Origin of the sequence: Methylobacterium sp. GC_Met_2 (genome assembly GCF_026540795.1) — a bacterium.
In the GTDB taxonomy this organism is placed as follows: Bacteria; Pseudomonadota; Alphaproteobacteria; order Rhizobiales; family Beijerinckiaceae; genus Methylobacterium.
The window spans coordinates 1-108,042 of sequence record NZ_JALNUM010000006.1; the positions used below are offsets into that span (position 1 = coordinate 1).

Consider the following 108,042-nt stretch of genomic DNA (forward strand, 5'->3'; position numbering starts at 1 on the left):
GGTGCGGTCGCACAGGCGGGCGAGGCCGTTGTCGTGGGTGACCAGCACCAGCGTCGCGCCGCGGTCGCGCTTCAGCCGGAATAGCAGGTCGACGATCTGCCGGCCGGTGGCCTCGTCGAGGTTTCCGGTGGGCTCGTCGGCGACCAGGATCGCCGGATCGGGGGCGACCGCTCGGGCGATGGCGACGCGCTGCTGCTCGCCGCCCGAGAGTTGCGCGGGGTAATGGTGCAGCCGGTGGCCGAGGCCGACCGCCTCCAGCTCGGCGCGGGCCCGCTCCAGGGCGCCGGGCCGGTCGGCGAGTTCCAGCGGCAGCGCCACGTTCTCAAGCGCCGTCATGGTCGGCACGAGGTGGAAGGCCTGGAACACGATCCCGATCCGCCGGCCCCGGAACCGGGCGAGCGCATCCTCGTCGAGGCGGACGAGGTCGGTCTCCTCGATGACGACGCCACCGGAATCCGGCCGCTCCAACCCGGCCATGACCATCAGCAGCGTCGACTTGCCCGAGCCGGACGGGCCGACGAGCCCCACCGCCTCGCCGCGGCCGACATGCAGCGAGATCCCCCGCAGGACATGAACCCGGGCGGCGCCGCGGCCGAGGCTGAGATCGATGTCGGACAGCGCGATCGCGGGGGCCTGTCCCATCTTGTCTTGGCTCATCGGGCGGCCGATCTGTGGGCGATGACGAGCATGGCGCGCGAGGTCCTGTCTTGGTTTCGATCTTGGCTGCACGGGCCGTGGTTGCACCGCGATATGGGTCGCACATTGGGGCCGCGCCATGATGGCGGCGCTGTGTTCCGGCGCACGGCCCTGTTTGCCGCAGCGCTAACGCTCCTGATGGTCCCTTTCATGACAGCGCTGCAGGCCGCTCCGGGCGGCCCGATCAAGCTCGTTGCGCTGGGCGACAGCCTCACCGCGGGCTACAAGCTCCCGGCCGACGCCGCCTTCCCCACCGTGCTGGAGCGGCTGCTGAAGGCCAGGGGCGTGGACGCGACGGTGGCCAATGCCGGCGTCTCCGGCGACACCGCCACGGGCGGGCTCGACCGGGTCGACTGGTCGGTGCCGGACGGGACCGACGGGGTGATCCTCGAACTCGGCGCCAACGACATGCTGCGCGGCACCGACCCGACGGTGACCGAGGGCGCGCTGTCGGCGATCGTCGCGCGGCTGAAGGCGCGGGGCATCCCGGTCCTGCTCGCCGGCATGCAGGCGGCCCCCAATCTCGGGCCGGACTACAAGGCGCGGTTCGACGCGATCTACCCGACGCTCGCCAAGCGCTACGACCTGATGCTCTATCCGTTCTTCCTCGACGGGATCATCGGCGACCGGGCACAGCACCTCGACGACATGCTGCACCCGAACCGCCAGGGCGTGGAGACCATCGCTTCCCGCATGCTGCCGACGGTCGAGACGTTTCTAGGAGGCCTCCGGCAGGGGGCGTCGCGGTAGTGCCGCGCCTGTTCACCGGGCTGGCCGTGCCGCCGGAGATCGCGGACACGCTGAAGGTGTTTCAAGGCGGATTGTCCGGCGCGCGCTGGATCGAGCCCGGCGACTTCCACGTGACCCTTCGCTTCATCGGCGACGTCGAGGCGCCCGAGGCCGACGAGGTGGTCGAAGCGTTGTCCGAGATGCGGGCGCGCCCCGCCCTGACGGTGACGCTCGATGGTCTCGGGATCTTCGGCGGCGACAAGCCGCGGGCGCTCTACGTCTCGGTGGTGCCGGAGGCGGGTCTGATGGATCTGCAGGCCGAGCAGGAGCGGCTGGTCCGCCGGGCCGGACTCGCGCCGGAGCGGCGGAAATTCACCCCGCACATCACGCTGGCCCGCCTGCGCCGCGACGCCACGCCGGAGGCCGCCGCGATGTACCTGTCGCAAGCGCCGACCTTCGCGCCGCTGACGTTCGATGTCGACCGGGTGACGCTGTTCTCGGCGAAGGCATCGACCGGGGGTGGGCCGTACGTGGCGGAGGCGGCGCTTTCGTTCGTGTAGTTCGCGGTCCGGATTAGCCGCGCGGCTTCCCTCCCCCGCAAAGGGGGGAGAAAGACGCGCGCCTCCAGTGCCTCTACAGCCGCCGCAGCGCCACGCTCTCGATCCGGTGGCTCGCGCCCTTGGTCAGGATCAGGCTCGCCCGCTGGCGCGTCGGCAAAATGTTCTCGCGCAGGTTCGGCAGGTTGATCGTGGTCCAAAGCCGGTCGGCGATGTCGAGCGCCTCGGTCTCGGGGATCCCGGCGTATTTCCGGAAGTAGGAGCGCGGGTCGCGGAACGCGGTCTGCCGCAGCTTCATGAAGCGCGTGACGTACCAGCGATGCAGGTCGTCCTCGTGGCCGTCGAGATAGATCGAGAAGTCGAAGAAATCGGACACGAACGGGATCGCGGTCCCGTCCCGCGGCAGGCGGGCGGGCTGGAGCACGTTCAGGCCCTCGACGATCAGGATGTCGGGGCTCTCCACCACCCGCTCCTCCCCGGGCACCCGGTCGTAGACGAGGTGCGAGTAGAGCGGCGCGGTCACCCGCTTGTGGCCGGCCTTCACGTCGTGGAGGAAGCGCAGCAACGCGGCGGTGTCGTAGCTCTCAGGGAATCCCTTGCGTTCCATCAGCCCGTTGGCGGCGAGCTCGGCGTTGGGCAGCAGGAACCCGTCGGTGGTGACGAGATCGACCTTCGGGGTGTTGGGCCAGCGCGCCAGCAGGGCGGTCAGGATGCGGGCGGTGGTCGACTTGCCCACCGCCACCGAGCCGGCCAACCCGATGATGTAGGGCGCTTTGGTCTCGCGCTCGGCCAGCAGGAAGCGCTGGGTCGCCTTGAACAGCCCCTGCGTCGCCGCGACGTAGAGGGCCAGCAGCCGCGACAGCGGCAGGTAGATCGCCACCACCTCCTCGACCGAGATCGGGTCGTTGATCGATTGCAGCCGCTCGATATCCTCCGGCTTGAGGGTGAGCGGCGTGTCGGCGCGCAACTGCGCCCATTCCTCGCGGCTGAAGCGGCGATAGGGCGAGAGCCCGGCCGACGCTTCGAGGATCGCCTCGACCGAGCCCGGCAGCGCGGCCGCGTTCACGTGGGCGGCCTCGCGGCCTTCTCGGCGATGCCGCTCTGGGCGGTGCGGCGTTCCAGTTCCGCCATCACGGCATCGAGTTCGACCTCGCCGGCGCGCAGCAGCACCACGAGGTGGTAGAGCACGTCGGCGGCCTCGTTCCTCAGGCCGGTCTTGTCGCCCTGCACGGCCGCGATCGCCGCCTCCACGGCCTCCTCACCAAGCTTCTTGGCCGCCTTGGCGGGGCCCTCGGACAGGAGCTTGGCCGTGTAGGAGGTGGCCGGATCGGTTCCGGCCCGGCTCGCCACCAGGGCGGCGAGATCGGCGAGCGTGTAGGCGGTCATGAAGCGATCTGCATGTTACGACGGCCCCTTATAGGGAGCAGGACCGGAATTCGGCAGGAAACTGCGTCACGGCCGCCGCGCGGGCAAGCCGCGCGGGTGAAGCTGGGCGGGGATTGTCCGGTGCGCCGCCCTTTCCCCAGGCGCACGCAGCGTGAACGGAATGCGACCCGGGATCCAGCAGAAGACGGCGCGAAGCGTCCAACTGAACCAACCTGTGCCGCTTGCGCGGCCTTCCCTATGCTGGGTCCCGGATCGCCTGCCACTGCGTTCCAGGCGTCCGGGACAGAGCGGCGTCTCATGGGCCCCACCGCCGCGCCGCCTACTCGTTCGGCAGGTGCCGGGCCAACGCCTCCAGCACCGCCATGCGCACGGCGACGCCCATCTCGACCTGCTCGCGGATCAGCGACTGCGCCCCGTCGGCGATCTCCGAAGAAATCTCGACACCCCGGTTCATCGGGCCCGGATGCATCACGAGCGCGTCGGGCTTGGCGAGCGCCAGCTTCTCGCCGTCGAGGCCGAAATACCGAAAATACTCCTTCACGGAGGGCACGAACGAGCCGTTCATGCGCTCGCGCTGGAGGCGCAGCATCATCACGATGTCGCAGCCGTCGAGACCTTTGCGCATATCCGTGAAGGTCTCGACGCCGAAGCGCTCGATTCCCGCGGGCAGCAGCGTCGAGGGCGCGATCAGGCGGACCCGCGCGCCCATCGCCTGCAGCAGGATGATGTTGGAGCGCGCCACCCGCGAGTGCAGGACGTCGCCGCAGATCGCCACCTGCAGGCCCTCGATCCGGCCCTTGTTGCGGCGGATGGTGAGCGCATCGAGCAGCGCCTGGGTCGGGTGCTCGTGGGCGCCGTCGCCGGCATTGACCACCGCGCAATCGACCTTGCGGGCGAGCAGATGCACGGCGCCGGCCGATTCGTGGCGAACCACGATGATGTCGGGCCGCATGGCGTTCAGCGTCGCCGCGGTGTCGATCAGGGTCTCGCCCTTCTTCACCGAGGACGAGGCCACCGACATGTTCATCACGTCGGCGCCGAGCCGCTTGCCGGCGAGCTCGAAGGACGATTGCGTCCGGGTCGAGGGCTCGAAGAACAGGTTGATCTGCGTGCGGCCCCGCAGGGTCGTGCGCTTCTTCTCCACCTGCCGCGAGATCTCGACGGCGGCATCGGCCGCGTCGAGCAGCGCTTCGATGTCGGGCCGGGTCAGCCCCTCGATGCCGAGGAGGTGCCGGTGCGGGAAGGGCGCGAGGCTCGTCATGATGAGGCCCGGGTGTAGGTGCGGCGCGGCCGGTGGGCAAGGCTGCTGCTCTCCCTCCCCTGCCGAGGCTTGCGGATTCACACATCGGGTTTGGGATCATCGTGCGGTTGTCAAATGGGGCGGCCCGGCTGGCTCATGCGCCCTCCCTCCCCCCTTTGCGGGGGAGGGTGGCCCCTGCGTCAGCAGGGGTCAGGAGAGGGGAGCGCGGTGTCCGGAGAGGATGCGACCGGCATGAAGTTCACGACCGCTTCTGAAGCCGGGTTCCCCCCTCGCGGGACTTCGTCCCGACCCGACTCCCCTCCGGGGGCCACCCTCCCCCGCAAAGGGGGGAGGGAGAGGCGCGGAGCCGCCTTCCCCATTCCAAGAGAGACGTGTGGATCCGTTAGCGCAGAGGGGGGCGGGAGGACGCGCGGGGATTCAGGCTGGGTGGTGCTCCGAATCGGCCCAGCCGCTTGGGAGGGGAAAAGCCTGCGGCCTTTTTTCCGGCGGATGGTAACCGAACGCCCCTGCCCCACGTATCCGCCCGAACGGCCGGGACGCATATCCTTCCCGGCCCCGCACCGCCTCCCCGGGATCCGAACGCTTGGCCGCCTCCCCTGCCCTCGAAGCCCCCGAGACCGTCGACCGGCAGGGGCGCCGCTGGTTCTACCGCCACCCGCTGGTGATCCGGCTGGCGCACTGGATCAACGCCGCGGTGCTGCTCGTGCTGCTGATGAGCGGCCTGCAGATCTTCAACGCCCACCCGGCCCTCTACTGGGGCGCGGTCTCGACCTTCGACACGCCGGCCCTCGCCATCACCAGCGATCAGGGACGCGACGGCACCAACCGCGGCGTCGTGACGGTCGGCGCCCACACCCTCGACACCACCGGCGTGCTCGGCCTGTCGGAAGAAGGCGGCACCGAGGTCGAGCGCGCCTTCCCGGCCTGGGCGACCCTGCCGGCCAACCAGGACCTCGCCACGGGGCGGCGCTGGCACTTCCTGTTCGCATGGCTGCTGGTGATCAACGGCGCGGTCTACCTCCTGTACGGGCTGGTCTCCGGCCAGCTTCGCCGACGTCTGATCCCGGACGGCGACCAGATCCGCCATCTCGGCGGCTCCGTGAAGGAGCACCTCCTCCTGCGCTTCCCCGAGGGCACGGAGGCCAAGCGCTACAATGCGATCCAGAAGCTGACCTATCTCGTGCTGGTGCTGGGCCTGCTGCCCGCCATGGTGCTCGCCGGTCTCGCCATGTCGCCCGGGATGGACGCCGCCTGGCCCTGGCTCACGGAGCTGTTCGGCGGCCGGCAATCGGCCCGCAGCATCCACTTCATCGCGGCCGGGCTGATCGTGCTGTTCGTGGTGGTCCACGTGGTGCTCGTGATCGTCTCCGGGCTCGTCAACAACATGCGCGGCATGATCACCGGCTGGTTCAGCCTCGGCCGTGATCGGGAGAGCGTGCGATGATCCTCCACCGCCGCAAGCTCCTCACTGCGGGCGCGGGCCTGATGGGCACCGCCTTGCTCGGCGGCTGCGACCGATTTGCCGGGACCGGGACGGGGCAGCGCACCCTTAAGGTCGGCGAGGACGCCAATGAATACGTCCAGCGTTTGCTGATGTCGCCGACGACGCTGGCCCGGGAATTCCCGGCTTCGATGATCTCGCCCTGGTTCAAGCCGAACGGCACGATCGACCCGCCGGACCGCACCTACCGGGCGATGGCGGCGCAGAACTTCTCGGACTTCAAGCTCTCGGTCGACGGGCTCGTCCAGACGCCGCTCTCGCTCAGCCTCGCGGACCTGCGTGCCCTGCCCGCGCGCACCCAGATCACCCGTCACGATTGCGTGGAGGGCTGGAGCTGCATCGGGCAATGGAGCGGCGTGCCGCTCGCCGAGGTGCTGAAGAAGGCCGGGCTGAAGCCGCAGGCGCGCTACGCGGTGTTCCACTGCGCCGACACCCTGGAGGTCGAAGCGGGCCCCAAGGGCGGGGGCAAGGGCCGCGGTCAGGGGGCGTCCCTGTGGCGCCCGACCCATCCCGGGGCGGTGCGCGAGGCTTATGTCCAGCTCGCCGCCGCCGACGATTGGGGCGGCCCGGCCACCGCCACCGATGCGCCGAAAGACGATTGGGGTCAAGGCGATGCGGCCCCGGAGCCAGAGCCGATCGGGACGCCGATCCGCTACTATGAGAGCATCGACCTCTATGACGCCTTCAATCCGCAGACGATCCTGGCCTACGACCTCAACGGCAAGCCGCTTCCGGTCTCGAACGGCGCGCCCCTGCGCCTGCGGGTGGAACGCCAGCTCGGCTACAAGCAGGCCAAGTACGTGATGCGGGTGGAGATGGTGGAGTCGCTGGCCGGCATCGGCCAGGGTAGCGGCGGCTACTGGGAGGATCGCGGCTACGAATGGTACGCGGGGATCTGAGCGCTTAGCGAGATTTCAACGTACGCTCGCGCTCGATCGCCTCCGTCAGGACGGTGTTGATGCGGGCTTGCCAACCCGGACCCTGGGCGCGGAAATATGTCACGATCTCCGGCAGGAGATGGATTGCGACCATCGCGTCGGACCTGCCGGTCGACCCACGCCGTACGAATCGGTCGCCGACATAAAAATCGGCGCGCGCGAGCATCGCGTCCGTCAACTCGGGGATCTCGTCGTACTCCTCCTGCGTGATCGTGTGTGCGTCCACCTTGGCCAGGTCGCTCTTGATCGTAGCCTCAGCGGATGAGCGGTGCGTAGCGCTTCTGCTCTCTGACATTGGCCTTCCTGATCGAGAAAACGTGACGGTCCCGCCCGCGCGGAGTCCAGATTATGTTCGTCATGCGACCGGCCAGGAAGCCGACGGTGACGATACGGCATTCGCCGTAGTCCTGGCGGGTATCTTCGAACGTGAACACCGGACCTTCGAACACAACGGCTGCGTCCTCGAAATCGAGTCCCCGTTCCGCCAGCGTCCGATCGCGCTTCGCGGGATCGTAAGTGATCGCCATCGCACACGAGTCATATAGGCCTCGTGCGCGGCCTACGCCGACTCCCTCGGGTGAAGCTTGCGTCACCCCCGCCATTTGACAACCCGCCGCCCGTGACCCACTTGTCCCCGGCGCGCGGCCCCGGCCCGACGGCGGGCATCTGTCCCACGCGAATCTCGAACAGAATTCGTCCGTCGCGCCCAGGCTCCGTCAGGGGCAGAGGTCTGTATGAAAGTCGTCGTCGTCGAGTCGCCGGCCAAAGCGAAGACAATCAATAAGTATCTCGGCCGCGACTATGAAGTGATCGCCTCCTTCGGGCATATCCGCGACCTGCCGGCCAAGGACGGTTCGGTCGATCCCGAACAGGATTTCAAGATGATCTGGGAGCTGGCCGACCGTGGCGCCAGCCGGGTCAGCGAGATCGCCAAGGCCGTCAAGGGCGCCGACAAGCTGATCCTGGCGACCGACCCGGATCGCGAGGGCGAGGCGATCTCCTGGCACGTGCTGGAGGCGCTGAACGCCCGCAAGGTGCTCAAGGGCATCCCGGTCGAGCGCGTGACCTTCAACGCCATCACCAAATCCTCGGTCGAGCAGGCGATGCGCAAGCCGCGCGAGATCGACCAGGCCCTGGTCGATGCCTACCTGGCGCGCCGGGCGCTCGATTACCTCGTGGGCTTCAACCTCTCGCCGGTCCTGTGGCGTAAGTTGCCGGGCGCCCGCTCGGCGGGGCGCGTGCAGTCGGTGGCGCTCCGCCTCGTGGTCGAGCGCGAGATGGAGATCGAGCGGTTCAAGCCGCGCGAGTACTGGACGCTCATCGCCACGCTGACGACCGCCGACGGCGCCACCTTCGAGGCCCGGCTCGTGGGCGCCGACGGCAAGCGCATCCAGCGCCTGGATGTCGGCACGGGCGAGGAGGCGGCCGCCTTCAAGCGCGATCTCGAACTCGCGACCTTCCAGGTGGCGAGCGTCGAGGCCAAGCCCGCCAAGCGCCATCCGCAGCCGCCCTTCACGACCTCGACCCTCCAGCAGGAAGCCTCGCGAAAACTCGGGATGGCGCCGGCCCAGACGATGCGGGTCGCCCAGCGCCTCTACGAGGGCGTCGATGTCGGCGGCGAGACGGTCGGCATCATCACCTATATGCGGACCGACGGCGTCGACATGGCGCCGGAGGCGATCCAGGACGCCCGCCGGGTGATCGGCAAGGAGTTCGGCGACCGCTACGTGCCGGACGTGCCGCGCAAGTACACTGTCAAGGCCAAGAACGCCCAGGAGGCCCACGAGGCGGTGCGGCCGACCGATATGGGCCGCCTGCCGAAGGCCGTCGCGCGCCACCTCGAGCCCGAGCAGGCCAAGCTCTACGACCTGATCTGGACCCGCACCATGGCGAGCCAGATGGAATCGGCCGAATTGGAGCGCACCACCGTCGATGTCACCGCGAAGGTCGGGCCGCGCCAGATCGATCTGCGCGCCACCGGCCAGGTTGTGAAGTTCGACGGCTTCCTGGCGCTCTACCAAGAGGGCAAGGACGACGAGGAGGACGAGGAGAGCCGCCGCCTGCCGCCCATGAAGGCCGGCGATCCGCTCAAGCGCGAGCGGATCAGCTCGACCCAGCACTTCACCGAGCCGCCGCCGCGCTATTCCGAGGCGAGCCTCGTGAAGCGCATGGAGGAACTCGGCATCGGCCGCCCGTCCACCTATGCGGCCGTGCTCCAGACCCTGCGGGATCGCGAATACGTCAAAATCGAAAAGAAGCGGCTGCAGCCGGAGGATAAGGGCCGGCTCGTCACGGGCTTCCTGGAGAGCTTCTTCCGGCGCTACGTCGAGTACGATTTCACCGCCAGCCTGGAGGAGCAGCTCGACCGGGTCTCCAATGCCGAGATCGACTGGCGGGCGGTCCTGCGCGACTTCTGGCGCGACTTCTCCGCCGCGATCGGCGAGACCAAGGAGTTGCGCGTCACCGACGTGCTGGAGGCCCTGAACGGCCTGCTGGGCCCACATATCTTCCCCGACAAGGGCGACGGCTCGAACCCGCGCACCTGCCCGACCTGCGGGGCCGGCCAGCTGTCGCTGAAGCTCGGCAAGTTCGGCGCCTTCATCGGCTGCTCGAATTACCCGGAGTGCAAATACACCCGTCAGCTCTCGGCCACGGGGGTCGATGGCGACGGGGACGGCTCGTCCGCCGAGGGCGGCCAGCCGGGCGTGCGGGTGCTGGGCAACGATCCCGTCACCGGTCTGCCGGTGACGCTGCGCGACGGGCGGTTCGGTCCGTTCGTCCAGCTCGGCGAGGCCTCCACCGAGAAGGACGCCGCGAAGCCGAAGCGCTCGTCGCTGCCGAAGGGGGCCAGCCCCTCCTCGGTCGATCTGGAGAAGGCGCTGGCCCTGCTGTCGCTCCCCCGCGAGGTGGCGCGCCATCCCGAGACCGGCGAGCCGATCCTGGCCAATCTCGGCCGGTTCGGGCCCTACGTGCAGCACGGGAAGACCTACGCCAATCTCGGCAAGGACGACGACGTGCTGGAGATCGGCGGCAACCGCGCCATCGACCTGATCGTCGCCAAGGAGCAGGGCGGCGGACGCGGGCGCCCGGCCGCCGATCCGGGCCGGCCCATCGGCAAGAACGAGACCAGCGGACGCGACCTCGTGGTCAAGGCCGGCAAATACGGCCCCTACGTCACGGATGGCGAGGTCAACGCCACGCTGCCGAAGACGATGGCCGCCGAGGCGCTGACGCTCGACGAGGCGATCGCGCTGGTGAATGCCAAGCGCGCCGCGGGCGGCGGCAAGCCGGTCAAGCGCGGCGGCGCGCGGAAGACCACGGCCAAGCCCACGGCAAAAACGTCGTCCCGTGCGGCCAGCGGCGACAAGACGACGGCCAAGAAGGCACCCGCGAAAAAGCCGGCCGCTAAAAAGGCGCCGGCGAAGAAGACGGGGGCTGGCTGAACGCACCTTGGGGTGGAGGAGACGGTGATCCCATCCACCTCCTCATCCTCAGGACTCCGCTGCGCTCGGGCAGTTCTGGATGAGGCGGAGGGTTGGACGTCGAACGGAATTCGCTCCGGTTCACGCCTGCCGGGAGCACGTCACGGATCCTGTCCGGCTCAGACCAGATAGGTGATCGTCGCCGCGACCGCGGTCGCGAAGGTCGCCAGCGCGATCGTGGTGGCGTTGACCAGGGCGCGCGCAGTCGGAATGCCGGCCGCATCGTCGTCACATCCGAAGGCGGCGCCGGCCGCATGCTCGAAGCGAATCAGCGTCAGGCGACGGGCCTCGATCGCGGCGTCACTCATGGACTGAGCCTCCCAGGACTGCAGCCCGCTGGCCACGGTCAAGTTTTATCTTCGCCAATAACGTCGCGCGTTCGGAACCGTTCCGGCGGAGATCTACTGTGATCCGGCGGTTGCGTCGCGAGAAAGCTTTAACCCATTGTTGTGCAACACTGCGATGACGCGCGGCCGAAAGGTCCCGTACGGGCGCGCCGAACAGCCCCTCGCTCGCGGCGGCGCAGCATGCGATGATAGCGCCGCGTCGCCAGAGCGAAACGCTCCAGGCGAATGGCTTTGATGTTTCCGTTTTGTTCCGCTATGTTGCGGGGATGAAGGCGCATGCTCCACGACCCCAGATCCGTCTGCGCGATTCCGAGCCGGCCGACGCGCCGCGCCCGCGGAGGCCGCGCGTGAGCGATCCGGCACGCGACATGTTCGGGCCGGGCGGGAAGGGCTCGGCCGCCCGTTCGCCCGAGCCGCGGCGGCGCCTGGAGGCCACGGCCTCGGTCACAGCGCTCGCGGCCGCCGAGCCCGAGGCCGGCTACACCGCCTCCGACATCGAGGTGCTGGAAGGCCTGGAGCCGGTCCGGCGCCGGCCCGGCATGTATATCGGCGGCACCGACGAGCGGGCGCTGCACCACCTCTTCGCCGAGGTGATCGACAATTCCATGGACGAGGCGGTGGCGGGCCATGCCAGCTTCATCGAGGTCGAGCTGGAGGAATCCGGCTCCCTCGTGGTGACCGATAACGGCCGCGGCATCCCGGTCGACCCGCACCCGAAATTCCCCGGCAAGTCGGCGCTGGAGGTCATCATGACCACGCTGCACGCCGGCGGTAAGTTCGACTCGAAGGTCTACGAGACCTCGGGCGGCCTGCACGGCGTCGGTATCTCGGTGGTGAACGCGCTCTCCGACCTGCTCGAGGTCGAGGTCGCCCGCAACCAGACCCTCTACCGCCAGACGTTTTCACGCGGTCATGCGCAGGGGGCCTTGGAGCTGGTCGGCCGGGTTCAGAACCGGCGCGGCACGCGGGTTCGCTTCCATCCCGACGCCGAGATCTTCGGCTCGCTGAAGTTCGACCCGCGCCGCCTGTTCAAGATGGCGCGCTCGAAGGCCTACCTGTTCGGCGGCGTCGAGATCCGCTGGCGCTGCGCCCCCGCCCTGCTGGAAGGGCTGGCGGACGTGCCGGCGGAGGCGGTGCACCGCTTCCCCGACGGGTTGCGCGACTATCTCGCCCGGGACATCGAGGGCAAGGAACTCGTCACCGAGGCGATGTTCTCCGGCAAGATCACCAAGCCGGGCTCGCACGGGTCGCTCGAATGGGCGGTGGCCTGGATGGTCACCGAGGACGGGTTCTCGCACTCCTACTGCAACACGATCCCGACCCCCGAGGGCGGCACCCACGAGGCCGGCCTGCGGGTCGCCCTGCTGCGCGGCCTGCGCGAGCACGCCGAGCGGGTGAACCAGGCCAAGCGCATGACGGCGGTCACCACCGACGACGTCATGGCGACCTGCGCGTCGATGCTCTCGGTGTTCATCCGGGAGCCGGAGTTCCAGGGGCAAACCAAGGACAAGCTCGCCACCGTGGAGGCGCAGCGCATCGTCGAGACGGCGGTGCGCGATGCCTTCGACCATTGGCTGGCCGCCTCCCCGGCCCAGGCCAACAAGGTCCTGGATTGGGTGATCGACCGCGCCGAGGAGCGCCTGCGCCGCCGCCAGGAGAAGGAGGTCGCCCGCAAGAGTGCCACCCGCAAGCTGCGCCTGCCCGGCAAGCTCGCCGATTGCTCGGCGGCCGGCACCGCGGGCTCGGAGATCTTCATCGTCGAGGGTGATTCGGCCGGCGGTTCGGCCAAGCAGGCCCGCGACCGGGCGACCCAGGCGATCCTCCCCTTGCGCGGCAAGATCCTGAACGTCGCCTCGGCGAGCCGGGACAAGCTCGGCGCCAACCAGCTGATCTCGGATCTGACCCTGGCGCTCGGCTGCGGCACCGGGACGGCCTTCCGCGAGGCGGATCTCCGCTACGACAAGGTGATCATCATGACGGATGCCGACGTGGACGGCGCCCACATCGCTTCGCTGCTGATCACATTCTTCTACCGCCAGATGCCGAAGCTGATCGACCGCGGCCACCTCTACCTCGCGATCCCGCCGCTCTACCGGCTGCAGCAGGGCTCGAAGGTGGCGTATGCGCGCGACGACGCCGACCGGGAGCGGATCACCAAGACGGTGTTCAAGGGTGGCAAGGTCGAGATCGGGCGGTTCAAGGGCCTGGGCGAGATGATGCCGGCCCAGCTCAAGGAGACCACCATGGATCCGAAGAAGCGCACCCTGTTGCGCGTGGCGATCCTGGACGAGGCTCGGGAATCGACTGGCGACACGGTCGAGCGCCTGATGGGCAACAAGCCCGAGGCGCGGTTCGCCTTCATCAGCGAGCGCGCCGCCTTCGCCGAGGGCGCGGATCTCGATATCTGAGGCCCCTGCTCCGGCCGCCGCATCGCGTGATGCGGCGGTGTAAGGCAATGAGAAGCCTGCCCGCGCGCGTTGCCATCGGTCGCGACTCGATACGCGCGTTGCGACGCGCGCTCTTGCGCCGAGCCCATGTCCGCTTCGTCGGGGTGCGCTTCAGCCTACTGCGCGGCGATCGCCTTCGCGGGATCGAAGGGCTGGGCGGCGGAGATCGCGTCCTTGCTCATGTTGAGGACCGCCGAGAACCGGTCGCCGCCCGGCCGCAGCACCAGGGCGCCGGGCTCCACCGCGATGTGCTTGCTGCCGATGCCGAGGAAGCCGCCGACATCGAGCACGACTGCCTTCAGGGTGCCGCCATCGGCGATCAGCAAATTGTCGATCTTGCCGACGCTGTCGCCCGCGGCGTTGCGCACCTCTACCCCGATCATCGTCGTGGTCAGGAACGCGACAGGCTTCAATCCCTGACGCTTCGCCGCATCCTGGGCATTGGCCGCCTCCATCAAGCGGCCGGCTCCGGTGCCGCCGCCGGTCGATGTCCCCGGCCCCGTTCCCGGCAGGACCGTGCCGTTGCCGATCACGCTCGTGTCCTGGGCATGAGCCGGGGCGGCGGCGAGGAAGGCCGCCAGCGACAGGAGAAGACAAGGGTTCCGCATGGCTGATCGCTCCGCTGCGCCCTGGTCCAGCGGGCGACGCGGGCACAATCGTTCGGTCCCGGCCCGGTTCCGGCCCGCCATGTCGCACCCGCCCCTCTCGTTCGGGGTCCACAGAACGAAAAAGGGCCCGGCCTTGCGGCCGGACCCGTTCGCGACGGAGCCGGGAAACCCGGCCCCGTGCGCGAAGCTCAGTACGAGCCGAACTTGTAGTTCATGCCGGCGCGGATGACGGCGAACTCGGTCTTGGCGGCGCCACCGTTGAGGTAGACGGTGCCGTTCGGGGGCAGGACGCCGGGGAGGTAGACGCCGGAGGCGGCGTTCTTCTGGCGGTCGAGGTTCACGTACAGGCCTTCGACCTTGAACGTCACGGCCGAGGACTTGAAGAAGTTCAGGAACGAGTCGGTGGGCAGCGCGTACTCGACACCGCCGCCGACCGCGTAGCCGGTGCGGAAGCTGTCGCGGAACCGACGGCCAGCGAAGTTCTGGTCGTCCTGGCCCGAGCCGTAGGCGTAACCGCCGGTGCCGTACACGAGGGTCCGGTCGAAGGCGTAGCCGATGCGGCCACGCGCCGTGCCGAAGTAGTCGAGGCCATTGCCGCTGGTGGCGACGTAGGCGCGCGGGCTGGTGAAGGCGTAGCCCGGATTGCCGAGGCCGGTGTAGTTCTGCGTGCCGTTGGCGCGGCGGGCGAAGTCGACATACTGGGCGTCAGCCTCGAAGCCGATCACCACGCCGGAGCCTGGCGTGAACTGGTAGTTGTAGCCGACCTGCGCGCCGCCGGTGAAGCCGTCGTTGCTCGGCCGCTTGTTCACGCTGATGACGCCAGCGGTGTCCTCCGATCCGACGACCGAGCCGGCCGGCAGGTTGTAGTTCGTGGTGCGGCGGCTGTTGGCGTCGATGCCGTAGCCGGCGTTTCCACCGAAGTAGAACCCCGTCCAGGTGAAGACCGGCACGGGCGCGAAAGCGGGCGGCGGGGCCGCGCGGCGCGGCAGGTCGGCCGCGGAAACTGCTGCGGCGGTGCCGACAAGCACAGTCGACGCAAGGAGAAGCTTCTTCATAGTTCCAAAGGTCCTGGGTTGACGGGAGCCGGCAGTCTTCTAAGCGCTCCGGTGCGCAAGGTCTGTCGCTTTACTGCAACAAGCATCGGCAGACTAGATGCTTCCTATCAACGAATCATAAAGACTTCGACCCGCTGTAATCCTTCATGAGAGCGATGTGGACGTAATAAGTGCGTTTGATAGTCTGATAATTGATTTGTAGATAGCGATATAAACTGAAGTTCAAGTTGCGATTAGATGATCGTTGAGGGAAAATACAATCGAAAGCGTCAACTCAGGAAGCTTCGGGTGCGGAAACGGCACTGCCCCGTTTTGGATCTGTCCGGCGGCGCGGCGCGTAAAGTCCGGGTTAACCCTGTCATCCGATGAGTCCTGGTCGAAGACCGGGCGCGCGCTCGGCAGAGTGAGTCGCTCATGCCCGTCCGCCACGATCAGGCTCCGAAATCCTTCGGCCGGCGGCGGCCGGTCGATGCGCCAGGCCCGGAACGCACCAAGTCGGATACATCGGCGAGCCTGCTCGGCCGGACGCTGCTCGTGTCGACGGTGGTCGGATTCCTGGCCGTCCTCGGCACCACGCAGCTGGCCCGGTGGATCGCGGCCGGCGATGCGCCCGCCCGGATCGTCCATGCGGCCGGTCCGGTGCCGGTCGAGCCCGAGACCACCGGCGCGATCACCGCTGCCGGGGCAGCGCGCGGCACGCATCTCGACCCCTGCCGCCTGGCCGACCCGGCGCCGCTCAGACCATGATCCGCTGTGCGTGGCGGCGCAGGGTCGCGCATTGCGAGATTGACAAGTCGCGCCAACCCCCTAACTGACTCCCAGCATGCGCCCCGCGGCCCCGGGAGCGTACCAGCGCCCCGCGCGAGCCATCCCCAGCCGTTGCCGCGACGGTGTCCTTCGCGCCGGCCGGGCGCGCAACGGTTCCTGAACGCAGATGCCTTTTTCCGACCTGGGACTGAGTGAGAAAGTCCTGAATGCCGTCGAAGCGGCGGGATATACCGAGCCGACGCCGATCCAGGCCGAGGCTATCCCCCACGTGCTGGCGCGCCGCGACGTCCTCGGCATCGCCCAGACCGGGACCGGCAAGACCGCCGCCTTCACGCTGCCGATGCTGACGCTGCTGGAGAACGGCCGCGCCCGGGCGCGGATGCCGCGCACGCTCGTCCTCGAGCCGACCCGCGAGTTGGCCGCCCAGGTGGTCGAGAATTTCGACCGCTACGGCACCAACCACAAGCTCAACGTGGCGTTGATCATCGGCGGCGTCTCCTTCGCCGATCAGGACGCCAAGCTGATGCGCGGCACGGATGTGCTGATCGCGACGCCCGGCCGCCTGCTCGACCATTTCGAGCGCGGCAAGCTGCTGCTCACCGGTGTCGAGCTCCTCGTGATCGACGAGGCCGACCGGATGCTCGACATGGGGTTCATCCCCGATATCGAGCGCATCGTGAAGATGGTGCCGTTCACCCGGCAGACCCTGTTCTTCTCCGCGACCATGCCGCCGGAGATCGAGCGGCTGGCCGACATGTTCCTGCACAACCCGCAGCGGGTCGAGGTGGCGCGGGCGGCCTCCACGGCCACCACGATCACGCAGCGCCTCGTTGCCACCGGCTCCGAGGGCCATTCCAAGCGCGAGCGGCTGCGGGACCTGATCCGCGGCGAGGCCGAACTCAAGAACGGGATCATCTTCTGCAACCGGAAGCGCGATGTCGCCCTGCTGCAGAAATCCCTGGTGAGCCACGGCTTCGACGCCGCGGCGCTCCACGGCGACATGGATCAGCGCGCCCGCACCACCGCGCTCGACGCCTTCCGGAACGGCGAGACCGCCCTGCTGGTTGCCAGCGACGTGGCGGCCCGCGGGCTCGACATTCCGGCTGTCAGCCACGTCTTCAACTTCGACGTGCCGCACCACCCGGAGGACTACGTCCACCGGATCGGCCGTACCGGGCGCGCGGGCCGGAGCGGCACGGCCTACACGCTTGCGTCGCCGGAGGATGCGCGCTCGCTCGGGGCTATCGAGACGTTGATCGGCCAGCCGATCCCGTGGTTCGACGGCGATCTGACCTCGGTGGCCGATTCCTCCGGCGAGACCAGCACCCGCCATCGTGGCCGCTCCGGCGAAGGCCGCCGGGGGGGGCGCTCGGCCAAGGGCACTGCCTCGGGCGCTGCCTCAGGCGGTGGTCGCAGCGCCGAGGCCGGGGAGCGCCCGAAGGCGCGCGGCGGGCGCGGCGGATCGTCTGCTGCTCCTCGGGCCGAGGGCCGGCCCGTATCCACTGCTCCGCGGGCCGAGAGCCGGCCCGCGTCCGGCGCCCCGCGGGCCCAGAGCCGGCCCGCGCCGGAGCCGCGCCGCGAGGAGCGGGCGCGGGACGAGCGCGGGCGCCGGGGCGAGGCGGAGGGCGACACCCCCGTCGGCCTGGGTTCGCACGTGCCCGCCTTCCTGCTTCGTCCAGTCATGGCGAAGAAAGATAAATAACGAGACTATTCCGGCTTAACGTCCCATCTACCCACCTGCCGTAGATTGGTTTTCAGGCCCCGAGCGCTGAAGCGCCGGTGGTCTGGGGAGCGGCAGGACCGGAATGAGCCAGGAGACCCATTCGGATCGTGATCGCAGCTTCGCGCTGGCGAAGCGGGCGCACGATCTGATTCGCGACTACGGCCCCTCCGCGACCCCCCGCGCCTACGCGGTCTGGTACACCTACGTCGCGGCGGAAATTCCGCTGCTCAGCGACGCGGTGAAGCGCCTCACCACGCAGAACGGCGGCCTCACCGAGGCCGATATCGACGACCTGCACGACACGTATCTCGACGGGCGGCGCCTTGCGACCGCGGCTGGCGACATCAGCGGCGTGGTCCTGAGCGAGATCGCCGCCGTCACCGATATCCTCGATCTCTCCCTCGGCTCCACCGCCCAGTTCGGCGAATCCCTGCGCGGGCTGGCCCAGGACCTCGCCCAGGGCCTGCCGAGCGGCGCGCGGCTGGGCGAGATCGTCGCGACGCTCGCCTCCACGACCCGCGAGGTCGCGGTGAACAACCGGGTGCTCGAAGCGCGCATGCGCGAGACCCGCAGCGAGATCGAGACCCTGCGCGAGAAGTTGGAGGCGACCCGCCTCGAAAGCCTGACCGACACGCTGACCGGCCTCTCGAACCGCAAGTCGTTCGAGGAGGCCTTGAAAGCGGCCATGGACGCGGCGCGCCTACGGGCCGGCCCGATGAGCCTGATCATCCTCGACATCGACTTCTTCAAGCGGTTCAACGACCAGTACGGCCACCTGACGGGTGATCAGGTGCTCCGGCTCGTGGCGATCGTGATGCGCGAGAAGGCCGGCAAAACCGCGCAGCTCGCCCGGTTCGGCGGCGAGGAGTTCGGCATCGTCCTGCCCGGGGCGGACCGCAGCGCCGCGCGGCAGGTGGCCGAGACGGTCCGCGCCAGCGTGATGGGGCGGGAACTCGTGAAGCGCTCGACGGGGGAATCGCTCGGCAAGGTCACGGTGTCGCTCGGCGTGGCGGTTTTGCGCCCGGGCGATACGCCGGCCTCGCTGATGGAGCGGGCCGACCTGTGCATGTTCGCGGCCAAGCGCGGCGGCCGCAACCGCGCCGTGGACGACACCGCCGAGGCCCTGACGCAGGTGGCGTAACGGGTTTCGAAAGGGCGAGCCCTTTCGCGGGTGCAGGGCAGAGCCCTGCGAAACGGCTCTTCCACCCCCCTCGAAGGAGGTGGAAGAGCCGTTCGTCGGGGTTTCACCCCGACACCCCACCAAAGGACTCGTCCTTTGGAAACCCGGGACTTCAGACCGGAGCGGGGATCCGGTCGGCCGAGACCGGCGTGATCGCCACGGACTCGCCGCAGCCGCAGGCCGAGGTCTGGTTCGGGTTGTTGAACACGAACTGCGACGCGAGCTTGTTGGTGGTGAAATCCATCTCGGTGCCGAGCAGGAACAGCACCGCCTTCGGATCCACGAACACCCGGACGCCGCGATCCTCGACCACGTCCTCGCCGGGCTTGACGGCTTCCGCATACTCCATCGTGTACGACATGCCGGCGCAGCCGCCGTTGCGCACGCCGACCCGCAGGCCGGCGATCGGCCGGTCGGCATCCGCCATGATCGCCTTGATCCGATCGGCGGCCCGATCGGTCAGCGAGAGAACCTTGAACCCAGTCGACATCGTCACCCTCCCGCCGATCCGGGTTCAAGGCCCGGGGGCGCGCATTCTGACGGCTACAAGATAAGCATTGGGCGGCCCTCGGTCCACCGCGCCCGGGTCACACCCGCCCGGCATTCGGCGCGTCAGGCGGTGAGCTGCGCGAAGGTCGCGAGATCGACGTTGCCGCCGCTGATCACCACGCCGACCCGCTTGTCCTTGATATCCACGAGCCCGTGCAGCACCGCCGCCGCGGCGAGGCAGCCGGTCGGCTCGACCACGATCTTCATCCGGCTCGCGAAGAACCGCATGGTCTCGACGAGCTGCGCGTCCGAGACCGTGACGATGTCGGCCACGTGGCTCTGGATGATCCCGAAGGTGAGCGCGCCGAGCGCCGTCGATTGCGCCCCGTCGGCGATGGTGCGGGGCACCGGGATCGTCACGATATTGCCATCCCGGAACGAACGCTGCCCGTCATCGCCGGCCTCGGGCTCGACGCCGATCACCCGGCAGCCCGGGGACAGTTCCGCCGCGGCGAGCGCGCAGCCCGCGAGCTGGCCGCCGCCGCCGAGGCAGGCCACCAGCACGTCGAGCGGGCCCACGGTCTCGATCAGCTCCTGCGCCAGCGTCCCCTGCCCGGCGATGACGTCGGGATGGTTGAACGGCGGGATCAGCGTCAGGCCCCGGGGCTCCGCGATCGACCGGCCGAGCGCCTCGCGGTCCTGGCTGTAGCGGTCGTACAGGATCACCTCGGCGCCGTAGCCGCGTGTGCCCGCGATCTTCGCCGCCGGGGCGTCTTCCGGCATGATGATCGTGGCCGGGGCGCCGAGCAGGCGGCAGGCCAGGGCGACCGCCTGGGCGTGGTTGCCCGACGAGAAGGTGATCACCCCGCGGGCGCGCTCCGCCTCGGACAGGGCGCTGATGGCGTTGTAGGCCCCGCGGAACTTGAAGGCCCCGGCCCGCTGCAGGTTCTCGGCCTTGAAGAACAGTTTTGCGCCGGTCCGCGCGTCGGCGGTGCGGGAGGTGAGCACCGGCGTGCGGTGCGCGGCCCCCGCGATCCGCTCGGCCGCGCGCGCCACGTCGGCATAGGTGGGCAGGCCGGAGGCCGCCGCGCCGTGTTCGCCCTGCATCGGATCCCGACTCGCTCCCGCTTCGTGTGGGGTGAGTCATACGGGCGATCGGGCCCGCGCGCATCCCGGTCCCATGCACAGCCGGAAGCGGAGCCATTCGCCGGCTCAGGGCTTGTCCCGGCGGGATCAATCTTGGCAGCAGCGCTGGGGGGCGGCATCGCATGCGGATGGGATCGAACGGACGGCGCGGCACGGGCTCTGACCGGCTGGCCGGAGGGGCGCCCGGTGAGCGGCTGGGTACGCGCGCAAAAGCCGGGCGACGGGGCCCATGAGGTCACGTTCCGAGGCCGCGGGCTGGCCCTGCGCGCCGGCGGACGGCTGATTCTTCTGGTGTGTCCGCTCTGCTCACAGCGGAACGCGCAGCGGGGGGCCGAGCGGGGGATTTGTGAGTGGTGCGCGTATGTACCCTTGCCGGAGGAGGCGGAGCCGGTGGAGGTGGGGCGGGGGTGACTGCTAAACTTCCTTCTACAGATTTGTAGCTTCGTCAAAATGAAGCGCGTGCAATCCGATGAAGAGATCGAACGACTGATCGATGAGTCGATGAGCTTCTACATGAAGCATTATGATTTGAAATTCTGGCGTATTGCTCCTGATGAGCCGAAAATCATCCTAGGTCGGGCAAATGAAAATCGATGCCGGTTTTGCAGAAAGACGGCGCCTGAAGTGAAGTTTAAAAATATTGCTCACGCAATCCCGGAAGCGCTCGGCAATAATACGATCTTCACGAGATACGAGAGCGATGATTGTAATCAGCTGTTCGGTAATACGATAGAAAACGATTTTGGAAATTGGTTTTTGCCTAGGAAGGTATTTGCTGGTCTTAGGGGCAAAAACAAGTATCCGACATTCAAGAGCCGGGATAAGAAGTCTAGAATAGATTGGAGCTACCAGGGAATGCATGTTGATCATCAGGAAGATAGTGATTTTTTTGTTGTCGATGAAATAAATAAGACACTTCAATTCGATATGGATGTTCCTTCTTATGTTCCAAGCAATGTTTGGAAAACATTCATCAAGATGGGGATTAGTTTAGTCGAAGATGAAAAATATCGATATTTTGGTGATGCAGTGGCTTGATTGATGGGGTCACTGCGACCAGAGGAGATTGTTCGGACGTGGCCCATCCAGTCCTACACGATGCCAGGACCAAGTAGGGCTTCGAGTATAATCGTTGCAATGCTTTATCGAAACAACGATTATTTGAAACTGCCTTATGCGATGCTGGTAGTGCATTACGGCATGCAGTCTTTTCAGATAAATATACCTTCGGCTACGAAAGATTTTGCGGTAGAGATAGACGGCTTGGAGATGCCTATCTTGCCGCTGTTTAGCGCGGAGGAAGTCAAGAAATATGGTATTCCGCAACTAAAAGAACTAGATTTGTCAGGCGATCAATTGGTCAGAGGCGAAAAATTGATATTCAAAGGGACGTATGGCGACCGTGGGGATTTGTAATTCACAGCTCGGTTGGGCGCTGCTTCCGAATATACAATCGGCATATAAATTCTTATTCGCACTACGGTAGCGGAATAAGAAAGCATACCTCGGAACGCTCGCCGATGAGCATTCCGAGGCCTTGATCTAATTGAGCCTGCGAAATCGGATAACTCAGCCTACGTATGGATCACCTTCCCATACGCATCCAGCACGCTCTCGTGCATCATCTCGCTGAGCGTCGGGTGCGGGAACACCGTGTGCATCAGCTCCTCCTCGGTGCTCTCCAGGTTCATCGCCACGTCTCTATTCGTGAGCGGTGTCAGGCACATAGCCGACTTGGGCTTGGTCCACACCATCTGACCTGAGACTGACCTACGGACCCCTTCGGAACTCGCTGGCACAATCTGGGCACAGTGAGACCGACTTTCATGGCAACCATCAGAAAGCGGAACGACAGGTGGCACGTTCAGGTCAGGCGTAAGGGCTCCCCTGCCCTCACCCGGTCGTTCTTGACGAAGGCTGATGCTCAAGCCTGGGCGCGACACATTGAGGCAGAGGCAGACCGGAGGGGCCTCCCCGCAAGCCGCAGGGTCCTCGATGACGTGACCGTGGGTGACCTCCTAGTCCGCTACCGGGATGAGGTGTCACCGACCAAGCGGGGCGCCTTCAGGGAGGCCATGGCGATTCGGGTGCTGCTGAGACACCCACTCTCCAAGACGCCTCTTAGTGCCCTCACGGTCGCCAAAGTGGCCCACCACCGAGACACACGACTCAAGGTCATCAAGCCTGGCAGTGTGAACCGGGAACTTGCCATCTATCGACATGCCCTGGAGGTCGCACGGCATACCTGGGGCTATCCGATCCCTGAGAACCCATTCACGTTGGTGAAGAAGCCCAAGGTGTTCAACGCCCGGTCTCGTCGTCTGGAGCCTGGGGAATGGGAGAAGCTGCGAGCCGCCTGTCAGAAGTCCAGGAACCCACACGTCCTCGATATGGTGGAGTTTGGCTTGGAGACGGCCATGAGGCGCGGAGAGGTGCTGAAGGTTCGCTGGGGAGACCTCGATGAGGCGAAGCGCACCCTCCACATCCCGCTGACCAAGAACGGTCACGCTCGGACCATCCCTCTGACCTCCAGAGCCTTGAGCATTCTAACGGCCCGAAAGCCTGAGACCCCAACCGGCCAGGAGCTTGTGTTCCCGACCACGGAGGATGCCGTGAAGATGGCCTGGAGGCGCATTATGGGACGCGTGGACCTACCGAACTTCCGGTACCACGACCTCAGGCACGAGGCTGTCACTCGGTTCTTTGAGATGGGCCTGAGCATCCCCGAGGTGGCTCTCATCAGTGGGCATCGAGATACCCGGATGCTCATGCGGTATACCCACCTGAAGCCCGAAGCGGTGGTGATGAAGCTACCCTAACTAGGTCTCACCGGTCTTCCTCGACGGGCGGCTGAAGTGGTCCAGGGAGCGCGTAATGGCCCAGAGCTTACGCCCAAGGTGCTCCCTTGTTTCTCGCAGATGCTTCGCGGTAGTCGGTTGATTGGGCTTGGCGGTTTGCGGCATAGGGGCGCGCTTTGAGGACGGTTCACACCATAGGTTACGAGGGGTGTCGCCTTGAGGCTTTCATCCACACACTCCTAGAGAACGATATCGACCACATCATTGACGTCCGCGACAGACCTATCTCCAGGAAGCCAGGCTTCTCCAAGAATGGCCTTCGGGCTGCTCTGGCAGAGGCAGGCATTGCTTACACCCACTTGCAATCTCTGGGAGACCCAAAGCCGGGCCGCGATGCTATGCGGCAGGGTAGATACCACGATTTCTTACGGATCTACACAGATCATCTTGGGAGTGGATCTGCGCAACTTGGTCTGAACGAGGCGGTCGGGATTGCAAAGCGGTCAAACTCAGCTTTGATGTGCTTCGAGAGAGACCACAAGACCTGTCATCGCTCTCTTGTGGCAGACTGTATGGCAACGCTAGAACCGTTCTCCGCAATCCACCTTCAGGTTGCGATGCCGGTCCAGGGTGGTGCGAATGCTCCAGCAGCAGGAGTTAGCGCGGGCGGGTGAAGCACAGGCTGTCGTACTCGTTAAGGCTCTGCCTCAAGCCGGGGGCACCTATGGCGAGACCGTCTGTGTCGCGGCAATTGATGAGTACGGAAAGTGGCTAAGGCTCTATCCCGTCACCTTCAGGCAGTTAGCAGACGCTAGACAGTTTGGACGCTGGGACCGAATACGTTTCAAGTGGCGCCTTCCCGAGGCGGCCAAAGACCGGCGCTCCGAGTCCAGGCGGGTTGATCCGCAGAGCATCGAGATAACTGGCAAACTCAAAGAGCGTGAACGGGAACGCTTCCTCGGCAAAGCCATCGTGACCAGCACCAAGCGGGAGTATGAGGAGGGCCGCAGCCTTGCTCTCATCCGCCCTGAGAACCCGGTGTTCTTCTGGAAGAGGCGGTCACAGGCTGACCTCGACAAGGTTCGGCAGGACTATGAACGCCTTCAGTCTACCTCAGACCTGTTTGGTGGTCAGCAGGTAGTCCCGAGAGAGCCTGCACCATACGAGTTCTATTACAGGTATCGAGATGATGACGGGGAGCATGAGCCCCGCTGTCACGACTGGGAAATTGAAGCCACGTTCCTCAGGCGACGTTATGAACTTGGGGAGCAAGGTGCTCTGGACTGGATGATGGCTAAGTTTGGCCAAGAGTACCCTACCAAGGGCATGGTGTTGGCTATGGGCACCCACTCTCAGCGCAACTGGCAGTGGATGATTATTGGCGTCGTACGGCTTGACCCCATCAGGCAGGCTGCTCTGTTCTGACGCATTTTGTTGACGTGAGTGATACCCCACTAAGCAGTTGGTGACTCTAAGAACGCTCAGGCGGATGAAGCGGGCAGACGAAAGCAATGGCTGATAAGAGGTACCAAGTTTTCATTAGCTCTACATTCACGGATCTCAAGGAAGAGCGCCAAAAGGTGATGCAGTCAGTCATGGAGATGGACTGTATGCCTGCAGGTATGGAGCTATTCCCGGCTTTAGATCAAGAGCAGCTTGATTTCATCAAGACCGTCATAGACGATTCAGATTACTATATTATTATTTTGGGAGGTCGCTATGGGAGTATGAACGCCGAGGGCATAGGTTATACTGAGGCTGAATACGACTATGCCGTGTCTAAAGATATCAAGGTAATTGCTCTGGTTCACGCCGATCCAGGTGCTTTGCCCGCAGTGAAGTCTGAACTTAAGGAGGAAACCAGGGTCAAACTTGAGGCGTTTCGCACCAAACTACTGACGGGCAGGCTTGCACGGCACTGGGAGAAGGCCGAGGAGTTGCCTGGGCTGGTGGCTCTAAGCCTCAGTAAGACCATACGTACCTACCCAGCAATCGGATGGGTGCGGGGAGATCAGGCGGCCTCTGCAGCGAGTCTTCAAAGAATCAGTGAGTTAACGATTGAGAACGCCTCGCTTAAAGAGCAACTGAGAGAACTCAGGGCGCTCGCCCAGCCGCCAGTACCTGCGAATTTGTCGAGGGGAGCGGATAAATTTACTGTGACAGGAACTCACTCAGAGCACCATTCGCGGGTTTCGAGAACGTACAAGTTCGCACATACGCTGAGTTGGGATGATTTGTTCAATATGGTCGGTTTCAAAATCCAAAAACCAGGAACCCAGGAATACGTCAAAATCATTCTAGAAGGCCGGCTTGCAAAGCAGTATGGCCACTCAAGCTGTAGCATAAACGACCATGACTTCGAAACCATTCAAGCTCAGTTCGTTGCGTTGCGGCTTATCAAGACTACCGTCGCGCAATCGTTGAAGGGTACTACTCACATTTGGTGGGAAGTTACCGCTTATGGCCTTCAGTATCTCCACGAGGGTCGTTTAGTCCGGTCTGCCACCGACGGAACTGATCCCGGGCAAGATTCTGCTCTGCCTCCACTCGATGGTGCCCAGGCCGAATGACACATTACGCTAAGGGCGCCCTTTGAGCATCCAGCCGACCCTATGTGCCAAGGCATAGCCCTTCGGGGTGAGCAGGTACTGAACCTGCCTACGGCTCTCAGGGTGCGGCCGAGAGGACACCAGATGCAACGGGGTGTCCCGGACCCTGCTGTGCCCCCCGATTTCCATGAGCGTCCTGGAGGCCACCGGCTGGATGGTCCCTAGCATTTGAGCGTAGTCGGATGGCCCCAGGCCGGGGCTCAGGGCGACCGCCAGGAAGGTATCGATGTAGCTTGAAGGCAATCCCGGCTCCAAAGCTCGAAAGGCCCCTACGGCGTCCCTGAGGCGCATGAGGCTGGTTAGGGGAAGTCCATCATTTCCGGTAAGTTCGCCGCTCATACGCGCTCCTATTGATCTCGGATTAGCTTGCGTCAGTAACAAGAAAAGGCCCCGAAGGGCCTGGGTCGTTTTTAGTAGTCCAGGTGAACCTCAAGGGTCAGTATGTGGTCCATGATGTCTTCGGCGTCATCGTCTTCGCTCACCGACAAGTAGTCAGCCTCCCACTTGCCTGCGGGTGCGCTCTCCAGTCTCTCTCGGCCCTGGGGTGTCAGAGCGGCGAACGCGTAGTGATCCGTCGAGGGCCCTGGGTGGCGTGGGTGCCCCTTATTAAAGAACACTATGTCGTAGTGCAGCGCGTGCAACATCATCTCAGCCCTTGACCGTCGTATGTATCTTGCGGTCACGCTTACGCCTATCTCACGGCCATTTGCTGTCCACAAGTGTTATTCGGCTGTATGAGCAGCATAAATACATTCCGATTGCCATGGGATACCAATCGCGATCTGTAGATAGGCCTGCGGACCCTCCGGACTCAGCGGAGTCCCACGAAAGACACCACACGGTAACCTTGAACAACGACGAGAGGCTTTACCGGGAATTTGAAAGTGGGTGGGCGGTCACTGATCTGAGTTCGTAGGGCGAGAGAGGACCCGCCGGAGTCCTAGGCCTCCCTTCAGTTCTCCCCGGCTCAACCTGGGAGCCAACAAGGTCAGACCTATAGATACAGCTAGACAAGCAAGCACTGACCTACCATGTGCATACAATCCGGCCGCACCTTGGGGGACATTGGTCGCCAGTCAGTTGAGCCCTGCTGCTTTCAGGAACACACTACCCAACATAGCGAAGCAGAAGCCAACAGGGATGATGGCAAATATGGTCAGTGGGTTACCCCATGCCTTGTCACTGAGGGACATGAGGATTGCAGCTACCGTCAGTCCGAAAAACCATAGCATGTGCGTGGTCCTGTGCTTGGTATTATCGCCAATACAATACCACTTCGACTCCCGCATTTCCACGAATCATTGCTGATTGAACAGTCGATTGACTGAATTTATCTGGCTCGTTCTTGTCAATTGCCTCTTGTCCGGCCTGACTCGCGGTGTTACGTTTTGCTTATCGAACGTAGAACAATCTGTAACGGCAGGGCTCGACATGGCTGAGGGAAGGTTCATCGCCTACTACCGAGTCAGCACGGCTCGACAGGGGCGGAGCGGCCTGGGACTCGAAGCTCAGCGGGAAGCCGTCCGCAGTTACCTCAACGGTGGCGCCTGGTCCCTGGTGGCTGAGGTGACCGAGGTAGAGTCTGGGAAGCGGAATGACCGCCCCAAGCTCGCTGAGGCCCTTCGGCTGTGTCGCTTGCACAAGGCCACGCTCATCATCGCCAAACTGGATCGGCTGGCCCGTAACGTCGCCTTCGTGTCCTCTCTCATGGATAGCGGGGTGGAGTTCACGGCTGTTGATTTCCCACAGGCCAACCGGCTCACGGTTCACATCCTGGCGGCTGTCGCTGAGCATGAGGCGAAGGCTATCTCTGAGAGAACCAGGAGCGCGCTGGCGAGGAAGCGGGAGTGGTACGACAAGCTGGATGAGGCGGCGAAGGATGCGCTCATAGCGGCTGGCAAGCGTACGCGGCTTGGTGGGGACGGAAGTTACCTGGCGACCGCAAGCGAGCGGGGGCGGCTGGAAGGGTTGAGGGTCCGCCAGGCGAAGGCCACGAGTCGGGCTCAGGACCTTGCTGGCATCATTGCGGCGATCCGGGCGGAAGGTGCTGTTTCGCTCCGAGACATCGCGGAAGGTCTCAACCAGCGAGGCATACCGACTGCCAAGGGAGGGGCGTGGGCGGCCGTACAGGTATCCCGGGTACTGGCGAAGCTCGACAACGACGACACCGCTCAGCGGGATTCCTAGGAGGCCTACGGGCCATTCTCCGAGGCATGCCGGGCGCACCCGCCAGACACATGGATGCGTCAAGGGTGTATTTCTCGCAATCTTTTTCGGGGTGAGGGGATCTTCAGTCCTCTTACGAACCGTCCCGTCAGCAGCGCACGGTCAACGACATAGCATACCCTCCGAGTTGCTGAGGGGTTGGACTGCGGGGTTGGGCGTTGATGTTGTCAAAACTGCCTTGGTGTGGGAGCAAATAGAGGCCGTGGGTTGCCCGGGTACTCCGGAGTAGTCCTGTGCGGCTCAACACAATGCAGTTGCCATTCGATGCCAGTACCACCACCAGGCTCGCCACCATTCGACTTCGCTTCGGCCCTCGCTAAGCTGAGACAAGGAGGTCTCGGGACACTTCTCAGCACCATAGGGCTGGGCCAAGGCTCCTCATCTTCGCCACCACCAACACAGCCACCAGGGGCACCAATGCGGCTTCCTGGCGAACCTGACTTCATGGGGCGCCTCCCGTCCCAACCGGGGTACGTCGGGTTCTCTGGACGGCTTTTGGGCGAAGACGGTCTGATCACCCTCCACGGGGGACAGGGGTACAGGCCTCCGGACATGATCCAGGACGCTGACGGGCTCCTGATGAGCAACCCGATGGCAAAGGCCTTCAAGGCACGTCAGGCGGCCGGGGATGACGCTCAGCGACAGGCACAGTCGGATGAGACGGATGCCCTTGTGGAGGAGCTTGGGAAGGTCAAGGCGCGCAAAGACCAGGCCTGGGACCAAGAGTCTGCCTCACGGTCGGCTTACGCTGCTCAGCAATCAGAGGCCGAGAGCCAGGCCATCATGGCGCAGCGGTCACGCAAGTCCACACCGGCTCGGAGTGGTTTCCTGCGGTCAGGCCGAAGCGGGCGCGGGCCAGGTCGCTAAGCGGCCGCGCGGCCAACCTTGGCGCTTCGGGGGCCTCAATAATCAAGACGCCTTCTATCTCTGAAACGAAGTGCGGGCATGGGCCGATCCCCGGGTACCGCTGTGTTCTCGGGGTTTCCTTACGTGGGGGCCTTATGGATATACTACAGGACCCCTTTGGACATAGAGACTAGCAGTCCTCCTATGATGGTATGATAAGGGATATATCATTGATAGAGAACCATGAGGATCAAGAGACCACCCGGGGGACCAATAGGCCCGAAGCTGTGCGTCCTAAGAAGGATGATCCTTGGATAGATGAGTTCCTGTGCGCCCTACCCGGTGCCCTCCTGGCTGTCGTTGATGACGTGATTGCCAGGGTGTCTGAGGTCGAACAGAGAGACAGGAGGCGTAAGGATGATGTTGAGAGGCGCTACAGGCTCCTGGTAGAGGTTGTGGTAGCCAATCTGGCGAAATCCTACCTGACTCACCGTAAGCCGAAGCCCATTGTCGTCTGTAGGGACCACAAAGAGCCGCTCACCATCTACAACAACCACGACCTCCTCAGACGAACTCTCGGCAAGACTCTGGACATCCTACAGAGCGCCGGATTGCTAATTCAGACTGAAGGCTCCTCGACCAAGGGCCTCCGGTCCACCATGCGCATCGCACCGAGCCTTGTGCAGCTTGTCGAGGATCATGGTGTGGACCTGTCATGCTTCGGTAGGTTGGACGGTGAGCCCCTGCTGATTGTGTCCACCAAACTGGATCGTGGCTACCACCAGGAGCCCAAGTCCAAGCTCAGAGACTATGAGCCAACCCCCGAGACCGAGGCCTTGTCCGATCAGGTTGCCCGCATCAACGACCATCTCGTCAAAGCTGACATCCAGTTCCTCCCGGATGGCTTCGGGCCTGTGAACACCCTGGATCGAAGGCTGACACGGCGCTTCAAGTTGCTTCCACGGCAGGAACTACGATTCGACCAGGTGGGAAGGCTCTACGGCGGCTTCTGGATGAACCTGAAGAAGTACCGCAGGGGCAACATCAGGATCGATGGGGAACCGATAGCCGACCTGGATTTCGTGTCGCTCCATCCTCGGCTTGCGTATCGTGGCTTAGGCCTGGAGTGGCCTGATGGTGATCTGTACGACCTCACGGGCTACCTGGACGGCTACAGGCGAGGCAATCCAGACCACCGAGACGCCGTGAAGCAGGGTCTGTGTTCAATCCTGAATGGTGGTCGTGGTGGAGCGGCCCCGGGCCAGCCAAGCCATCTGGATGACCTACCCAGAGGAACGACCGCCAAGAAGCTCCGGGAGGCGCTGTGTCAGAAGCATCCGGGGTTGGTGTCGATTATCGAGCCCAAAGAGCGGTCCAAGGAAATCCTGGGGTACAGCCTCATGTTCACCGAGAGCCGCATCCTTCTGTCGACCCTTGAGCAACTGATGACCTTGAACGTGGTGGCCCTGCCCAGTCACGACGGCCTCTTTGTGGCTCAGAGCAACGCCAGGCTCGCTCAGGAGGTCATGGAGGCGGTTTCTATGGTGTTGGTGGGTATCGCCCTGCCGGTGAAGCTGAAGGACATCCTGGGGGCTCCTGAAGCCATCCAAAAGGCTGCTTAAGATGCATGCCGAGCCGTAATTGTTGAAAAAAGTATGCCATTGGCGAAACGGAGCACTATTGATTTGAGAGGTCGATAGCTGAGCGGGTGGCACAGATCTTCGCAGCTTTCACGGATATGCTCTAGGATTTGCTAGGAAGGCCCAGGGCGGCTGCGAGGAAACGCGAGTAGCAGGTAGCGGCTTAACGCTAGTAGCTGTCCTGCAGCCTCCTAGCGCGGCTATGAGTTGTAAAGACTTTCTGAATGAACGCGGTGCTTACTATGGTGTGGCCGATGCTCACAAGGAACCGGAATGGCACGCCGTAAAACACCGGAGAGAACGGAAACCGATGTTCTGCTAAGTTCAAGGCGGCGTTGTTGTATATGTTATGGGCTGGATCGAGACGTTTCCATGAAGTCTGGTCAAATTGCGCACTTAGACCGTAATAATGCTAACAGTCAGCCGGGTAATCTCGCCTTTATGTGTCTTGAGCATCATGACCAATACGACAGCAGCACAAGCCAGAGGAAGGGTTTTACAATACAAGAAGTTAAGGTATTTCGGGATGAGTTGATTTCCGCGCTTGGCGCTGCCTTGTCTCAAAAGGTTCATTTTGGTTTCTTAGAACTGCCACCCGAAGATCCGAAAGCTGGGCAATATATTCGGGTTGGAACTGGGGAAGATAGTGCCGAGATTATCTTAACGCCATTGCCAGATAGCGCGTATGGCGAGGTCCGATATTTTGTGACCGGCTTTGCGATATGGGGGCCAGAACGGCAGTATGGTCCAAATACGGGCGAGTGTGAGTACATGATGGCGCTTCGGAGTCCCGAGTATGCAGTCTATTATGGGGACAACGGGCACACGATGGCCTTCAGGTTCGCGGAAGACATTGTGATTGTAGAAGAGGAAAATTGGCTTGGTATTTATGGCATGAACGTTACTTTCGCCGGAACATATAAGCGCGTGAGATGAATTGACTCTGAGCTATGCGTATTGTATTTGCCGTTCTAATCTCTGTGATGTTGCTTGGCGGTTCTGCGTCAGCCGAGAAATTGGTTGCTGTATGCACCGATATCGGTGGCTACCGGGTGGATGACACGAATGGTCAGCTTGTTGGGAGGTTGGATAAGCTCACTGATGTCTCGTGGTCATACACTGGAGACGACGACACATCGGAGGGCTTGCTGATCCTCCAGAGTTCCAAGTCTGCTGGGGGCCGTGTGGTGACCGAGAAGGCCTATGTGAAACGGATGCTGACGGGTCACTGGAGCTTCGTGAGCGTGCTTGATGACGCCACCTGGGTTCACACGATCTATCCACGATCAGGCAAGCTACTAGTCACCCAGAACACCAGCACGGCTATGTCAGAACTCTCAGGCAAGATGCTGACGGGCGTCTGTAAGGTGACGGTCCGATAGCGGTACGCCACGGCGCTCACGGCTTGCGGCTGCTATTCCGTCCCAATGGCTCGGATCGTGGTGTGAAGCGCCTCAGAGCCTTCCAGAAGGCCACCAGGGAGAAACCTGCCAACCAAGACCCTAGGATTGCCATGTGAGCCCCGCGCCAGAACGGAGGCCAATCCAGCAGGTAGCGGAGCCTGTGGGACGATGGTGTCCAGGAGGGATCTGCGTAGGTCGGGGCGGACCACAGCATCAGCGAACCCACAGCCAGCAGGAAGAGACCTCCTCCAGCGGCCTTCAGGCGGTCCCTCAGTGTCGGTGGGAAGTCGTCAGGCTCCAGCAGTGGCATGGCGCATCATAGCGCTTTGAGGGACCACTGAGGCCAGTATGTGTGCTCCAGTCAGGATGCTCGCTGGCACAATCTGGGCACAGTGAGAGCCGGCTTCCGGCCCTCCCCTGGCTGTCCCGTGGCTTGACCCAAGGTCCGATAGCCACCTAGGCTCCTTCGGCTAACAGCTTGTTTTGAAGGAGCTTTCGGTCAGCTTCAGGTCTTACGAATGGATCACCTTCCCATACGCATCCAGCACGCTCTCGTGCATCATCTCGCTGAGCGTCGGGTGCGGGAACACCGTGTGCATCAGCTCCTCCTCGGTGCTCTCCAGGTTCATCGCCACCACGTAGCCCTGGATCAGCTCGGTCACCTCGGCGCCGACCATGTGGGCGCCGAGCAGCTGGCCGGTCTTGGCGTCGAACACGGTCTTGATCAGCCCGTCCGGCTCGCCGAGCGCGATCGCCTTGCCGTTGCCCGCGAAGGGGAAGCGTCCGACCTTCACGGCAAAACCCTGCTCCTTGGCCTTGGCCTCGGTCAGCCCGACGCTGGCGATCTGCGGCTGGCAATAGGTGCAGCCCGGGATCTTGGCCTTGTCCATCGGGTGGGTGGGCAGGCCCTTGATGGTCTCGATGCAGAGGACGCCCTCGTGCTCGGCCTTGTGGGCGAGCATCGGCGGGCCGGCGACGTCGCCGATGGCGTAGAGGCCGGGTACGTTGGTGCGGCCGAGCCCGTCGGTCGCCACGATCCCGCGGTCGATCGTCACTCCGAGCTTTTCGAGGCCGATGCTCTCGATGTTGCCGACCACGCCCACCGCCGAGATCAGCTTTTCCGCGGTGATCTGCTGGGACTTGCCGTCGCCGCCCTCGATGGTCGCCGTGACCGAGTTGGCGCCCTTCTCGACCTTCGTGACCTTGGCGCCGGTGAGGATCTTGATGCCCTGCTTCTCGAAGCGCTTGCGGGCGAGGCCTGCGATCTCGGCATCCTCCACGGGCAGGATCTGCGGCAGCAGCTCCACCACGGTCACCTCGGCGCCCATGGTGCGGTAGAACGAGGCGAACTCGATGCCGATGGCGCCCGAGCCCATCACCAGCAGGCTCTTGGGCATCGCCTCGGGCACCATGGCCTCGTAGTAGGTCCAGATCAGCTTCTTGTCGGGCTCGATCCCGGGGATCGCCCGGGGCCGCGCGCCGGTCGCCACGATGATGTGCTTGGCCTGGTAGGTGCCGGCGCCCTTGGCGCCCTTCGGTGCCTCGGCGCGCTTGGTCTCCGTCACGGTGACCTGGCCGGGCTGGTTGCCCTTGGCGGCGCTGTCGACCGCCGCCTCGCCCCAGATCACGTCGACCTTGTTCTTCTTGAGCAGCATGCCGACGCCGCCGTTGAGCCGGCCCGAGACGCCGCGGGAGCGCTTGACGATGGCGGCCGTGTCGAACCCGACCTTCTCCGCGGTCAGGCCGTAATCACCGGCGTGCTGGAAATAATGATAAATCTCGGCCGAGCGGAGCAGCGCCTTGGTGGGGATGCAGCCCCAGTTCAGGCAGATGCCGCCGAGATGCTCACGGTCGACCACGGCGGTCTTGAACCCGAGCTGTGCCGCCCGGATCGCCGTGACGTAGCCGCCGGGCCCGGCGCCGATGATGAGGACGTCGTAGGTGTCGGACATCGTGTCTCAGCTCTCCGCTGTGTGGCGCGCGCCCGCACCGTCGTTGAGGCGGCGATCAGGACGAGGTCTCCAGCGCGCTCAGCCGCTGCTCCATGGCCTTGATCGTCTTCTTGATCGATTGCAGATCCGCCTTCGCCTGCGTGCCGAGGCCGGTCTCGTAGGCGACGTAGATCTCCAGTTCTTCGAGCTTCTCGGTATGACCTGCCAGGGTCGTCCTGATCGCTGCGACATCGCGCTTCACCTCGGCGATGTCGCTCTGCATCCGTTGAAGGACCGGCAGGACCAGATCGGTGACTTCGGACACGCGACTCTCCATTGACCGCTCACACGATCATAGCAGAGTCCCCCCTCACACCAGCATGCCCATCGGGTTCTCGATCAGCCCCTTGAAGGCCGAGACCAGCTCCGCGCCGAGCGCCCCGTCGAGCACCCGGTGGTCGCACGACAGGGTGGCGGTCATCACCTGCGCGACGGCCGGGGCCCCGTCCCGCACGACGATGCGCTTCTCGCCCGCGCCCACCGCCAGGATGCTCGATTGCGGCGGGTTGATCACCGCGGTGAAGTGCTTGATCCCGAACATGCCGAGGTTCGACACCGAGGTGACGCCGCCCTGGTACTCCTCGGGCTTCAGCTTCTTGGCGCGGGCGCGGGCGGCAAAGTCCTTCATTTCCTTGGAGATGGTGGACAGCGTCTTCTCATTGGCCCGGCGGATCACCGGGGTGAACAGCCCGCCGTCGATCGCCACCGCGACGCCGACCTCGGCGTTCTTGAAGCGCAGGATCCGGTCCTCGGCCCAGACCGCGTTGGCGGCCGGAACGCGGGTCAGCGCGAGACCCATCGCCTTGATGACGAAGTCGTTCACCGAGAGCTTGAAGGCGGGCTTGCCGTCCTTGTCCTTGCCGGCGGAGGCGTTCAGCGTCTCGCGCAGCGTCATCAGCGCGTCGAGCTCGCAATCCACCGTCAGGTAGAAGTGCGGGGCGACCTGCATCGCCTCGGTGAGGCGCTTGGCGATGGTCTTGCGCATGCCGTCGAGCGGCACGTCCTCGTAGGAATCCTTGGCGAAGAAGCCCTTGACCTGATCGGTCGTGAGCCCGGCCGGCGCGCCACCCGCGGGCGCGGCCTTCGGGGCGGGAGCTGCCGCCTTCGGCGCCTCGGCGGCGGCCTGGGGTGCGGGAGCCTTGGTGGCGCCGGAGGCCTTGGTGGCCTGGACGTCGCGGGCGATGATGCGGCCATGCGGACCGCTGCCCTGGACGGCACCGAGTTCCACGCCCTCCTGCTTGGCGATCCGGCGGGCCAGCGGCGAAGCGAAGACCCGCCCGCCGGAACCCACCTGCGGCGTCCCGCTCGGCTGCGCACCCTCCGGCGCGGCGTTGATCCGCTCGTACGACATGTGGCCGCCGCCGGGCGTGGTGTTCTGGTCGGCCGCCGACGCGTCGGCCTGGGGCTCCGGTTTGGCCGCCCCGTTGGAGGCCGTCTTCGGCGCACCGCCGGCCTGGACGCTCGCCGGGTCCTCGCCCTCGGCGGCGATGATGGCGATCAGGTCGTTCACCGGCACGTCGGCCGTGCCCTCGGGCACGAGGATCTTGGCGAGCACGCCCTCGTCGATCGCCTCCACCTCCATGGTGGCCTTGTCGGTCTCGATCTCGGCCAGCACGTCGCCGGACTTGATCGCGTCACCCTCTTTCTTCAGCCACTTGGCGAGGTTGCCCTTCTCCATGGTGGGCGAGAGCGCGGGCATCAGCACGTTGATCGGCATGGCATCAGGTCTCGGGCAAGGCCGGGGCGGCCGGATCGTCGAAGGGCGGATTGTCGAAGGGGAACAGGTCGTCGAAGGGGAACGGAACGGCGTCGAAGGGCGGCAGGGCCACGGTCTCGCCGCGCTGGATCGTGGCAAGGAGCACCCAGCGGCCCTTCTCAAGCGCGAAGCCTTCCAGCACGCCCTCGCCCGGATCGAGCAGCCAGAGGTGGCCGATCCCGGCCTCGCCGTAGATGCTGCGTTTGCGGCCACGGTCGAGGCGGATCGTGGACGGCGAAAGGATCTCGCAGATCCAATCCGGAGGCGTTTCGATGTAGGCATCCTCGGGTTCGGTCGGCATCCGCTCGCGGCGCCAGCCCGCGAGATCGGGCACGACCACCTGGGATCCCAGATGAAGTTCAGGCTCGATGATGAAGACCCATCCACCAGGGCCGCCACGGCCGCGTGCGAATGGCCGATCCAGCTCTCCCGACAGGCGGGCCGCGGCAATGCCATGCCGCGGCCTCGGCCGCGGATGCGTCTCCAGCACACCGTCGATGATCTCGGCGACGCGATGCTCGGGGACCGCTTCGAGATCCGCGTAGGTCGCTTGCCGGACGGCCGCCTCAGCCATGGTCGCGTGCCATCGCTAGTTGAGGCCGCCGGGGTCGAGCCCCTCGGCCTCCCACCCGGCGCGGATGCGCTCGATCGCCTCCTCCTCCGATAGGTCGGTCTCCAGCGCGTAGGCGCGGGCGGCCTGCCGGGCGAGGTCGGCCAGCAGCCGGCCCCAGGTCGCCGGATCGTCGAAGGAGCGGCGGAGCGCGACGCTCACCGCGCCATCGACCACGGCGGCGCGCAGCACCTCGACGCCGCCCTGTTCCCGGGCGTCGGGCGGGATCGCGAGTTCGGCGAAGTCGCTGCTGGTATCCTGGCTCATGGCGCGCCGGCTGTTCCTCGACCCCCTGCCGGGACGGGGCGGGACCAGGCCCGCCCACGCACCGGTCACTTGTAGCAGACGCTCTTGGCCGCCTCGACGACCTCGGCCACGTTCGGCAGGGCCAGCTTCTCGAGGTTGGCCGCGTAGGGCATCGGCACGTCCTTGCCGGTGATGCGCAGGACCGGGGCGTCGAGGTAGTCGAAGGCATCGACCATCAGGCGGGCGACGATCTCGGCGCCGATGCCCGATTGCGGGAACCCCTCCTCCACGGTGATGCAGCGGCCGGTCTTCTTGACCGACCGGACCACCGTCTCGGAATCCATCGGACGGATCGTGCGCAGGTCGATCACCTCGGCCTCGATCCCCTGCTCGGCCAGCACCTGCGCGGCCTTGAGCGCGTAGGTCATGCCTATGGCGAACGACACGATGGTCACGTCCGTGCCGGGGCGGTGGATCCGCGCCTTGCCGATCGGCAGCACGAAATCGTCGAGCTGCGGCACCGGGAAGGACTGGCCGTACAGGATCTCGTTCTCGAGGAAGATCACCGGATTCGGATCGCGGATCGCGGCCTTGAGCAGGCCCTTGGCGTCAGACGCCGTGTAGGGCGCGATCACCTTCAGGCCCGGCACGTTGGAGTACCACGCGGAATAATCGTGGCTGTGCTGGGCGCCGACCCGGGCGGCCGCGCCGTTGGGGCCGCGGAACACGATCGGGCAGCCGAGCTGGCCGCCCGACATGTAGAGCGTCTTCGCCGCCGAGTTGATGATGTGGTCGATCGCCTGCATGGCGAAGTTGAAGGTCATGAACTCGATGATGGGCTTCAACCCGGCCAGCGCCGCGCCGACGCCGATGCCCGCGAAGCCGTGCTCGGTGATCGGGGTGTCGACCACCCGCTTGGCGCCGAATTCCTGCAGCAACCCTTGCGTGATCTTGTAGGCGCCCTGGTACTCGGCGACCTCCTCGCCCATCACGAACACGTCGCCGTCGCGGCGCATCTCCTCCGCCATGGCGTCGCGCAGGGCCTCGCGCACGGTGGTGGTGACCATCGGCGTGCCGGCCGGGAATTCCTCCATCACCGGCGCGTCGGCCTTGTTGGTGATGATTGCCGGTGCCGCCGGCGCCCGCGGGGCGTCGTCGCCGGTCTTCGACGCCGGGGCGGCCGTGTCGGCCATGCCTTCGGCCTGCATGTCGGGGGTCGGGGCCGGATGGCCGCCGGCGCCGTTGGGCTTCGGCGCGCCGCCCGACTGGACGCTCGCCGGATCCTCGCCCTCGGCCGCGATGACGGCGATCGGCGTGTTGACCGCGACGCCCTCGGTACCCTCCGCGATCAGGATCTTGGCGAGGACGCCCTCGTCGATCGCTTCCACCTCCATGGTGGCCTTGTCGGTCTCGATCTCGGCCAGCACGTCGCCGGACTTGATCGGATCGCCCTCCTTCTTCAGCCACTTGGCGAGCTTGCCCTCCTCCATGGTGGGCGAGAGGGCGGGCATCAGGATGTCGGTCGCCATGCTCAGCTCTGCGGTCGTCTTTTCGGTCGGGGCGGCCAGGGTTTCAGGATCGCGCTAGGCGTGCGCATCCAACAAGATATCGGTCCAGAGCTCGGACGGATCGGGCTCGGGATCGTTGGTGGCGAACTCGGCCGAGGCGTTGACGATCTCGCGGACCTTGGCGTCGGTCGCCTTCAGATCGGCCTCCGGCACCCCGTGCAATTCGAGCAGGCGCTTGCGCACCATCTCGATCGGGTCGTGCTCGTCGCGCATCTTCGAGACCTCGTCCTTGGTCCGGTACTTGGCCGGATCGGACATGGAATGGCCGCGATAGCGGTAGGTCTGCATCTCCAGGATGTACGGGCCCTGGCCGGTGCGGGCGTGCTCGATCGCCCGTGTGGCGGCCTCGCGGACCGTGCGGACGTCCATGCCGTCGACCTGCTCGCCGGGGATGCCGAAGGAGAGGCCGCGCTTCGAGAAGTCGGTCTGCGCCGAGGCCCGGGCCACCGAGGTGCCCATGGCGTAGCGGTTGTTCTCGATCACGTAGACCACAGGCAGCTTCCACAGGGCCGCCATGTTGAAGCTCTCGTAGACCTGGCCCTGGTTGGCGGCGCCGTCGCCCATGTAGGTCAGGCTGACCTTGCCGTTCTCCCGGTAATGGTCGGCGAAGGCCAGCCCGGTGCCGAGCGAGACCTGGGCACCGACGATGCCATGGCCGCCGAAGAACTGCTTCTCGCGGCTGAACATGTGCATCGAGCCGCCCTTGCCGCGGCTGTAGCCGCCGCGGCGGCCGGTCAGCTCGGCCATGACGCCCTTCGGGTCCATGCCGCAGGCCAGCATGTGGCCATGGTCGCGGTAGCCGGTGATGACCTGGTCGCCGTCGACCGAGGCCATCTGCATGCCGATCACCACGGCTTCCTGGCCGATATACAGATGGCAGAAGCCGCCGATCAGGCCCATGCCGTAGAGCTGGCCGGCCTTCTCCTCGAAGCGCCGGATCAGCAGCATCTCGTGATAGGCGTGGAGATCTTCATCGCGCGTGAACTGCGGCATGTTGGGCGCCGCCGGCTTATGCGACTCGGCGGCCTGAGGACTTCCGGCCTGAGGGCTCGCAGCCTGCGATGACCCGGACGAGGCGTCCTTTGCGGGCTCCTTGGCGGCATCCATCGGCGCTCTCCCCGTGATTCCACGCGACTTCGTGGGGGTGTAGGACAGCGCCGGTTGGAAAGCGAGGGTCGCCGCTCTGACAGGAAGCCGTTGTTGTCAGAAGGCTTTCGGGACTGCATCGCATCGGGGGGCGAACGTCCTGAAACCGCTCGCGCGTATCCTGAGGCCTATGCTCGGAGCCCAGCCCAAACGCCGATCCTGTCAAAGCAAGCATTTTCTGCTTGAATCTCGATCAGGCAAGCGCATTATGCTTGCATGAACTCTCGGCACCGCAAGACGCTGACGCGGGTGTTCACCGACCCGGTGTCGGGGACGATCGAGTGGAACGCGGTTGAAGCGTTGCTGGTCGCCGCGGGCTGCGTGGTCGTCGAGGGATCCGGTTCACGCGTGCGGTTCGCGTTCGGCCCCGAGGGCGAGCACGTCGAGACGTTCCACAGGCCGCATCCCGAGAAGGAAGCCAAGCGCTACCAGATCAGGGCGGCGCGGGCGTTCCTGACGAAGATCGGGGTGGTCCTGACCGAGGCGCCGGACGCGAGCGAGGAAGGATCGGGCAGATGAGCAACGTGCTTCGATACAAGGGCTACGCCGCCCGGGTCGAGTTCGACGCCGACGATCACGTCTTCGTTGGCACCATCGCTGGCATCAGCGATGGCGTGGGCTTTCATGCCGACACTGTTACCGCTCTGGAGGCGGCCTTCCGCGAGGCGGTCGAGGACTATGTCGAGACCTGCGCCAAGGTCGGCAAGGCGCCCCAGCGCCCCTATTCCGGCAGCTTGCAGTTCCGCGTCTCGCCGGAGCTTCATGCCAACGTGGCCCGCGCCGCGGAACTGTCGGGCAAGAGCCTCAATCAGTGGGGTGAGGAGGTTCTTCGAAGGGCCGCCGACGCGGACGCCCCCTGATCACAGCGCACGCGACCGCGATGGTCACGCGGGTCGCGGAGGCTGGTCATCACGGCGTGATGATGACGACGTCGTTGGCGTGGACCCGCCCGAGCACGATCCGCGCGCGCTCTTCCAGGAGGTCGCGGTCGATCTGATCGCTCTTGAGGAGCGCCACCCGGTGCTCCCAGGTGGCCCGCTCGGCCTTCACGGCGTTGAGTTCCTGGGTGAGCTGGTAGGCGCGGATCTTGAGGACCTTCTTGGCCTCTAGGCCGCGGTTGCCGCTCTCGGCCTGCCACACGAAATAACCGACCACGAGTGCCGACAGGGTCCAGAGACCCAGCGGCAACACAACCATTCTGACTCGGCGGCGCACGACCATGGCGTGACCCTCGCGCGGAAAGGTTAACGGATCACGTCGATCACGCACGCGACCGGCACGAACAGAGGGCGAGCCTGAGAGATGGACCTGACGCATCTGAGGCGCTGGATCGCCGAACACGCCACGGCGACCGACGACCACGACACCCTGCTCTCCGGCTTCTGCGAGGCGCTGGTCGAGGCCGGCATCCCGGTCTGGCGGGTCAGCGTCATGGCGCCGGCCCTGGACCCGATGCTGCGTGGCGTCAGCCTCAACTGGCACGCGGGCGAGGGGATGTCGTTCGTGGCCAATGCCCACGGTGCCGACGAGGAGAGCGACTGGCTGCTGAGCCCGGTCTACGCCCTGGTGGAGACCGGCGAGACGTTCGGCCGCTGGCGCCTCGACGCCCCCGAGCTGGAGGCGGACTTTCCGGTCCTGAAGGCGCTGGGGGCGCAGGGCGGGGTCGACTACGTCCTGCACATCGTCGCGTTCGCCCCCGGCACGGCGCTCCAGGGCATCGCGGTCTCGTTCTGCACCCGCGAGGCTGCCGGCTTCACCGACGCGCACCTGTCGGCCATCGCGGACGTGCTGCCGTTCCTGACCCTGGCGATCGCCAAGATGGGCTTGGCCCACACCTTCCGCGAGGTGTCGGCCACCTATCTCGGCCGCTCCACCGCCGAGCGCGTCCTCGACGGCCAGATCCGGCGGGGCGAGGGACGCGCCGTGCCGGCCGCCATCCTGCTGACCGACCTGCGCGGCTTCACGGCCTTGGCCGACCGGGTGGATCCGGCCGACATGGTCGCGTGGCTCAACGAGCATTTCGACGCCCTCGGCGACCCGGTGGAACAGCACGGGGGCGAGATCCTGAAATTCTTAGGCGACGGGTTCCTGGCGATCTTTCCGGTGCCGGATGCCGGCACCCTCCCCTGCCCGGTCTGCGGCGGCGCCCTCGATGCCGCGACCGAGGGACTCGCGGCCAATGCGGCGCTCAATGTCCGCCGCCGCGCGGCCGGGCTGCCCGAACTCCCGGCCGAGTGCGTCGTGCATTTCGGGACGGTGATCTACGGCAATGTCGGCACCGCGCGGCGGCTCGACTTCACGATCATCGGACGGGCGGTCAACGAGGCCAGCCGGATCGAGAGCCAATGCGCGGCGCTCGGCCACGAACTTCTGGTGTCGGATGCCTTTGCCGAGCGGTGCGCGCGGCGCTTGGAGCCGGTCGGCACGATCGAGTTGCGGGGCCTGTCGCGGCCGATGCGGGTCTGGAGCGTGCCGGGGGAGCCCTAGGCGGGACCGGATTTTCCGGTGCAGGATGGGCCTTCCGCGCCTTTCCCTCCCCCCTCTGCGGGGGAGGGTGGCCCCTGCGTGAGCAGGGGTCGGGAGAGGGGAACCCGGCTTCCGGATTGGGTGGAGCAGGTTTGAAGGCGACAGCGTCGTCCTGTGCCGTTGCTCCCCTCTCCCGGCCTCCTTCGGGGGCCACCCTCCCCCGCAGAGGGGGGAGGGAGCGCGCGTCGCGGCGACGGGGTGTCTTGCCGGTGCCGTCGCAGACGTCCCAGCCCGGCCCCTACCCCGCGGAAGGAACCCAGAACCGATCCGCCGGATTCAGCGCCGCGCCAGCTGCTTCAGCGCTGACGGGCCGGCGTAAAGCGCCTGCGGGCCGAGGCCCTCCTCGATGCGGATCAGCTGGTTGTACTTGGCCAGTCTGTCCGAGCGGGCGAGCGAGCCGGTCTTGATCTGCCCGCAATTGGTGGCGACCGCGAGGTCGGCGATGGTCGAATCCTCGGTCTCGCCCGAGCGGTGCGACATCACCGCAGTGTAGCCGGCCCGCTGGGCCATATCGACCGCCGCCAGGGTCTCGGTGAGCGTGCCGATCTGGTTGACCTTGATCAGGATCGAGTTCGCCGTACCCTCCGCGATGCCGCGCGACAGGCGCTCGACATTGGTGACGAACAGGTCGTCGCCCACGAGCTGGCACCGGTCACCGATCTTCTCGGTCAGCAGCTTCCAGCCGGCCCAGTCGTCCTCCGACATGCCGTCCTCGATCGAGACGATCGGGTAGGCGTCGACCAGCTGGGCGAGGTAGTCGACCTGCGCCTCGATGGTCCGGCTCGTGCCCTCGCCCTCGTACGCGTAGGCGCCGTTCTTGAAGAACTCGGTGGCGGCGCAGTCGAGGGCGAGCGCCATGTCCTGGCCGGGCTTGAAGCCGGCGGCGCTGATCGCGTCCATCACGAAATCGAGGGCGGCCTCAGCGGACGGAAGATTCGGGGCGAAACCGCCCTCATCGCCGACATTGGTGTTGTGGCCGGCCTTCTTCAGCTTGCTCTTGAGGGTGTGGAACACCTCGGAGCCCATGCGCACGGCCTCGGCGAGCGAATCGGCGCCCACCGGCAGGATCATGAATTCCTGGAAGTCGATCGGGTTGTCGGCATGCGCGCCGCCGTTGATGATGTTCATCATCGGCACCGGCAGAACCCGGCCCTGCACGCCGCCGACGTAGCGGTAGAGCGGCAGGCCGGAGGCCTCGGCCGCGGCCTTCGCCACCGCCAGGGACACGCCCAGGATCGCGTTCGCGCCGAGCCGCGCCTTGTTGGGCGTGCCGTCGAGCTCGATCATCGCCTCGTCGATCGCGACCTGCTCCTCGGCCTCCATGCCGCCGATCGCGTCGAGGATCTCGGTCTGTGCCGCCTCGACCGCCTTCAGCACGCCCTTGCCGAGGAAGCGGTTCGTGTCGCCGTCGCGCAGCTCCACCGCCTCGTGGGCGCCCGTGGAGGCGCCCGAGGGGACCGCGGCGCGACCGAACGAGCCGTCCTCCAGGATGACGTCGACCTCGACCGTGGGATTACCGCGGCTGTCGAGAATCTCGCGGGCGCTGATATTGGTGATCGCGGTCATGGAACGTCCTCTCGCGGGGCCGCTTGTCGGCGGCGGCAGCCCCGATTCGGGGTGCGGCGCATCGCGGCGGCTTATCCGTCAAGCCGCGTTCGGCGGCAAGCACCGCCGTAGGCCAGGCCTGTGCACGTGTCGTGACAGGCGTCCCAAACGGGAGAGCGCCCGGTAGCGGGATCCCAAAGGGCTAGCCCTTTGGCCGGGGTTTGGGGGCAGAGCCCCCATGGACCAGGGCTCTGCCCCGGACCCGCAAAAGGGCTCAGCCCTTTTGAATCCAGAACTCTCCGGATCTATACCGCTGCCATGACCGCACCAGAGACGCTCCAACTCGGCCAGCCGACGCCGTTCCCGACCTCCCCCGAGGAGGCACGGCTCGACCGGGTCCCGAATCCGCACATGGATACCGACTACGTAGCCCGCTTCACCGCGCCCGAATTCACCTCGATCTGCCCCGTCACCGGCCAGCCGGACTTCGCCATCCTGGTGATCGATTACGTGCCGGGGGACTGGCTGGTGGAGTCGAAGTCGCTGAAGCTCTACCTCGGCGCGTTCCGCAACCACGGCGCGTTCCACGAGGACTGCACGGTGGCGATCGGCAAGCGGCTGCGCGACCTCTTGGAGCCGCGCTACCTGCGCATCGGCGGGTTCTGGTATCCCCGCGGCGGCATCCCGATCGACGTGTTCTGGCAGACGGGCGATGTGCCCAAGAACGCCTGGCTGCCCGATCCCGGAGTCCCGCCCTATCGCGGCCGGTGATGGGCCGCGGACCCCGCCAAACGAAAAGGGCGACCGGCTCGCGCCGGTCGCCCCTTCCCCGACGGTTGCCCGATCTCAGTAGCCGTAGCCGTAGTAGCCGTAGCCCGGGGCCGCGTAGCCGCCGCCGTAGACGGGCGCGTAGCCGTAGCCATAGGACGGGGCGTAGCCGTAGCCGCCGCCGTAGTAGCTGTCACGGGCCGCGCCGGCGGCGATCGCACCAGCCGCGAGGCCGGCGATGCCGAGGCCGATGGCGGCGCCAGTGCCGATGCCGCGACGGCCGCCGCGGTAGTAGCCGCCGTGACCGTAGCCGCCGTAGCCGCCATGGTAGCCGTAGGGACGTGCCTCGGCGCTGGACGTGGCGGCAACGCTGCCGAGGGCCAGAGCGGCGGCGGTGGCGATGATACCGATCTTGCGCATGATGTTCCTTCTCGATCCTCGATCGAACCTGCCCAATAACGTAGCCACAGCGGGACAGTTCCAAGTTCTCACAGGTCTTGGCGTGCGGCTCCGCACACAGTCGGTTTTATGAACCGCGGTTCATCATGCGCGATGCCTCGGCCGTACGGCGCTGCTCGCCGTTCCGAAGAGCGTCCGATCCGAAACCTTGCGAAAATATTCCGATGCGCGCGCATCTCCGCCCAAGCGGGTCGCCAATCCGCGACGGCAGAGACCGGCTCAGCGCGAAGCACGCCGAGATCGCCTCCGCCCGGTGCGGCCCGTATGATGGCAGACTTGGAGGACTGACCGCATGGATGCCCTGACTCTGATCCGCGAGACCTTCGCGCCGCTGTCCCGCAAGCGGATCCTCGACATCGGGTGTGGCGGCGGAACGCTTGCGAAGCGCCTGAGCGAGGACGGTGCTGCGGTGACCGGCATCGACCCGGGCGATGCGGCGCTTGCGCAGGCCCGGGCCGCCGTCCCGGAGGCGCAGTTCGAGGCCGCCTCGGGCGAAGCCCTGCCCTTCCCCGATGCCAGTTTCGACGGGGCCGTCCTGCTCAACGCCCTGCACCACGTGCCCGACCCCGCCGCCGCCCTCGTCGAGGCGGCGCGCGTGCTCGTCCCGGGCGGGTCGCTCGTGGTGGTGGAACCGCTCGCGGCGGGTAGCTTCTTCGATGCCCTTCAGCCCATCGAGGACGAAACTACGGTGCGCGCGTCCGCGCAGGATGCGATCGCGGCAGCCCTGTCCCGGGGCACGTTCGCGTGCCGTCGCGACGTCACGGTCGAGCGGCGGGAGAGTTTCGCGTCCCTCGACGCCTTCCTGACGCGGGTCTGCGCCGTGGACCCCGCCCGTGCGGCGACGGTCGAGGCCCGGCGCCCCGTCGTGGAGGCGGCGTTCGAGACGGCGGCCGAACGCGAGGCGGATGGCCGCTACGGCCTCGTCCAACCCCTGCGGATCCAGGTGCTGGCGCGTCCCTGATCGGGGTTTCGAAAGGGCGAGCCCTTTCGCGGGTCCAGGGCGGAGCCTTGGGACTCAGGGAGCCTTGGGACTCAGGGAGCCTTGGGACTCAGGGAGCCTTGGGACTCAGGGAGCCTTGGAACTCAGTCAGGGCTTTGCCCTGACGACCCACCAAAGGGCTCGCCCTTTGGGATCCCCGTCTACGCGGCGCGGGCCTTGGCCAGCTTATCGAAGGCTATGAGTTCGGCGAGCAGCGCCGGCATGTCCTTCAGCGCGACCATGTTGGGGCCATCGGAGGGCGCCCGGTCGGGGTCGGGATGGGTCTCGATGAACACCCCCGCCACCCCCACCGCCACGGCGGCCCGGGCCAGCACGGCGACGAATTCGCGCTGGCCGCCGGAACTCGCGCCCTGGCCGCCCGGCTGCTGCACGGAATGGGTCGCGTCGAACACCACCGGCGCGCCGCCCGTCACCTGCGCCATGATCGGCAGGCTGCGCATGTCCGAGACCAGGGTGTTGTAGCCGAACGAGGCGCCCCGCTCGGTGACGATGACATTGGGATTGCCGGCCTCCGTCACCTTGGCGGCCACGTGCTTCATGTCCCAGGGCGCGAGGAACTGGCCCTTCTTGATGTTGACCGCCCGGCCGGTCGCGGCCGCCGCCAGGAGCAGGTCGGTCTGGCGGCACAGGAAGGCCGGGATCTGGAGCACGTCCACCGCCTCGGCGGCCCGGGCGCAGTGCTCGGCCGCGTGCACGTCGGTCAGCACCGGCAGGCCCAGGGATTCGCGGATCTCTGCGAAGACCGGCAGCGCCTCGTCCAGGCCGACGCCGCGGGCGGCGCTGCCCGAGGTGCGGTTGGCCTTGTCGAACGAGGTCTTGAACACGAGTCCGATCCCGGCGCGCGCCGTCATCTCCTTGAGGGCTGCGGCGATCTCCAGGGCCTGGTTTCGCCCCTCCAACTGGCACGGGCCTGCGATCAGCGCGAGCGGCAAGTGGTTGGCGAAGCGCGTTTGGCCCACCTGGACGATGGGACCGGGGTGTTCGGGATTCGACATGGGTGCGGTCTAGCCCGCACGGCGGATCCGCGAAAGCCCGGTGCGGGGCGCGACACGGCAGACCGTGAGATCCTCCCGGAGGCCATCGGTCCGCGGGCCGGTCTCGCACAGCATCACCACGCGACCGGAGCTGCCGCGGCGCGGGGCGTTGGCCAGGAGGCTGGCCTGATGCAGGTTGAGCGCCAGCACCTCGGCGGCGGCGGGATCCGCCCCAGCGAGGGCCCGGGCCGCACGGCCGACCAGAATGAAATAGGCCTGGGACGGCTCCCGATCCCGGGAGGCCACGGTGATCCGCGCGGGCGCCCGGCAATCGAGGCTCATCCGCTCCGCGTCCTCTGCGCGGAACACCGCGTAGGGGCCGGCCCGGCCGGCGAGTGAAACGCCGGTGTCGTGGATCACCCGGGCGGCCAGGCGATCGCACGCATCCGCGGCAAGGACCGGAGCTGTGCTGAGGCCGGTCAGGATAGCAAGCGTTAAGATCGTTTTCGTGGTCCGTGTCATTGACTCGTTCCTAATCCTTTGCAAAAGCTCGTCATAGGCTTGGCCGCAAGAAGGACAAAATATACCGCGTTATGATTTGCTTGAATCGATCTTATCCGTCGATACATGCAGAATAATATTGGGTTGTCCTGAATACGGCCTCTGTATTTTGTTTTGGATGACTTCATCCGAGGTGGATAGTTCTTATCTGGTGCTGTTTATCAGCGATTCCTCCGGGCAGCGGCCTGGGCGGGACAGGCGGAATGCCACGCTGATCGATGAGTATAGGCCTGAAAGGTTCCGGAAATCCGCGGCGGACCGATCGCTCGGACGCGTATGTAGAGGAGTTGATCGTGGAAAATGAGCTTGGCATCGTCTTCAGGACGGTTTTGAGTGTCCGAGAGACGCTCGAAGGATCGATCGCGGAGATCAAGAGCCTCGTCGGTCCGGGCCAGGAGGCTCACGCCGAAGCGATCGACTTCCTCACCTTCGCGGCCCGGCGTGCGGCGCTCTCCAGCGCGCCGCTCCTGCAGGATCTCTGGGTCCTGTTCGAACTCGGAGAGAAGCGGAACGGCTATTTCGTCGAGTTCGGTGCCGCGGACGATCGGGGTGCCAGCACCACGCGCCTGCTCGAGAAACTCTATGGCTGGCAGGGGGCCATCGCGGAACCGGCACGCAGCCGGCACGAGAAGCTGCGCGCCGACCGGACCTGCTACGTCACGAACAAGTTCGTCTACACCGACGATGGCTTGAAGATCCTGTTCAACGACCCGGACAGTGCCGAGGATGCGTCGGCCGGAACCGCTCCGGGGACGGGCACGCGGCGGAGTGGAAGAAGGTACGAGGTCGAGACCGTCACGCTGCGCAGTCTTCTGCAGGCGGCGAATGCGCCGCGCACGATCGACTTCCTGAGCATCAACGCCGAGGAGGATACGCTCGACCTTCTGGAGGGCTTCGATTTTGCCGAACACGATGTGACGCTGCTCAGCGTCGCGCATACCGATCCGCAGCAGAACGAAGCGCTCGCCGAACTTATGACCCGGAACGGGTACGAGCGCCGGTTCGCGTCGTTCTCCATGTCCGACGCCTGGTACACCAAGCGCGATCAGGCTGCCGTGGCGCAGCCGGCCGCGGCTTGAGGTTGCTCCGCGCTGTCCGGGCCCGGTGGCTGACGGACCGGGCCCGCATCATGGACAGCGCCCTTCGAATGCCCGATCTGTGCCGGCGACGCGGCGCCTGACGCCGCTGGCACACGAGGCGGCCATGCTCCGACCCATCCTCGCCGCCGCGCTCCTCGCGCTGGCCTCCCCCGGCGCGGCGACGGCGGATCGTGTCGCCACCCCGGCCTTTGGACCGGAGCTGGAAGGGTTCGACTATCCCTTCCCGGTCAAGCGCTTCACCTTCCCATCGCAGCGCCAGACGCTCCAGATGGCCTATCTCGACGTGCCGGCCGAGACGCCGAACGGCCGCACCGCCGTGCTGCTCCACGGCAAGAACTTCTGCGCCGCCACCTGGGAGAGCCAGATCCGCGCGCTCAGCGCGGCCGGCTACCGGGTGATCGCGCCCGATCAGATCGGCTTCTGCAAATCGAGCAAGCCCGCCGCCTACCAGTTCACCTTCCGGCAACTCGCCGAAAATACGCACGCGCTGCTGGCGCAGCTCGGGGTCGAGCGCCCCATTCTGGTCGGCCACTCGACGGGCGGCATGCTGGCCGCCCATTACGCCCTGCTCTACCCGAAGGCGGTGGAGCGGCTCGTGCTGGTCAATCCCGTCGGCTTGGAGGACTGGAACGCCAAGGGCCTGCCGCCGATCTCCGTGGCGCAGTGGTATCAGCGGGAGCTGAAGACCTCGGCGGAATCGATCCGCGCCTACGAGACCGCGACCTACTACGCGGGTCAGTGGGAGCCCCGCTACGAGCCCTGGGTGACGATGCTGGCCGGACTCAACACCGGGCCCGGCGAGGAGGCGGTCGCTTGGGACTCGGCGCTCGTCTACGACATGATCGTCACCGAGCCGGTGGTCTACCGGTTCCCGCAAATCGCGGTGCCGACGCTGCTGATGATCGGCCAGAAGGACAACACGGCGATCGGCAAGGACCTCGCTCCGCCGGAGGTGCGGGCGAGTCTCGGCCACTATCCCGAATTGGGCCGGGCGGCCGCGCAGGCGATCCCGGGTGCGCGGCTCGTCGAGTTCCCGGATCTCGGCCACGCGCCGCAGATGTCCGACCCGGAGGGCTTCAACAAGGCGCTGATCGAGGGGATCGGGGCGCGGTGAGCGCGGATGGTCGCTGCCGCGGGCGGCAGATGTACACTTCTTAGTCTGACGCCGACGTCGTGAGCGATGGGCACTTTTCCCCTACCCCTTGCGGGCAGAGGTTAGGGGTGGGTGTGGTGCAGAAGGCACCCAATCGCTCGATCCTGCACCACCCCCACCTCCGGCTCCTCCCCACAAGGGGGAGGAGAGCTCCTCTGTGAGAAGCGGCCCGCTCGACTATCAAAAATACGACTTCAGCACACCCCGGCGGCGCACGTCGAGGGTCGCGCAGTGGAACGAGCCGCCGAACGGCCCGTAGCTCAGGAACGGCGCCGGGATCGGATCGAAGCCCCAATCCTTGAGCGCCTTGATCAGCGTCGGCTGGCTCTGGTCGACGACGATCTTCTTCTCGGTGATCGCGAGCACGTTGATCGAGGTCCAGGGCGAGCACATCGAGATCTTGCTCATGAAGCCCTCGACCGGGTCGGGGCGCGGGGCGATCAGCACGTCCCACTTCTTGAGCACGGCCGGCAGCTTCTCGACGTCGACGTAGTCGGGGTTCACCAGCACCTTGCCGGGGGCCAGCGGCATGAACGACGAGTCGATGTGCATCGGCTGCGGGCAGCGGCTCTCGATCTCGTGGATGCGGAAGCCCGGGCCGAGGTGGCGGCGCAGCCACTCGATGCCCATCAGGTTGGTCACGTTCGAGCGGGTGACGAACAGGTCCCGGCCGCAGCGGACGAAGTCGGCGGCGTCGAAGACCGGCTCGAACTCGTTGACCGTGAACTGCATGGGCTCGCCGGCCTTCAGGTTCGGCACCCGGTAATCGTAGTTGTAGAGGTCGTCGGTCAGCTGCGGACGCGGTGCCGAGGTCCAACGGGCGCCCGCGCGGAAATACTCCTTGAACAGCGACCGGTAGGCGTCGCCCTCGAAGTAGCGCGAGCGCCAGCACATCGGGCTCTCGATGATCTCGTCGCCGATGACGAGGTACGGGTCACGCGGGCAGGCCACGCAGAAGCCCCGGGAGGACCAGCGCGGCGCCTTGAACTTCTTGGAGAAGTCCACCGTGTCGGGGCGGCGGACCTTCACGCCCTCGCCGGCCAGGATGGTGATGAAGTTGTCGAGCTCGGCCTGGGCGAGCTTCTTCATGAACCCCGGATACTTCCAGCCGCTCGCAAGCCGGTAGAACGGCTGCGCGGCGCGCGGCAGATTGAAGATTACCGTCAGGTGATGGGTCGGGATCGTGGCGCCGTCGAGCGAGCCGACGATCACCTCCTCCAGCGGATCCCACTCGTTCCACGCCATCACGGGCGCGTGCGGGGCCGGCACGCCCGGCGCCGCTCCACCACCCGCATAATGGCCGGCATGCGTGTCGTCGCTCACGGCCTCGAGGGCCGTGATCGGTGATTCGCGCTCCATGACGTGTGCCCCTTCTGCGACGTGCCGCGGCCTTCTACGCAGGCGCTTCAGCGCCGCCGCCGCTTTGGCCCCCGGTGTGTTAAACGGGTGATAGACAGCGCTCATCCGTGCTGCAACGTGGCAGAAACGTTCTCGGCCCGTCGGACCTATTTCTGCCGCGACCGTGGCCGATTTCCCGCATCAAGCCTTTTGCGAGCTTGAAAGACGACAATGAAGCGCCTGACGACCTTGGCCTCGATCGCCGGTCTCTGCACGGTCGTCGGCCTGTTCATGTCCTCCGGTCTTGAGGATGTTTCGGCCGCCGTCGTCTCTGCCGGCTGGGGTACCGCCCTGGTGGTGCTGGCCCGCATCGTGGCCGTCGCCTGGGCGGGGCTCGGCTGGCACGTCGTGTTCCCCAGGGGCACCGCCAAGCTCGTCGATTGCGTGTCGCTGCGCTTCGTGCGCGAGGGTATCAATACGCTGCTGCCGGTGGCCACCGTCGGCGGCGATTTCGTCGGCGCGCGCCTCCTGTCGAAGCGCGGCGTGCCGGGCGCGCTCGCGGGGGCGAGCATGTTCGTCGACCTGATGACCCAGGCGCTGACGCAGCTCCTGTTCACCGTGCTCGGCCTCGCCCTGCTGATCGTGATCTGCGGCGACGGGCCGATCGCGCGGACGGTTGCGGGCGGTCTCGCCCTTGCGGTGCCGGCGCTCGGGGCCTTCTACCTGATCCAGCGCCGGGCGGGGCACCGCCTGATCCAGGGCCTTCTCAGCCGCTTCGCATCGGGCCGCGAGTGGCGCGCCTTCGGGGCGATCGACCAGCTCTACGACAGCCTGCGCCGCCTCTACGCCAATCATGGCCGCTTCGCCGCCGCGCTGGGCGTCCACCTGATCGGTTGGGTGATCGGGACGCTCGAAGTCTACGTCTGCCTGCACTTCATGGGCTACCCGATCGACTTTGCGCAGGCTCTGATGATCGAGAGCTTGGCCCAGGCAGTGCGCGGCGCGGCCTTCGCGGTGCCCGGCGCCCTGGGGGCCCAGGAGGGTGGCCTGATCGCCCTGTGCGGCCTGTTCAACATCCCGGCCGAGGCGGCGCTGGCCCTCTCGCTGGTCAAGCGCTTCGCCGATCTCGGGGTCGGCCTTCCGAGCCTGCTGCTCTGGCACCGGATCGAGACCAAGCTGCGCGCGGAAGCGCCGGAGGACGAGGAGCGCGAGGCGGAGGTGGACACCGCACGCAGCGCCAAGCGGGTGCCGCAGGCCGCGACGCTCGGGCCGTTCTACAGCTACGCCCCGCCCCGCATGGGCGCGCGGCTCGGCGAGGGCGAGGAGTTGAAGAAGTGCGCCTGACCCGACGGCTCGCGGCCGCCCTGATCGCCGTTCCCCTGCTCGTTCCGGTTCCGGCCTGGGCCGCGGATGATCCCGCCGTTCAGACGGTGCGCGACCTCTACGCTGCCTTCACGGCCGCCCTGAAGGACGGCCCGGCCCCCCTGCCCGTGCGCGTCGAAGCCGTGGGTCCGGCGATGGATAAGGCCTTCGATTTCCCCGCCATGGCGCGCATCGCCGTCGGTTCGAAATGGTCGAGCTTCACCCCGGAACAGCAGGAAGCGATCACCGACGCGTTCAAGCGCAGCTTGACCGTCACCTACGCCAACCGCCTCGCCCGCGCGGCCGGCGGCAAGTTCGACGTGACCCCGCAGGTCGAGGAGCGCGGCGCCCAGCGGGTGGTGGCGACCCGGGTGACTGCGGCGGACGGCGACGATTCCGCGGTCGACTTCGTCGTGAATGCCAATAACCGTATCCAGGACGTCCTGCTCAACGGCGACGTGAGCGAGATCGCGGCGCAGCGGACCGCTTTGTCGGCGCCGCTGAAGTCAGGCGGCGCGGACGGCGCCGTGAAGTTCCTGCGCCAGCGGGCCGACGGCATGCTCGCCGCCAAGCCCACGCCGTGAACGCCGCCGAGAGTGCCGCCATGAACCGGCCGTTCGCGGCCATCGCTGCCTGAGGCGGCGGGACGATCGCACGGACCCGATCGGATGGATGTTACCGCCCTGACGTTGAACGCCCTCTCGTGGCTCGCGCTGCTCTGCCTGATCCTGGCGGCGGCGGGCTGCCTCTACGGGCTGGCGGCCGCCTTCTGCGCCGGCCGTTACGCGGCCCGACCCGTCCCCGCCCTGACGCTCGGCGCCCCCCGGCCCTCCGTGACGGTGCTCAAGCCCCTGTGCGGGCTGGAGCCATCGCTCTACGGGAATCTCGAGAGTGTCCTGCGCCAGGATTATGCCGGCCCGGTCCAGATCGTGTTCGGCGTCCAGAAGGCCACCGATCCTGCGATCGGCGTGGTGGAGCAACTGAAACAGGCTTATCCGGCGGCGCGCATCGACCTCGTGATCGACACCCGCCAGCACGGCTCGAACCGCAAGGTCTCGAACCTCATCAACATGTCCGAGCGGATTGCCCACGATGTGGTGGTATTGGCCGACAGCGACATGGTGGTCGGTCCCGACTATCTGGAGCGCCTGGTCGCCGAGCTGTCGCAGGACGGGGTCACCGGAGTCACCTGCCTCTACCACGGGGTGCCGGCCTTCCGGGGCCTCTACGACCGGCTCTCGACGCTGGCGATCGACACCCACTTCCTGCCCAACGTCGTGATGGGCCTGAGCCTCGGGCTGGCCAAGCCCTGCTTCGGCTCCACGGTCGCCTTCACCCGGGCGAGCCTGGAGGCGGTGGGCGGCTTCCGCACCTTCCGCAACGACCTCGCCGACGATTACGCGATCGGCGCGGCGCTGCGCGGCCTCGGCGGCCGGGTGTCGATCCCGAGCTTCACCATCGGCCATACCAGCGTGGATACCGATCTCGGCGGCCTGTGGCGGCACGAACTGCGCTGGAACCGCACCATCCGCACCGTCGATCCGGCGGGCTATGCCGGCTCGATCGTCACCCACGCCTTCCCGCTCGCCGTCCTGGGCGCCCTGCTGTCCGGCGGAAGCCCGGTCGCCATCGCGGTGGCGGTCCTGGCTCTGGCGAGCCGCATCCTCCTCTGCCGGCAGCTGGAGCGGGCCTTCAACCTCGCCCCGCATCCCTACGGACTGTTGCCGATTCGCGACAGCCTGTCCTTCCTGAACTTCGCCTGGGCCTTCGTGTCGGGGGCGGTGACATGGAAAGGTCATGATTATCACGTGGTTGCGGATGGCACCCTGATCCCCGACGCGGAGCTCGGCAGCGACGCCGGCGCGCCGCTCCGCTGAAACGCACCCAATTCTTCTCCGCCCCCTCCCCCGCATTGCCCTGAGGCCTTGAACCCCATGCGCACGCTCTTCCTCCAGGCCCCCACCTTTGACGGTTTCGACGGCGGTGCCGGCTCCCGTTACCAGGCCAAGCGCGAGATCAAGTCGTTCTGGTACCCGACCTGGCTGGCCCAGCCGGCCGCCCTGGTGCCGAACTCGAAGCTGATCGACGCGCCGCCGCACAACATCAAACTCCCCGAGATCGTGGCGCAGGCCAACGATTTCGACCTCGTCGTGCTCCACACCTCGGTGCCGTCGTTCAAGTCCGACGTGAAGACGATCGAGGCGCTCAAGGCCGCCAACCCGAAGCTGATCGCCGGCCTGATCGGCGCCAAGGTCGCGGTCGACGCCGCCGGCGCCATGGCCCAGGCCCCGGTGGTCGATTTCTGCGCCCGCAACGAGTTCGACTTCACCGTCAAGGAAGTCGCCGACGGCGTGCCGATGGCGCAGATCAAGGGTCTGTCCTATCGCGATGCCAACGGTGTCGTGGTCCACAACGAGGACCGCGAGATCATGACCGACATGGACCAGCTGCCCTTCGTCACCAGCGTCTACAAGCGCGACCTGGAGATGGAGAAGTACTTCATCGGCTACCTGAAGCACCCCTACATCTCGTTCTACTCGGGCCGGGGCTGCAAGAGCCGCTGCACCTTCTGCCTCTGGCCGCAGACGGTCGGCGGCCACACCTACCGCACCCGCTCGGTCGCCCACGTGATCGAGGAGATCAAGTACTGCCTGAAGGAGTTCCCCCAGACCAAGGAGTTCTTCTTCGACGACGACACCTTCACCGACAACCTGCCGCGCGCCGAGGAGATCGCCCGCGAGCTCGGCAAGCTCGGCGTCACGTGGTCGTGCAACGCCAAGGCGAACGTGCCGCGTGAGACCCTGAAGGTTCTCAAGGAGAACGGCCTGCGCCTGCTGCTGGTCGGCTACGAGTCCGGCAATCAGACCATCCTGCACAACATCAAGAAGGGCATGCGGGTCGAGGTCGCCGAGAAGTTCACCCAGGATTGCCACGACCTGGGCATCGCCATCCACGGCACGTTCATCCTCGGCCTGCCGGGCGAGACCCGGGAGACGATCCAGGAGACGATCGCCTTCGCCAAGCGGATCAACCCGCACACGATCCAGGTCTCGCTGGCGGCGCCCTACCCGGGCACCTTCCTGTACAAGCAGGCGGTGGAGAACGGCTGGCTCGACATCGAGAACGCCGAACTGGTCGACGAGAACGGCGTGCAGGTCGCGCCGCTGCACTACCCGCACCTCTCGCATACCGAGATCTTCACGTCGGTGGAGGAGTTCTACAAGAAGTTCTACTTCCGGGCGCCGAAGATCGCCTCCATCGTGGGCGAGATGGTGCGCTCGCCCGACATGATGAAGCGCCGCCTGCGCGAGGGCGTCGAGTTCTACCGCTTCCTCAAGGAGCGCCAGGGCACCGCGAAAGCGGCGTAAGTCAGGGGTCCGGGGCCCGCGGCCCCGGCGGGGAGCGGGGCAGAGCCCCGCCCCTCTTCCCAGGGCTCCGCCCTGGACCCGAGAGGGCTTGCCCTCTCGACACCCATGACCGAGGTAACCGTGAAGCGTCTGGTCGTCACCGCGGATGATTTCGGGCTGAGCCCTGAGGTCAACGAGGCCGTCGAGCAGGCCCATCGCGACGGGATCCTCACGGCGGCGAGCCTGATGGTCTCGGCGCCGGCCGCCGCCGATGCGGTGGCGCGGGCGAAGCGGATGCCGTCCCTGCGGGTCGGGCTGCACCTCGTCCTCGTGGAGGCGTGGCCGACCCTACCGGCCGCCGAGCTGCCTGACCTGACCGATGCGGCCGGCCTGATGCGGGCCGACATGGCCAAGCTCGGCCTCGACTTCGCCCGCAGGCCCGCGGCCCGGCGCCAGCTCGCCGCCGAGATCAGGGCGCAGTTCGAGGCCTATCGCGCGACCGGCCTGCCGCTGGACCACGTCAACGCCCACAAGCATTTCCACGTCCACCCGCTGATCGCGGGTGCGGTGCTGCGCATCGGCCGCGCCTTCGGGATGCGTGCCCTGCGGGTGCCCCGGGAGCCGCGGGAGATCCTGCGCCGCGCCGAGCCCGGCGCCCGCCCCCGCCCGGCCCTCGACATCGCGCCCTGGGCGGCTTTGCTCGCCGTCCGCGCCCGGCAGGCCGGCCTGCTGATCCCGGACCGGACCTTCGGGCTCGCATGGTCCGGCGCCATGACGCCGGCCCGTGTGGCGGCTCTCTTGCGGCATCTCCCGGATGGGCTGACCGAACTCTACACGCATCCGGCTACGGCGGGTGGATTTCCGGGCGAGGCGCCGGGTTACCGGTACACGCAGGAACGTGACGCGCTGATAGCGCCAGCGTCGATCGCGGCCGTCGAGGCGTTTGGGACTGTTACGGGCGGGTTCTCGGATTTCGCGTAGCGTTTCAGCTTAAATTCGCGCCGCAAGCGGATGATCGTGCAGAGCGCCGTCGACCGTAACCAAAAGACAGCCCTCGACCTGACATTGCGCGAGCAACATGCGATCGAACGGATCCTTCGTCGGCGGGAGTGGCTCAACAGAAACGAGGGCGTGAGCTTGCGTGATGGGCACGATCCCGATCTCCAAAGCTTGCAACGCCGAAGGCAGCAGAGCCAATGACATCCTTGGATTGAGCTTACCAAGGCGTGTCTTGATCGCGATCTCCCAAAGGCTCGCTACGCTTGCATAGGGATCGCTGTCGTCTTGGCTCAGCAACCGGGCAATCTTCGGACTCCGTAAATGCAAGCGTCGACCGATCACGGCGAGCAGAATATGCGTGTCGAGTAGGAATTTCATGGCTCGGGCAGCGGCCGAATCAGAAAATCCTCCGGCAATGAATCGTCAAAGTCATCGGGTATGGACGGAAACGGATCTGTGATCCCGTGGGCGCGCAGGAACGCTTCGCCCGCCTCCAGGTTGAGCCCACCCTTCCGGCGATGCGGTACAAGGTCGAGCACCGGTCGACCGTTGCGCGTCACGACGATGGTCTCACCGCCTTCGACACGCGCAGCCAGTTCCGCGAGGGTCGGGGCTGCTTCTTCCAGAGCGATCGTCGTCATGCCAAGAGGTTAGGATGCGCGGCGCGCGATGGGAAGATCCGGCTTGGTCCCTATGACGATCGCGGACGTCGATCCCACCAGTGAGCCCGCCCGCGCCTGCCTCTCCGCCTACTACGCCGAACTGGCGACCCGCTTCGTCGGCGGCTTCGACGTCGCCCTGTCCTGCGATCCGGAGGCCGCCGCCATGATGCGGCCCCGCGGCACCTTCCTGCTCGCCGTCGCGGGCGGCCTCCCGGTCGGCTGCGTCGGCTTGAAGGGCAACGGCGGCCCGGTGGCGGAGATCAAGCGGCTCTGGATCGACCCTGGCGCCCGGGGCCTCGGCCTCGCCCAGCGTCTGATGCAGGCGGCCGAGACAGCGGCTCGCGACCTCGGCATCCGGACGCTGCGTCTCGACACCAACAGCGCCCTTCCCGAAGCGCTCGCGCTCTACCGGAAGGCGGGCTGGGTCGAGATCGACCGCTTCAACGACGACCCCTACCTGGACCACTTCTTCGAGAAGACCCTCTAACCGAGGCCTACTTGGCCGGCACCGGATCCTTCAACCCGGTGCTCTTCCGCAACGCCGCGCCGGCGGCCTTCTCGGCCTCGGGGCGATCCTCATCGGGCTGAGCCGGCGGTTCGCCCAGCGTTGCCGGCACCACGAAGAAAGCTGCCACCAGGGTGAAGAACAGCGACAGCGCGAGCAGCTTGCCCATGCTCGCCGTGCCCGGATGGCTCGACAGGACCAGCGACCCGAAGGCGCTGCCGGTGGTCAGCGCCGAGAAGAAGATCGCCCGGGTCAGGCTGGAAGCGAGCATGTCGGTCACGCCGGCCCGCCACGCGATCACGTAGTAGATGTGGAACGCCACGCCGACCGCCAGCATCAGCGGCAGCGCGATGATGTTGGCGAAGTTGAGTGGCATGCCGACGATGCGCATCGCCATCAGCGTCCAGAGGGTCGCGATCACCAGCGGACCCAGCGTCATCGCCACGTCCCACGGCTTGCGCAGCGCGACCGACAGGATGACGAAGATCAGCACGAGGGCCGTCACCGCTGCCTGCACGAAGGCGCCCAGGATCGTGTAGCTCGACTGAGTCGTGGCCACCGGCGCGCCTGTGGCGTGCGGGGCGACCTTCAGAACCTCATCCGAGAAGCGGCGCAGCACGGCGTCGTCGTTCGAATCGCCCTTCGGATGGACCTCGATGCGCGCGCGCCCATCGGCTGCCACCCAGTCGGCCTTCAACTGCGGCGGCAGGTTGTCCAGGGTGATTTTTTCCGGGTGCAGCAGGTCGCGCAGGTGTGCCAGCAGCGGCCCGAGATCCTTGGTCAGCGCCACGGAGGCCGCCTCGCGCTGCGTCACCGGGCCGGAGGCGAGCTTGTCGAGGGTGCCGGCGAGCTCCTTGGCGGCCTGCGCCCCCGTCTGGTCCCCCTTGGCATCGTTCGAGATCCCGTTCAGCGCCGTGGCGGCATCCTTGAGCGCCTTGACGTTATCGGCATCGGTAGGCGGTGGCGGCCGACGTCCAGGGTTGAGCACCGGATCGAGAAGCTGCGCCGTGTCGGCGATCTGCGCGAGCTTCTTGTCCTGGTCGCGCGGCACGAAGGTGTCGATGCTGTTGACCGAGGCCGTGACCGGCAGCCCCATCAGCGTCTTCGACAGGCCCGGGACGGCTTCGACGCTCGGTGCCAGCACGTCGATGAAGTTCGGGCTGGTCTCGGGGTTCTTGATCAGATCGAGATAGGTCGCGATCGACTGCGTCTTCGCGCTGCGCAGGTGCATCGGGTTGGAATCGAACGGCAGGTGCCAGAGCAGCGGCGCGCCCGCGAGCGTGATCAGGCCGACCGCGATCAGGATCGGCTTGCGATGCTCGATGATCCAGGGATCGACGCCGACCAGCCAGTCGGTCTGCACCGCGGCCTTCTCGGCCTTCGGATTGAACACGGCGATCAGGGCCGGGAGCAGCGTCAGGGCGAACAGGTAGGCCACGATCATGCCGACGCCGGCGATGAGGCCCAGTTCGGAGACACCGCGGAAGGCCGTCGGCAGGAAGGCGAAGAAACCGGCCAGCAGCGAGATGGCCGCCAGCGTCAGCGACCAGCCGACGCCGCGGGCTGCGGCCCGGAGCGCGGCGCCGATCTCGGGCTGCTCGAAGCGGTCGGCCCGGTAGCGCACGGCGAACTGGATGCCGAAATCGATGCCGAGCCCCACGAACAGCGCCGCGAAGGCCACCGAGATCGGGTTGAGCTCGCCGACCATCGCCAATCCGAGGCCCGCGGTGACGATCAGACCCGCAAAGGTCGTGATCAGCACGGCCGAAACCAGGGGGGCGGAGCGCAGGGCGAGCCAGATGAACAGGACGATCGCGCCGACCGTGACGCTGTAATTGACGCCCGCATCCTCCGAGAGCGTCGCGAATTCCTCGTCGGCCACCGCCACCGTGCCGGTCAGCCGCATGCGCAGGCCGTGCTCGGAATCGATCCTGAGATCCTGGGCGACGTTCCGGATCAGCTTGGTCGCCTGGTAGCCGGGCTCCAGGGCGTTGAAGTCCAGCACCGGCTGGATGACCACGAACTTCATCTTGTCGGTGACGCTGCTCTGTCCGTTGGAGAGCAGCTCCTGCCACGACATCCGCGCCGGCTGCCCGGCCAGCACCTTCTTCAGGGTGGCATCGATCTGCCCCATGGGCTTCTCGAGATCCTCGAGCTTGGCGTCTCCGGTCTTCACGCCGCGGGCGCCCAGCGTCAGAACCCGCATCACGCCGCGCAGCGACGGGTCGGCGGCGAGCGGGCCGAGCAGCCCCTGCTGCTGGGTCAGCGATTCGAGGGTCTTGTCGAGATCCGCCTGCGACATCAGCAGCAAGCCGTTCTTGTCGAAGAACGGGCCGCCATCCGGCCGATAGACCGTCTCGATCAGATTCTTATGAGCGGTCAGCGCCTTGGCGAGGTTGGCAGCCGCCTCCTCGGTCTCCTCGGGCGTCTGCCCGTCGATGACCGCCACGATGGTGTTCGACCGCTGCGGGAAGGCCTGCTCGAAATTGATCTCGTCCTGGCGCCAGGGCTCCTTCGGATCGATCAGGCGCTCGACATCGGTGTTGATCCGGAACAGATGCGCCGCGACTCCGGCGCTCGCGACCGTGACGAACGCCACCAGGGCGATCACGATCCACCGATACCGTACCGAGAACGCGACGAGACTTTCGATCACGAGCACCCTGCCTGTTCGCCCCGGACACGCACACGGCGCGGCCGACACATACCATCGAACATATCGAACGCCTCGGGATCCCGGAGACCGGCTCCGGCAGGGCTCAGTGCCCGCGTGCCGATCGCCCCGCAATCCGTTCGGATGCGGACCGGGGTCGAGGAAGGCCGCGTGGTCCGCCCCGGACGCACGACACGCGTCCACGCGCCGATCGCGGCCGAAATGGATCGCGGCGCCGCCATCCACCAGAGGCCACGGCTCGGGCCACGGCTTGCATCGCTGCCCCGAGGTTCAGTAAAGAGGGTGGTGCCAGATTGCAACGCGGCCGAGCCGGTCCGGCCGCCGGGGAGGATATGTGCGCTGGCGCACGGCGTCAGTTGCATCGCGGCCGGAATTCCGGATGTCCGGTCGCATTGCCGACGCAATGCACGTGCTGTCCTCAACGTCTGAATGTCCCCGCCCACGCGGTCGCCCTAGGCGGCTCATGTGGCACCGTTACGTCAGGCGCGGAATAAGATGTCATCGTGCCGCCGAAACAGGGCCGATTGAGATTAGTTCCAAGCTAGATCGCTGGAAATCGCGTTTTTTTTCGTGTTAAGCACCCCGATGCCTCCGGGGCCGACGAAGTGAAGGAGCCGCTATCTTGGGTATCCCCCTCCGGTACGTCGCGAAGATCGGCGGCTATATCCTGAAACAGCACCTGACGGGTCGCAAACGCTACCCGCTCGTGATGATGATGGAGCCGCTGTTCCGCTGCAATCTCGCTTGCGCCGGCTGCGGGAAGATCGATTACCCGGACGAGATCCTGAACAAGCGGCTGCCGGTCGCTGACGCGCTCGAGTCGGTACGCGAGTGCGGCGCCCCCGTGGTGGTGATCGCCGGCGGCGAGCCGCTCCTGCACAAGGATCTGCCGCAGATCGTCGAGGGCATCATCGCCCAGAAGAAGTTCGCGATCGTGTGCACGAACGCGCTGCTCCTTGAAAAGAAGATCAAGGAGTACAAGCCCAGCCCGTACTTCACGTGGTCGATCCATCTGGACGGCGACAAGGAGATGCACGACCAGTCGGTGTGCCAGCGCGGCGTCTACGACAAGGCGGTGGCGGCGATCGCGAAGGCCAAGGAGATGGGCTTCCGCGTCACCATCAACTGCACCTTCTTCAACAATTCCCAGCCGGAGAAGATCGCTGACTTCTTCGACAGCGTGACCCGCATGGGCATCGACGGCATCACCGTCTCCCCGGGCTACGCCTACGAGCGCGCGCCGGACCAGAAGCACTTCCTGAACCGCAAGGCGACCAAGGATCTGTTCCGCGGCGTGTTCCGGCACGGCAAGGAGAAGGGCCGCGAGAAGTGGACCTTCCAGCAGTCGGGCCTGTTCCTCGACTTCCTGGCCGGCAACCAGACCTACCATTGCACCCCGTGGGGCAACCCGACCCGCACCGTGTTCGGCTGGCAGAAGCCCTGCTACCTGCTCGGCGAGGGCTACGCGGCGACCTTCAAGGAGCTGATGGAGGAGACCGACTGGGATTCCTACGGCACGGGCAACTACGAAAAGTGCGCCGACTGCATGGTCCATTCGGGCTACGAGGCCTCTTCGGTGGTCGATTCGGTCCGCAAGCCATGGAAGCCGCTGGTGCATGCGATTCGCGGCATCAAGACCGATGGCGCGATGGCCCCCGAGGTCAGCCTGGAGAACCAGCGCCCCGCCGAGTTCGTGTTCTCGCGCAACGTCGCGCAGAAGTTGTCCGAGATCAAAGCGGCCGGCGTCGACACCAAGCAGGAAGCCCGCAAGCGCACTGCCGCCTGATCGGCCCGGCACGGACGGAATTCGAACCCGCGGCCGAGAGGCCGCGGGTTCTACTTTTTCGGGGTGTCGGGCCGAGTTTGCGGTATGCTCTTAGCTGACGCGCCCCACCTTTCCCGGACAGGTGGAGCGCCAGCGGAACCTGATTCGGGACCTAGCGCAGGAAGCGCAGCGCAAGCGGCCCGCGTTGATCCAGGCGGACGCTTCGCGACGTCTTGTGCTGGGTCCCGGGTCTCGCATTCGGCTTACGCTGCCTGCGCCCGGGAAAGGGTCCGGGGCGTGGGCTGACCGGAGCTTGGAAGCCATCAGCTGCCGCGCAGCGCTTCCAGAACTTTGCCGCCGGGGCGGCCGGTCGGGGTCATGCCGAGGCGGCGCTCCACGTCCTTGATCGCGTCGCGGGTCTTCTGGCCGACCTTGCCGTCCGGCTCGCCGACATCGTAGCCGCGGGCAGCCAGCCGGGTCTGGAGATCGCGCCGCTCGGCCCGGGACAGGGGCGGATCGTCGGTCGGCCACGCCGCCTGGACACCCGCCTTCCCGCGCAGCCGGTCCGACAGAACCGCGATGGCGAGGCCGTAGGATTCGGCGGCGTTGTACGAGTAGATCGCGTCGAAGTTCCTGGTGACCAGGAAGGCCGGACCATCGATCCCGGCCGGCGCGATGATCCCGGCGGGCCCCTCCCCCGAGAGCGGGCGGCCGTCCATGCGGGTCACGCCCAGCGAGGCCCAATGGGCGACCGGTTTCTTGTTCTTGCGCCCGGCGGACGCGACGCTGAAGCCGCGCGGCAGCTTCACCTCGTAGCCCCAGACCTGCCCGTTCTGCCACTTGGCGACGTGCAAGAAGTTCGCCGTGGACGCGACCGCGTCGGCCACCGAATCGACCACGTCGCGCCGCCCGTCGCCGTCACCGTCGACAGCGAGGCGGTGATAGGTGGTCGGCATGAACTGGGTCTGGCCGAAGGCCCCCGCCCAGGAGCCGGTGAGCCGTTCCGGCGCGATGTCGCCGCGCTCGATGATCCGCAGCGTGGCAATCAATTCGCCGCGGAAGAAGTCGCGGCGGCGGTTGCCGGAGCAGGCGAGGGTCGCGAGCGACTGGACCAGCGGCATCTTGCCGAGGTTCTTGCCGAAGTTCGACTCGACCCCCCAGACCGCCGCGATCGTGTAGCGATCGACGCCGTAGCGCGCCTCGGCCTGCGCCAGGGCGGCCGCGTTCTGGCGCATCGCCGCCCGCCCGTCCTCGACACGCTCGTCATCGACCAGGGCCGCCATGTAGTCCCAGATCGGCGTCTTGAATTCGGGCTGCGCCTGGGACAGCTCGATCACCTTGTCGTCGTAGCTGATGCCGCTGGTGGCCGACCGGAAGGTCTGGGCGGACACGCCGGCGGCTGCCGCCTGGGTCTGGATGCCGGCGAGGCAACCGTCGAAATCCGCCCGCGCCGGCTGGCTCACGGAGAGGAGACCGAACCCGAGCGCGAGGCCCGGCCCGAAGCACTGATGGCGCATCCTGGCGTTCCCGTATGTCGCCCCTGGTGTAGCGGCCGAATCAGGCAGCACCAGGGTTAACCGCGCGTTAGCGCAGCTCACGTTGGGCGGACACGCGACCGGGCCGTTTCGGTCCGCACGCGGGATGCACAGGAAAGTCTTGATGCACGTCTCCAGCGCCGGAAGACGCGTGTCCACAGTCCCGGGCATCGATCCTTGAACAGGTGGCGTCGTCGATCGGCGCAGAGTCCCGGCCCGCACCGCGCAGCAGAGGCGGCACGATCCCGAGACATTGATTTGAGCGCCCGCGCCACGGCAGCGTTTCCAATTAAAACGAATCTGATTTTTTTGGACTTGGAAATTTTGTTCATTTATAGATGCGAACTTCGTATCTGGGCAACCGAATCATATCTTCAAATCCGGACATTAGTGATGTCGATCGTCAAAAAAATCATCGCCTGCTTCGCGATATTGATCTTTATTACAGTAATTGGTAGCGCTTTCAACTATAGAAAGCTGTCATTTATCGAAAAATCGATTGAATGGTCGGAGCACACCTACGACGTTCTGAGCGTGAACGCGCTCCTGCTCTCCAGCATGATCGATCGCGAGACCGGTGTGCGGGGCTACCTGATATCGGGCGACCGCAAGTTCCTCGAACCGGTGGAGAAGGGCGCCCAGGCCTTCGCGGCGGCCGCGCAGCGCCAGCGGACCCTGACGGCCGACAACGCGGCCCAGCAGGCGCGTGTCGGACGCATCGAGGACCTGGCGCGCCGCTGGCAGGCGGAGGTCGCGGATCCGGAGATCGGTCTGATGGGGCAGGCGGCCACGCAGGCGGAGGCGCGGGCCCGTGCGGCTGCCGGCGGCGGCAAGACCTTCATGGACGGCATCCGGGCCGAGGTCGCGGAGAGCGACGCGACGGAGCGCGCTCTGCTGAAGACGCGTCAGGCCGATGCGGCCGAGGCGTTCTCGGTCTCCTACCTGTCGATGGTGATCATCTTCCTGGTCCTGCTCGGCAGCGCCGTCGGCAGCGCGTACGCGCTGACCCGCCTGATCGCCATCCCGACGCGCCGGATGACCGACGTGATGGGCGACCTGGCCAACGACAAGCTCGACGTCGCGGTGCCGAGTCGCGACCGCACCGACGAGATCGGCCGCATGGCGGCGGCGGTCGAGGTGTTCAAGCAGGCGCTGATCGCCAAGCGGGCAGCCGATGCGGCGGCCGCACAGGAGAGCGAGGCCAAGGCACGCCGCGTCGCGCATCTCGACGCGACGCTCAAGGGCTTCGAGTCGCAGGTTTCGGGGCTGACGCAGGCGCTGGCCGGCGCCGCCACGGAACTCGAGGCGACGGCCCAGTCGATGACCGGGGTCGCCGAGGAGACCGACGTGCAGGCCCTTGCGGTCGCGAGCGCGGCCGAGCAGGCCTCGACGAACGTCAACACGGTCGCGGCGGCGACGGAGGAGCTGTCGAGCTCGATCCGTGAGATCAACGGCCAAGTCTCCCGCGCGGCCGCGGCCGCCGGCGCGGCGGCGCGTGAGGCCGTCCAGACCGACGGCGCGGTCAAGAGCCTGGCCGAGACCGCGGAGAAGATCGGCAGCGTGATCGCCCTGATCTCCAACATCGCCAGCCAGACGAACCTGCTGGCGCTCAACGCCACGATCGAGGCGGCGCGGGCCGGCGATGCGGGCCGCGGCTTCGCGGTGGTGGCCACCGAGGTCAAGGAACTCGCCGCCCAGACCACCCGCGCCACCGGCGAGATCGGTGCGCAGATCGCCGAGATCCAGGCGGCGACCGGCGACGCGGTCCGGGCGATCCAGTCGATCGCCCGGACGGTGGCCGAGATCGCCACCAGCTCGACCGCGATCGCCGCCGCGATGGAGCAGCAGGGCGCCGCCACCCAGGAGATCGCGCGCAACGTTCAGGAGGCCGCTTCGGGGACGGGTCAGGTCACCAGCAACATCGGCGAGGTCAAGCGCGCCGCCGGCGAGACGGGCTCGGCGGCCTCCCAGGTGCTCGGCGCGGCGCGGGGGCTCTCGCAGTACTCGAACGACCTGGGCCGCGCGGTCGCGACCTTCCTGGCCGATGTGAAGGCGGCGTGACAACGGTTTCGAACGGTCGAGCCCCAGCCTTTTCAAGGTGTTTTGGCCGGCGGCAAAGGCCGCCATCATCGGCCCTAACGTACTGAAAGAGCTGCGTCTTTTCCCATTCCCCTTGTGGGGAGGGGCCAGGGGTGGTGCAGGATGGAGCGCCCCGGTGCAGTCTGCGCCACCCCCACCCGGGATCTGCAAATCCCAAACGCCTCCCTACAAGCTTGAGCGATCCCGGGTAAGCCTGGGGAGGAGCGCGCGCTTGGCCTCTGTCCCCATGCGCCCACAAACACCTTAAAAGGGCTGGGCCGAGCCCTTTGGGATCTCTTCAAGGATACAGTTCAAGGGCCGGGCCTCGCCAGAGAACGGTGAGGCCCGTGGCTCATCCGCTCAGGCCCATTCCCGCTGTGCGAGCTTCTGCTCGTAGGCGTCGATCGCCGAGGCGCGTTCCAGGGTCAGGCCGATCTCGTCGAGTCCGTTCAGGAGGTTGTGCTTGCGTCCGGCTTCGATCTCGAAATGCAGGCTGCCGCCATCCGGCCCCCGGATGGTCTGCGCGTCCAGGTCGATCGACAGGGTGGCGTTGGCGCCGCGCTCGGCGTCCTCGAACAGCTTTTCCAGATCCTCCGGGGCGACGGTGATCGCCAGGATGCCGTTCTTGGCGCAGTTGTTGAAGAAGATGTCGGCGAAGCTCGTGGAGATCACGCAGCGGATGCCGAAATCGGCCAGCGCCCAGGGCGCGTGCTCCCGGGACGAGCCGCAGCCGAAATTGTCGCCCACGACCAGGATCTTGGCGTTCCGGTAGGCCGGCTGGTTCAGCACGAAATCCGGGTTCTCCGAACCGTCCTCGCGGAAGCGCATCTCGGCGAACAGGCTCTTGCCGAGCCCGGTCCGCTTGATCGTCTTCAGGTATTTGGCCGGGATGATCCGGTCGGTGTCGACGTTGATCGTCCGCATGGGCGCCGCGACGCCCTCCAGGGTCGTGAATTTGTCCATCGTCTGCACGCTCGCGCGATGTGGCTGTCGGCCGAGGGTTTATCAGCGCCGCGTGCCCGCCGGAAGCGTCAGGCCAGACTCGCTGCGTCGGCCCGTGACAGGGTGCCGTCGTGCAGCGCCGAGGCCACCAGGGCGCCGGCGATCCCGGCTTCGCGCAACGCCCGCAGGTCGTCCGGCCCGCGCACGCCGCCCGCCGCATAGAGGCGGCGATCCGGGGCCCGCGCCTGCAGGGCCCCGAGCGCCGCGAGGTCGGGGCCGCTGCCGGCGCCGACCTGGGCCAGCGTCATGGCGATCACCTCGGGCGGCCAGAGCGACGGGTCGTCGTGGAGGGCGGCGGGGCCAAGGCGCTCAGCGCCACGCGTGTCGAGGGAGAGCACCGCGCGGTCTCCGAATCGCGCCGGCAGGCCGGCATCCGCCTGGCTCTCGCTGCCGATCACCGGCCGGCCGAGGCCGGTCGTCAGGAAGTCCGCGACGCCTTCCGGATCGGCGAAGCCCGCATCCACCCACAGGGCGACGCCCGGGCAGGCGCGGGCGATCGCCGTCAGCGCCACCAGATCCGGCGGCGCGTGGTCGATGATCGCGTCGAGATCCGCCACGTAGAGGATCTTGGCCGGCCAGGCGTCACACAGGCCGCGCGCCACCGCGTCGGGCGCAGACCCCTTTGCCAACGGCGTCTCGATCGGGGCATAGGAGGAGCGCTCGCCCCGGCGCGCCCGCACCACGCGGCCGCCCCGGAGATCGAGCACCGGGATCACCGCGAAGCCGGGGCGCCCGAATCCGTGGTCCATCGAGGCGTTCATCGCGGTCCCATGCTCTCACCATCCCTGAAGACGATCGGGTGGGACCTCGGCGGGGTTCACGTCAAGGCCGCGCTGGTGGAGGCCGGGCGCGTGGTCGCGGCCGTCCAGGTACCCTGCCCCCTCTGGCAGGGGCTGCCGGCCCTCGATCAGGCCCTCGCGCGGCTTCCGGACTGGGCCCGGACGGAGGCCCGGCACGCGGTCACCATGACGGGCGAATTGACCGACTGCTTCGCCGATCGGCGGGCCGGCGTGGCCGCGCTCGCAGGCTGGGCCGCGGCGCATCTCGATGGACCCGCGCGGATCTATGCCGGCCGCTCCGGCTTCGTCGCCCCGGAGGCGGCCGCGGAGGTTGCCGCCGCGGTGGCCTCGGCCAATTGGCACGCCACCGCGGCGCTCGCCGGCCGGATCGCCCCGGACGCGCTGCTGGTCGATATCGGTTCGACCACCACCGACCTGATCCCGATCGTGGGGGGGCGGCCGGCAGCGGCGGGCTACAGCGATTCCGAGCGGCTGGAGACGGGGGAACTCGTCTACACGGGCGTGGTCCGCACGCCGGTGATCGCGCTCGCCGACCACGCGCCCTTTGCCGGCCGGCGCACCCGGCTGATGACCGAGACCTTCGCCCATATGGCGGACGCCTACCGGATCCTCGGCCTGCTCCCCGAGGGGGCCGACCAGCAGACGAGCGGCGACCGCAAGGGCAAGTCGGTCGCCGAGAGCGGGACCCGGCTCGCCCGGATTGTCGGGCGCGACCGGGCGGAGGCCCCGGGCTCGGCCTGGGTGTCGCTGGCCGGGTATTTCGCCGAGGCGCAGCTGCGCCTGCTGCACGACGCGGCCGCGATTGTGCTCGGCCGGCCGGATTGTTCCGAGACGGCCCCCCTGATCACCTGCGGGGCCGGGGCCTTCCTGGGGGAGCGCCTCGCGGACCGGCTCGGCCGCAGAGCCGTGCCGCTGGTGGATCTTCTGGACGACCGGATCGCCGGCCCGCGCGACTGGATCTCGACCTGTGGGCCGGCGGTGGCGGTCGGCCTCATCGCCGCGGAGGAAACAGTCGCATGAGCGCCATCAAGATCCTGGCTCGGATCCTCACCGCCCGGGTCGGGCCGCATATCGAGCTGGCCGTGGAGACGGAGACCGGCGAGGTTCTGAAGGTGCTCGCCACCGAGGAGCAGATCGACCGGCTGGTCGATGAGCTGGACGACATCCTCAACTCGCCCGCCGGGCCGGAGGATGACGGCCCGCCCGCGGCGGCCTGAGCCGGCCCGAGACCGGTCATGAGCCTGATCGCCGCCAAGATCGCCATCACCCCGACGCTGATGTGGGCGGTCTCGGCGGCGGCGCGCCGTTGGGGCAGCCTCGTCGGCGGCGTCCTCTCGGGGCTGCCGCTGACCTCAGCGCCGATCTCGATCTACCTCACGGTCGAGCAGGGCGAGCGCTTCGCCGCCGAGGCGGCCATCGGCTCGGTGGAGGGGTTGGGGGCGGTGACGCTCTGCTACCTCGCCTACGCCCTCTGCGCCCCGCGGATGGGCGCCGTCGCGTCCATCGGCCTCGCCCTGGCGGCTTTCGTCCTGGGCGGCTCCGTGCTGCACGGGCTCGTCCGGCCCGGCCTGTGGCTCGCCACGGCGATCGACCTCCCGGCGATGGCGCTCGTCGTCGCCCTGTGCCGGCGGCGCGCCGCGTCCGGTGTTTCGGCCCGCCGGCCGCCGCGCTGGGACATGCCGGCCCGGCTGGCGGCGGCCACGACGCTGGTCCTGCTGGTCTCGACCCTGGCGCCCCTGCTCGGACCGGGACTGAGCGGCGTCCTGGCGCCGATCCCGATCATCTCCTGGCCGCTCATCGTCTTCGCCCGGCTGCAAGATGGGGTTGGTGCCTCGCTCGACGTGGTGCGCGGCAGCGCCCAGGGGGCGTTCGGCGTCTTGGCCTTCTATATCGTCGTCCACGCGACGCTCGGGGCGATGGATCCGGTGCTGGCCTACACCCTGTCGATCGCGGTGTCGGCCGCCTGCGTTCTGCCGTGGCTGCTCGCGCACCGGAATCTGCGGGCGGCGTGATCGCGCGCAAACAAGAGGCCCGCCCCGATGCATCGGAACGGGCCTCGATCCAAGACGTGCGGTGGAGGGCCAGCCGTGAAGACCGACCCTGCCGCGATCACTCGGCGGCGGCAGGCGCTGCGGCCGGGGCTTCCTTGGTCTTGTAGCGGTCGGTGCGCTCGACGATACGGGCCGACTTCCCGCGCCGGTCGCGCAGGTAGTACAGCTTGGCGCGGCGCACCTTGCCGCGGCGGACCACCTTGATCGAATCGATCATCGGGGAATGCACCGGGAAGACGCGCTCCACGCCCTCGCCGTACGAGATCTTGCGGACCGTGAAGCTCTCGTTGAGGCCGCCGCCCTGGCGACCGATGCAGACGCCTTCGTAGGCCTGGACGCGGGTGCGCTCGCCTTCCTTCACGCGGACGTTGACGATGAGCGTGTCGCCCGGCTCGAAATCCGGAATGGTCTTGGCCAGGCGCGCGACTTCCTCGCGCTCCAGCTGCTCGATGATGTTCATGGCATAGCTCCAGCCGTCGCGCCGTGACGCCCCTCATGGGCGGCCGGCACCAGGATTTCGGCGATCCTGTTGTGAGTTGGCCGGCTCTCTACAGGATCGTCCCCGGCTTGTCGATTGCCGTTGCGAAGCCCACGCGGGATGGCCGTCAGGCCGGCACGGCGCCGGCCTCGGGCAGCACGCAGTTCGACAGGAACGTCGCGAGGTCGTCGGTGATGTGATCGATATGCGGCTCGCGCACCGCCTCCTGCTCGAACGCCTCTCGATAGGGATCGATGATCTTGGGCACCACCAGGACGGTCGCCATGCCGAGGTCGTGCGGCACTGCGAGGTTGCGGGCGATGTCCTCGAACAACGCGGCGCGGGTCGGTTCGACGTCATGCGCCTTCAGGAAGCGCTCGTAGGTCGAGCGCTCGGGCTTTGGTACGAAATCGGCCGCCGCGATGTCGAACACGTCCTCGAAATGATCGAGTATGCCGAGCTTGGCCGCCACGTTCTCGGCGTGCCGGCGCGAGCCGTTCGTCAGGATCAGCTTGCGCCCCGGCAGCCGCTCGATCGCGTCGCCGAGATCCTTGTCGAGCTTGATCATCGAGTGATCGATGTCGTGCGCGAAATCGAGGAAGTCGTGCGGATCGACCCCGTCCTCGACCATCAGCGCCTTCAGCGTCGTGCCGTAGCGATGATAGAAGTACTTCTGCAGGGCGCGGGCCGAGATCCCGTCGAGCCCGTAGAGCCCCATCACGTAGAGCGTGATTCGCTCATCGACCTGCGGCCAGACCCGGGCGTCGCTCGGGTAGAGCGTGTTGTCGAGGTCGAACACCCAGGTGTCGACATCGCTGAACCCGCGCGCGCCGGGCGTGGTGAACTGAGCCTTGTCGGGGTGATGCACCGTATCCCTTTGGATTCGTCCCCTGGAAGGCAAGTCTGGACCGTTGCGGTCAAGCTCGCAACCCTGGCCGATTCGGGCCGCTCGGGAGCAGGACAATGCGCGTGCGGGACGGAGGTTGCCGCCCCGCACGATTCCCTGCCGCGGCCGGTGCTCAGCCCCGCCGGATCAGCGTGCCGGCACCGTAATCGGTGAACAGCTCCAGCAGCACCGCGTGGTTGACCTTGCCGTCGAGGATGACGACCGCCTCCACGCCGCGCTCGATCGCGTACATGCAGGTCTCGATCTTGGGGATCATCCCGCCGGTGATGGTGCCGTCGGCGATCAGGCGGCGGCAATCCTCCACGGTGAGTTCCGGGATCAGCTTCTTGTCCTTGTCGAGGACACCCGGAACGTCTGTGAGGAGCAGCAGCCGCTTGGCCCGGAGCGCCCCCGCGATGGCACCCGCGAACGTGTCGGCGTTGACGTTGTAGGTCTGCCCATCCGCCCCGTAGGCGACCGGCGCGAGCACGGGAATCAGCTCGGCCTTGAGCACCGCGTCGAGGACGCCGCGCTCGACATGGTCCGGCTCGCCGACGAGGCCGAGGTCGATGGTCTGCTCCAGATGGCTTTCCGGATCGACCACGGTCTTCATCGCCCGCTTGGCCCGGACCATGTTGCCGTCCTTGCCGCACAGGCCGATGGCCCGCCCGCCCTCGGCCGAGATCCAGCCGACGATCTGCTTGTTGATCAGGCCGGCCAGGACCATCTCGACCACCTCGACGGTGGCCTCGTCGGTCACGCGCAGGCCGTTGCGGAACTCGGACTGGATGCCGAGCCGGTCGAGCATCTTGCCGATCTGCGGCCCGCCGCCGTGGACGACGATCGGCTTCAGCCCGGATTGCTCGAGAAGGACGATGTCCTCGGCGAAATCCTCGGCCGCGGACCGGTCGCCCATGGCGTGGCCGCCATACTTGATGACCACGATCTCTTGGTCGTAGCGCTGCATGTGGGGCAGCGCCTGGGCCAGGACCTCGGCGCGCACGTGGACGTTGGGGAGTTCGGTCATCGCGGTCCTTCGCCGATCCTTCGCCGATACTTGGGTCAGGGCCTGAGGGCGGGATTGCGCCTGCGCCCGTCGGGCGGTGGCGCTTCTACAGGAAGGCATCGGCACTGCGAAGCCGCTCCTGCGCCAATGCGAGCAAGAAAGCGCGATGCGCGGCGATGCGGCCCGAAAACCGCGGCGCCGGCGCAGGACCGATTCGCCGCCGCGGCCGGACCGTCAAAAAACAGTCACCCTTCCCGTGTGTTGCAATCGGGCGACAGGCTGGAGACGATCCAGGCTGGGCCGGGTTGCACCCCCGTGATGCCCGGACCATGCTGCATTGCAGCAAGTCGGGGCCGAGCTGCCGAGAGGACCGGATGCGGATCGCGATGATTGGGGCCGGGTATGTCGGCCTGGTATCCGGGGCCTGCCTGGCGGATTTCGGCCACGGCGTGGTCTGCATCGACCGCGACCCGGACAAGATCGCGAGCCTGAACGCCGGCCGCATGCCGATCTATGAGCCGGGGCTCGACGCGCTGGTGGCCGAGAACGTCCGCCAGGGCCGGCTCGCCTTCCGCTCGATCATGCGCGAGGCCGTGGCCGAGGCCGACGCGGTGTTCATCGCGGTCGGCACCCCGTCACGCCGCGGCGACGGCTTCGCCGACCTCAGCTTCGTGTTCGACGCGGCCCGTGAGATCGCCGGCGCGCTCTCGGGGTTCACCGTCGTGGTCACCAAGTCCACGGTCCCGGTCGGAACCGGCGACGAGGTCGAGCGCATCATCCGCGAGGCCAACCCGTCGGCGGACTTCGCCGTCGCCTCCAACCCCGAGTTCCTGCGCGAGGGCGCGGCCATCTCGGACTTCAAGCGCCCCGACCGCATCGTGGTCGGCACCGAGGAGGCCCGGGCCGAGGCGGTGATGCGCGAGGTCTACCGCCCGCTCTATCTCAACGCCGCGCCGATCCTCGTGACCAGTCGCCGCACCGCCGAGCTGATCAAGTACGCCGCCAACGCGTTCCTGGCTGCCAAGATCACCTTCATCAACGAGATCGCCGACCTGTGCGAGGAGGTCGGCGCCGACGTGCAGCAGGTCGCCCGGGGCATCGGGCTGGACAACCGGATCGGCACCAAGTTCCTGCATGCCGGCCCGGGCTATGGCGGCTCGTGCTTCCCCAAGGACACCCTGGCGCTGGTCAAGACCGCCCAGGACGCCGGCACGCCGTTACGGCTGGTCGAGACCGTGGTGGCGGTCAACGACCAGAGGAAGCGCGCCATGGCGCGCAAGATCATCAGAGCGTGCGGCGGTTCGGTGCGGGGAAAGACGGTGGCGCTCCTCGGCCTGACCTTCAAGCCCGACACGGACGACATGCGCGACGCGCCGTCGCTGGCGATCGCGGCGGGCCTTCAGGATGCGGGCGCGACGGTGCGCGCCTACGATCCGGAGGGCATGGCGCATGCGCGGGTGCTGATGCCGGCTGTGGATTACGCCGAGAACGCCTATGCCTGCGCGGAGGGCGCGGATGCCCTGGTGATCGTCACCGAATGGAACGCCTTCCGGGCGCTCGATCTCGACCGGCTGCGCGAGGCCATGGCGTCCGGCGGATCGGCGCCCGTCCTGGTCGATCTGCGCAATATCTATGATCCCGAGAGCGCCGCACGCCACGGCTTTAGCTATTGCGGCGTCGGGCGAAACGGGGCGGGCGCTGTGGTGGACCCGTCCTGACCTCGCGATGATCCGAAGATCACTTCGGAAGATCTTCTAGCGGCCGCGGCGCGCTGCCGTCAGACGGGCTGCCGAAGGCGGGGCGAAACTGTGGCTTTCTGATGATCGTTTCAGCGTCTCCGCGGACGGTCGACCGGTCCAAACTTGGCATTCTGACCGCCGGGATTGGATAAGACGCTGATGAATACATGTCACAGCCTTGGGCAATTTCGCCGCACGGGGATGACCTCGCGTCCGGGCTGGTTGGACACCGCAATGGTGCCACAGTAAGGGGTGAGAGGGTACTCACTCGTCGCGAGCCGAGCCGACTTCCGATAACGAGCGTGTGCGAACCGAACGTGACACAACGTACAGATATTGCGATTGTCGGACGCGCATGCCGACTGCCCGGGGCCCCCAGTGTGGACGGGCTGTGGTCACTCCTCTCCGAGGGGCGCTGCGCCGTCAGCAAGGTGCCGGCCGACCGGTTCTCCCTGGAGCGGTTCGCGCATCCCCGCGCCCATGAGCGTGGCAAGAGCTACACTTGGTCGGCGGGCGTCATCGACGACGTATGGTCGTTCGACCCGGCGGTGTTCGGCATCTCGCCCCGCGAGGCCGAGCAGATGGATCCGCAGCAGCGCATGCTGCTGGAGCTGACCTGGGAAGCCCTCGAGGATGCGGGCCTGCGCCCGTCGAGCGTGGCCGGCAGCCATATCGGCGTGTTCGTCGGCGCCTCCTCGCTCGATTACGGCAACCTGCGCATCCTCGACGCGGCCTCGGGCGACGCCTACGCGGCCACCGGCAACACGCTGTCGATCATCTCGAACCGCATCTCCTACATCTTCGACCTGAAGGGTCCGAGCTTCACGGTCGACACGGCCTGTTCGTCCTCGCTCGTCGCCTTCGACAACGCCGTGCAGGCGATCCGGTCGGGCCGCGTCGACACGGCCGTCGTCGCCGGCGTCAACGTGCTGGCGAGCCCGTTCAACTTCATCTGCTTCTCCACCGCGCAGATGCTCTCGCGCACCGGCCTGTGCCAGGCGTTCTCCAAGAACGCCGACGGCTACGTGCGCTCGGAGGGCGGCGTGGTGTTCGTGCTGCAATCGGCCGAGGCCGCGCGGCGCAACGGCGCCACGGTCCGCGCCGTGGTGTCGGCCTCGGGGATCAACTCCGACGGGCGCACCACCGGCATCTCGCTCCCCTCGGGCTACGCTCAGGGCGCCCTGCTGGAGAAGGTCTACCGCGAGGCCGAGATCGGGCTCGACGACCTCGCCTTCATGGAAGCGCACGGCACCGGTACCCCGGTGGGCGACCCGATCGAGGCCTCGGCCATCGGCTCGAAGCTCGGCCGCGGCCGGCGGGCGCCGCTGCCGATCGGCTCGATCAAGACCAACATCGGCCACACCGAGCCGGTCTCGGGCCTCGCCGGCCTGATGAAGGCGACGCTTGCGCTGGAGCACGATCTCGTGCCGCCGTCGCTGCATGCGGCGGAGCTGAATCCCGACATCCCGTTCGACGAGTTGAACCTGCGCGTCGTGCAGGAGGCCATGCCGATCAGCCGCGGTTCGCGCGAGCGCTTCGCGGGCGTGAACTCCTTCGGCTTCGGCGGCACCAACGCCCACGTGGTCATCACCGACGCGCCGGCCTGGGCGACGCATGTGGACGCCACCGTGCAGCCAAAGGCCCAGGTGCTGTTGCTCTCGGCACAGACCCGGGCCGCCCTGAACGAGCTCGCCCTGGACTACGCCGAGCGTCTCGAGGCCGAGCCGGCTCAGGTGCCGAAAGTGGCGGCCGCCGTCGCGCATCGCCGCGAGCGCATGCCGGCCCGCCTCGCCATCGCGCTGGACGGCAAGACCGACGTGGCCGCGGCGCTCCGCGCCATCGGCGAGGGCGAGGACACCCAGGACGCCTTCACCGGCACCGCGGTCGACCGCGTCGCCGAGGTGGCCTTCATCTATTCGGGCAACGGCAGCCAGTGGGCCGGCATGGGCCGCGAGGCCTACGAGGAGAACGCGAGCTTCCGCGCGACCTTCGACCGGATCGACACCCTGTTCCAGGTCTATTCGGACTGGTCGCTGAAGGACGCGCTCTACGCCGACGATCTCGACGAGCGCCTCGCGTTGACCAGCGTGTCGCAGCCGCTGATCTTCGCGATCGAGAGTGCCTCCACGGCCGCCCTCAAGGCCAAGGGCCTGATCCCGTCCTACGTGCTGGGCCACAGCGTCGGCGAGATCGCCGCCGCCGAGGCTGCCGGGATCCTCAGCCTGGAGGATGCGGTCCGGGTCATCTACTACCGCAGCCACCATCAGGAGACGACGCACGGCCAGGGCACCATGGCGGTGCTGCTGATGCCGGCCGAGGAGGTCGAGACCTTCCTCAAGGATTTCCCGACCCTCGACATCGCCGCCTACAACAGCCCGAAGGCCGTGACGGTCGCCGGGCCGGTGGCCGATATCGAGGCCGCCCTGAAGGCCCTGTCGCGCAAGCGCCGGCGCGGGCGCAAGCTCGACCTCGCCTACGCCTTCCACGGCCGGCTGATGGACCCGACCGAGAAGCCGCTGCTGCGCGACCTCGCCGGGCTGAAGGCCAAGGCCGGCACCACCGCGATGGTCTCCACTGTCACCGGTGAGGTGCTGGACGGTTCCCATTTCGGCGCCGGCTACTGGTGGCGCAACATCCGCGAGCCGGTCCGCTTCTCCGAGGCCGTGCAGGACGCCACCCGCCGCGGCGCCCGCGTGTTCGTCGAGGTCGGCCCGCGCGCGACCCTGATGTCCCATGTCGGCGACGCGGTCGAGCCGCTCGGCATCGAGACCGCCACGGTCGGCGTGATGCACCGCAAGGCGTCGGGCGGCGATCCGATCGCCAAGGCGGTCAGTGCCGCCCTGGTCCAGGGTGCGCAGGTCGACGAGTCCCTGCTGTTCGGCGACGCGCCGAAGGGCGACGTGCGCCTGCCGACCTATCCCTGGCAGCGCCGGCCGTTCCGCCTCGCCGACACCACCGAGGGCGTCGGCGCGATGAGCGCCCGCCCCTACCACCCGCTGATCGGCTCCCGCACGACCTTCGACGGTCTGGAATGGAACGGCTTCGTCGATCCCGCGACCGTGCCCGAACTGGAGGACCACAAGGTCGACGGCCAGGTGATCATGCCGGGCGCCGGCTTCGTCGAGATGGCGCTCGCCTGCGTTCGCGAAGCGATGCGCGACGACGAGGTCGTGCTCGCCGACTTCGAGATCGTGGCGCCGATGGTGTTTGCCGAGGAGGCGCTGCGCGAGGTCGCGGTGCGCCTGTCGGGCTCCGGCAACGGCATCCAGGTGCTGAGCCGCCCGCGCCTGACCCAGACGCCCTGGCAGCTCCACGCCCAGGCCAAGATCGTCGAGGGCACCTTCTCGGCGCCGAAGGTCCCGGACCTGAACGGTTTCAGCTTCGACACGGCCGGCGAGCACGTGCTCTCCGGCGACGCGCTCTACGCCAAGGCCCTGGCTTCCGGCCTCGCCTTCGGCCCGAGCTTCCAGCAGGTCGCCATGAGCGCCCGGCTGGACGACGCCACCATCGTGTCCGACCTGCTGCCGGCCGAGCCCGACACCCGCTACGGGCTGGTGCCGAACCGGCTCGACGCCTGCTTCCACGGGCTGATCCTGCTCTTCGCCGACCTGCTCGGCGAGAATGGCGGCAAGGCCTACATCCCGGTGCGCTTCGGCGAGGTCCGGCTGGTGACCCCGGGCGCCGTGATCGCCCGCTCGATCATCCGGACCCGCCGGTGCAACGAGCGTTCGATCCTGGCCGACTTCACCCTGCTCGATACCGAGGGTGGGATCGTCGCCACGATCCGCGAGGGCCGGTTCCAGGCCCTCCGCGCCAAGACCGGCGGTGACCTCTCGGCCTTCGCGATCTCGCAGGTGCCGGAACTCGCCACCGAGCCGACGGCGATCCCGATGGAGCGCCGCCCGAGCGTGGCCGCCCGGCTGCGGCCGCTGACCGCCGAATCGAAGGGCCCGGCCGATGCCGCCCTGTCGCCGGGGCACCTCCTGCTGGAGGGCTGGGCGACGTCGCTGGCCTACCGCCTCGCCGCCGGGCTGGCGCAGGGCGAGACCGTCTCGGCCCAGGACCCGCGCGTGCCCGAGGCCCTGCGCCCCTGGCTGCTGAACGCCCTTTACGCCCTGGAGAGCAGCGGGCTCGCCGAGCGCGCCGGCCAGAACTGGACGTTGGGCGACGGCTCCGCGCTGCCGGCCCCCGACGAGATCATGCGCTGGATCGCGGGCGACCATCCGGATCTCTCGGCCGAGCTGGTGCTGATCGCCGATGTCGGCGCCCTTGTGGACCGTCTGCTCGCCGGTAAGCTCACCGACGCGCCGGCCCTGCCGCAGGGAGCGATCGACGCCTTCGTGCTTCGCTCGGCCACCGCGCGCCACGGCGCCGACGTGGTTGCAGGCCTGATCGAGCGCAGCCGGAGCCAGCTCCCCAAGGAGCGGGCGCTGCGCGTGCTCCAAGTCGGGTTCGGCCCACTCTCGGCCCAGACCGCGACCTTCGCGGCCGCGGCCGAGGCTCGGCTCACCGTGTTCGAGACCGACCGCAGGCTGGCCGAGCGTGCCCGCCTGTCGCTGGGCCGCGCCGCTGCCGTGATCGAGGCGGCTGACGAACTTGCGCCCGGCAGCTTCGACCTGATCCTGGCGGCCGGCAGCCTGCATCGTGGTGACCGGGCCCTGCCGGGCCAGCTCGCCGGGGCGCTCGCCACCGGCGGCCTGCTGGTGGCGGTGGAGCCGGGATCGTCCCTGTTCCGCGACCTCGTGTTCGGCCTGACCTCAGGCTGGTTCGAGGAGGCGGTCGGCGGCCTGCCGGTCGGCCGGCTGGAGGATATCGAGGGCTGGCAGCGCACGTTGAGCGCCCACGGCCTCGTCAAGGTCGAGGTCGAGCGGTCGACCTCCGCCAACGGCGACGACTTGCTCCTGACCGCCGAGGCCCCGGTACGCCCGGGCCCGGCCCCGGCCCAGAGCTTCGCCTTCATCATCGGCTCCGACGACGAGTTCGCGGCCGAAACCGCCTCCTCCCTGGCGACCCTGTTGGTCGCGGGCGGCGTGCATGTCTCGATCATTCTCGACTCCGAGACCTCGCTGATGGAGCTGGAGCGGGAGACCCCCGACACGGTGGTGTTCCTGGCCGGCGCCTTCACCCGCGGCGGCGAGGCGTCCGAGCGCCTGCGCGACCGCTGCCTCAGCCTGAAGCGCTGCACCGAGCACCTTGGCGCGCGCCAGACCCGGTTGTGGGTCGTGGCGCCGGGCGCCACCCGTGATCGCGGCGGCCAGACCACCAACATCGAGGCCGGCGTGTGGGCCTTCTCCCGCACGCTCGCCAACGAGGCCCCAAACCTTGACGTTCGCCGCATCGACCTCTCCCCCGAGATGTCGTCGAAGCGTGCCTCCGAGCGCCTGCGTGACCTCATCCTCTCCGGCACTCCGGAGACCGAGATCGTGCTGGACGACGAGCAGACCCAGGTCGTGCGCTTCCATGCCGGCAAGCCGCAGCACCGGGATCCGGCGGATCTGATCCCGGCCGAGGCCGCGCGCCTGGAGCGTAGCAACACCGGTGGTCTCAGCGAGATGGTCTGGGGTCCGGCCGAGCGCCGCGCACCCGGCAAGGGCGAGATGGAGATCGCGGTCGAGGCCACCGGCCTCAACTTCCGCGACGTGCTCTGGGCGCTCTCGATGCTCCCCGAGGAGATCCTGGAGGACGGCTTCGCCGGTCCGCGACTCGGCCTTGAATGCGCTGGCCGCGTCACCGCGGTCGGCCCGGGCGTGAAGGGCTTCAAGGTCGGCGATCCGGTCGTCGCCTTCGCCCAGTCGGGCTTCGCCACCCACATCGTGGTGCCGGACCTCGTGGTCGCGCCGATGCCGCCGGGCCTCGACCCGATGGCGGCTGCCACCGTGCCGGTGGCGTTCCTCACCGCCTATTACGGACTCGTTTCCTGCGCCCGGATGCGGCGCGGCGAATGGGTTCTGGTCCATGGTGGCGCTGGCGGCGTCGGCTTGGCGGCGCTCCAGATCGCCAAGCTGAAGGGTGCGCGGGTCATCGCCACGGCCGGCTCCCGCGAGAAGCGGGCGTTGGTCAAGGCGCTGGGCGCCGAGCATGTGCTGGATTCCCGCTCCCTCGCCTTCGTGGACGAGATCCGGGCGATCACCGGAGACGGCGTCGACATCGTGCTGAACAGCCTGTTCGGCGAGGCGATGGAGCGCTCGCTCAACGCGCTGCGGCCGTTCGGCCGCTTCGTCGAGCTGGGCAAGCGCGATTACGTCGCCAACACCCATATCGGCCTGCGCCCGTTCCGGCGGAACCTTAGCTATTTCGGCGTCGATCTCGATCAGGTGATCCAGCACCAGGGCGATGACGGCGCGCGGATGTTCCGCGAGGTCATGGCCCTGTTCAACGACGGCGGCTTGAAGCCCCTGCCCTATCAGCCCTTTACGGCGGCCGAGACTTCGGACGCGTTCCGGCTGATGCAGCAGTCCGGCCATATCGGGAAGATCGTGATCAGCCCGCCCAAGGCCGGCACGATCATGAAGGATACGGCTAAGCCGTTCGTGGTCTCGGAGACGGGCGTCCACCTGCTCACCGGCGGCCTCGGAGGCTTCGGCCTGGAGGCGGCGCGCTGGCTGATCGACCGGGGTGCGAAACACCTCGTGCTCGCCGGCCGCAAGGGCGCGGCCACCGACGAGGCCAAGGCGATCGTCGCCGAACTCACGGCACGGGGCGTGACCGTCGAGGCCAAGGCCGTCGACATCACCAGCCGTGCCTCGGTGGATCGCCTGATCGCCGGGATCGAGCAGGGCGGCAAAAAGCTCGCGGGCGTGCTCCACGCCGCGGCGGTGCTTCAGGACGGCCTGATCGCCAATATCGACGCGGCTGCGCTCGACGCCGTGATCGGTCCGAAGGTGGTGGGCGCTCAACACTTGGACGCCGCGACCCGCGACCGGAGCCTCGACTACTTCGTCCTGTTCTCCTCGGCGACGACCTTCATCGGCAATCCCGGTCAGGGCTCGTACGTGGCCGCCAACGGCTTCATGGAGGGCCTCGCCCGCCAGCGCCGCCGTCGCGGCCTGCCCGCTCTGGCGGTGGCCTGGGGTGCGATCGGCGATGTCGGCATGCTCGCCCGCAACAAGGCGGTCATGGAAGGCCTCGCCGGCCGCGTCGGCGTCACGCCGATGGAGGCCCGCCGCTGTCTCGACCTGATGGCCGAGGCACTGGGGCACCAGGGTGCGTCCCCCGACGAGGCGGTCATCGCCATCGCGGCGATGCACTGGGGCAAGGCGCGCGAGCGTCTGGCCACCATGCGCTCGCCGAGCTACGCCGAACTGGGCTCCGACCAGCAGGCCGAGGCCGGCGGTGTCCAGGCGATCAACATCGGGGCGCTGCTCAAGGGCGGCGACCTCGACTCGGTCCGCAAGACCGTGTCGGACGCGATCGTCGAGGACATCGCCCGGATCCTGCGCCTGCCGAAGGACGACATCAGCCGCGTGCGCCAGCTCTCGGAGATCGGCCTCGACTCGCTGATGGGTGTCGAGCTCGGCGCCAGCCTGCAGGAGCGCTTCGCCCTCGATGCGCCGCCCGCGGGCCTGTCCTCGGGCATGACCGTCAACGAGCTGTCGGAGTCCTTAATTCAGGCGGTTTCCGCGCCCATGGACGAGGCGGCCGGTGTCGCGATGAGCCTCGTCTCGAAGCATATCGGTGGTGAGATCGATGCGGCGATGATGGCGCCGCTCCGGGAACTCATCGAGCAGACGTCCAGCCCGATCAAAGAGACCAACACATGACCGATACGGCACGGCCTGACGGCGGGCGCGCGGCGCTCGCCGGCTTCGTGACGAACCGCCTCGGGCGCGCGACGCCGCGCCCGGCACCCGCCAAGGCGGCCTCCCCGGCCGGGCGGTCGGCCGCGCAGAATTTCGAGAACCTGCCGGGCTACCGCGAATTGCAGCTCCAGCGTCAGGCGGCGCAGCTGATCGGCCTGGGCAACCCGTTCTTCCGCGTCCACGACGCCAAGGCCGGCGCGACCACCCGGATCGACCAGAAGAGCTTCACCAACTTCTCGTCGTACGACTACCTCGGCCTGAACGGTCACCCGCGGGTGAGCAACGCGGCGCGCGAGGCGATCGACGCCTACGGCACCTCCGCGTCGGCGAGCCGTGTGGTGGCCGGCGAGCGGCCGGGTCATATCAGCCTGGAGCAGGCGCTGGCCAAGCACTACCACACCGAGGGTTGCGTCGTGATGGTGAGCGGGCACGCCACCAACGTGACGACCATCGGCGCCCTGCTCGAAGCCGGCGACGTGATCTTCCACGATGCGCTGTCCCACAACAGCATCGTCACCGGCGCGCAGCTCTCGGGCGCCCAGCGGCGCTCCTTCGCGCACAACGATCTCGACGCCCTGGAAACCCTGCTCCAGTCGACCCGCCACGAGCACCGCCGGGCGCTGATCGTGGTCGAGGGCCTGTACAGCATGGATGGCGATGCGCCGGACCTCGCCGGCCTGATCACCCTCAAGAAGCGCTACGATGCGTGGCTGATGGTCGACGAGGCCCACGGCCTCGGCGTCACCGGCCGGACTGGCGCGGGCCTGTTCGAGCATTGCGGTGTCGACCCCAAGGAGGTCGACATCTGGATGGGCACGCTGTCGAAGACGCTCTCGACCTGCGGCGGCTATATCTGCGCCCCGATCGCGCTGATCGAGTACCTGAAGCACTCGGCCGGCGGCTTCGTCTACAGCGTCGGCATGTCGCCGCCGCTCGCCGCTGCCGCCGAGGCGGCGCTTGCGGTGATGCATGCCGAGCCGGAACGGGTCGAGCGCCTGCGCCAGAACGGAAATCTGTTCCTGGCGACCGCCAAGAAGCTCGGCCTCGACACCGGCTTCAGCCTGGGTCTCGCGGTGGTGCCGATCATCGTGGGCGACTCGCTGAAGGCTGTGACCCTGTCGGACCGTCTGTTCCGGCGCGGCATCAACGTGCAGCCGATCATCCACCCGGCGGTGCCGGAGCGGGCCTCGCGCCTGCGCTTCTTCCTGACCTCCGAGCATACTGCCGACCAGATCCGCGACACCGTGAACGCGGTGGCCGAGGAGATGACGGCGATCGACAAGGGCGGCTCGCTGATCGAGCAGCTGCTGGCCAAGCGGGCCTGAATGCGTCCGGGGCCGCGCGCCCCGGATCGCGATCGGTCTTCGCTGAAAACGAGAAGGGGGCGCGGAGATCATCCGCGCCCCCTTCTCGTTCGGGATCTGTCGGACTGATCGCCGGCCCGGAGGCCGGCGCCTTGCCTACTTCGTGTAGGCGTAGGCCGTGGCCACGGAGGCGATCGGGCCGGTGACGCCGCTGAAGGCGGTCAGCACCTTCGACAGCTCGGTGAACGGCGCGTTCGAGACGTAGACGAGGTCGCGGTTGCGCATCCGGAACGCCTGGGACACGAACAGGCTGTTGGGGTCGCGCATGTCGATCCGGTAGACCACCGGGACCAGCGGCGTGCCGAGCAGCTTCGAGCCCGGGTTGAGCCGCCGCACCACGCTGGCCGGCTCGAACCGGAAGATGAACGTCCCGGACGGGTCGGCGGCGAAGTCCGACAGGCCACGCGCCTTGGCCAGCGCCTGCGCCAGCGTGATCCCATCGGCCTGGAACGGCAGCTCGGTGGCTTGTCCCAGCGCACCCACCGCCAGGAAGGTCTGCGGGTCGCGTACGAGCGTGAGCACGTCGTTGGGCCGCAGGTAGATGTTTTCCTTGGGGTTCGACACCACCGTGGTCAGCGGCACGGTCGCGGTCACCGGCCCGCGGGAGAGCCGCACGAAGGTCTCCGAGACCGGCGAGCGGTTGCCGCCCGCGGCCGCGATGACGTCGAGGATGCGGTCCCCGTGGCCCGAGAGCGGCAGGCGGGCGCCGGCCGCGCCCTCGCCGGTGATGGTCACGGCCTGGCTGATCGGGCGGGTGACCGACACGAGCACCTGCGGCTGGATGGCCTTGCCGGCGAGCTCGCTCTCGATCAGCGTCTGGACATCCTGGGGCCGGCGGCCGTCGACCTTGATGCGGCCGGCGTAGGGCACCGAGATGGCGCCGTCGCGCCCGACCGGCTGTTCGGGGATGAGGGCGGACTTGGACCCGGCCGAGAAGCGGTCGGCGACCAGCGGACCGGAGAACAGGCCGCCGGACCCGGCTTCCCAGATCGAGACCGAGACCATGTCGCCGATGCCGATGACAGGCTCGGCGGAGGGGCGGTGATCGCCGAAGGAGGCGAGCAGGCTGTCGAGCGGACGACCGCGCAGGGCCTCGACGACGGCGGGGTTGACGTCGATGATCTCGTAGCGGGCCAGCAGGCCGCCATCGGCGGTGGCCACCTCCGAGCCCGCCTGAATCGCGCTCGCCGTCGGACCCGCCGCAGGCAGGTACGTGCATCCGCCAACGGATCCGGCCGCCAGGGCGGCCATCAGGGCGGTGCGCGCCGTCTTACGCAGCATCACAGAGTCTTCTCCAGCCGATCCCGCGCCATCGCTGGCCCGGACCGGGACATCCAGTTAGATCGCCAAACGCTGCGATCGCTTTAACGGCCGTGCGATCGCCCTCGCGGAGCGCTGCATCATCCGCCGCCAATGCGTCACCAGCGTGGCACCGCCACGCTTCGCGCCGGCAAGCTTGACCATATCACGTCGCGGCGGCGCTGTCCGCAGGCGCGGTGGCAATGGCACCGCGCAGTTCCCGGCCCAGGGCGTCGGCCGTGATGTCGAGCCGCCGCGGGGGGGGCACCGGCCGTCCGAACCGGAACAGGGCATAGTCCGTCGTCCGGCCGCCGAAACCAGGTGTGCAGGCGGGGAGCGAGGGGGCGTGATCGCCGAACACGCAGAGCGTCATGGTCTGGCCCCGCTCGCCGGCCAGCCGTTCGAGCCCGGCGAGGACCGCCTCCACCATCTGCCCGGTATGGACCACGTGGTGCATGTACTGCGCCTGCGGATCGTCGATCCCGGGGAGTCGACCGGGCTTCCACGGGCCATGGTTCTCCATGGTCACGCAGAACAGGAACAGGGGCGTGCGCCGCGCCCCGACCTCCGCCAGCAGGCGCTCGCCCAGCGCCACGTCCCCGACATACGGCCCGACCCGCTCGGCCCCGGCGAAGGCCTCCTCCATCACGAGGTCGCTGAAGCCGAAGGTTTCCATCACCTGCGCCCGGCGGAAGAAATCCCGGTGGAACGGGTGCAGGAACAGGGTGGCGTAGCCGCGGCCGCGGGCCAGCCGGGCGAGGCTCGTGGGCTCGTCGCCGCTGCGTGACGTGTAGGGGTCGTAGCGACCGAAACCGAGGGTTTCGGAGGGCCGCCCGGTGAGCACGGCGTGCTCGCTGCGCATCGTGTAGGCGCCGTGTGCCGGAACCTGGAGGCGGCCGTACTGCGCGGCCCGGCTGCGGAACAGCGCCATCGCCGGCAGGGACGGGCCGCCCAGGCGCTCCGGATCGATGAACGATTCGAGCTGGATCACCACCACCACGTCGTCCCCCGGTCCGGGGGACAGCACAGGCGGCTCGGGCACCGGCTCGCTGCCCGCGAAGTCCCGGGCGGTGTAGCCCAGCAGGCTCGCCGGCAGGCCGACCCGAGCCACGTCGCCTTCAAGGTCGGGGCGCGGAAACCAGCGCGTGACCAGCCGGGCGAGCGGCGGGCGCGGCGCGGCCCAGGCCAGCAGACCGAGCAGCAGCGGCAGGCCGAGGAGCGCCAGGATCCGCGGGAGAGCGGCGGCCGGCAGCACGCTCGGCTCGGTCCGATACCAGAGCGCGGTCGCGCCCAGGGTCACAAGGACGGGGATGCTCACGCGCGGATGCCACAGGGGCGGGATGTAGTAGAGCTGCGGGTGGCGCGGTACCTGCGGCAGCAGGGCGAAATCGCTGAACAGCAGCGGCTCGCCGATCACCGAGCGCTTGGCCCGGCTGACGAAGATCAGCGCCGTCACCGAGATCACCAGGGTCAGCCCGGCCAGCCAGGGCCGCCAAGAGAATGCGAACCAGAACAACAGGATCAGCAGATAGCCCAGCAGCCGCAAGGCGAGGTCGCGGGGGGCGAGGCTTGCCCGGGTGATCGAATCGCCCGCGACCACCTCCAGGACAAGGCAGAGAGCGAGTGCGAGGCCGGTGGCGGTGAGGAACGTCGTCAAGACTCGAAACACTCGGCGTGGGACAGGTTCAGCACTGCCGGGGAAAAGTGTGCGGAAGCAGCGTGTTGTGGGCGGTTCCTAAACCCGCAGCGAAGGAGCCGGCCCGGTGGCGTGTTTCTGAGTGTCGACATGAGCCGCACGCGCTATCACTTTGATTTCGCTGGCATGTTGCGCCTTAGGGTCTTGGCCTGTCGCAGGTTTTTGTCGGAAAACCGGCGGCCACGTTTGCGAAACCTGCTCAATGCGGACCGGCCTCGCGGCCGACGCCCCGGCGGCTGCGCAGCGCCCGCACGATCGGATTGAGCAGGCCGTAGCGTGCGCGCATCGCCCAATGGGCGGCGCGGCCGATCGAAAGGGCGCTGCGTGGGGCCGCGTCCCGGGCCGCGCTCAGGCGGTCGAGGAGCTGTTCCGGGCTGCACGGCTTCATCGCTACGGGGTCGAGGTAGCGCGGATAGAGGATCATCGCCCCCGCCACCAACGCGTCGAGGTCGAGCCTGCGGCCGCGATCGGCCCCGGGTGCCAGATCCTCCGACAGACCCCAGCCCGCGTAGAACGGCCGGCCATGGGTCGCCACGGTCAGGCCGCGGATCAGCGCCTCGAACCCGGCGAGCGATGTCATGGTCTCGACGTGATGCACCCGGTCCAAGAGATCGACGATGCTGATGCCGGCGACGATCCGGTCGGCGAGCGTCAGCGCCTCCGCCTGCGGGATGATGCCGGGGCGGAAACCCGCCTCGACGTCGGGATGCGGCTTGTAGAGCAGGAACGCGTCCGGGTTGCGCCGCCGCGCCGCCTCCAGCAGCGCCCGGTTCGAGCGGACCAGCGGGGAGCCGTGCCGCACCGAGGCGTCGTCCTCAACCTGGCCCGGCACAAGCACGATCTTGCGCCCGGCGGGCCAGTCGAGGGCGGTCGCGTCGAGTCCGACATTGTACTTGCTGAGCCGGCGCGCCACGACCTCCTCGCGCAGGCGCTTCGCCCGGGCGACGAGGTCAGGCGTGAACTCGGATTCCGCCAGCAGGCGCTGCAGCCGGCTCTCCCGGCGCGGGTCGTAGTAGATGCCGAGATCGTCGACCACGATCGAGGCGCCGGGCTGCAAGCTCGCGCCGAGGCCGACCGAGCGCAGGAACCCGTCTTCCACCCGGGCGAGCGGCAGGCCGGCCTCCGCGCAGGCGGCCTCCAGCTGGCCCGGCGCCCGGGTTGCCCAGGCGAGCAAGCGACCCTGGTGGCGCTGGCCTGCCGCGACCGCGGCCTCGGTGGTCATGGTGTGGACCGGGCGCCCCGCGGGTCCGGCCCCGAGCACGTCGAGGGCCGGCCGCTTCCAGCGCGACATCCCGACATAGACGACTCGCCGGTCGTTCTCGGCGAAGCGCGCCTCCAGCCACGCCACCCGCTCGGCGCAGGATGCGCGGTCGACCGGCATCCGGGTCCAGGGATCGAGGTAGTGAACGCCGCCCTCCCCGCCGAGCGGCCGTCCGTCGAGGCTGATCCGCAGGGATGCGAAGCCGCGCTCCGGATCGTCGTAGGGACTGAGGATCGGTCCGGGCGCGACCACGAGGCGGCGGCGGCCGGTCAGCCTCAGCAGCCGGTCGGCCGCGCGCCCCGCCCCCCAGACCGCGCCGACGTCGCCGAGGCGCGCCTGCCCGAAGGCGAAGCCCGTCGCGGCCTCGATCTCCGCCCGGAGGAGGCGGATCGTCCGGCCGGTCGCGTAGAGCGACAGGGTCGGTTCAGGGGGCATGGCTATTGGGGCATCTCTGGTTGTCGGGCTCCGCGCGGTCGGGACGTTCGCCCGCCTGTAGCGCATTTTCGCATGGATGGCGCGGGGCTCGCAGGTGTGGGATTTCGGGGACAACCCCGACGGTCCGGCACAAGCGCCATACCCCTGGAGGGATTTGGACATACCGTCGCCGCGATTGGTCGCTCAATCCGAGTGAGAGCCGCAAAAGCGCGACCGTTGCAGACGGGCCACGCGGGTGCGGAAAAGCCGTGCTGCAGCGCCCCCTCGGATTGCGGGGCCGCCGAGGCTCGTGCCACCTCACGGTAACGTGCCGGCCCGTTGGGCCAGTCTCAGGGTCAAGGAAGAAGCGCCGCGGAATGCAACAACCCGCCTCCGACGCCCTCCGCGACCGCCCGGCGACCTTCCTCTTCCTGCAGGGCATCGCCACGCCGTTCTTTTCCGATCTCGGGACGGCGTTGCGCGCACGGGGCCATCAGGTCCGGCGCATCAATCTCTGCCCCGGCGACTGGCTGTTCTGGAACGGCGCGGCCGACAATTACCGCGGTCGCCGGGAGGCCTGGGGGATCTATCTCGAGGCCTACCTGACCCGCGAGGGCATCACCGATATCGTGCTGTTCGGCGATTGTCGGCCGTTCCACAAGGCCGCGCGGATGATCGCCGAGGATCGCGGCCTGCGGGTGCACGTGTTCGAGGAGGGCTACATCCGCCCGAACTGGATCACCTGCGAGCTCGGCGGCGTGAACGGCTTCTCGTCCCTGCCCCGCACCGCCGACGAGATCCGTGCGCTGGCCCGGCGCCTGCCGCAGCCCGGCCGGGCGATGCCCTCCACGGGCGACATGGCGCGCCGGAGCGTCTGGGACGTCGGTTACAACCTCGCCAACATCCTGTTCCCCTACCTCTATCCGCATTTCCGCAGCCACCGGCCGACCCACATCGCGGCCGAGTATGCCGGCTGGATCAAGAAGTTCGCCCGGCGCGCCCATACACGCCGCGAGGCGGCGCGCTGCGACGAGATCTACCGCGCGGTCGGCTGCGACTACTTCCTGCTGCCGCTCCAGCTCGACAGCGATTACCAGATCCGGGTCCATTCGCCGTTCCTCGGCGTCGAGGGCTTCATGGACCGGGTGATCAAGTCCTTCGCGGACGCCTCGGCGGCGCCGACCCGGCTCCTCGTGAAGCTGCACCCGCTGGACAGCGGCCTGATCAACTGGCGCAAGTTCGCCCGCGCCTCGGCCCGGCGCCACGGCGTGAGCGACCGGCTCGACTTCATCGACGGCGGCGATCTGCCGGCCCTGATCAAGGGGGCCCGCGGTGTGGTCATCGTCAACTCGACGGTCGGGATGCTGTCCCTGGAGATGGGCTGCCCGACCCATGCGGTCGGCACCGCGATCTACAACATGGCCGGCCTGACCCATCAGGGCGACCTCGACGGCTTCTGGACGAACCCGACCCCGCCCGACATGGGCCTGATGGCCGATTTCCGCCGGGTCGTCCTGCACCGGACACAGGTCAACGGCGGCTTCTTCTCCAAGGAGGCGATCGACCGGTCGGTGGCCGGCTCGGTGCCGCGCATGGAGGCTGCCCTGCCCGATTCAATGCTGGCGGCCGCGCGGGCGATCCGCGAAGGGACGATGCGCGATGGGGAACTCGCGCCGGTCTACTGAGGGCTTACGCCCGAGGGCTTTCCTGGCCTGTGAGTCCCGCCGACCCTTGATCTTTCCACACGGGCCGGCGTAACCCGCCGCATGCTTCGCATCCTGATTACCGGCGCGTCGAGTGGTATCGGCGCGGCGCTGGCGCGCCATTACGCGCAGACCGGCGCGAGCCTTATCCTCGTTGCACGCAACGCCGAGCGCCTCGAACGAGTCGCCGGGGATTGCCGCGCCAAGGGGGCCGTCGTCGAGGTCGCCCGCCTGGATACCCGCGACCGAGCGGCAGCGATCGCGCTGGTTCACCGGGTGGATGCAGCCCAGCCCCTCGACCTCGTGATCGCCAATGCCGCGGTGAATGGCGGCAATCAGCGGGGCGAGGTCGAGACCGAGGAGACGGCGTTCGAGACCGCCGACATCAACTACACGGGCTCGCTCAACGTGGTGCTGCCCAGCCTGACCCTGATGCTCCAGCGTGGTCGCGGCCAGATCGCGCTGATGTCGTCGCTGGCGGCCTATGCGCCGTTGCAGGATGCACCGGCCTATAGCGGCGCCAAGGCTGCGCTGGTGGCGCACGGGCTGGCGCTCCGCCAGAAGGTCGGGCCGCGCGGCGTCAAGGTCAACGTCGTGGCGCCGGGCTACGTGAAGACCCCGATGGGCGGCGAGCTGAAGGGCTGGCGCCCGCTGGAAATGAGCGCCGACGAAGCGGCCGTGCACATCGCCAAGGGCATCGCGAAAGATCGCGACGTGATCGCCTTCCCGTTCGTCCTCGCGGCCCTGGCGCGGACCGTTCTGCTCCTCCCGGAAGGCATTCGCCGCGCCAGCCTGTACGCGTTCCGGTTTCAAAGGCGGGAGCGGCGCTGATGGCCCGGCCCCGGATCGCGCTGTTCGTCCTGGAGGCGCTGCCCAACGCCCGCGTGGTGCGCCGGTTCGTCGCCGATCATCGGGCCGACATCGTCTTCGTGGGCCTATCCAATGCCGAGCGGCCGTCGAGCGGCGGTCTGACCGGGCAGATTCGGCGGCACCTCGCGCGCTCGGGCGCCGGCATACTGCCTTATCTCGCGGTCAATTTCGGGCTGCCGGACCTGCTGCGTCCGCTCGCGCCACTGACCCAGGCGGCGACCGGCAGCGGCGATACGCCGGAGGCGACGCCGCTCAAGACCCTCTGTCGCCGCCTCGGCATCCCGACCCTCACGGTCGACGACGTCAACGGCCCCGAGGTCGCGCAGAGGCTGCGCGCGGCGGCGCCCGACCTGATCCTGACCTACCATTTCGACCAGATCCTGAAGCCGGAGACGATCGGGCTGGCGCGGCTCGGGGGCATCAACGGCCATCCCGGCCTGCTGCCGCGCCATCGCGGCCCGGTGCCGACGATCCACGCCCTGGCGGACTCACCCGGTAGCTTCGGCATGACCCTGCACCGGCTCGCCGCAGCGATCGATACCGGCGCGATCCTGTCCCAGGAGGCGGTGCCTCTGCCCGCTGGCACCACCGCCACCCGGGCGGCCGTGGCCCTCCACGCCCACGGCCGGGGGATGCTGGACAGGCTGCTCGACGAGGTCGCGCGCACAGGCACCCTGCCGGAGGGGCGGAGCTTCGAAGTCCTGCCCTATTGCCCGTTCCCGGATCGCGCGATGCTGGCCTCCCTGCGCCGCCGGGGCCTGCGGCTCACCGACGGCCGGGATTTGCGGGAGGCGGTGAGCCTGTCCGGGCGGGCCGCTTAACCGCAGGTTAAGCCTGTTTGGCAAGGGTTCGTCCGGCTCAGTTCCACCCGCCGATGAGGCCCCGCCCATGCCGGATACCAGCGCCCTCCACGCGGCGTCCGACGTTCTGGCCGCGGGTCGGCAGGTCCAGGGCGGCCGGATTCGGGCGATCTCCGAGAACCTCGCCAACGCCGATTCGGTGTCCGAGACGCCGGGCGGCGCGCCCTACACCCGCAAGATCGCGGTGTTCGCCCCCGTGGTCGCCGACAACCCGCGCGATCCGGTGGGTCGCATCGTGCGCGACACCGGCGCGTTCCGCACGCGCTACGACCCGTCGAACGTCGTCGCCGACCGCCGCGGCTACGTCCAGCTGCCGAACGTCAATGCCGCCACCGAGTCGGCCGACCTGCAGAAAGTGGTCCGGAACTACGAGGCCAATCTCAGCGCCTCGGGCATCCTCGACAGGCTGAGCCGCGCGACGCTCGATCTCCTCAGCTGATCCGGGCGTGGCGCTTTCCGTAGCCGACGTAGAGGGCGAGCCCGATCGCCAGCCAGAGCGCGAGGCGGATCCAGGTCTCGGCCGGCAGCGAAGCCATCAGCACCAGGCAGGACAGGATGCCCAGCCCCGCTGTGAGAGGCGCCGCCGGCACACGGAACGGGCGCGCCCGGTCGGGATCGGTCCGGCGCAGGATCAGCACCGTCGTGCAGACGAGGCAGAACGCCAGCAGCGTGCCGATACTGACGATCTCGCCCAGGATGTCGATCGGCACGAGCCCGGCCAAAGCGGCCGTGAACAGGCCGATCACCGTCTGGCTGGCCGCGGGCGCCCGCGTCACCGGATGGACCCGGCAGAAGACCTCCGGGAGCAACCCGTCGCGGGCCATGGCGAAGAAGATCCGGCCCTGCCCGTAGAGGGCGGTCAGCGCCGAGGTGGTCAGGCCGATCAGGGCGCCGATCTTGATCACGATCGCAAAGCCCGAGAGCCCGATGGCGTCGACCGCCTTTGCGACGGGATCGGCGACGTCGAGGTCGCGGTACGGGACGAGGCCGGTGAGCACGGCGGCCATCGCCACGTACAGCACCGTGGTGATCAGGAGCGAGCCGATCAGCCCGACAGGCGCGTCGCGCTGCGGCGCCTTGCACTCGCCCGCGGCGGTGGCCACCGTCTCGAAGCCCACGAAGGCGAAGAACACCACCGCGGCGCCGCGGAAAACGCCGCTCCAGCCATAGGCGCCGAAGGTCCCGGCATTGTCCGGTATGAAGGGGTGCCAGAGTTCCGGACGGAGGTGGACGGCGCCGACGCCGACGAAGGCCAGGATGATCGCGATCTTGCACGCCACCAAGAGCCCGTTCACCAGCGCGGTTTCCCGGGTGGCGCGGGTCAGCAGAGCCGTGAGCAGCAGCACGATGCCGACGGCCGGCAGGTTGACGATCCCGCCTTCGCCCGGCGCCCCCGCGAGCGCCGCCGGCAGCCGCAGGCCGAAATCAGCCGCGAGCGACTGCGCGTAACCCGACCATCCCACCGCCACCGTGGCGGCCGCGACGGCGAATTCCAGCACGAGGTCCCAGCCGATGATCCAGGCGGGAAGCCGGCCCAGGCTCTCGCGGGTGTAGGTGTAGGTAGAGCCGGCCTCCGGGATCATCGCCGCCAGCTCGGCGTAGCACAGGCCGACGAACCCGCAGGCAATCCCGCCTACCACGAAGGATAAGCTGAGCGCCGGCCCGGCATATTGCGCGGCGGCCGTCCCGGTGAGCACGAAGATGCCCGCCCCGATCGTGGCGCCGAGCCCGATGGCGATGAGGCCGGGAGCGGTCAGGCTCCGGGCGAGGATGCGGTCCTGCCCGGGTGCCGCCACGCCACCCCTGGTCGCCGCCGATTCCGCCATCCCACGCCTTCTCCCTGATCGCCCGACATTCCGCAGGGCAAAAGGCGCGCCGCGGGGCCTGTGCCAGACGCGCGGCCCCACTTTCGAACAGACTGGATCACCGTCTGCGTCCCGCGTCGAGGCCCCTATTTGGGAGGCTCCCGGCGCAGGCTCAGGGTCGGCGCCGGCACCGCCTCGGGTGCCGGCGCCCCGGCGATCAGCCGCGTATCGGTCCGGAAGAGCCGGGCGACCACGCCGGCGAAGCGGATGAAGGCGCGGCCCTGCGGGGTGATCACGTAGCCGTCCGCGGTCGGGGCCACGTTGCCCGAGGCTTTCTGCTCGGAGAGCCGCCGCTCCATCTGGCGGAACGTGCCGAGGTAGACCGCGTCGAACACAGCCCGGGCGCGGTCCGCGTCGAAGCTCTCATCGGGATGCGCCGCCATCTGCCCGAGCAGGAACACGCTGACCGAGCGGTCGACCGTGACGGGCAGGATCACGAAGCCGCTCAGGTTCAGGGACAGCGACAGCACGCAGGCCCCGAGGGCATCGCGCCGCCGCAGCCCCCAGCGGCGGCCAAGGCCAGCGAGCGCAACGGTCGCCGCCAGCGTGATCAGGAAGGCCACGACCAGCAGGAGGAGGCCGCGGTAGAACAGGATCGTCACGCCGGACCACAGATCCGTCTGGAACAGCAGCACGAAGACGCCGAAGCCGAGAGCCAGGGCCCCCGCGTGCAGCAGCGCCTGGGCGCCGATCCAGCGCAGGATCCGCCCGGTGCTGGGCGAGAAGGAATCAGTCATCGAGGTCCTCGACGCGCAGGATCCGCACGAGCGGGTCCGCGTAAGCCGCCCGGGTGCGCCAGATCCAAGACGTGGGTTCGCGCCAGGCGGCGTCCGCCGCGGTGACCACCAGCGCGCCGATCCCGGCCGCGGCCGCCCGGCGGCGCACCTCCGCGGCCGGCAGCGTCGCGTCGAAGATCGGCGACACGGCGGCGAGGCGCGCCGCGACCGCCTCGGGCGCCGCGCCGAACAGGCGCGCCTCGCGATCGGCCACCGCCACGGGCTGCGTACCGTAGAGGCCGAAATCGAACACGCGGCGCGGAAGCGGCGAGGCTTGCAGGACGAGATCCACGGGCAGGTGCGTGCCGGCCCAGCTATAGGCTGCGCGCAGCGACCGATCGATATCCGGGCGCCCGTTGAGGATGGCGAATTGCGGATGCTCCGCCGCGGGATAGGCGCGCATCCCGACGAAGCCGTAGAGGGTCGAGGCATATCCGAGGACCAGCAGCGCGCCGAGCGATCCCGAGAGCCTGAGCCGCGGGCCCGGGCTCGTGCGGGTCAGGGCCACGGCGGTCCAGACGAGCGCCGAGACCTGCGCCAGCAGGACCACGCGGGCGCCGAGGTCGTTGTTGAGGATCGCGGAGCGCAGGAACCCGCCGAGCAGCAGGCCGGCCGCGGCGCAGATCGTGAGCAGCCGGCTCGCCTCGCGGGCATGGGCTTCCCGGCGCGGCACGACGTGCCAGAACAGCAGCGCGCCGCCTGCGAACACACCCAGCGCGACGTAGTAGTTCATCGGCAGCAGAATCAACCGGAGGAGGTCGAGGCCCGGCCCGTCGTAGATCTGCTCCAGTGGGCCGAAGCGTCGGATCGCGAACCGGATCGTGCCGCCGGTATCGGCCCGGTTCGCCAGGATGCCGACGAGGTAGGGCGCGGCCAGGACCGCGCCGACAAACCCGGCCGCCGCGAGCCGGGCCACGTCGCGCCAGCGGCGCTCGAATCCGAGCAGCGCGAGCCAGATCCCGGCCGCTGCGACCGCGCCCAGACAGACCCAGATCGACAGCCCCGCGCAGGCCGCGAAGGCGAGACCCGCCGTGGCGATCGCGGCTGCCTCCGCCCGGCGATCCGGCGTCGCCCCGTCGGCGCGTTGGGCCAGCACCAGCAGGCCGAGCCAGCCGGCCAGGGCGGCGGCCACGTGGTGCGGGACCCAGACCAGGGAGGTCGGCCAGTTGACGACCTGCTCGTTCAGCCATTCCGGGACAGGGATCCAGAACCCCGTTCCGGCTCGGTTCGAGAAGACCAGCAGGATGTCGAGGCCGCCCGCCGGCAGGAGCACGAGCACCGCTCGGCGCAGGAGCCGGGGTGCAATATCCCGCGCGAGCCCCGTGGCGGCCAGCAGCCGGTCCAGCAGGCCGAGGAGTGCGATTCCGGTCCAGACGGCAAGGCTCGCGAAGGCGGTGCGCCCGTCGACCAGCCGGCCGCCGGCCCAGTCCACGAGGGCGGTCAGCGTATAGAAGAAGTAGTAGTACCCGGCCCGCTCGGGACGGGCGAAGAACGGGTCCACCGGCGGAAGGCCGTGCTCGACGATCGCCCGGGTCAGGGCCGCGTGCTTGACCAAGTCGATGATCGTGAGTGGCTGGTGGAGGACGGTGCCTGTGTCGATGTCGATCAGCGCGTAGGTCACGATCCCGAGCCAGAGCACACCCAGCGCCAGGGCCGGCCGGTCGAGCGGGCTACGCAGGTCGCGGAGAGCCGGGCGCAGGGCGGCGAGCCCGAGGCCCGCGTTCGCCAAGGCTGCCACGGGCACGCCGGCTGCCTGGATCAGCAGTGCGTCGAGGGCGGGCAGGAGCGCGATGCCGAGGAGGGAAGCGCACAGGGCACGCTGGCCCGGCGGCAAGGTCCGGAATGCGAGCACGCCGGTGATCGTGCCCAGCGCGTAGCCCGGCAGGAGGACGAGGGGAACGCCGAGCAGCGTCGCGAGCAGGACACCACACGCATCCGAGAGGGTGCCGTTCATCGCCGGGCCGCGTTTCGTGCGGGTTCCGCTTAGCACCGGGGCGTTAACCGTTTCCTGGCCAAGTTCCTGGCCAAGCTCCTGGCCGAGACGCCGCGTGCCGCGGCTCGACCGCAACAGGCCCCGGGGCTGGCATAACCGCTGGTTTCGTGTATGGATCGCGCTGCCTCGACCCGGGTTACCGGGCGGGGCTTGAACCGCTTTGCGCTGTGACCGTGCTGGACGACATCCCGGCACTGGCCGAACGCCGAGCTTGCGCGCGCCCGGACGGGGCGCCGCATCCGATCAGCACAACCCGAAAGGCATGCGATGTCGATCACGGCAGAGCGCAAGACCGCGCTCATCAAGGAACACCGCAAGGACGCCAAGGACACCGGTTCTCCCGAGGTCCAGGTGGCGATCCTGACCGAGCGGATCGCGAACCTGACCGGCCACTTCAAGACCCACGCCAAGGACAACCATTCCCGGCGCGGCCTTCTGAAGATGGTCTCGCAGCGCCGCTCGCTGCTCGACTACGTCAAGCGCAAGGACGAGGCCCGCTACCGCGCCCTCATCGAGCGTCTCGGCATCCGCCGCTAAGGCGTCTATCGCGCGGTTCCGGGCCCGGCCCGGGGCCGCGTTTCACGATCACGGGCTGCCGGAATGGGTCCGGCCTCCCGACAAGCGGGCCGCTTCGAGGCGTCGGCATCGGGGCAGGATCGCGAGACACTTCCACCCGGAGTGTCTCGCCGTCTTGCCCCCGGCGGCGCCGGGCCAACGCCCGCCGCAGGCAAGGAAGAGATCAAGAATGTTCGACGTTCAACGCGAAGAGCTGATGTGGGGCGACCGCAAGCTCGTCCTCGAGACCGGCAAGGTCGCCCGGCAGGCCGACGGCGCCGTGGTCGCCACCTACGGCGAGACCTCGGTGCTCGCCACCGTGGTCGCCACGAAGGAGCCCAAGGCCGGCATCGACTTCATGCCGCTCACCGTGAACTACCAGGAGCGGGCCTACGCGGCCGGCCGCATCCCGGGCGGCTACTTCAAGCGCGAGGGCCGGCCCTCCGAGAAGGAGACCCTGGTCTCCCGCCTGATCGATCGCCCGATCCGTCCGCTCTTCGTCAACGGCTGGCGCAACGACACGCAGGTCGTCGTCACCGTCCTGACCCACGACCTCGAGAACGACCCCGATATCGTCGCCATGGTGGCGGCCTCCGCGGCGCTGACCCTCTCGGGCGTGCCGTTCATGGGCCCGATCGGCGGCGCCCGCGTCGGCTACATCAACGGCGGCTACCGGCTGAACCCGCTGGTCACCGAGACCAAGGAGGAATCCTCCCTCGACCTCGTCGTCGCCGGCACGCAGGACGCGGTGCTGATGGTCGAGTCCGAGGCCAAGGAGCTGTCCGAGGACGTGATGCTCGGCGCCGTGATGTTCGGCCACAAGCATTTCCAGCCGGTGATCGAGGCGATCATCCGCTTGGCCGAGAAGGCCGCCAAGGAGCCGCGCAACTTCCAGGCGCCGGAGAACGGCGAGGTCGAGAAGGCCGTGCTGGAGGTCTGCGAGACCGAACTGCGCGCCGCCTACACCAAGACCGTCAAGCAGGAGCGCTACGCCGCCGTCGACGCCGTGAAGGCGAAGGTGATGGCCGCCCTCTGCCCCGAGGGCGCCGAGAAGTACCCGGCCGAGAAGGTCAAGGCCGCCTTCAAGGAGGCGCAGTCGAAGGTCGTGCGCTGGAACGTGCTCGACACCGGCTCGCGCATCGACGGCCGCGACCTGAAGACGGTCCGCCCGATCGTCTCCGAGGTCGGCGTTCTGCCCCGCGCCCACGGCTCGTCGCTGTTCACCCGCGGCGAGACCCAGGCCCTGGTGGTCGCCACGCTGGGCACCGGTGAGGACGAGCAGTTCATCGACTCGCTCGACGGCACCTACAAGGAGCGCTTCCTGCTCCACTACAACTTCCCTCCCTATAGCGTCGGCGAGACCGGCCGGATGGGCTCCCCGGGCCGTCGCGAGATCGGCCACGGCAAGCTGGCGTGGCGGGCGATCCGCCCGGTCCTGCCGCCGGCTCACGAGTTCCCGTACACGATCCGCGTCGTGTCGGAGATCACCGAGTCGAACGGCTCGTCCTCGATGGCCTCGGTCTGCGGCGGCTCGCTGTCGCTGATGGATGCCGGCGTGCCCCTGCGCCGTCCGGTTGCCGGTATCGCCATGGGCCTCATCCTCGAGGGTGAGCGCTTCGCGGTCCTGTCCGACATCCTGGGCGACGAGGATCACCTCGGCGACATGGACTTCAAGGTGGCCGGCACGGACGAGGGCGTGACCTCGCTCCAGATGGACATCAAGATCGCCGGCATCACCGAGGAGATCATGCGGGTCGCCCTCGACCAGGCGAAGGACGGGCGTGCCCATATCCTCGTCGAGATGGCGAAGGCCCTGACCGCCGCCCGTCCGGAGCTCGGCGAGTACGCGCCGCGCATCGAGACGATGCAGATCCCGACCGACAAGATCCGCGACGTGATCGGCACCGGCGGCAAGGTGATCCGCGAGATCGTCGAGAAGACCGGCGCCAAGATCAACATCGAGGATACCGGCATCGTCAAGATCGCCTCGGCCGACGGCAAGGCGATCAAGGCGGCCTACAACTGGATCCGCTCGATCGTGGCGGAGCCGGAGGTCGGCGTGATCTACGACGGCACGATCGTGAAGTGCATGGAGTTCGGCGCCTTCGTGAACTTCTTCGGCGCCAAGGACGGCCTCGTCCACATCTCGGAGCTCGCCGCGAACCGCGTCGCCAAGGTGACGGATGTCGTCAAGGACGGCGACAAGGTGAAGGTGAAGTTCCTCGGCCAGGACGATCGCGGCAAGATCCGCCTGTCCATGAAGGTGGTCGATCAGGAGACCGGCGAGGACATCACCGAGAAGGTGAAGGCCCAGCGCGACGCCGACCGGCCCGAGCGCGGCGACGAGCCGCGCGAGCCCCGCGAGGGCGGCCGCCATCGCGGCGAGCGCCGCCGCGAGGCCGGCGAGTAAGCATCAGTACACCCGCGCGGGCTCCGGCCGGCGCGGGTTTTAAGACAGGCGCGGTCCTCCGGGGCCGCGCCTTTTTCTTTGCGGGTTATCGTCCTGGCTCGCGGAAGGGAGCAACCTGTAGCGCAACACCGACCGGTCTCGGCCATCGGAACCGGGTCGCGGCGGGAACGCCGCTCGCTGGTCCGCGTTCGCCCGGCGACCCCACACCAAAGGATTCTTCCATGGCCAACGACATGATGCACGACATCTTCAGCGGGCAGCCGAACCTGTCCACCACGGAGCGCGCCGTCTCGGTGGCCTTGGGCCTCGGCATCGCGGCAGCGGCCGCGCAACCGCGACCGAACAAGCTCCTAAGCCTGCTGGCGCTCGTCGTGGGCGTCGGGCTGGCGGTACGTGGCGCGACCGGCCACTGCGCCGTGAAGGCCGCCTCCGAGCATCTCTGAGCGCACGGGACACGGTCCTACAAAAAAGGGGCGCCCCGCGGGGCGCCCCTCGTCGTTTCCGGGTGTGCCGGAGAGATCAGTAGGTCGTGGTGCGGCGGCTCGCGATGAAGCCGTAAATGAACAGCACCACCACGGCGCCCACGATGGCACCGATGAAGCCCGCCCCCTGGTTCGGCCCGTACCAGCCGATGGCCTGGCCCAGGAAGGTCGCCACGAAGGCACCGACGATGCCGAGGATCGTGGTCAGGATGAAGCCTGACGGCTCGTTCGGTCCCGGCATGAGGAACTTGGCGATGACGCCGGCGAGAAACCCGATGATGACGGTCCAGAGGATACCCATAACAAACCCCAGTGCTTGATTGTCGATGCCGGCAGAACGCTTCGGGCCCCGCGACGGTTGCCCGCACCCTGCGACAGGATCACAAATTTCCGCTGCGACCCGCGTTGTGCGGACGCAACGCCCTTTACGGCCGGCCCGCCACGACGGCAGATAAGCCCGTTCCGGGAGGTTGGAGACGGGTATGGACATTCAGCGGATCGAGCCGGGCAAGCGCATGGCGCAGGCCGTCACCTTCGGCGACATGGTCTACCTCGCCGGGCAGGTCGCCGCCGACACGGTCGGGACCGGGGTGACGATCCAGACCCAGCAGATCCTGTCCGAGATCGACCGGCTGCTGGCGACCGCGGGCAGCGACAAGGAGCGCATCCTCTCGGCCACAATCTATCTCGCCGATATCGCGACCTTCGCGGAGATGAACGCCGCCTGGGATGCCTGGGTGTCACCTGAGAATCCGCCGGCCCGCGCCACCGTCGAGGCCAAGCTCGCCGCCCCCGAATATCTCGTCGAGATCGTAGTCGTGGCAGCGAGAAGCCGGTGAGCTTTCCCCGCCGCTCCATCCTGGTGGCCGCCTCCCTCGCCGTCCTGGCGGCGCTGGGCTCGGCCGCGATGCCCCGGGCCGCGGAGGAGCGGGTCCTCAACATCTACAACTGGTCGGACTACATCGACCCGCAGGTGCTCGAAACCTTCACCCGGGAGACCGGGATCAAGGTCGTGTACGACACCTACGACAACAACGAGATCCTGGAGACCAAGCTGCTGGCCGGCCGGTCCGGCTACGACATCGTCGTGCCGTCCGGTCCCTACCTGCAGCGGCTGATCCGGGCCGGCGCCTTCCTGCCGCTCGACAAGTCCAAGCTGAAGAATCTCGGTACTCTCTGGCCGGAGGTCACCAGCCGGCTCGCGGCCTACGATCCCGGCAACACCTACGCCGTCGACTACATGTGGGGCACCACCGGAATCGGCTACAACGTCGCCGCCGTGCGCGAGCGCCTGGGCGCTAACGCCACGGTGAATTCCTGGAATCTCGTCCTCAACCCCGCCTCGGCCAATAGGCTGAAGGAATGCGGGATCATGATGCTCGACAGCCCGGAGGATCTGATCCCCAGCATGCTGCCGGCCTTCGGCGCCAAGGCCGATTCCAAGCGCTGGGACGACGTGACCCTGGTGACCGACGCCCTCTTCAAGGTGCGCGGCACCGTGCGGAAGTTCCACTCGTCGGAATACATCCAGGCGCTCGCCAACGGCGATATCTGCGTGGCGGTCGGCTATTCGGGCGACGTGATGCAGGCCAAGCGCCGGGCCGACGAGGCCAAGAACGGGATCGAGATCGCCTACATGGTGCCCAAGGAAGGCGCGCTGATGTGGTTCGACACCTTCGCGATCCCGAAGGATGCTGCCCACCCGGCCGAGGCGCTTGCCTTCATCGACTACATGATGCGGCCCGAGGTAGCGGCGGCCAACAGCAACTTCGTCTCGTATGCCAGCGGCAATCTGGCTGCCAAGAAATTCGTGAAGCCCGAGATTCTGAACAATCCCGGCATCTACCCGGACGAGGCGACGATGCAGCGCCTCTCGACCAACACCGCCTGGGACGACCGCACCCAGCGCTTCGTCACACGGCTCTGGACCCGGGTCCGGACCGGGCGCTGACGCGCGAAGGCCGGACGTGGCCTCGCCGATCCGGTCAGCGGCTCTCCTCCATCGGGATGCCGCGAATGGTCAACCGCGTGCGGATTGCGGCGCGGGTCCGTCGCCTGGTGTCGTTCAGCAGGCCTTCGGGTATGGTGAGGATGTACGGCTGGAAGGTCTTGTCATGCGCATTGCGCATTGTGCAGGCTCGGGTCGAGCCCTGCCTCCAGCAATCTCAACACCCACGAGTTCGGGCCGCCCTGCGCGGCCAGATGCAGCAGCGAGTTGCCAAGTGATCGATCCGGTGCAGATCGGCTCCGGCTTGCGCCAGCGACCGGACCTGCGCCTCACGCCTGCTCTGCATTGCGCGGAACAGAGGCATCCAACCGGCGCGCGGGCTCTCCGGCTCGGCCGGTGCGCCGTGCCACAGCAGGATCGTCAGGCATTGCGGGTCCTCGACCATCGCCGCCATGTGCACGACGGTCTCTTGGTCCATGCCCGGCTCGGACGGGTCGGCGCCGGCCCCGAGCAAGGCCGCCAATGCGCGTGGCTGCCGCTTCCAGATCGCCCATTCGAGTAGGGTTACGTTCTGGTCGCCATGGGCGGACAGATCGGTGTCGTCCGCCAGGGCAGCGATGCGGGCGGTATCGCCGCGCGCGATGGGGGCGACGATCTCGGCAAGCCGCGGGTCGCTGAACGCGACGGCACGGTCTCGCGGCATGGCGGCAGACTGGATCAGGTGTTTCCAGGCGCTGCGCGTCTCGGTGGAGCGTGATGAGGCACACGTCACCGCGGCAGAGTAGGCCGCGACCAGCACCACCGAGGCGATGAACCGCTCCCGCACGATGCCTTCGCTTGGTCCGCCTGCGTCGAGCCGGGCCCGATCACATTGCAATCGCGCGTAAGCCTAGACCATCGTGCCGGTGATCGAAACCGGCACGATGGTCTAGCTCAACGGCGTTGCATCGGAGTGTCGGAGAGTTCGGGACCAACCCCTGGCAGCGATGCCCCCAGGAAGTCCGGCAACTCTCCGTCGTGGTTCTAGTGCTTCAGATCGTCCGGCACCTTGCCGCCGTTCTCGGCGAGCTTCTGCATCACCTGCTTGTGCAGCCAGATGTTCATCGTGGCCGAGTCGTCCTTGTCGCCGCTGTAGTGCAGCTCGTCGGCGAGCTGCTTGCGCGAGGCAAGGCCGGAATCGAGGCCCAGCAGCTTCATCAGGTCGACGATGGAGTGACGCCAGTCGAGCGTCTGCGGGTTCTTCTCGGCAAGGCCGGTGAGGACCGCCGCGACGTCCACGGGCTCGCTGCCGCCCGCAGTGCCGGGTGCCGAGGGTGTCGACGGGGTGCTGGTGCCGGCTGGGCCGCCTGAGCCTGCGGTTGGCGCGGGCGCGGCATCCGCGGTCCCGCCGCCGAATGGGTGGAGGATCTTGCCGACGATGCTGCCGAGGAGGCTCATGAGTCCGCTCCGATAAATGTGGCCCGGCTCACGTACCGGGCGGGCGTTTAACGGGCGGTTCTAGCCTGGCGTTCCGACACGGATGCCACGACTCGGTCACCGCCGCCCGGATTCTATCCGTGGGCGCCGTGGAGCGCGACGCCGAGCAGGCTCAGACCGAGGACGAGACACACGCCGCTCCAGCGCTCCAGCACGGCGGCGCGGGCGGGATCATGGAGCGAACTGTAAGCGAGGGCGATCCCGCTAATCAAGCAAACCAAACTTATCACGACGACCAGTGAGTTCCCCTGAACCAAAATCTACGCGATCAGCCATAATCAGTTTTCGCGCTTATGCGAGTCAAAAAACAACGTAGTCAATTTGGATGAGGACAATTTCCACGGCTGCATCACGTGGGCGTGTTCTGGTGTTCATGAACATAATCTGAAGTTGCAGAGTGACCGACCCTGTAACTATGAAACTTCTGTCACGCAGACGGGCGATCGAGCGAACTGTCAAAATAAATTGTCATAGATCTGGCGGTGGTTCGAAGGCTTTTCACTTGACCGTCCCATGCACAGGTGCCGCCAGGAACGACGACAGATCGTATTTCGATCCCTCACAAAACTGGGATTTAGACCTGGTCGAGCAGGGCCGAGACGATCGTGGCCCATTCCTCGGCCACGCTTCCGTGCGGATCCGTGCGCCCGGCACACCCGTACCAGTAGCGCGCATTCCCCGCGTCACCCTCGATGCGATGGAGATGGGCGTGCACCCAAGCGGCATCGCGGCCCGGTTCCGCCTGCACGAGGGCGTGGGCCTGCTCCCAGCTGGTCGAACCCGGTCCGGAGGGCGTTTGCGCCAGCCACCAGAGCGCGGCCAACGGGGCCGGCCATGCCGTGGGCGGGGTGGGCTCGGTCAGGGTCGCCGTGAAGGCGGCGAAGGCCGGGCCGGCGACAGGCAGGATCTCGGTCACGGCGCTCTCCTCGGTCCCGTAGCGTTTCAGCGTCGGGCGGCGCGCTCCAGCGTCCAGCGGCCCCGGCGCTGGCGGGCAGACCACGCGTAGCGCGTATCGCCATCGAGGCAGTCGAGATGGTCCGACAGGCGGTTGCGTTCAAGCCAGCCGAGCGCGGCCTCCAACTCGGGCAGGGTCATGGTCGCGCGGCCCTTGCCGAGCACGCGCTTTAGAACAGCGTTGTAGCGGTGCGCGAGGTTGCTGCCGCGGGCCACCCGAAGCGACGCCTCGTCCTCCACCGCCTGGGCCGCCACCGTGGCGGCGAGCCTCTGGCGCAGAGTCCGTTCGGTGACGGAGGGCGGCTCGGGTGCCGGGGCCGCCGGGGCGGGCTCGACGAGGCGCGGGCGCAGCAGGGCATAGCGAAGACCGATCGCATTGCTCTCCAGCGGGGTGATCCCTCCGGGATCCTCGTCGCGCCAATGAGTCCGCTCGGGCACGACGGCGCTGGCCGGCCGCTCGCGCAGGGGCCGGATGCTGCTGCCCTGCTCGGTCTCGAGCTCCAGGCGAAACCGGGCGAAGAGCGGGTCGTCGGGGTGGAAGACCAGCGCCTGCTGCGTGTCGTAGGCGCCGGCATGCGGATCGACCCGGGTGGCCCGGGCCAGCATCTGCTCCAGCCAGGGGCGCGAGCGGATATGTGTGAGGGCCGCCACCACGGCGACCTCAGGGGCGTCGAGCCCCTCATAGGCCATCGCCACCGTCACGAGGATCGCCGGCTCCGGCGTCAGGCGGAAGGCGGCCAGCGCCGCGTGGGCATCCCCCTGGCCCGAGGTGGCCAGCCGGACGTCCCGCGCGCCCTGCCCCGCCGGCATCCAGCCCCGGAGGGTTTCGAGGTACGCACGGGCGCTCGCCTGATCGGGCGCCACCACGAGGAGCTTGCCGAGGCCTCGCACCGCCTCGCCGGGCGGCAGATCGCGCTCGGCCCGGCGCCGGGCGCGCAGGCGCTTCGTGGCGTGGAACGCTTCGCTCAGAAGGTCGCGGGCGAAGCCGGTGCGGAGCGCCGTGAACAGGGCTGGTCGTGTGGTGATGCGGACCGAACCGGCGCCCAGGCGGTGTGGCCCGACCCGGGGGCTGTCCCCGGCGATCCGGCCGCCTTCGAGCCAGCTCGCCTCGCCGTCGATAGCCCCGAACGTCACCGGCAGCACGGCCCGCTCGGCCAGCGCCTGCGACCGGGAATAGCCGATCACCGCGAGCCCGGGTGTATCCAGATTGAGCTCGGGACCGCGCCCCGGTGCGGGGGCCCGGTAGGGCAGTCCGAGGATGCGCTTGCCGTCGGCCCGCTCCAGCGTCCCGGACAGATAGAGGCGGAACGTGGCGGCCTCCATTATAGGGAGCATGGCTCGGGACCACGCCCCGGCCTCCGCATCCTCGGCACTGCCCTCGTCGGCTCCCGGCCGCCCGGGGGCCGGCAGGTGATGGACCTCGTCGATCACCAGAAGGGTGCGGTGCGCCCGCGCCTCGGCGAAGTGGAGGGCCGGCGCGGCGGCGATCGCCTGATAGGTGGTGATGTAGCCGGACAGCCCCCGTGCGGGATCGCGCTCGTTGTCGGCCGCGCGCACGCTGAGCACGTGCCCGAAGGCTGCGCGCCAGAGCGGGTCGGCAAACGCTTCCTCGGCCTGGAGGCGCAGAGAATCCCGCGGCACCACCCAGACCACACGCTCGACCAGACCCGCCGCGATCAACTGGTGGGCGGCGATCACCGGCAGCAACGACTTGCCGCCGCCGGGCGTCACCGCCGCCAGGATATCGCGGACGGCGCCCGCCTCCCCGCTCGCCATGGCCGCCACCAGGGCCATCAGCGTACGCTGGTGCGACCGCAGGGACGGGGCGGGACGGGTCAATGGCCGACGAAGCAGGGCGACATACGCCCACCGTGGCCGATCGGGATTCCTTTGTGAATCCCTTCCGTCGCGGAACGTTCGCGTTTTCTTCCGGACGGGTGGTACGGCTGCGTGCCAGCGGAGCGGCGCTGCACAGCCCGGTGCCGGATCGGCGCACGAGAAGCGTTGACACCCGGCCCACCCCTCACCATAAGGGCGCCGCGGGCGAAAAAACCCGCCTTGGGGGAATGTCCCGAGCGGCAAAGGGGGCGGACTGTAAATCCGCTGCGTAAGCTTCGTAGGTTCGAGTCCTACTTCCCCCACCAAGTCGATCCCGATCCCATCAGCCTTGTTTCGCGAGCGCCGCCTCGATGCGTGCGGCGGCTGCGGCGGAAAAGCCCTTTCCTTCGAGCCCCTGCCCCGCGGCCGCCTGGCCCGTGAGGCTGCGGCGCTTGCCCGCCTGCATATGCGCCTTGCGGAGCGCGTGCGAGTCCCGGTGGCTGGCATGGGTGATGGCGATCGCCAGCGCGTCGGCGGCGTCGGCCACGCGGAACTCGGCCTTCGGCAGCAGGAAGCGCACCATCGCCTGGATCTGCACCTTCTCGGCGTGGCCGGAGCCCGCCACGGTCTTCTTGATCAGGTTTGCGGCGTATTCGAACACCGGCAGCCCGGCGAGCGCCGGCACCACCAGCGCCATGGCGCGGGCATGGCCGAGCTTGAGCGTCGCCTGCGCGTCCTTGTTGACGAAGGTCTCCTCCACGGCGACCTCGTCGGGCTGCTGGCTCTCGACGATGCGGCCTATCCCCTCGAACAGCTCGCGCAACCGCAGGGCCAGGGGCAGGTCGCCGTCCGAAGTGACCACGCCGCACGCGCCGTAGGTGAGCTTGGACCCCTGCGCGGTGATCAGGCCCCAGCCGGTGCGGCGGAGCCCGGGATCGATCCCGAGGATGCGGACGGGGCTGGTCATGATGCTCCACAGGTCCACGAACGGCTCGACGAACGGCCCGAGGCTGCCGTACGTATCGTGAACGCTTGGTTTCACCAAGACGCGGATTTCGTGAGGACGATGATGAGCGCGGAGACCCCGATCAGCCGCTTCCCGGTGCCGAAGCTCTCCGAGATGCCGGAGGATCTGCGCGCCCGTATCGCCCTCGTGCAGGAGAAGGCCGGCTTCGTGCCCAACATCTTCCTGGCGCTGGCGCATCGCCCGGAGGAGTTCCGCGCCTTCCTGGCCTATCACGACGCGCTGATGGACCGGCCCGGCGGCCTGACCAAGGTCGAGCGCGAGATGATCGTGGTCGCCACCAGCGCGGCCAACGATTGCCTCTACTGCGTCGTTGCCCACGGGGCGATCCTGCGGGTCCGGGCCAAGGACCCGCGGATCGCCGACCAGATCGCGGTCAACTACGCCAAGGCCGACATCACCCCGCGCCAGCGCGCCATGCTGGATTTTGCGGTCAAGGTGGCGATCCGCTCTCAAGCCGTCGGGGCGGAGGATTACGCCGCGCTGGGCGGGCATGGGTTCAGCCCGGACGACATCTGGGACATCGCCTCGATCACGGCACTCTTCGCCCTGTCGAACCGGATCGCCAGCGTGACGGATCTACGCCCGAACGACGAGTTCTACGCGATGGGCCGCTGATTCAGGGCCGGCGGCCGAGCAGGATGATCGCCGTGCCGACGAGGCAGATCGCGCCCCCCGTGAGGTCCCAGCGGTCCGGCCGCTGGCCCTCGACGAGCCACAGCCACAGGATTGAGGCTGCGATGTAGACGCCACCATAGGCCGCGAAAGCACGACCCGCCGCAGGGCTGTCCACCAGGGTCAGCAGACAGGCGAACAGCGCCAGCGATGCGAGGCCCGGCAGCACCCACAGAGGGGAGCGACCGAGCCGGAGCCAGGACCAGACCGCGAAGCATCCGGCGATCTCCGCGAGGGCGGCACCGGCATAAGCGAGGAGGGTCATGGTCAAAGCTTGGCACGGCCTCTCCCATGAGGCGAGTCTCGGGCCTGGACGGCGGGCCGTGTTAAGTCTCCGGCAAGGCTGATCCGGTCGATTGGCACCATGAACGCGCACGCCTCCACCGCCGACCTTTTGCTGTTCCCCGGCGACGCGCGCTTGCGCGCCATGGTCCTGGCGTGGCTCGACGGGCTGGCGCGCGAGCGGCGGATGGCGCCCAACACCGTCGAGGCCTACGGGCGCGACCTGCGCCAGTTCCTCCACCACCTCGCCGGTCGTTTGGGCACGCCGACCATCCCGATGCTGGTCGCCCTGAAGGTGCGCGACATCCGCGCCTTCATGGCGGCGCGCCGGGCCGACGAGGTTTCCGGGCGCTCGCTGATGCGCATGCTGGCCGGGCTGCGGTCCTTCGCGCGCTTCCTGGAGCGCGAGGGCCACGGCACCGTCTCGGCGCTGGGTGGGGTGCGCTCGCCGAAGGTTCCGCGACGGCTGCCCCGCCCCCTGCCGGTCTCCGCCGCGGTGGCGCTCACCGATACGGGGATCCGCGCCGGCGAGGAGCGCGAGCCCTGGGTGCTCGCCCGGGATGCCGCCGTGCTGGCCCTGCTGTACGGCGCCGGGTTGCGTATCTCGGAGGCCCTGGGTCTCACCCGCCGCGATGCCCCGCTGCCGGGCATCGATCAGGTCACCGTGCTGGGCAAGGGCGGCAAGCAGCGCATGGTGCCGATCCTGCCGGTGGTGGCGCAGGCGGTCGCCGACTACCTCGCCGCCTGCCCGCTGCCGCTTCCATCGGAGGGGCCCCTGTTCGTCGGCGCCCGCGGCGGCCCGCTCTCCCCGCGGATCATCCAGTACACGGTCGCCCGTGCCCGGGGCACCCTCGGCCTACCGGAGAGCGCCACGCCCCATGCCCTGCGCCACTCCTTCGCGACCCATCTTCTCGCCCGACAGGGGGAACTGCGTGCGATCCAGGAACTGCTCGGCCATGCCTCGCTGTCGACCACGCAGCTCTACACCCAGGTCGATGCCGCCCGGCTGATGAGCGCCTATGCAGCCGCGCATCCGCGGGCTGGACGCTGAT

At 67.7% G+C, this 108,042-nt stretch carries 96 protein-coding genes, 1 tRNA gene and 2 pseudogenes; 51 read left to right on the plus strand and 48 right to left on the minus strand.

Translation table 11 applies throughout. The annotated features are described in order from the left end of the window. A partial coding sequence (locus OXS49_RS03690) for an ABC transporter ATP-binding protein (RefSeq protein WP_267422079.1) occupies positions 1-642 on the minus strand: 642 nt, incomplete at its 3' end. Between the two features lie 204 nt (positions 643-846). On the opposite strand from OXS49_RS03690, the gene OXS49_RS03695 reads away from it, so the two are divergent. Continuing rightward, positions 847-1,446: an arylesterase gene (locus tag OXS49_RS03695; RefSeq protein ID WP_313901775.1), complete on the plus strand. Its 600-nt coding sequence runs from the start codon at positions 847-849 to the stop codon at positions 1,444-1,446. Further along, complete coding sequence (gene thpR / locus OXS49_RS03700) at positions 1,446-1,985, plus strand: RNA 2',3'-cyclic phosphodiesterase (protein WP_267421908.1); 540 nt, start codon at positions 1,446-1,448, stop codon at positions 1,983-1,985. The genes OXS49_RS03695 and thpR overlap by 1 nt, the downstream gene beginning before the upstream one ends. A gap of 73 nt (positions 1,986-2,058) precedes the next feature. Here the strand turns inward: thpR and coaA are convergent, their stop codons facing one another. From coaA to OXS49_RS03715, 3 genes are all read right to left on the minus strand, one after another. Continuing rightward, complete coding sequence (coaA, locus tag OXS49_RS03705) at positions 2,059-3,048, minus strand: type I pantothenate kinase (protein WP_244004035.1); 990 nt, start codon at positions 3,046-3,048, stop codon at positions 2,059-2,061. Further along, positions 3,045-3,368, minus strand: coding sequence for a phosphoribosyl-ATP diphosphatase (locus OXS49_RS03710; protein ID WP_244004037.1), 324 nt, complete (start codon positions 3,366-3,368; stop codon positions 3,045-3,047). Before OXS49_RS03710 ends, coaA begins: the two co-directional genes overlap by 4 nt. Positions 3,369-3,687: 319 nt before the next feature. Continuing rightward, positions 3,688-4,629, minus strand: a complete 942-nt coding sequence (locus OXS49_RS03715; protein ID WP_267421912.1) for an aspartate carbamoyltransferase catalytic subunit — start codon at positions 4,627-4,629, stop codon at positions 3,688-3,690. A 583-nt stretch (positions 4,630-5,212) separates the two neighbouring features. Here OXS49_RS03715 and OXS49_RS03720 point away from each other — a divergent pair. Together OXS49_RS03720 and OXS49_RS03725 are read left to right on the plus strand one after the other, a co-directional pair. After that, positions 5,213-6,073: a cytochrome b/b6 domain-containing protein gene (locus tag OXS49_RS03720; RefSeq protein WP_267421915.1), complete on the plus strand. Its 861-nt coding sequence runs from the start codon at positions 5,213-5,215 to the stop codon at positions 6,071-6,073. Next, entirely contained in the window at positions 6,070-7,029 is a 960-nt protein-coding gene (locus OXS49_RS03725; protein WP_267421917.1) for a molybdopterin-dependent oxidoreductase, read from the plus strand. The genes OXS49_RS03720 and OXS49_RS03725 overlap by 4 nt, the downstream gene beginning before the upstream one ends. Before the next feature lie 4 nt (positions 7,030-7,033). Here the strand turns inward: OXS49_RS03725 and OXS49_RS03730 are convergent, their stop codons facing one another. Together OXS49_RS03730 and OXS49_RS03735 are read right to left on the minus strand one after the other, a co-directional pair. Beyond that, entirely contained in the window at positions 7,034-7,294 is a 261-nt protein-coding gene (locus OXS49_RS03730) for a BrnA antitoxin family protein (protein ID WP_243999738.1), read from the minus strand. Positions 7,295-7,322: 28 nt separating this feature from the next. Then, positions 7,323-7,595, minus strand: a complete 273-nt coding sequence (locus OXS49_RS03735; RefSeq protein ID WP_267421920.1) for a BrnT family toxin — start codon at positions 7,593-7,595, stop codon at positions 7,323-7,325. Positions 7,596-7,802: 207 nt separating this feature from the next. Between OXS49_RS03735 and topA the strand changes: the two genes are divergently transcribed. Continuing rightward, positions 7,803-10,511 (plus strand): type I DNA topoisomerase, encoded by a 2,709-nt coding sequence (gene topA, locus OXS49_RS03740; RefSeq protein WP_267421922.1) that lies wholly within the window; start codon positions 7,803-7,805, stop codon positions 10,509-10,511. Positions 10,512-10,669: 158 nt separating this feature from the next. On the opposite strand, the gene OXS49_RS03745 is transcribed toward topA, so the two are convergent. Then, positions 10,670-10,858, minus strand: coding sequence for a hypothetical protein (locus OXS49_RS03745; RefSeq protein ID WP_243999732.1), 189 nt, complete (start codon positions 10,856-10,858; stop codon positions 10,670-10,672). A gap of 386 nt (positions 10,859-11,244) precedes the next feature. On the opposite strand from OXS49_RS03745, the gene parE reads away from it, so the two are divergent. Beyond that, entirely contained in the window at positions 11,245-13,305 is a 2,061-nt protein-coding gene (gene parE / locus OXS49_RS03750) for a DNA topoisomerase IV subunit B (protein WP_243999730.1), read from the plus strand. A gap of 155 nt (positions 13,306-13,460) precedes the next feature. Here the strand turns inward: parE and OXS49_RS03755 are convergent, their stop codons facing one another. Further along, positions 13,461-13,952: a PRC-barrel domain-containing protein gene (locus OXS49_RS03755; protein ID WP_243999728.1), complete on the minus strand. Its 492-nt coding sequence runs from the start codon at positions 13,950-13,952 to the stop codon at positions 13,461-13,463. Positions 13,953-14,140: 188 nt separating this feature from the next. After that, on the minus strand, positions 14,141-15,007 hold the full coding sequence (locus OXS49_RS03760) for a porin family protein (protein ID WP_243999726.1): 867 nt from the start codon (positions 15,005-15,007) through the stop codon (positions 14,141-14,143). A 414-nt stretch (positions 15,008-15,421) separates the two neighbouring features. Here OXS49_RS03760 and OXS49_RS03765 point away from each other — a divergent pair, with 414 nt between their 5' ends. The 3 genes from OXS49_RS03765 (at position 15,422) to OXS49_RS03775 (ending at position 18,639) form a co-directional block, all read left to right on the plus strand. Then, positions 15,422-15,754 carry a hypothetical protein gene (locus tag OXS49_RS03765; RefSeq protein WP_267421931.1) on the plus strand — a complete coding sequence of 111 codons (333 nt, stop codon included), beginning with the start codon at positions 15,422-15,424 and terminating at the stop codon, positions 15,752-15,754. A 187-nt stretch (positions 15,755-15,941) separates the two neighbouring features. Then, the gene (locus OXS49_RS03770) at positions 15,942-17,477 is read left to right on the plus strand and encodes a DEAD/DEAH box helicase (RefSeq protein WP_267421934.1); all 1,536 of its coding nucleotides are present in this window, start codon (positions 15,942-15,944) and stop codon (positions 17,475-17,477) included. Between the two features lie 103 nt (positions 17,478-17,580). Next, positions 17,581-18,639 carry a GGDEF domain-containing protein gene (locus OXS49_RS03775; protein ID WP_243999720.1) on the plus strand — a complete coding sequence of 353 codons (1,059 nt, stop codon included), beginning with the start codon at positions 17,581-17,583 and terminating at the stop codon, positions 18,637-18,639. 151 nt (positions 18,640-18,790) lie between these two features. Here the strand turns inward: OXS49_RS03775 and OXS49_RS03780 are convergent, their stop codons facing one another. Both OXS49_RS03780 and OXS49_RS03785 read right to left on the minus strand, forming a co-directional pair. After that, positions 18,791-19,168 carry an iron-sulfur cluster assembly accessory protein gene (locus OXS49_RS03780; protein ID WP_243999718.1) on the minus strand — a complete coding sequence of 126 codons (378 nt, stop codon included), beginning with the start codon at positions 19,166-19,168 and terminating at the stop codon, positions 18,791-18,793. Positions 19,169-19,290: 122 nt separating this feature from the next. After that, complete coding sequence (locus OXS49_RS03785; RefSeq protein ID WP_267421938.1) at positions 19,291-20,274, minus strand: threo-3-hydroxy-L-aspartate ammonia-lyase; 984 nt, start codon at positions 20,272-20,274, stop codon at positions 19,291-19,293. A 498-nt stretch (positions 20,275-20,772) separates the two neighbouring features. Between OXS49_RS03785 and OXS49_RS03795 the strand changes: the two genes are divergently transcribed. The 9 genes from OXS49_RS03795 (at position 20,773) to OXS49_RS03835 (ending at position 31,814) form a co-directional block, all read left to right on the plus strand. After that, positions 20,773-21,351, plus strand: coding sequence for an HNH endonuclease (locus OXS49_RS03795; protein WP_267421941.1), 579 nt, complete (start codon positions 20,773-20,775; stop codon positions 21,349-21,351). Positions 21,352-21,450: 99 nt separating this feature from the next. Beyond that, positions 21,451-21,729 carry a hypothetical protein gene (locus OXS49_RS03800; protein WP_267421943.1) on the plus strand — a complete coding sequence of 93 codons (279 nt, stop codon included), beginning with the start codon at positions 21,451-21,453 and terminating at the stop codon, positions 21,727-21,729. A gap of 410 nt (positions 21,730-22,139) precedes the next feature. Further along, positions 22,140-23,132: a site-specific integrase gene (locus OXS49_RS03805; RefSeq protein ID WP_267421945.1), complete on the plus strand. Its 993-nt coding sequence runs from the start codon at positions 22,140-22,142 to the stop codon at positions 23,130-23,132. 618 nt (positions 23,133-23,750) lie between these two features. Then, on the plus strand, positions 23,751-24,536 hold the full coding sequence (locus OXS49_RS03810; RefSeq protein ID WP_267421947.1) for a hypothetical protein: 786 nt from the start codon (positions 23,751-23,753) through the stop codon (positions 24,534-24,536). Positions 24,537-24,622: 86 nt separating this feature from the next. Further along, a complete protein-coding gene (locus tag OXS49_RS03815) occupies positions 24,623-25,681 on the plus strand; it encodes a DUF4062 domain-containing protein (protein WP_267421950.1) in 1,059 nt (352 codons plus the stop codon). A gap of 1,470 nt (positions 25,682-27,151) precedes the next feature. Continuing rightward, entirely contained in the window at positions 27,152-27,907 is a 756-nt protein-coding gene (locus OXS49_RS03820) for a recombinase family protein (RefSeq protein ID WP_267421952.1), read from the plus strand. 1,115 nt (positions 27,908-29,022) lie between these two features. Then, entirely contained in the window at positions 29,023-30,414 is a 1,392-nt protein-coding gene (locus tag OXS49_RS03825) for a hypothetical protein (RefSeq protein ID WP_267421954.1), read from the plus strand. Positions 30,415-30,804: 390 nt separating this feature from the next. Further along, complete coding sequence (locus OXS49_RS03830) at positions 30,805-31,368, plus strand: hypothetical protein (protein WP_267421956.1); 564 nt, start codon at positions 30,805-30,807, stop codon at positions 31,366-31,368. A gap of 14 nt (positions 31,369-31,382) precedes the next feature. After that, the gene (locus tag OXS49_RS03835) at positions 31,383-31,814 is read left to right on the plus strand and encodes a hypothetical protein (RefSeq protein ID WP_267421958.1); all 432 of its coding nucleotides are present in this window, start codon (positions 31,383-31,385) and stop codon (positions 31,812-31,814) included. Positions 31,815-32,347: 533 nt separating this feature from the next. On the opposite strand, the gene lpdA is transcribed toward OXS49_RS03835, so the two are convergent. The 7 genes from lpdA to pdhA form a co-directional block, all read right to left on the minus strand. Further along, complete coding sequence (gene lpdA, locus OXS49_RS03840; RefSeq protein ID WP_267421961.1) at positions 32,348-33,787, minus strand: dihydrolipoyl dehydrogenase; 1,440 nt, start codon at positions 33,785-33,787, stop codon at positions 32,348-32,350. Positions 33,788-33,842: 55 nt separating this feature from the next. Continuing rightward, a complete protein-coding gene (locus OXS49_RS03845) occupies positions 33,843-34,091 on the minus strand; it encodes a hypothetical protein (RefSeq protein WP_243999707.1) in 249 nt (82 codons plus the stop codon). 45 nt (positions 34,092-34,136) lie between these two features. Next, the gene (locus OXS49_RS03850; RefSeq protein ID WP_267421966.1) at positions 34,137-35,543 is read right to left on the minus strand and encodes a pyruvate dehydrogenase complex dihydrolipoamide acetyltransferase; all 1,407 of its coding nucleotides are present in this window, start codon (positions 35,541-35,543) and stop codon (positions 34,137-34,139) included. Positions 35,544-35,547: 4 nt separating this feature from the next. Continuing rightward, a complete protein-coding gene (locus OXS49_RS03855) occupies positions 35,548-36,156 on the minus strand; it encodes a Uma2 family endonuclease (RefSeq protein ID WP_267421968.1) in 609 nt (202 codons plus the stop codon). A 15-nt stretch (positions 36,157-36,171) separates the two neighbouring features. Next, a complete protein-coding gene (locus tag OXS49_RS03860; protein ID WP_243999701.1) occupies positions 36,172-36,459 on the minus strand; it encodes a DUF5076 domain-containing protein in 288 nt (95 codons plus the stop codon). A 65-nt stretch (positions 36,460-36,524) separates the two neighbouring features. Next, complete coding sequence (locus OXS49_RS03865) at positions 36,525-37,967, minus strand: pyruvate dehydrogenase complex E1 component subunit beta (protein ID WP_267421971.1); 1,443 nt, start codon at positions 37,965-37,967, stop codon at positions 36,525-36,527. A 54-nt stretch (positions 37,968-38,021) separates the two neighbouring features. Further along, positions 38,022-39,113, minus strand: coding sequence for a pyruvate dehydrogenase (acetyl-transferring) E1 component subunit alpha (gene pdhA, locus OXS49_RS03870; protein ID WP_267421973.1), 1,092 nt, complete (start codon positions 39,111-39,113; stop codon positions 38,022-38,024). Positions 39,114-39,368: 255 nt separating this feature from the next. Here pdhA and OXS49_RS03875 point away from each other — a divergent pair, with 255 nt between their 5' ends. Both OXS49_RS03875 and OXS49_RS03880 read left to right on the plus strand, forming a co-directional pair. Further along, positions 39,369-39,671 carry a type II toxin-antitoxin system HicA family toxin gene (locus tag OXS49_RS03875; protein ID WP_243999695.1) on the plus strand — a complete coding sequence of 101 codons (303 nt, stop codon included), beginning with the start codon at positions 39,369-39,371 and terminating at the stop codon, positions 39,669-39,671. Then, positions 39,668-40,012 (plus strand): type II toxin-antitoxin system HicB family antitoxin, encoded by a 345-nt coding sequence (locus OXS49_RS03880; RefSeq protein ID WP_267421975.1) that lies wholly within the window; start codon positions 39,668-39,670, stop codon positions 40,010-40,012. Before OXS49_RS03875 ends, OXS49_RS03880 begins: the two co-directional genes overlap by 4 nt. Before the next feature lie 49 nt (positions 40,013-40,061). Here the strand turns inward: OXS49_RS03880 and OXS49_RS03885 are convergent, their stop codons facing one another. After that, complete coding sequence (locus OXS49_RS03885) at positions 40,062-40,373, minus strand: septum formation initiator family protein (RefSeq protein ID WP_243927681.1); 312 nt, start codon at positions 40,371-40,373, stop codon at positions 40,062-40,064. Between the two features lie 81 nt (positions 40,374-40,454). Here OXS49_RS03885 and OXS49_RS03890 point away from each other — a divergent pair, with 81 nt between their 5' ends. Next, entirely contained in the window at positions 40,455-41,639 is a 1,185-nt protein-coding gene (locus OXS49_RS03890) for an adenylate/guanylate cyclase domain-containing protein (RefSeq protein WP_243999691.1), read from the plus strand. A 315-nt stretch (positions 41,640-41,954) separates the two neighbouring features. On the opposite strand, the gene eno is transcribed toward OXS49_RS03890, so the two are convergent. After that, complete coding sequence (gene eno, locus OXS49_RS03895; RefSeq protein ID WP_244004101.1) at positions 41,955-43,244, minus strand: phosphopyruvate hydratase; 1,290 nt, start codon at positions 43,242-43,244, stop codon at positions 41,955-41,957. Positions 43,245-43,541: 297 nt separating this feature from the next. Here eno and queF point away from each other — a divergent pair, with 297 nt between their 5' ends. Next, complete coding sequence (gene queF / locus OXS49_RS03900; protein ID WP_267421984.1) at positions 43,542-43,994, plus strand: preQ(1) synthase; 453 nt, start codon at positions 43,542-43,544, stop codon at positions 43,992-43,994. A 75-nt stretch (positions 43,995-44,069) separates the two neighbouring features. Here the strand turns inward: queF and OXS49_RS03905 are convergent, their stop codons facing one another. Beyond that, on the minus strand, positions 44,070-44,411 hold the full coding sequence (locus OXS49_RS03905; protein WP_243927689.1) for a hypothetical protein: 342 nt from the start codon (positions 44,409-44,411) through the stop codon (positions 44,070-44,072). Positions 44,412-44,739: 328 nt separating this feature from the next. Between OXS49_RS03905 and OXS49_RS03910 the strand changes: the two are divergent. Then, positions 44,740-45,411, plus strand: a pseudogene (locus OXS49_RS03910) (class I SAM-dependent methyltransferase); the annotation flags it as partial. Positions 45,412-45,590: 179 nt separating this feature from the next. Here the strand turns inward: OXS49_RS03910 and kdsA are convergent. Continuing rightward, positions 45,591-46,445 (minus strand): 3-deoxy-8-phosphooctulonate synthase, encoded by an 855-nt coding sequence (kdsA, locus tag OXS49_RS03915; RefSeq protein ID WP_244004094.1) that lies wholly within the window; start codon positions 46,443-46,445, stop codon positions 45,591-45,593. A gap of 9 nt (positions 46,446-46,454) precedes the next feature. Beyond that, a complete protein-coding gene (locus OXS49_RS03920) occupies positions 46,455-46,946 on the minus strand; it encodes a hypothetical protein (protein WP_244004092.1) in 492 nt (163 codons plus the stop codon). 332 nt (positions 46,947-47,278) lie between these two features. Here OXS49_RS03920 and OXS49_RS03925 point away from each other — a divergent pair, with 332 nt between their 5' ends. Further along, on the plus strand, positions 47,279-48,064 hold the full coding sequence (locus OXS49_RS03925) for an FkbM family methyltransferase (RefSeq protein ID WP_267421987.1): 786 nt from the start codon (positions 47,279-47,281) through the stop codon (positions 48,062-48,064). A 124-nt stretch (positions 48,065-48,188) separates the two neighbouring features. Beyond that, a complete protein-coding gene (locus OXS49_RS03930) occupies positions 48,189-49,199 on the plus strand; it encodes an alpha/beta hydrolase (protein ID WP_267421989.1) in 1,011 nt (336 codons plus the stop codon). A 219-nt stretch (positions 49,200-49,418) separates the two neighbouring features. Here OXS49_RS03930 and OXS49_RS03935 read toward each other — a convergent pair whose 3' ends face one another. After that, positions 49,419-50,597: an amidinotransferase gene (locus OXS49_RS03935; protein ID WP_244004086.1), complete on the minus strand. Its 1,179-nt coding sequence runs from the start codon at positions 50,595-50,597 to the stop codon at positions 49,419-49,421. 210 nt (positions 50,598-50,807) lie between these two features. On the opposite strand from OXS49_RS03935, the gene OXS49_RS03940 reads away from it, so the two are divergent. From OXS49_RS03940 to hpnK, 5 genes are all read left to right on the plus strand, one after another. Continuing rightward, positions 50,808-51,920, plus strand: coding sequence for an HpnL family protein (locus OXS49_RS03940; protein WP_244004084.1), 1,113 nt, complete (start codon positions 50,808-50,810; stop codon positions 51,918-51,920). Beyond that, a complete protein-coding gene (locus tag OXS49_RS03945; RefSeq protein ID WP_267421995.1) occupies positions 51,911-52,522 on the plus strand; it encodes an ABC transporter substrate-binding protein in 612 nt (203 codons plus the stop codon). The genes OXS49_RS03940 and OXS49_RS03945 overlap by 10 nt, the downstream gene beginning before the upstream one ends. Before the next feature lie 84 nt (positions 52,523-52,606). Then, positions 52,607-53,815, plus strand: a complete 1,209-nt coding sequence (hpnI, locus tag OXS49_RS03950) for a bacteriohopanetetrol glucosamine biosynthesis glycosyltransferase HpnI (protein ID WP_267421997.1) — start codon at positions 52,607-52,609, stop codon at positions 53,813-53,815. 57 nt (positions 53,816-53,872) lie between these two features. Beyond that, positions 53,873-55,306 carry a hopanoid biosynthesis associated radical SAM protein HpnJ gene (gene hpnJ, locus OXS49_RS03955; RefSeq protein WP_244004077.1) on the plus strand — a complete coding sequence of 478 codons (1,434 nt, stop codon included), beginning with the start codon at positions 53,873-53,875 and terminating at the stop codon, positions 55,304-55,306. A gap of 120 nt (positions 55,307-55,426) precedes the next feature. Continuing rightward, positions 55,427-56,266 (plus strand): hopanoid biosynthesis-associated protein HpnK, encoded by an 840-nt coding sequence (gene hpnK, locus OXS49_RS03960; protein WP_267422081.1) that lies wholly within the window; start codon positions 55,427-55,429, stop codon positions 56,264-56,266. A 9-nt stretch (positions 56,267-56,275) separates the two neighbouring features. On the opposite strand, the gene OXS49_RS03965 is transcribed toward hpnK, so the two are convergent. Beyond that, the gene (locus OXS49_RS03965) at positions 56,276-56,662 is read right to left on the minus strand and encodes a type II toxin-antitoxin system VapC family toxin (RefSeq protein ID WP_267421999.1); all 387 of its coding nucleotides are present in this window, start codon (positions 56,660-56,662) and stop codon (positions 56,276-56,278) included. Next, positions 56,659-56,925, minus strand: coding sequence for a prevent-host-death protein (locus tag OXS49_RS03970; protein WP_267422001.1), 267 nt, complete (start codon positions 56,923-56,925; stop codon positions 56,659-56,661). The genes OXS49_RS03965 and OXS49_RS03970 overlap by 4 nt, the downstream gene beginning before the upstream one ends. Before the next feature lie 58 nt (positions 56,926-56,983). Here OXS49_RS03970 and OXS49_RS03975 point away from each other — a divergent pair. Beyond that, positions 56,984-57,433, plus strand: a pseudogene (locus tag OXS49_RS03975) (GNAT family N-acetyltransferase); the annotation flags it as partial. A gap of 7 nt (positions 57,434-57,440) precedes the next feature. Here OXS49_RS03975 and OXS49_RS03980 read toward each other — a convergent pair. Further along, the gene (locus tag OXS49_RS03980; protein WP_244004103.1) at positions 57,441-60,107 is read right to left on the minus strand and encodes an MMPL family transporter; all 2,667 of its coding nucleotides are present in this window, start codon (positions 60,105-60,107) and stop codon (positions 57,441-57,443) included. A 640-nt stretch (positions 60,108-60,747) separates the two neighbouring features. Here OXS49_RS03980 and hpnH point away from each other — a divergent pair. Further along, positions 60,748-61,911 carry an adenosyl-hopene transferase HpnH gene (hpnH, locus tag OXS49_RS03985; RefSeq protein ID WP_243927709.1) on the plus strand — a complete coding sequence of 388 codons (1,164 nt, stop codon included), beginning with the start codon at positions 60,748-60,750 and terminating at the stop codon, positions 61,909-61,911. A 302-nt stretch (positions 61,912-62,213) separates the two neighbouring features. Here the strand turns inward: hpnH and OXS49_RS03990 are convergent, their stop codons facing one another. Then, positions 62,214-63,407 (minus strand): lytic murein transglycosylase, encoded by a 1,194-nt coding sequence (locus tag OXS49_RS03990; protein WP_267422004.1) that lies wholly within the window; start codon positions 63,405-63,407, stop codon positions 62,214-62,216. Positions 63,408-63,818: 411 nt separating this feature from the next. Here OXS49_RS03990 and OXS49_RS03995 point away from each other — a divergent pair, with 411 nt between their 5' ends. Continuing rightward, positions 63,819-65,486: a CHASE3 domain-containing protein gene (locus tag OXS49_RS03995; protein WP_267422005.1), complete on the plus strand. Its 1,668-nt coding sequence runs from the start codon at positions 63,819-63,821 to the stop codon at positions 65,484-65,486. 378 nt (positions 65,487-65,864) lie between these two features. On the opposite strand, the gene leuD is transcribed toward OXS49_RS03995, so the two are convergent. Both leuD and OXS49_RS04005 read right to left on the minus strand, forming a co-directional pair. After that, a complete protein-coding gene (gene leuD, locus OXS49_RS04000) occupies positions 65,865-66,467 on the minus strand; it encodes a 3-isopropylmalate dehydratase small subunit (RefSeq protein WP_244004067.1) in 603 nt (200 codons plus the stop codon). A gap of 68 nt (positions 66,468-66,535) precedes the next feature. Further along, positions 66,536-67,255 carry a HisA/HisF-related TIM barrel protein gene (locus tag OXS49_RS04005; RefSeq protein WP_267422008.1) on the minus strand — a complete coding sequence of 240 codons (720 nt, stop codon included), beginning with the start codon at positions 67,253-67,255 and terminating at the stop codon, positions 66,536-66,538. 21 nt (positions 67,256-67,276) lie between these two features. Here OXS49_RS04005 and OXS49_RS04010 point away from each other — a divergent pair, with 21 nt between their 5' ends. Genes OXS49_RS04010 through OXS49_RS04020 form a run of 3 tightly spaced genes read left to right on the plus strand, consistent with a single transcriptional unit; the run spans position 67,277 to position 69,318 of the window. Continuing rightward, a complete protein-coding gene (locus OXS49_RS04010; protein ID WP_267422011.1) occupies positions 67,277-68,326 on the plus strand; it encodes a hydantoinase/oxoprolinase family protein in 1,050 nt (349 codons plus the stop codon). Next, positions 68,323-68,523, plus strand: a complete 201-nt coding sequence (locus OXS49_RS04015; RefSeq protein WP_244004060.1) for a hypothetical protein — start codon at positions 68,323-68,325, stop codon at positions 68,521-68,523. The genes OXS49_RS04010 and OXS49_RS04015 overlap by 4 nt, the downstream gene beginning before the upstream one ends. Before the next feature lie 18 nt (positions 68,524-68,541). After that, complete coding sequence (locus tag OXS49_RS04020; protein WP_244004058.1) at positions 68,542-69,318, plus strand: hypothetical protein; 777 nt, start codon at positions 68,542-68,544, stop codon at positions 69,316-69,318. A gap of 97 nt (positions 69,319-69,415) precedes the next feature. On the opposite strand, the gene rplS is transcribed toward OXS49_RS04020, so the two are convergent. The 3 genes from rplS to argB form a co-directional block, all read right to left on the minus strand. Then, a complete protein-coding gene (gene rplS, locus OXS49_RS04025; RefSeq protein ID WP_243927726.1) occupies positions 69,416-69,817 on the minus strand; it encodes a 50S ribosomal protein L19 in 402 nt (133 codons plus the stop codon). Between the two features lie 145 nt (positions 69,818-69,962). Continuing rightward, positions 69,963-70,703, minus strand: a complete 741-nt coding sequence (locus tag OXS49_RS04030; protein ID WP_244004055.1) for a pyrimidine 5'-nucleotidase — start codon at positions 70,701-70,703, stop codon at positions 69,963-69,965. Positions 70,704-70,854: 151 nt separating this feature from the next. Beyond that, positions 70,855-71,748 carry an acetylglutamate kinase gene (gene argB, locus OXS49_RS04035; protein WP_267422015.1) on the minus strand — a complete coding sequence of 298 codons (894 nt, stop codon included), beginning with the start codon at positions 71,746-71,748 and terminating at the stop codon, positions 70,855-70,857. 353 nt (positions 71,749-72,101) lie between these two features. Here argB and OXS49_RS04040 point away from each other — a divergent pair, with 353 nt between their 5' ends. From OXS49_RS04040 to OXS49_RS04050, 3 genes are all read left to right on the plus strand, one after another. Continuing rightward, positions 72,102-73,445, plus strand: a complete 1,344-nt coding sequence (locus tag OXS49_RS04040; protein WP_267422018.1) for a UDP-glucose/GDP-mannose dehydrogenase family protein — start codon at positions 72,102-72,104, stop codon at positions 73,443-73,445. Between the two features lie 338 nt (positions 73,446-73,783). Further along, positions 73,784-81,226, plus strand: a complete 7,443-nt coding sequence (locus OXS49_RS04045; RefSeq protein ID WP_267422019.1) for a type I polyketide synthase — start codon at positions 73,784-73,786, stop codon at positions 81,224-81,226. Beyond that, positions 81,223-82,590 (plus strand): aminotransferase class I/II-fold pyridoxal phosphate-dependent enzyme, encoded by a 1,368-nt coding sequence (locus OXS49_RS04050; RefSeq protein WP_267422021.1) that lies wholly within the window; start codon positions 81,223-81,225, stop codon positions 82,588-82,590. The genes OXS49_RS04045 and OXS49_RS04050 overlap by 4 nt, the downstream gene beginning before the upstream one ends. A gap of 135 nt (positions 82,591-82,725) precedes the next feature. On the opposite strand, the gene OXS49_RS04055 is transcribed toward OXS49_RS04050, so the two are convergent. The 3 genes from OXS49_RS04055 to OXS49_RS04065 all read right to left on the minus strand — a co-directional run bounded on the left by OXS49_RS04055 (position 82,726) and on the right by OXS49_RS04065 (position 87,320). After that, a complete protein-coding gene (locus tag OXS49_RS04055) occupies positions 82,726-83,910 on the minus strand; it encodes a polysaccharide biosynthesis/export family protein (protein ID WP_267422024.1) in 1,185 nt (394 codons plus the stop codon). A gap of 184 nt (positions 83,911-84,094) precedes the next feature. Then, on the minus strand, positions 84,095-85,585 hold the full coding sequence (locus tag OXS49_RS04060) for an LTA synthase family protein (protein ID WP_267422027.1): 1,491 nt from the start codon (positions 85,583-85,585) through the stop codon (positions 84,095-84,097). Between the two features lie 238 nt (positions 85,586-85,823). Next, on the minus strand, positions 85,824-87,320 hold the full coding sequence (locus OXS49_RS04065) for a capsular biosynthesis protein (protein ID WP_267422030.1): 1,497 nt from the start codon (positions 87,318-87,320) through the stop codon (positions 85,824-85,826). 356 nt (positions 87,321-87,676) lie between these two features. Here OXS49_RS04065 and OXS49_RS04070 point away from each other — a divergent pair, with 356 nt between their 5' ends. The 4 genes from OXS49_RS04070 to OXS49_RS04085 all read left to right on the plus strand — a co-directional run bounded on the left by OXS49_RS04070 (position 87,677) and on the right by OXS49_RS04085 (position 91,171). Beyond that, on the plus strand, positions 87,677-88,984 hold the full coding sequence (locus OXS49_RS04070; RefSeq protein ID WP_267422033.1) for a capsular biosynthesis protein: 1,308 nt from the start codon (positions 87,677-87,679) through the stop codon (positions 88,982-88,984). 81 nt (positions 88,985-89,065) lie between these two features. Continuing rightward, positions 89,066-89,833 (plus strand): SDR family NAD(P)-dependent oxidoreductase, encoded by a 768-nt coding sequence (locus OXS49_RS04075; RefSeq protein ID WP_267422036.1) that lies wholly within the window; start codon positions 89,066-89,068, stop codon positions 89,831-89,833. Continuing rightward, positions 89,833-90,693: a formyltransferase family protein gene (locus OXS49_RS04080; protein ID WP_267422038.1), complete on the plus strand. Its 861-nt coding sequence runs from the start codon at positions 89,833-89,835 to the stop codon at positions 90,691-90,693. The genes OXS49_RS04075 and OXS49_RS04080 overlap by 1 nt, the downstream gene beginning before the upstream one ends. 67 nt (positions 90,694-90,760) lie before the next feature. Beyond that, positions 90,761-91,171 carry a flagellar basal body rod C-terminal domain-containing protein gene (locus tag OXS49_RS04085; protein ID WP_244001496.1) on the plus strand — a complete coding sequence of 137 codons (411 nt, stop codon included), beginning with the start codon at positions 90,761-90,763 and terminating at the stop codon, positions 91,169-91,171. On the opposite strand, the gene OXS49_RS04090 is transcribed toward OXS49_RS04085, so the two are convergent. The 3 genes from OXS49_RS04090 to OXS49_RS04100 form a co-directional block, all read right to left on the minus strand. Continuing rightward, positions 91,164-92,558 (minus strand): amino acid permease, encoded by a 1,395-nt coding sequence (locus OXS49_RS04090; RefSeq protein ID WP_267422042.1) that lies wholly within the window; start codon positions 92,556-92,558, stop codon positions 91,164-91,166. The genes OXS49_RS04085 and OXS49_RS04090 overlap by 8 nt on opposite strands. A 125-nt stretch (positions 92,559-92,683) precedes the next feature. Continuing rightward, entirely contained in the window at positions 92,684-93,334 is a 651-nt protein-coding gene (locus OXS49_RS04095; protein ID WP_267422044.1) for a hypothetical protein, read from the minus strand. Then, a complete protein-coding gene (locus OXS49_RS04100; RefSeq protein ID WP_267422046.1) occupies positions 93,327-95,327 on the minus strand; it encodes a hypothetical protein in 2,001 nt (666 codons plus the stop codon). Before OXS49_RS04100 ends, OXS49_RS04095 begins: the two co-directional genes overlap by 8 nt. A 306-nt stretch (positions 95,328-95,633) precedes the next feature. Here OXS49_RS04100 and rpsO point away from each other — a divergent pair, with 306 nt between their 5' ends. The 3 genes from rpsO (at position 95,634) to OXS49_RS04115 (ending at position 98,774) form a co-directional block, all read left to right on the plus strand. Beyond that, positions 95,634-95,903, plus strand: a complete 270-nt coding sequence (gene rpsO / locus OXS49_RS04105) for a 30S ribosomal protein S15 (protein ID WP_243916762.1) — start codon at positions 95,634-95,636, stop codon at positions 95,901-95,903. Between the two features lie 208 nt (positions 95,904-96,111). After that, on the plus strand, positions 96,112-98,331 hold the full coding sequence (gene pnp / locus OXS49_RS04110) for a polyribonucleotide nucleotidyltransferase (RefSeq protein ID WP_243916761.1): 2,220 nt from the start codon (positions 96,112-96,114) through the stop codon (positions 98,329-98,331). A gap of 221 nt (positions 98,332-98,552) precedes the next feature. Continuing rightward, positions 98,553-98,774: a YgaP-like transmembrane domain gene (locus OXS49_RS04115; protein ID WP_020093742.1), complete on the plus strand. Its 222-nt coding sequence runs from the start codon at positions 98,553-98,555 to the stop codon at positions 98,772-98,774. A 76-nt stretch (positions 98,775-98,850) separates the two neighbouring features. On the opposite strand, the gene OXS49_RS04120 is transcribed toward OXS49_RS04115, so the two are convergent. Further along, a complete protein-coding gene (locus OXS49_RS04120; protein ID WP_267422048.1) occupies positions 98,851-99,114 on the minus strand; it encodes a GlsB/YeaQ/YmgE family stress response membrane protein in 264 nt (87 codons plus the stop codon). 181 nt (positions 99,115-99,295) lie between these two features. Here OXS49_RS04120 and OXS49_RS04125 point away from each other — a divergent pair, with 181 nt between their 5' ends. Together OXS49_RS04125 and OXS49_RS04130 are read left to right on the plus strand one after the other, a co-directional pair. After that, complete coding sequence (locus OXS49_RS04125) at positions 99,296-99,652, plus strand: RidA family protein (RefSeq protein WP_244005600.1); 357 nt, start codon at positions 99,296-99,298, stop codon at positions 99,650-99,652. Positions 99,653-99,720: 68 nt separating this feature from the next. Next, the gene (locus OXS49_RS04130; protein ID WP_244005616.1) at positions 99,721-100,764 is read left to right on the plus strand and encodes a polyamine ABC transporter substrate-binding protein; all 1,044 of its coding nucleotides are present in this window, start codon (positions 99,721-99,723) and stop codon (positions 100,762-100,764) included. Positions 100,765-100,798: 34 nt separating this feature from the next. Here OXS49_RS04130 and OXS49_RS04135 read toward each other — a convergent pair whose 3' ends face one another. The 6 genes from OXS49_RS04135 to OXS49_RS04160 all read right to left on the minus strand — a co-directional run bounded on the left by OXS49_RS04135 (position 100,799) and on the right by OXS49_RS04160 (position 105,030). Then, positions 100,799-100,942 (minus strand): hypothetical protein, encoded by a 144-nt coding sequence (locus OXS49_RS04135; RefSeq protein WP_267422053.1) that lies wholly within the window; start codon positions 100,940-100,942, stop codon positions 100,799-100,801. A gap of 36 nt (positions 100,943-100,978) precedes the next feature. Beyond that, positions 100,979-101,587, minus strand: a complete 609-nt coding sequence (locus OXS49_RS04140) for an ankyrin repeat domain-containing protein (protein WP_244005596.1) — start codon at positions 101,585-101,587, stop codon at positions 100,979-100,981. A 197-nt stretch (positions 101,588-101,784) separates the two neighbouring features. Continuing rightward, positions 101,785-102,198 carry a DUF3597 domain-containing protein gene (locus OXS49_RS04145; RefSeq protein WP_244005594.1) on the minus strand — a complete coding sequence of 138 codons (414 nt, stop codon included), beginning with the start codon at positions 102,196-102,198 and terminating at the stop codon, positions 101,785-101,787. A 113-nt stretch (positions 102,199-102,311) separates the two neighbouring features. Beyond that, a complete protein-coding gene (locus OXS49_RS04150) occupies positions 102,312-102,449 on the minus strand; it encodes a hypothetical protein (protein WP_244005593.1) in 138 nt (45 codons plus the stop codon). 362 nt (positions 102,450-102,811) lie between these two features. After that, the gene (locus OXS49_RS04155; protein WP_267422059.1) at positions 102,812-103,153 is read right to left on the minus strand and encodes a hypothetical protein; all 342 of its coding nucleotides are present in this window, start codon (positions 103,151-103,153) and stop codon (positions 102,812-102,814) included. Positions 103,154-103,179: 26 nt separating this feature from the next. Next, entirely contained in the window at positions 103,180-105,030 is a 1,851-nt protein-coding gene (locus OXS49_RS04160) for a DEAD/DEAH box helicase family protein (RefSeq protein WP_267422061.1), read from the minus strand. Positions 105,031-105,251: 221 nt separating this feature from the next. Between OXS49_RS04160 and OXS49_RS04165 the strand changes: the two genes are divergently transcribed. Beyond that, positions 105,252-105,335, plus strand: a tRNA-Tyr gene (locus OXS49_RS04165). Positions 105,336-105,352: 17 nt separating this feature from the next. Here the strand turns inward: OXS49_RS04165 and ruvC are convergent. Further along, a complete protein-coding gene (ruvC, locus tag OXS49_RS04170; protein WP_267422063.1) occupies positions 105,353-105,976 on the minus strand; it encodes a crossover junction endodeoxyribonuclease RuvC in 624 nt (207 codons plus the stop codon). A 99-nt stretch (positions 105,977-106,075) separates the two neighbouring features. On the opposite strand from ruvC, the gene OXS49_RS04175 reads away from it, so the two are divergent. Further along, positions 106,076-106,651: a peroxidase-related enzyme gene (locus OXS49_RS04175; protein ID WP_267422075.1), complete on the plus strand. Its 576-nt coding sequence runs from the start codon at positions 106,076-106,078 to the stop codon at positions 106,649-106,651. 1 nt (position 106,652) lies between these two features. On the opposite strand, the gene OXS49_RS04180 is transcribed toward OXS49_RS04175, so the two are convergent. Further along, positions 106,653-106,973, minus strand: a complete 321-nt coding sequence (locus tag OXS49_RS04180) for a YnfA family protein (RefSeq protein ID WP_267422077.1) — start codon at positions 106,971-106,973, stop codon at positions 106,653-106,655. Positions 106,974-107,072: 99 nt separating this feature from the next. Between OXS49_RS04180 and OXS49_RS04185 the strand changes: the two genes are divergently transcribed. Further along, positions 107,073-108,041 carry a tyrosine recombinase XerC gene (locus tag OXS49_RS04185; protein WP_244005585.1) on the plus strand — a complete coding sequence of 323 codons (969 nt, stop codon included), beginning with the start codon at positions 107,073-107,075 and terminating at the stop codon, positions 108,039-108,041. Position 108,042 lies beyond the last annotated feature (1 nt).

Excerpts from the sequence above, each read along its gene's own strand:
- OXS49_RS03695 (WP_313901775.1), top strand. The coding sequence starts at position 847 with ATGACAGCGCTGCAGGCCGCTCCGGGCGGCCCGATCAAGCTCGTTGCG.
- OXS49_RS03710 (WP_244004037.1), bottom strand. The coding sequence starts at position 3,368 with ATGACCGCCTACACGCTCGCCGATCTCGCCGCCCTGGTGGCGAGCCGG.
- OXS49_RS03715 (WP_267421912.1), bottom strand. The coding sequence starts at position 4,629 with ATGACGAGCCTCGCGCCCTTCCCGCACCGGCACCTCCTCGGCATCGAG.
- OXS49_RS03725 (WP_267421917.1), top strand. The coding sequence starts at position 6,070 with ATGATCCTCCACCGCCGCAAGCTCCTCACTGCGGGCGCGGGCCTGATG.
- OXS49_RS03735 (WP_267421920.1), bottom strand. The coding sequence starts at position 7,595 with ATGGCGATCACTTACGATCCCGCGAAGCGCGATCGGACGCTGGCGGAA.
- topA (WP_267421922.1), top strand. The coding sequence starts at position 7,803 with ATGAAAGTCGTCGTCGTCGAGTCGCCGGCCAAAGCGAAGACAATCAAT.
- OXS49_RS03745 (WP_243999732.1), bottom strand. The coding sequence starts at position 10,858 with ATGAGTGACGCCGCGATCGAGGCCCGTCGCCTGACGCTGATTCGCTTC.
- OXS49_RS03755 (WP_243999728.1), bottom strand. The coding sequence starts at position 13,952 with ATGCGGAACCCTTGTCTTCTCCTGTCGCTGGCGGCCTTCCTCGCCGCC.
- OXS49_RS03760 (WP_243999726.1), bottom strand. The coding sequence starts at position 15,007 with ATGAAGAAGCTTCTCCTTGCGTCGACTGTGCTTGTCGGCACCGCCGCA.
- OXS49_RS03765 (WP_267421931.1), top strand. The coding sequence starts at position 15,422 with ATGCCCGTCCGCCACGATCAGGCTCCGAAATCCTTCGGCCGGCGGCGG.
- OXS49_RS03770 (WP_267421934.1), top strand. The coding sequence starts at position 15,942 with ATGCCTTTTTCCGACCTGGGACTGAGTGAGAAAGTCCTGAATGCCGTC.
- OXS49_RS03775 (WP_243999720.1), top strand. The coding sequence starts at position 17,581 with ATGAGCCAGGAGACCCATTCGGATCGTGATCGCAGCTTCGCGCTGGCG.
- OXS49_RS03780 (WP_243999718.1), bottom strand. The coding sequence starts at position 19,168 with ATGTCGACTGGGTTCAAGGTTCTCTCGCTGACCGATCGGGCCGCCGAT.
- OXS49_RS03785 (WP_267421938.1), bottom strand. The coding sequence starts at position 20,274 with ATGCAGGGCGAACACGGCGCGGCGGCCTCCGGCCTGCCCACCTATGCC.
- OXS49_RS03800 (WP_267421943.1), top strand. The coding sequence starts at position 21,451 with ATGCTTTATCGAAACAACGATTATTTGAAACTGCCTTATGCGATGCTG.
- OXS49_RS03805 (WP_267421945.1), top strand. The coding sequence starts at position 22,140 with ATGGCAACCATCAGAAAGCGGAACGACAGGTGGCACGTTCAGGTCAGG.
- OXS49_RS03810 (WP_267421947.1), top strand. The coding sequence starts at position 23,751 with ATGCTCCAGCAGCAGGAGTTAGCGCGGGCGGGTGAAGCACAGGCTGTC.
- OXS49_RS03815 (WP_267421950.1), top strand. The coding sequence starts at position 24,623 with ATGGCTGATAAGAGGTACCAAGTTTTCATTAGCTCTACATTCACGGAT.
- OXS49_RS03820 (WP_267421952.1), top strand. The coding sequence starts at position 27,152 with ATGGCTGAGGGAAGGTTCATCGCCTACTACCGAGTCAGCACGGCTCGA.
- OXS49_RS03830 (WP_267421956.1), top strand. The coding sequence starts at position 30,805 with ATGAAGTCTGGTCAAATTGCGCACTTAGACCGTAATAATGCTAACAGT.
- OXS49_RS03835 (WP_267421958.1), top strand. The coding sequence starts at position 31,383 with ATGCGTATTGTATTTGCCGTTCTAATCTCTGTGATGTTGCTTGGCGGT.
- lpdA (WP_267421961.1), bottom strand. The coding sequence starts at position 33,787 with ATGTCCGACACCTACGACGTCCTCATCATCGGCGCCGGGCCCGGCGGC.
- OXS49_RS03850 (WP_267421966.1), bottom strand. The coding sequence starts at position 35,543 with ATGCCGATCAACGTGCTGATGCCCGCGCTCTCGCCCACCATGGAGAAG.
- OXS49_RS03855 (WP_267421968.1), bottom strand. The coding sequence starts at position 36,156 with ATGGCTGAGGCGGCCGTCCGGCAAGCGACCTACGCGGATCTCGAAGCG.
- OXS49_RS03860 (WP_243999701.1), bottom strand. The coding sequence starts at position 36,459 with ATGAGCCAGGATACCAGCAGCGACTTCGCCGAACTCGCGATCCCGCCC.
- OXS49_RS03865 (WP_267421971.1), bottom strand. The coding sequence starts at position 37,967 with ATGGCGACCGACATCCTGATGCCCGCCCTCTCGCCCACCATGGAGGAG.
- pdhA (WP_267421973.1), bottom strand. The coding sequence starts at position 39,113 with ATGGATGCCGCCAAGGAGCCCGCAAAGGACGCCTCGTCCGGGTCATCG.
- OXS49_RS03875 (WP_243999695.1), top strand. The coding sequence starts at position 39,369 with ATGAACTCTCGGCACCGCAAGACGCTGACGCGGGTGTTCACCGACCCG.
- OXS49_RS03880 (WP_267421975.1), top strand. The coding sequence starts at position 39,668 with ATGAGCAACGTGCTTCGATACAAGGGCTACGCCGCCCGGGTCGAGTTC.
- OXS49_RS03885 (WP_243927681.1), bottom strand. The coding sequence starts at position 40,373 with ATGGTCGTGCGCCGCCGAGTCAGAATGGTTGTGTTGCCGCTGGGTCTC.
- OXS49_RS03890 (WP_243999691.1), top strand. The coding sequence starts at position 40,455 with ATGGACCTGACGCATCTGAGGCGCTGGATCGCCGAACACGCCACGGCG.
- eno (WP_244004101.1), bottom strand. The coding sequence starts at position 43,244 with ATGACCGCGATCACCAATATCAGCGCCCGCGAGATTCTCGACAGCCGC.
- queF (WP_267421984.1), top strand. The coding sequence starts at position 43,542 with ATGACCGCACCAGAGACGCTCCAACTCGGCCAGCCGACGCCGTTCCCG.
- OXS49_RS03905 (WP_243927689.1), bottom strand. The coding sequence starts at position 44,411 with ATGCGCAAGATCGGTATCATCGCCACCGCCGCCGCTCTGGCCCTCGGC.
- kdsA (WP_244004094.1), bottom strand. The coding sequence starts at position 46,445 with ATGTCGAATCCCGAACACCCCGGTCCCATCGTCCAGGTGGGCCAAACG.
- OXS49_RS03920 (WP_244004092.1), bottom strand. The coding sequence starts at position 46,946 with ATGACACGGACCACGAAAACGATCTTAACGCTTGCTATCCTGACCGGC.
- OXS49_RS03930 (WP_267421989.1), top strand. The coding sequence starts at position 48,189 with ATGCTCCGACCCATCCTCGCCGCCGCGCTCCTCGCGCTGGCCTCCCCC.
- OXS49_RS03935 (WP_244004086.1), bottom strand. The coding sequence starts at position 50,597 with ATGGAGCGCGAATCACCGATCACGGCCCTCGAGGCCGTGAGCGACGAC.
- OXS49_RS03940 (WP_244004084.1), top strand. The coding sequence starts at position 50,808 with ATGAAGCGCCTGACGACCTTGGCCTCGATCGCCGGTCTCTGCACGGTC.
- hpnI (WP_267421997.1), top strand. The coding sequence starts at position 52,607 with ATGGATGTTACCGCCCTGACGTTGAACGCCCTCTCGTGGCTCGCGCTG.
- hpnJ (WP_244004077.1), top strand. The coding sequence starts at position 53,873 with ATGCGCACGCTCTTCCTCCAGGCCCCCACCTTTGACGGTTTCGACGGC.
- OXS49_RS03965 (WP_267421999.1), bottom strand. The coding sequence starts at position 56,662 with ATGAAATTCCTACTCGACACGCATATTCTGCTCGCCGTGATCGGTCGA.
- OXS49_RS03970 (WP_267422001.1), bottom strand. The coding sequence starts at position 56,925 with ATGACGACGATCGCTCTGGAAGAAGCAGCCCCGACCCTCGCGGAACTG.
- OXS49_RS03990 (WP_267422004.1), bottom strand. The coding sequence starts at position 63,407 with ATGCGCCATCAGTGCTTCGGGCCGGGCCTCGCGCTCGGGTTCGGTCTC.
- OXS49_RS03995 (WP_267422005.1), top strand. The coding sequence starts at position 63,819 with ATGTCGATCGTCAAAAAAATCATCGCCTGCTTCGCGATATTGATCTTT.
- leuD (WP_244004067.1), bottom strand. The coding sequence starts at position 66,467 with ATGGACAAATTCACGACCCTGGAGGGCGTCGCGGCGCCCATGCGGACG.
- OXS49_RS04005 (WP_267422008.1), bottom strand. The coding sequence starts at position 67,255 with ATGGACCACGGATTCGGGCGCCCCGGCTTCGCGGTGATCCCGGTGCTC.
- OXS49_RS04010 (WP_267422011.1), top strand. The coding sequence starts at position 67,277 with ATGCTCTCACCATCCCTGAAGACGATCGGGTGGGACCTCGGCGGGGTT.
- OXS49_RS04015 (WP_244004060.1), top strand. The coding sequence starts at position 68,323 with ATGAGCGCCATCAAGATCCTGGCTCGGATCCTCACCGCCCGGGTCGGG.
- OXS49_RS04020 (WP_244004058.1), top strand. The coding sequence starts at position 68,542 with ATGAGCCTGATCGCCGCCAAGATCGCCATCACCCCGACGCTGATGTGG.
- rplS (WP_243927726.1), bottom strand. The coding sequence starts at position 69,817 with ATGAACATCATCGAGCAGCTGGAGCGCGAGGAAGTCGCGCGCCTGGCC.
- argB (WP_267422015.1), bottom strand. The coding sequence starts at position 71,748 with ATGACCGAACTCCCCAACGTCCACGTGCGCGCCGAGGTCCTGGCCCAG.
- OXS49_RS04040 (WP_267422018.1), top strand. The coding sequence starts at position 72,102 with ATGCGGATCGCGATGATTGGGGCCGGGTATGTCGGCCTGGTATCCGGG.
- OXS49_RS04050 (WP_267422021.1), top strand. The coding sequence starts at position 81,223 with ATGACCGATACGGCACGGCCTGACGGCGGGCGCGCGGCGCTCGCCGGC.
- OXS49_RS04055 (WP_267422024.1), bottom strand. The coding sequence starts at position 83,910 with ATGCTGCGTAAGACGGCGCGCACCGCCCTGATGGCCGCCCTGGCGGCC.
- OXS49_RS04065 (WP_267422030.1), bottom strand. The coding sequence starts at position 87,320 with ATGCCCCCTGAACCGACCCTGTCGCTCTACGCGACCGGCCGGACGATC.
- OXS49_RS04070 (WP_267422033.1), top strand. The coding sequence starts at position 87,677 with ATGCAACAACCCGCCTCCGACGCCCTCCGCGACCGCCCGGCGACCTTC.
- OXS49_RS04075 (WP_267422036.1), top strand. The coding sequence starts at position 89,066 with ATGCTTCGCATCCTGATTACCGGCGCGTCGAGTGGTATCGGCGCGGCG.
- OXS49_RS04080 (WP_267422038.1), top strand. The coding sequence starts at position 89,833 with ATGGCCCGGCCCCGGATCGCGCTGTTCGTCCTGGAGGCGCTGCCCAAC.
- OXS49_RS04085 (WP_244001496.1), top strand. The coding sequence starts at position 90,761 with ATGCCGGATACCAGCGCCCTCCACGCGGCGTCCGACGTTCTGGCCGCG.
- OXS49_RS04090 (WP_267422042.1), bottom strand. The coding sequence starts at position 92,558 with ATGGCGGAATCGGCGGCGACCAGGGGTGGCGTGGCGGCACCCGGGCAG.
- OXS49_RS04095 (WP_267422044.1), bottom strand. The coding sequence starts at position 93,334 with ATGACTGATTCCTTCTCGCCCAGCACCGGGCGGATCCTGCGCTGGATC.
- OXS49_RS04100 (WP_267422046.1), bottom strand. The coding sequence starts at position 95,327 with ATGAACGGCACCCTCTCGGATGCGTGTGGTGTCCTGCTCGCGACGCTG.
- rpsO (WP_243916762.1), top strand. The coding sequence starts at position 95,634 with ATGTCGATCACGGCAGAGCGCAAGACCGCGCTCATCAAGGAACACCGC.
- pnp (WP_243916761.1), top strand. The coding sequence starts at position 96,112 with ATGTTCGACGTTCAACGCGAAGAGCTGATGTGGGGCGACCGCAAGCTC.
- OXS49_RS04115 (WP_020093742.1), top strand. The coding sequence starts at position 98,553 with ATGGCCAACGACATGATGCACGACATCTTCAGCGGGCAGCCGAACCTG.
- OXS49_RS04120 (WP_267422048.1), bottom strand. The coding sequence starts at position 99,114 with ATGGGTATCCTCTGGACCGTCATCATCGGGTTTCTCGCCGGCGTCATC.
- OXS49_RS04125 (WP_244005600.1), top strand. The coding sequence starts at position 99,296 with ATGGACATTCAGCGGATCGAGCCGGGCAAGCGCATGGCGCAGGCCGTC.
- OXS49_RS04130 (WP_244005616.1), top strand. The coding sequence starts at position 99,721 with ATGCCCCGGGCCGCGGAGGAGCGGGTCCTCAACATCTACAACTGGTCG.
- OXS49_RS04135 (WP_267422053.1), bottom strand. The coding sequence starts at position 100,942 with ATGCGCAATGCGCATGACAAGACCTTCCAGCCGTACATCCTCACCATA.
- OXS49_RS04145 (WP_244005594.1), bottom strand. The coding sequence starts at position 102,198 with ATGAGCCTCCTCGGCAGCATCGTCGGCAAGATCCTCCACCCATTCGGC.
- ruvC (WP_267422063.1), bottom strand. The coding sequence starts at position 105,976 with ATGACCAGCCCCGTCCGCATCCTCGGGATCGATCCCGGGCTCCGCCGC.
- OXS49_RS04175 (WP_267422075.1), top strand. The coding sequence starts at position 106,076 with ATGATGAGCGCGGAGACCCCGATCAGCCGCTTCCCGGTGCCGAAGCTC.
- OXS49_RS04180 (WP_267422077.1), bottom strand. The coding sequence starts at position 106,973 with ATGACCCTCCTCGCTTATGCCGGTGCCGCCCTCGCGGAGATCGCCGGA.
- OXS49_RS04185 (WP_244005585.1), top strand. The coding sequence starts at position 107,073 with ATGAACGCGCACGCCTCCACCGCCGACCTTTTGCTGTTCCCCGGCGAC.